Consider the following 112,708-nt stretch of genomic DNA (forward strand, 5'->3'; position numbering starts at 1 on the left):
AGATAGCGGCTGACGCCGAGCGCGTCCATGTAGTCGAAGAAGATCGCGCGCTCGGCGCCGAGCAGGTACTGCACATTGTGCTTGGAGGTCGCGACCAGCACGTCGAGGCCGGCCGCTTCCATCAGACGATCGAGCTTGGCGGCATCGAATGGAATCGCGCGCGAGCGGGCTGCGCGGGCGGCGTTTTCCTGCATGACTGACTCCCTTGAGCGGCGGTTAAGACCGCCTTGTATCGTTGGCCTCTTTAGGACTGCGGCGCCCAGCCTAGCACTACTCCACCCGGGCGTCCCCACTGGACGGCTGGATGCAAAATGGAACCTGGACCGGGACCGTCTTCAGCTAGCGTCCGCGCCTGAGGTCCTCGGTCGCACGCCTGAGGATGTCGTGAAGCCAGTCATGCGACGGTTCGCCCTCGATACGTTCGTGCCACAACAAGCGGACCTCGACCGCCGTCGTGGCATAAGGCAATTCGTACGTCGTGACGGCATGCGCGCGTTCGAACGCCAGGGCTAACGGACGCGGAACGATAGCCGCCAATTTGGAGTCCGCGAGCAGGGCGGGCAGGGCAAGAAAATGCGGCAGCGAAACGGCGATCCGCGGTGGCCGGTCGCTTTCCGACAGTGCCCGTTCGAGTGCGGCGCGATCATACATCTCCGATCGCCTCGCAAGACCACGCTCGGAGATGAAGCCTCCGATTGCTCCCTCCTGCTCGCCGCCAAAAGAGACAACGACCAGCGGCAGGCGCGCCAGTGCAGCGTTGTCGATCCGGCCGAGCTTGCGCTTTCCCCCCACGATCAGCACGTCGTCGTACTCGAACAGTAGCGACGTGCGGAAGCGGCTCGGGGGATCCGAGAAGACGCCGATCGCGACGTCAATCCGGCCAAGGTCGATCTGCTCGGCGAGGTCGATCCGTGTCACCGGCTTGATGATGAGGTCGATCGCCGGCGCTTCACGGCCGAGTATCTTCAGGAGTGGCGAGGCCAGCACCATCGTGGTGAAGTCGTTCGCGGCCAGGGTGAACTGCCTGGTGGAATCTGCCGGCACGAATCTCGGCTGCTCGACCGCGGCTTCGAGAGATCGCAGGGCTTGCCGAACCTGTGGCGCCATTGTCAATGCGCGTGCCGTCGGCTGCATGCCCGTCGCCGTGCGCACGAACAAATCATCTTCCAGCATCTCGCGGAGCCGGGCGAGCGAATGGCTCACGGCGGATTGACTGAGGGCAACCCGCTGGCTTGCCCGCAGCACGCTTCGCTCCTCCATGACGGCGTCGAAGACCTTGAGCAGGTTCAGGTCCAGGGTCTTGAAGGAAACAGCCACGAGCAGGACACCATCGCAGGCGGATCGCGCGCCCGTTGCGTGATTGCGATCGGCCTTAGTTAAGGCCATACGCGCAGCCGGCGCAACCGAGCAGGGTTCTCAAATGCCTGACCGCTCGCATCACCAATCTGAAGCCGGTTCAGGATCACTCTGCAAGAGTTTCACTTCCGCAATCTCGCGATCTCGTCATGATCCCGGCGCCGGATTTGGAGGAGACACGCAATGAAATCCCGCGGGAAGTCGATCGGAGCTTTCGGACTAGCATTGGTGTTGTTCGCAGCGCCGGTCATGGCGCAGGAAGGTCCGGTGAAGCTCGGCGTCTTGACCGACATGTCCTCGCTCTACGCTGACAATGGCGGCCAGGGCTCGGTGGTCGCGGCGCAAATGGCCGTCGACGACTTTGGCGGTCAGGTGCTCGGACGCGGCATCCAGATCGTCGCGGGAGACCACCAAAACAAGGCCGATGTGGGAGGTACGATCGCCCGACGCTGGATCGAAAACGAAAACGTCGAGGTCATTCTCGACGTGCCGAATTCGGCAGTCGCGCTGGCGGTGCAGGGCATCACGCGCGACAAGAAGAAGCTGTTCCTGGCAACCGGTGCAGCCACATCGCGCCTGACCGGCGACGAATGCTCGCCGACCGGGATTCACTGGACCTATGATACCTATGCGCTCTCGCAGGGAACGACGAGGGCGATGTCGCGTCTCGGCGCAAACTCCTGGTTCTTCATTTCGGTCGACTATTCCCTCGGTGCGCAACTCGAAGCCGACAGCCGTAAGGTTATCGAGGCCACGGGCGGCAAGGTGCTCGGTGCCGCGAAACATCCGATCAACACGCCCGATTTCTCCTCCTTTTTGCTCCAGGCGCAGTCCACGAAGGCCGACGTGATCGCGCTGGCCGACTCCGGCGGCGACTTCGTCAACGCCGTCAAGCAGGCCGGCGAATTCGGCATCACGCAGCGGCAGAAGCTTGTCGGACTGCTCGTCTTCATCGCCGACATTCACAGCCTCGGACTCCAGAGCGCCCAAGGCCTGATGCTGAGCTCGGCATTCTACTGGGACCTGAACGAGGAGACGCGCGCGTGGTCGAAGCGTTTTATCGCAAAGACCAACAAAGTCCCGACCATGATTCACGCCGGCACATATGGCGCCGTGATGCACTACCTCAAAGCGGTCCAGGCAGCCGGCACGCTGGATGGGCCGGCCGTCGCCGCCAAGATGCGCGAGATGCCCGTGAACGATTTCATGACGCGAAACGGCCGGATCCGCGACGATGGCCGGCTGGTCCGCGACATGTATCTGTTCCGCGTCAAGTCACCCGAGCAGTCCAGGTACAAGTTCGACTATTACGAGCTGCTGGCGACGATTCCGGGCGAGGAAGCCTTCCGGCCGATGGAGCAAGGCGGATGTCCGCTCCTGAACAAGCCATGATCGGCGACGGCGCGGCTGCGCCGAGCTGCATCGACGAGATCATCGCTGACCGTTTCGCATGCCGCGATTTCTCGGGCGAGCCGGTCGGGCGAGGGACCATCGAGCAGATTCTGCGCGTGGCGCGATTTGCGCCAAGCGGTGCCAACATCCAGCCCTGGCACGTCTACGTGCTGGCGGGCGAAGCCAGGGGCAGGGTGTCAACGGCGCTGCGCGAGGCACACGAAACCGCTCGCGACGAGCACAAGTCGGAATACAGCTACTACGCCAGCGACCTGCCCGAGCCCTACCTGCAGCGACGCCAGGAATTCGGCCGCTTGTTCTACGGCTCGCTCGGCATCGCTCAAACCGACATCGAAGCCAGGAGCAGACAAACTGCCAAGAACTATGCGTTCTTCGGCGCGCCCGTCGGCCTGATCGTCACGATCGACCGGCGCCTGCAGGTCGGAAGCTGGCTCGACCTCGGCATGTTCGTCCAGAACGTGCTGCTGGCTGCGGCAGGCCATGGGCTGCAGTCCTGTCCGCAGGAGACGTTCTCTAGATATCACCGGATCCTGCGGCCGCTGCTGTCGATCCCGGCGGAGCAGATGGTGGTGTGCGGCATCTCGATCGGCCGTGCCAGGGAAGGAACCAGGGGCAGGCTGATGCCACGCGCCGACCTCGCGGAGTTCGCCTCTTTCGTGGGCTTCGAAGAACAAAGTGAAACCCAAGAAGAAAGGACAAGGCCATGGGAAGCCGAGACGAGCTGATTCAGTGCAGCATCCCGTTTCTGCGCGAGGTCAAGGACATGACACCCGGCGCGGAGATGGAGCGGTGGCTCAATCAAAAATACGGCGAGGGCAGCCAGCTCTACCGGGACCTGGCGCGGCTGATTAAGCGCGGGGTCGCGGAAGGCTGGGCAGCCAACCAGGAGGTCGAAGGTCCGAACTACCGGCGCAGCCGCATCCTGGAGCCGGTGCCTGAAACGTTCCAGTTCAGCATCACCGCCGTTTACATGAACAGCACCGATCCACGTCGCTTCAAGGACGAGGACGAGGACGAGGACGAACACGACGTGCTGCGCGGACAGTATCATGGCCACCCATACGGGGAGCTGAACCTGGTCGTCCCGCTGGACAAGGGCGCCGAGCTGAAGGGACTGCAGGGCTGGCAGGGGCCGGGCTGGACCGCGCCCGATCCCGGCAGCCGTCACTATCCCGAGGTCCGCGGTGGCGCCGTCATCGCGCTGTTCTATCTGCCCGCCGGGCGCATCTCTTACGACTTCGCGGCGCCGTCCTGATGGCGACGGGCTTCACCCAACACGAGGATGGCACAGCCGAGCCGGTCGCTCAGAGGCGGTGGTGAGTCGCGAGACCACCGCTGCAACGCTGGACTGGCGGCACCAGTGGAGAGGGATTTCGTCGACCAGGAGACCAGGCGAGCTACGTTCCGCACAGCCATATCCGTAATTCGCATAAGGTATATTATGGAATATATTTATGTACAATGAGATCAGTTATTTAGACGGAATTCCTTCCATGGCGCCTTCGCTTTCGACGGTTTTCGGCCAAGGCATCGAGCCTCGTCCCGTTCCTTGACGGCTACTGTGCATGGGGTTGTTTTTCAGATTTCGAATCCGGCCGATGTCTCCGAAAGCCGATATTGCCGTGACCTTGTCCGGCTGCAATAAGCGAAGCCTCGCGAGATCGCAGATGACCTTCTGACCCGACGTCCGTATAGGTTTGCGTCTCAGAACAACAACAAACCTTCCGAGGAAGCAGACCCATGGTCTTTTCGACGCGCTTTTCCCGACGCACGCTTCTCAAGGCCTCCGCCGCGACCGCGGTCCTGGGCGGCATCGGTGCGCCCCATGTGGCCCGCGCGCAGAGCGCCGAGTTCACCTACAAATACGCCAACAACCTGCCCGACACCCATCCGCTGAACGTCCGCGCCAAGGAGATGGCTGCGGCGATCAAGAGCGAGACGAACGGCAAGTTCGATCTCCAGATCTTCCCGAACAACCAGCTCGGGTCCGACACCGACATGCTGAGCCAGATCCGTTCCGGCGGCGTCGAGTTCTTCACGCTGTCCGGCCTGATCCTATCGACCCTGGTGCCGGCAGCGTCCATCAACGGCATCGGCTTCGCGTTCCCGGACTACGACACGGTCTGGAAGGCCATGGACGGCGATCTCGGCGCCCATGTCCGCGGCGAGATCAAGAAGGCCGGCCTCGAGGTCATGGACAAGATCTGGGACAACGGTTTCCGCCAGACCACCTCGTCGAGCAAGCCGATCACCGGTCCCGACGACCTCAAGGGCTTCAAGATCCGCGTGCCGGTGTCGCCGCTGTGGACCTCGATGTTCAAGGCGTTCGACGCGGCGCCCGCCTCGATCAATTTCAGCGAGGTCTATTCGGCGCTCCAGACCAAGATCGTCGAAGGCCAGGAAAACCCGCTGGCGATCATCTCGACCGCCAAGCTCTACGAGGTACAGAAGTACTGCTCGCTGACCAACCACATGTGGGACGGCTTCTGGTTCCTGGCCAACCGCAGAGCCTGGGAAAAGCTGCCGCAGGACGTGCGCACAATCGTCGCCAAGAACATCAATGCCGCTGCCGTCAAGGAGCGTGAGGATACCGCCAAGCTCAATGCCAACCTGCAGCAGGAACTCGCGACCAAGGGCCTGACCTTCAATCAGCCGACGGTGGCGCCGTTCCGCGACAAGCTGCGGTCTGCCGGCTTCTATGCCGAGTGGAAGGGCAAATATGGCGACCAGGCCTGGGATCTCCTGGAAAAGGCCGTCGGCAAGCTGTCGTAACGCGTCGGGGCCGCCGAGGTCAGTATCAGGATGGCTCATGTCGAGGTCGAGGTGATCGAAGTGGCGGGCGAGGCGGCTATTCAGTCCCCTCGCCGATCTTCGTTGCTGACTTCGGTCGAGCGCGCGCTCGGTCTCGTGGTCGAAATCCCGGCGGCGATCCTGGTCGTCGCCGAGATCGTGATCTTGTTTGCCGGCGTGGTCGCGCGCTACGGCCTGCATCGTCCGCTGATCTGGTCGGACGAGCTCGCCTCGATCCTGTTCCTCTGGCTTGCCATGCTGGGCGCGGCGGTCGCGTTCCGCCGCTCCGAGCACATGCGCATGACCGCGGTCGTCGCGAGTGCCGGTCCGGCGATGCGGGCCTATCTCGATCTGGTCGCGACCTCCGCGGCGCTGGCATTTCTGATGCTGATCGTCTGGCCGTCAGGCGATTATGCCTATGAGGAAAGCTATATCACCACGCCGGCGCTGCAGATCTCCAATATGTGGCGCGCTGCCGCGCTGCCGGCCGGCATCGGCTTGATGGCAGCCTTTGCCTTGCTGCGGCTGCTGCGCGCGGCCGACTACCGGATGGTCGCGGCCGCCGTGCTGTCGGTCGCCGTCCTGGTCGGCCTGTTCTGGCTGGCGGAGCCGTTGCTGCGGCCGCTCGGCAATCTCAACCTCGTCATCTTCTTTGTCGGCGTTGCCGGCTTCTGCGTCTTTGCCGGCGTTCCCATTGCGTTCGGCTTTGGCCTTGCGATATTCGGCTATCTCGCGCTCACCACGCGCACGCCTGTCATGGTGCTGGTCGGGCGGATGGACGAGGGCATGAGCCACCTCATCCTGCTCTCGGTGCCGCTGTTCGTGTTCCTGGGGCTCCTGATCGAGATGACCGGCATGGCGCGGGCCATGGTGGCGTTCCTGGCGAGCCTGCTCGGCCATGTCCGCGGCGGCCTGCACTACGTGCTGGTCGGCGCGATGTATCTGGTCTCCGGCATTTCCGGCGCCAAGGCCGCGGACATGGCGGCGGTCGCACCCGTGCTGTTTCCGGAGATGAAACAGCGCGGCGCCAAGCCCGGCGATCTCGTCGCGCTTCTGGCGGCCACGGGTGCGCAAACCGAGACCATTCCGCCGAGCCTGGTGCTGATCACGATCGGCTCGGTGACGGGCGTGTCGATCGCGGCGCTGTTCACCGGCGGCCTGCTGCCCGGCGTCGTGCTCGCGATCACGCTCTGCATGCTGGTGTGGTGGCGCTACCGCCATGAGGACATGAGCCACGTCCGCCGCGCCACGGGTGGTGAGGTCGGCAAGACCTTCATCGTCGCCCTGCCCGCGCTGGCACTGCCCTTCGTGATCCGTTATGCCGTGGTCGAGGGCATCGCGACCGCGACCGAGGTCTCTACCATCGGCATCGTCTATGGTGCGCTGGTCGGCCTCCTCGTCTACCGCCGGTTCGACTGGCGACGGCTGTTCCCGATGCTGGTCGAGACTGCGGCGCTGTCGGGCGCCATCCTCCTGATCATCGGCACGGCGACCGGCATGGCCTGGGGCCTGACGCAATCGGGCTTCTCACGCTCGCTGGCTGCGGCCATGACCGGACTGCCCGGGGGAGCGGCGACCTTCATCGCCGTCTCGATCCTGGCCTTCACCATCCTCGGCAGCGTGCTGGAGGGCATCCCGGCGATCGTGCTGTTCGGGCCGCTGCTGTTTCCGATCGCCCGGGCCGTCGGCGTGCACGAGGTGCACTACGCCATGGTGATCATTCTCGCCATGGGTATCGGATTATTCGCCCCGCCCTTCGGCGTCGGCTATTATGCAGCCTGCGCCATCGGACGCGTCGATCCGGCCGAGGGCATTCGGCCGATCTGGGGCTATCTGCTGGCACTGCTGGTGGGATTGATCATCGTCGCGATCTTCCCCTGGATCTCGATCGGATTCCTTTGAGGCGCGGTTTAAGGAGGGCGTCGATGAGTGAGCAGCAGAACCAGTACAATATCGGCCTCGACAAGACGCCCGCCAACTACGTGCCGCTGAGCCCGCTGAGCTTCCTCGCGCGCAGCGCCGCCGTCTATCCCGATCATGTCAGCACGGTCTACGAGGGGCGCAGCTTCACGTGGGCGCAGACCTATGAGCGCTGCAAGCGTTTTGCGTCCTGGCTCGCGAGCAAGGGCATCGGCATCGGCGACACCGTTGCGGCGATGCTGCCGAACATCCCGGCGATGAACGAGGCGCATTTCGCCGTGCCCATGACCGGCGCCGTGCTCAACGCGCTGAACATCCGTCTCGATGCGCCCTCGATCGCGTTCCAGCTCGACCATGGCGGCGCCAGGATCATCCTGGTCGACCCCGAGTTTTCAGGCGTCATCAGCGACGCGCTCGGGCAGATGAAGGGGCCCAAGCCGCTCGTGGTCGACGTTGACGACGCCTCCTTCAAGGGCGGCAGCCGCATCGGCGAGATCGAATATGAGGCGGCGGTCGCCCAAGGCGATCCGAATTTCGCGGCGATCAGGCCGGGCGATGAATGGGACGCCATCGCGCTGAGCTACACCTCGGGCACGACCGGCAATCCCAAGGGCGTCGTCACCCATCATCGCGGCGCCTATCTCAACGCCGTCAGCAACATCCTCGCCGGCAATCTCGGCCAGCATCCGGTCTATCTCTGGACGCTGCCGATGTTCCACTGCAACGGCTGGTGTTTTCCCTGGACCATCGCGGCCTCAGCCGGCATCAACGTCTGCCTGCGCAAGGTCGAGCCGACCAAAATCTTCGAGCTGATCAAGCAGCATGGCGTCACCCACATGTGTGGTGCACCGATCGTCTACAACACGCTGATCAACGCTCCCGACGCGCCCAAAGGCAACGCCGCGCGCCGCGTCGTCGGCCTGATCGCAGGCGCAGCGCCCCCGGTCGCGGTGCTCGAAGGCGCCGAAAGCATCGGTATCAAGCTGACGCATGTCTACGGCCTGACCGAGGTCTACGGCCCCGCTTCCGTCTGTGCCGAGCAGCCCGGCTGGGACGAGCTTCCCGCTCCGGAACGCGCGCGCATGAAGCGCCGACAGGGCGTGCCCTACCCGCTCGAGGAAGGCGTCACCGTCATCGATCCGCAGACCATGAGGCAAGTGCCGCGCGACGGCGAAACCATCGGCGAGGTCATGTTCCGCGGCAACATCGTGATGAAGGGCTATCTCAAGAACGAGAAAGCGACCAAGGAAGCGTTCGAAGGCGGCTGGTTTCACACCGGCGATCTCGGCGTGCTCGACGAGCACGGCTACGTCATCATCAAGGACCGCTCCAAGGACATCATCATCTCCGGCGGCGAGAACATTTCCTCCGTCGAGGTCGAGGACATCCTCTACAAGCACCCGGCCGTGCTGTTCGCCGCAGTGGTCGCAAAGCCCGATCCGAAATGGGGCGAAGTGCCCTGCGCCTTCGTCGAGCTGAAGGACGGCGCAAGCGCGAGCGAAGCCGACATCATCGCGTTCTGCCGCAGCCACATGTCCGGCTTCAAGACGCCGAAGGCCGTCGTGTTTGGGCCCATCCCGAAGACGTCAACCGGCAAGATCCAAAAATTCCTGCTGCGCAACGAGGTCGGATCAGTGAAGGCGATCTCGGCCTAGAATGGCGGCGCTACCGCACGTTCAGTGCGTCTCCAGCCGCAGCCCGTCAAATGCGGGCACGACGCCGGCGGGCAACGATTGCCGGATCACCTCGTAATCCACGTCGGCCGTCATATTGGTGATGACCGCGCGCTTCGGCTTGAACCGTTCGATCCAGGACAGCGCGTCGTTGATGCTGAAATGGCTGACATGGCCGGTGTAGCGCAAGCCGTCGACGATCCAGAGGTCCAGATTTTCCAGTGCACCCCAGCTCTCGCGCGGGATGTCGTTGAGGTCGGGTGTGTAGGCTGCATCCCCGATGCGGTAGCCGAGCGCGGGAATGTTGCCGTGCTGGACCAGAAAGGCCGTCATCGTCACGGCGCCGCCCTTCCCCAGGATGGTCTGGCTTCCGCCCGCTTCGATCGAATGCCGCGTCAGGATCGGCGGATAGTCGCTGCCCTCCGGCGAGATGAAGCAATAGGAGAACCGCGCCAGGATGTCCTTGGCGGTCGACTGGTTGAAGTAGGTCGGGATACGACGGCGCATGTGCATGACCACCGAACGCAGATCGTCCATGCCGTGGGTCTGATCAGCGTGTTCATGCGTCAAGAACACCGCGTCGATGTGATCGACATTGGTCGAGAGCAATTGCTCGCGCAGGTCCGGCGAGGTGTCGATCACGATGCGCGTGGTGCCGTGCTCGGAGGTCCGTTCGACCAGCAGCGAGCAGCGGCGACGGCGGTTCTTGGGATTGTTGGGGTCGCAGGCGCCCCAGCCGAGCGCCGGGCGCGGCACGCCGGCGGAGGAGCCGCAGCCCAGGATCGTCAGCGTCAGCGTCATGCGGCTCCCGGTTTCAAGCTTTCACCTTCGAGAACAGACGGAAGAAGTTTTCGCTGGTCTGACGCGAAACCTCCTCAAACGAAACGCCGCGAGTCTCGGCCAGCACCTTTGCGACCTCGACCACATAAGCCGGTTCGTTCCGTTTACCCCGGAACTTGCCCGGCGCAAGATAGGGCGAGTCGGTTTCGACCAGGATACGATCGGACGGCAGTTCGGCCGCGAGCGCGCGCAAGGTCTCCGATTTCTTGAAGGTCAGGATTCCCGTGAAACCGATATAGAGCCCAAGCGACACCGCCTTCAACGCCAGCTCACGCCCGCCCGTGTAACAATGCAGCACGGCGCGAAACGGTCCCTTTGCCGCCTCGTCTTCCAGGATGCGGGCGCAGTCCTCGTCGGCTTCGCGGGTATGGATCACCAGCGGCAGGCCGGTGGTGCGGGCGGCGGCGATGTGGGCGCGAAAGCCCCTCGCCTGCGCCTCTGGCGAGCCGTTGTCGTAGAAATAGTCGAGCCCGGCCTCGCCGAGCGCGACGACCTTGGGATGCTCCGTCAAAGCAACCAGCTCGTCCGGTGCGATTCCGTCTTCCTCATCCGCGTTGTGCGGATGGGTGCCGACCGAGCAATAGACGTCGTCATAGCGTTCGGCGAGGGCGAGAAGCTGATTCAGCTTTCGGACCCGAGTGGAGATCGTGACCATGCGGCCGATGCCGGCCGCTCGTGCGCGCGACACGATCCCGTCGAGATCTTCCGCAAAGTCCGGAAAATCCAGATGGCAGTGGCTGTCGACCAGCATCGCGCAAACGTCCTAGGCTGCCGGCTCGATGTAGCGCGGGAAGGCCGGCGTCGGCGCCGGCAAGGTCGAGCCCGGCGCGATCCGCCTGGCGCCGCCGAGCATCGCGAAGTTGCGCTCGCCTTCCGGGATGCCGAGGCTGTCGAGCAGCAATCCCGAGGCGGTCGGCATCGCGGGCTGGGCCAGGATCGCGATCTGGCGCACGACTTCGGCGGTAACGTAGAGCACCGTCTTCTGCCTGGAAGGATCGGTCTTGGCGAGCGCCCACGGCGCCTCGCCCGCGAAATAGCGGTTGGCCTCCGCGACCACGGCCCACACGGCGTTGAGCCAATGATGGATCTGCTGCGTCGCCATGACCTCGCGTGACGCCGCGACCATGCCGTCGGCCATCGCCAGGATCGCCTTGTCGTTGTCGCTGAACTCGCCGGGCTCGGGCAATACGCCGCCGAGCTGCTTGGCGATCATCGACAGTGAACGCTGCGCCAGGTTGCCGAGATCGTTGGCGAGATCAGCGTTGATGCGCGCGACGATGGCCTCGTGGTTGTAGTTGCCGTCCTGTCCGAACGGCACCTCGCGCAGGAAGAAATAGCGCATCTGGTCGACGCCATACTGGTCGGCGAGATTGAAGGGATCGACGACATTGCCGACCGACTTCGACATCTTCTCGCCCCTGTTGAACAGGAAGCCATGGGCATAGACCCGCTTCGGCAGCGGAATCCCGGCCGACAGCAGGAACGCCGGCCAATACACCGCATGGAAACGGATGATGTCCTTGCCGATGATGTGGACGTCGGCCGGCCAATAGCGCCAGTTTCCGTCGCCTTCGTCGGGAAAGCCGACGCCGGTGATGTAGTTGGTCAGCGCGTCGACCCATACATACATCACGTGCTCTGCGTCGCCGGGCACCTTGACGCCCCAATCGAACGTCGTGCGCGAGATCGAGAGATCGCGCAGGCCGCCTCTGACGAAGCTCACCACCTCGTTCTTGCGGGAGTCGGGCCCGACGAAGTCGGGATGATCCGTGTAAAGCTTCAGCAGCTTGTCCTGGTAGGCCGACAGGCGGAAGAAATAGCTCTTCTCCTCGACCCATTCGACCGGCGTGCCCTGCGGTCCGAGCCGTACGCCGTCATCGTTCAGGCGCGTCTCGTCCTCGGCGTAATACGCCTCGTCGCGCACCGAGTACCAGCCGGCATAGGTGTCGGCATAGATGTCCCCGTTCGCCTCCATGCGTCGCCAGATCTCCTGGCTGGAGCGATGATGCTGCTCCTCGGTGGTGCGGATGAAGCGGTCGAACGACACGTTCAGGCGCTCGTCCATCTCCTTGAAGCGGCCGGCATTGCGGGTCGCAAGTGCGGAGACGGCCATATTCTCGCCTGCGGCCGTCTGAACCATTTTCTGGCCGTGCTCGTCGGTGCCGGTCAGGAAGAACACATCCTTGCCGTCAAGCCGTGCAAAACGTGCGAGCACGTCGGTCGCGATCGCCTCATAGGCGTGGCCGATATGCGGAACGCCATTGGGATAAGCGATTGCGGTCGTGATGTAGAAGACGTTGTCGCGCGCGGGGGCGGCAACTGGCGCTGCGGCTTGCGGAGCTGCGGCTGCGACGGGCTTCGGCGCAGGCGGTGCCTTGCGGGCCGATTCCCTGGGTTTCGACACCTTGGGCGGTGCAGCCTTCGGCGGCGTGACGACGGGAGCCGGTGCGACGGTCGCGGCGGCCACCCTCGCCTTCTTCGCCCGAGCCACCGTCTTCGCCGGAGCCTTGGTTGGCTTTCCGGCGGCCTTTTTCCTCGCGGCTTTCTTGACGGCGATCTGCTTCTTCGCAGCCTTCTTGCCGGCCTTCTTTGCCGTCTTGGCAGCGCTCTTCTTCACGCCCTTCTTGGCGGCGGTCTTCTTGCTCTTCTTGGCAGCTTTGCGCGCAACCGCCTTCACAGCCTTCTTCGTGGCTTTCTTGACGGCCTTCTTCGCAGCTTTCTTGCCGCTCTTGCGCTTGACGGTTTTCTTAGCTCGCGTTGCCACCACGAATTCCTTTACCGGCTTCTCGAAATTTGGAAACGAACCTGCGTTCGATTATTGATTTGAGCATGATCCTCTCGGAAAACCGCTGCACACTTTTCCAGATCATGCTCTAGCGCGTTGCATCCGCCAGCCAGCCGAACACCGAGAAAACCAAGGGCTTTCGCTCCAGATTGTAGGTTTCGGTGTCGCGCGCGGCGCGGACAATCTTTTCCCATACCTCGGCTAGGCGCGCAAGGCGCGGCAGGTTCTGGTTGGCATTGGCCTCGTCCGCATGCAGGCGTTCCGCGATCCAGCGATCGATGCCGTCGATGAAGGCGGCAAGTGCGACGCGATCGCTGGTGGGAAGCGAATCGCCGAGCGTGTGCAATTCGCGCGGATCGACCTGCGGCAGGCGCGCGAGCAGCGCCGCCGTGCGCTGCTGAAGTTTCAGGGCATCGCCGCCGAGCAGCGTCAGGGCCCTTGCAACGCTGCCTTCGGAGGCCTCCGCCACCTCGCGCAGCGCAGGATCGTTCGGATCGAGCTCGGCGGCCGAAGCCGCCGCGCCAATCACGTCATCCGTGGCGAGCGGCCGTAGGCGCAGCTTGCGGCAGCGCGACTGGATCGTGGCGAGCACGCGCGCGGGCGCGTGGCTCACCAGAAGAAACAGCGATCGCTGCGGCGGCTCCTCGAGAATCTTCAGCAGCGCGTTGGCAGCGTTTGGATTGAGCTCGTCGACGGTGTCGACGATGCAGACGCGCCAGCCTTCGGCCGCGGCCGTCGAACCAAAGAAGCCGATCGTCTCGCGTGTCTCGTCCACGGTGATTACGGTGCGCATCACACCGCGATCGTTCGCGGTGCGCTCCAGCGTCAAGAGGCCGCCATGCGAGCTCGCCGCCACCTGCCGCGCCACGGCGTCATCGGGATTGATCGCAAGGTTCTCGGCGCGCTGCACGGACGCTGCCAGCGGCTGGCCGTGGGCGAGCACAAAGCGCGCCATGCGATAGGCCAGCGTCGCCTTGCCGATCCCTTGCGGGCCGCCGATCAGCCAGGCATGCGGGATGCGCCCGCTGCGATAGGCCGCGAGCAGCGCCGCCTCGGCCTCGCGATGGCCGAACAGACGGCCCGTCTCGCGCGGATGCGGAATGGACGTTTCGCGCTCGGTCTGACGCGGGCTCATGCGGAAACCACCGAGGCCGGTGTGGGAAGCAGACGATCGCGCAGCGCCGTCCAGACGCGTGCCGCAACCGTATCCGGGTCGGAATTGGCGTCGATCAGCACGCAGCGCGCGGGTTCGTCCGCAGCGATCTTGCGATAGGCCTCGCGCAGGCCCTCATGAAAACTGAGCTTCTCGCCCTCGAACCTGTCCGGCGTGCCGTTGCCGCGGCGCGCGGCGGCGCGCTGGAGGCCGATCTCGACCGGCAGGTCGAGGATGATGGTGAGGTCCGGCTTGAGATCGCCGATCGTGACCCGCTGCATCGCGTTGATGAGACCGATTGGAACCTTGCCGAGGCTGCCCTGATAGGCCCGCGTGGAATCGGCGAAGCGGTCGCACAACACCCAGGTGCCCTGGTTGAGCGCAGGCAGGATCACGGTGCGGACATGGTCATCGCGCGCGGCGGCAAACAGCAGCGTTTCCGCCTCGGGGCCCAGCAGCCTGCCCATGCCCGACAGCACCAGATGACGCATGATCTCGGCACCCGGCGAGCCGCCCGGCTCGCGCGTGACCCGGATGCGCAGCTTTGCCGCCTTGAGGCGGTCGGCGAGCTTCTTGATCTGGGTCGATTTGCCGGTGCCCTCGCCGCCTTCAAAGGTGATGAAGCGTCCGCGTCCGGACGGCCGCTGTGGCGCGCTCTCACTCATGGTCAGAGCTTCTCGGCGCCTGCGCGGAACATGCCGATCACGAGCTCGCTGGCGCCGTCGATCGCGCGTCGCACGGTCGAGCCGGTACCGATCGCGTCAGCCGCATAGACCGGCGTCTCCACCGCGATGTTGCCACTGCGCCAGACCCTGACCACGCCGACCCGCTGGCCCGCTTCGACCGGCGCCCGCACCGGGCCGCTATAGACGACGCGCGCAATCAGCTTGTCGCTGCCGTTCTTGTGCACCATCACCTTCACCGGATTCTTGGCGACGAGCTTGACCGAACGGCTCTCGCCGCCGAACACCTTGGCGTAGCCGACGGGCTGCTCGGCCGCGATCAGCGTGCGGGTTTCGAAATTGCGAAAACCCCATTCCAGCATCTTCTTGGCTTCCGTAGCACGATCCTCGGGATCTTCGAGCCCGTTGACGACGACGATCAGCCGCGTGCCGTTCTGCACCGCCGAGCCGACCATGCCGTAGCCGCCTTCCTTGGTGTAGCCGGTCTTCAGGCCGTCGGCGCCTTCCATCGAATTGAGCAGCGGATTGCGATTGGGCTGGCGGATCTTGTTCCAGGTGTACTCCTTCTCACCGAACAGTTTGTAGAATTCGGGGAAGTCCAGGATGATGTGCCGGGCGAGGATTCCGAGCTCGCGCACCGTCATCTTGTTGCCGGGGTCGGGCAGGCCGTTGGAATTGCCGAAGGTCGACTTGGTCATGCCGAGCTCGCGGGCGCGCTTGGTCATGAAGTCGGCCGCGAAGATCCGCTCGTTGCCCGCCATGGCTTCGGCCAGCGCGATGCAGGCGTCGTTGCCGCTCTGGATGATCGCGCCGTGCAGGAGATCGTCGACCGAGACCTTGCTGTTGATGGCGGCAAACATGGTCGAGCCGCCCGAGGGCGCACCGCCCCGTCGCCAGGCGTTCTCGCTGATCCGGTACTCGTCGGTCAGCTTGATGTCGCCCTTCTTGATGGCATTGAAGACGACCTCCGCGGTCATCAGCTTCATCATGCTGGAGGGCGCGCGCAGCTCGTCGGCGTTCTTCTCGAACAGCACGCTGCCGCTGGAGGCTTCGATCAAGATCGCGGTCGGGGCATCGCCGTCGAAGCCGGCATCGTCCGCCTTCTTCGCGCCCTGGACGCTCTGGTTAGCGGCCAGAAGCGCCCCACTCCAGCCGATGCCCACAACCAGAACCGTCGCCATCAGCCCGCGCAACAGCGCTCCGGCGGTGAAGCGGGTGCGACGAAGCGAAGAAGGACGAAATGCCATGGCCAAGCCCTGAGAGCGGCGTTCTAACAGCTGGAACCGGTGCGAACAACACGAGGTTGGACGCCTGCCGCGAGATTGCACGATTCTCGCCGCGCCCCTATCGTGGCGCCTCATGTTTCTCGACCAAACCCCTGAAACAAGGCGGAAAAGCGATGTCTTCCACCCGCGTGATCAAGACCAACGGCATCGATCTCTTCATCCGCGAAGCCGGCCAGGGTCCGCTGGTGGTGCTGTGCCATGGCTGGCCGGAGCTGTCCTATTCCTGGCGCCACCAGATCCCCGTGCTCGCCGAAGCCGGGTTTCACGTCGTCGCCCCCGACATGCGCGGCTACGGCCAAAGCGCTGCGCCGCCTGACGTTGCCGCCTACTCGATCTTCGACACGGTTGGCGACGTGGTCGGCCTCGTGCAGGCGCTCGGCGAGACCAAGGCGATGGTGGTCGGCCATGACTGGGGCGCGCCGGTGGCCTGGCACGCGGCGCTGTTCCGGCCCGACACCTTCACGGCGGTCGCGGGCCTGAGCGTGCCGCCGCCGTTCCGCGGCCGCGGCAAGCCGCTCGACCTGTTGCGCCAGGGCGGCGTCACCAATTTCTACTGGCAGTATTTCCAGCCGCCCGGCGTCGCCGAGGCCGAGCTCGAGGGCGACGTCGCCCGCACCATGCGTATCGTGCTTGGCGGACGGGGCCTGGCCGATCCCACCGCCGCCATGTTCGTGCAGGAGGGCAAGGGCTTTCTCAGCCACGCGACCGCCGAGGAGCCGCTGCCCGACTGGCTCAGCGAGACTGATCTGACCTATTTCACCGAAAGCTTCCGCAAGTCCGGCTTTCGCGGCGGGCTGAACTGGTACCGCAACATCGACCGCAATTGGGAGCTGACGGCGCCGTGGCAGGACGCGCAGATCCGTCAGCCCTCGCTGTTCATCGCCGGCTCCAGGGACGCCGTCATCACCGGCCTGATCGGCGCCAAGCGCGTCAACGAGCTCGAGCGGGTGCTGCCGAATCTGAAGCGAAAGCTGATCATCGAGGGCGCCGGCCACTGGGTGCAGCAGGAACGGCCCGACGAGGTGAACGCGGCGCTTGTGACGTTCTTGAGGGAGAGCGCGGCCTAGTAGAGGCCGCGGCCGCTCAGGATGCTGCGAGCCTCGGCGGCGCCGTCAACCGATGAGGGCGCGTTCTCAGCCGCGTAGCGGCCATCCCCGTCGTAGGACACCGCGCGGGCGTTCTGGACCGCCCGGCCCCGGTTGCGGCTCGAGGCCGACATTTCCGAGGTCGCATTGAGGGAGGCCATATCGGCGGAGGTGTTGCCGAGATTATAGGGCCGCCCCTCCGGCATCGGCACGTCGCCGCGAATGGCGCCGCGGCTCGATCCCGGCAATTCCGGCACGAAGGGTCTTGCGGAGGCGACCCGAACCATCGAGGGCGATGGCGCCGGAACGCCGGTGCGCAGGGTTGCCAGAAGCTGGCGGTCGTCGGAGCCTTCAAGCGGTGCCCGGCCGACATATTCGACGCGAACCTTGGCGACACCATTTCCTTTGAATTCAAGGAGTTCGGCGGCCTTGTTCGAGACATCGATGAGGCGATTGCCATGATAGGGACCGCGGTCATTGACGCGGACGATCAGCGACTTGCCGTTCGAGACATTGGTCACTCGCGCGTAGGACGGCATCGGCAGGGTCGGATGCGCCGCGGTCAGCGAGGTCATGTCGAACACTTCGCCATTGGCGGTCAGGCGGCCGTGGAAGTCATCGCCATACCAGGACGCCATGCCCTCGGCACGATAGTTGACGTCCTCCTCCGGCACGTAGGTCCGGCCGGCCACGACATAGGGCTTGCCGACGCGGTAGGTGCCGCCGCCCTTCGGGACCGGATCACCCAAAGCCACCACCCGGGGGCTCGAGGACACGCCGTATTTCGGATCGACACGGCTGGCGAATTTGTTGGAGGAGGCGCAATTGGCAAGCGCAAGGCAGGTCGCGACCGCCGCAACGCCGCGCGCGGCCCGCAAAACCGAATCTGACCGTCGGATCCCCATGCGCCCCAAATACCACTTCGCCGGAAGCATACCCAACCCGCTATGGCTACGGGAGCGCTCTCCGGTCCTTTGATCCGAAGCGGCCCACCACCGCGTCGGAAGCAGTAACGATAACGCAACCCGAACACGGCGGAAATGGGGAGCCCACAGCGATCCCGCCGGGATGGTAAACGGGACGTTCGCATTTTTCCGTTGTTCTACGGAGCGTTGGCGCCTGCGCTGTGCCACGGCTGGACATTCTGTTGCGCCAAATCCTCACTCCACCCCCATTGTCGCGCCGCTCACCGAAATTCTTTTGACTGTGCAAGGCCGCACGCGTTTTCTCGGATGCAAGGGCGGGATTTGGAATTTAACGATGATCGAGACGGTTTCGGCACTGATGGGTCTGGTAAGCGCGGGGATCTTCCTGGCCCATGCGTTTGAAGGTTACCGCACGAGGGCCTGAGGCACTCGCGCGAACGGCAAGCATCACCTCTTTCAAGACGTCGCGTTCGGCGAATTTGATCGATCCGACCGAGCATCGAAGACGAGAGCGGCAGGTGTCCCATGCGCAACCATGACCTGGTATCTGATGGCTTCCTGGCATTGACCGCCGGCGGCTTGGTCTTGCTCTGCTCGAGCCTCGTGGCACTGGCCTTCGCCTGAACACGGCCACCGCTTTCCCGTTTTCTAACCACAACTACACCGCGATGCAGCATCGCGATCCCTTTAGGATTGCCCTGCTCCCGTTTAGTTGATTGAATTTCTGCATTCGACGCCTCGACTCATTTCAAGAGGCCATCACCAACGAAGGTGACGCAAATGCTTGCTGAGAAATTTTTCCTGGTTCTTGAATCCCTGATCCGTGGCGACCGCTCCTATCCCGACGGAAGCCCCCGGGTCATCAGCACTTCCCCGCACATACCGGTGAAGCTGGCTGGTCAGAAATAGCCGCACCGTCAGGGGGCACGCGCCGCTCAGCGCAGGCCCAACAGAGAACGGCGGTAGAAGCTCTCGCGGGCCTCGTTCTGGCAGACGAAGCTGCCGTCGAACCCCTGGCCGTACCGCTTCTGACCCTTGCGGTAGTAGACCCCTTTCCTGAAATCGAGCCAGACCACCTTGTCGTGCGGACAATGACGCTGCGCCTGCGCCTCGTAGCGAAACGGGGTCAGCGGTGTCGCCGAGACCTCCGCGGAGCCGGCGCCAACCATGATCGCGCCGGCGAGCGCGATCCCGCTGGCCCATCTGCCGAAGTCGCCCCTACTCACTCCCCGCCTCCCGATCCGGGCCGTCGCACGATAGCCGCAAGGCACGCTAGCACGAAAGGACGCGATCCGCCGAAGGCGAGACGCGGGCCGCGTCTTCCACCGGCCATCTTGTCGGGTTAGATGAAAGCCAGATCGTTTCGATTGCGAGGATGCGGCCCGAATGTCGGTTGAGCCTGGACCCCAATCCGAACTTGGCACCGAAGCCCGCCCGCCCTCGCCGCGCCTGGGCCTGCTGCCGATGATCATCTTCGGCTCGCGCTGGCTGCAGCTGCCGCTCTATCTCGGACTGATTGCGGCGCAATGCGTCTACATCGTGCTGTTCCTGAAAGAGCTCTGGCACCTCTCCTGGCACGCGATCGATCTCACCGAGCAACAGATCATGATGAGCGTGCTCGCGCTGATCGACGTCGTGATGATCTCGAACCTGCTCGTGATGGTGATCGTCGGCGGCTACGAGACGTTCGTCTCGCGGCTCGACCTCCAGGGCCACCCCGACGAGCCGGAATGGCTCGGCCACGTCAATGCAAGCGTGCTGAAGATCAAGCTCGCCATGGCCATCATCGGCATCTCCTCGATCGCGCTGCTGCGCACCTTCATCGAGGCCGGCAATCTCGGCTCGAACCGCGCCGGCTTCACCGAGACCGGCGTGATGTGGCAGGTGCTGATTCACATCACTTTCATTCTCTCGGCGATCGGCATCGCTTATGTCGACAAGCTCAGCGATTCCGGAATGCGCAGGCACGCCGAGTGAAGCCTGAGGGCCGCTTCACCTCTCGGTCTCGAGCTGCTGCATGACCTGATGCAGGCATTCCTGAAGCTTGGCCGCGACCTGCTCGCGCGCAAGGCCCGTGCCGGCAAGATCCTCCGACACCTTGTTCAGCACCTCGTCCATCGTCCGGTTTTCCAGATGGTCCGTCACCAGCGTCGTTGCATAGCTTGCCGCCGCATCGCCGCTGAGGCCGAGCCGGCTTGCGGCCCAGAGACCGAGCAGCTTGTTGGACCGGACGGTGGCCTTGAACATGAGTTCCTCGTCGTGGACGAATTTGGCCTCGAAGCCCTGCTCGCGCTTGTCGAACGTGGTCATGGTCAGCTCCATTGCGCTTTCGCTGATGAGGGTCGGACTGGCTGGTAAACGTCTCCGTGGTTCACGCTGGTTTAGGACGATTTGAAGCTTCCGGCGGAAGCCAAACGCCGTCAAGCCTGCCGTGCCCCCGGCCCGGTCGCGTGCATGGCTCGCACAAGCCCGGCGCCAGCCAACTCGGCTAGGTGGAGATTGTTTACGATTCATTAAGCAGACTCAGCGCCGCATGGCTTGGGGCACACCGAGAGCTGACGCATGAACAAAGAGCTGCGGGAGTTTCGACGGCTTGAACGGGTCTGCCTGGAGCAGGCCGCCCTCTCCACCATGGACCTGACGCGAACCGGGCTGCTCAAGGTCGCCGAGGACTGTCGCATCGCAGCCGAAGCGATCGAGGCGCGATTGCCCCGCGGACCCTTCGTGGGGGCCGTCCAGGCGCTCGTCCTGGCCTTGAGCGCAACGCGGATGTCGAACCGGCATTAGCCGTCCATCGACCGGAAGATCGCCTCAGAAGAATTGCTGGCGGAAGCCGCGCGAGATCAGTCTTTTGCCGCCGCGGCCTCGCGTGCGAGGCGCTCGGCCCTCAGCCGCTCCTTGTTGGCGTAAAACGCCTTCTGCGCCACTTCATGGTCGCGCATGGCCTTTTCGGCCTCGATCCGGCGTGCCGCATCGCGCGCCTGGCGCTGTTCGGGGGTCAGGGGTTTGCGTCGGAAGGAAAGGTCTTCAGTCATGCCGAGAGAACGCAGCGGCGAGGAAAAAGTTCCGCATGCCCCGCCGAGGGGCGCAGGGGGCCGCCCCAACAATTTGCGAAAACAACCCCATGCACAGTAGCCAAGCCATTCTGTGGCAAGGACTTTTCTATCATGCGCTTGAGGCGGTTGACCCTCGGGCAAACCAGTGGCGGGCGCAGCGATGATTGCCACGACCGTCGACAGGACAACGCAACATGGCAATGCTTGAGCAAACAAGTTCAATCGGACCCGACAGGTGCTCGCCGCCGGCAAATAGTGGTAATTGCAACTCATTGATCGCCGCAGCCGACTTTTAGGGTATGTCATGCGCTATCGTGTCCTCCTCTCGACGCTTCTTTTGGCATCTGCTGGTTCGCCGTCGTCGTCCGTCGCAGAGCCGGTGCCCGTCAATCCGAATAAGCCGCGAGACGCGAATTCCTGGTACGCGACCAGCCTAAAATGCCCTCGGGGTGCCAAACGGCGTTCTAGAATTTTCAATGAGGACACCAGCAGGTGCGCTGTCCAAAATTTGGGTGGACTACTCGAACGCTGAACCAGCCAAGGTCAAGATGCTCGTCTGGCCTTCTGACGGCGCCGCTGTGGAAACCGCAGTGGACGCGGCCTTAACTTCCGATTTGGATGATAAGAGGAGCGCAGCAGTGAGAAGTATTCGCCGTTACACTGACCGAGTTTTTGATGAGGTTTGCTTGGGAAGTAGCGCCAACAAGAGGCAATACGACACGATTTTGACCGAGAATCGGACCTTCCTGAAGGAGTAGAACTCTCTCGGTTGGCAGGCTGCGCCCCATCACCGGCTCGGCTTGGCCGTAGGCGTCGGTGGCTGAGAGACCCGTTGTGCTCCCGCCTGCAAGGCAGAGGAGCGCCGATGTCCCAGGCGTCTAACCACGAACATATCAATTTTCGTCGCCGTCTTGCTTCTCGCGACGCGAAGTTGGTTGCTCGATCCCACGATATCCTTTGGCATTCCCTTGAGCTGCTGCGCAAGCCGACGCCGTTGACCTTTCTTGGAAAACAGCGTGAGCCGGACAAACGACAGCCGGACGATCCACCAACCTGAAGGGAGTGGACGCCTAATTGATCGAAGCTGGTCCGTCCTTCGAAAATACTAGATCTCAATGTCTGCAATGACAGGCAAATGGTCCGAATAGGCCCTCGCCTCTGCGTCGGTCCAGACTTTCCGGATCCGGCTGTCGGACGTTGCATAGATCCGGTCAAGCCGCATGAGAGGCAAGCGCGACGGGAAAGTTCGCAGCCGCGTACGGTTTGGGCAGACTTGCGCGAGCACGCGCCGCACCGATTTGACCCAGAACCAATCGTTGAAATCGCCGAGGACGACGGTCCTTGCCGGCTCCACCAGGCTCACCAGAGTCCGTGCTTGCGCATGGCGTTCGTGGATGCTGAGGCCAAGATGCGTGGCCACCACACGCACGTCGCCGGTAGGCGTCAGCAAATCCGTCGCAATCGCTCGGCGCGGCTCCCGCTCACGATACGACACGTCGACGATCTCGGGTACGCCGGAGAATGGAAAGCGGCTCAGGAGCATCTGACCGTAGTCGCCGTCCGCTGTGACGATCGACTTGGCGTGAACACCGTGATCGCCGACGACACTCGCCAGCTTCGCAAACGGATCTTCTAATCGCGATCGCGAATCCACCTCCTGAAGCGCGACGACATCGGGGGCCCATTTCCGAACGATGGAACAGATGCCCTCCAGATCGAACTTCGGATTGAGATTGAACGTGCCATGCACATTCCACGTCATGAACCGCATCGGCGCCATCAGCGCCTCCCGGCGAGCCAGGTCGCGACGAATTGCGCGCCTGCGCAGATCGCGACCCAGCCCAGGAACGCCAGTACGAGCAGCAATATGTTGGTCCAGGATGCATTCCTGGCCAGATCTGCGATCTGAGCCCCCAGAACGGCCATGGCGAGAATCCCGGGCGTCATGCCCAGCAGAGTTCCGGCCAGGAAATCGCGCAGAGGCAGCGTGCTCGCACCAGCCACCACGTTCACCACCGAGAACGGCGCGATGGGAATCATCCGGATCACGACGACAGCCAGAATGCCCTTGCCGACGACACGTTCCTGGATGCGCGCGGCACGCCGCCCCAGCAAACGCTGGAGGCGTTCGCGGCCGAGGGCCCGTCCGATCGCAAAAAGGATGAGAGCGCTGAGCAAGACGCCCACCATGGCGGTGACGAAGCCCAGCCATGGTCCGAGTGCGGCGGCAGTTGCCGCAATGAGCACGAGAACCGGAAACACGACCAGCCCGCCCACCACAAAAGCTGCGATCGCGAATGGCGGCCCCCAGACCGACTGCGCGTAGGCAGACAGGAGCGTCGAAATACGGCCCGCATCGGCGAAATGGCTCAAGGATGTGTACGACCACGCCATCGCCAGTCCAAACAGCGCCACCGCTATCGAAACGATCCCGATGATCGTCTTCGTGTTCCACATGCGAGATGCCGCCCGCTCCAGATGAAGAGGCCGTTCAGGATCCGCAACCGGCTGGACCATCGTGGCCAGTGCGCTGGTCAGGACCGAGCACTCCACGTCGCGCAGGGCCTTCGCCCCGTCGGCGCCCGACACCTCATCCAACTGCGTAAAAAGACGATCCTCGTTTTGTGCGACGGCCTGTTCGTCGACACCGCAAAAATGGGCGATCAGGCGACGGCGGACCGACGCGATGAAATCCCGATGCTCGTCGAGTGCGGCTTCAAAGATGAGGTCACATTCGCTGTCGGCGCCCATCGAGCGGTTGTTCAGGTTCGCCGAACCAATCCTCAGGATCCGGTCATCGACGATCATGAGCTTGCTGTGCACCATCACGGCAGCTTCGGTGTCCCCGCTGCGTGAGACCGGGTAGACGAAGCGGATACGATCCGCGACGCCGGCCGCGCTGAAGCAGCCGATGAAGGCGCCCCGGCCGTTCTGCATGGCCTGGGATTCCACCCACGAGGAATGCAGCCTGGGCGTGACAACGAGAACCCGAAGCATGGGCACGCGACGCATCTGCTCCGCCAATTCACGTGCGATCTTGGTGGCGCTGGTAAACTGATTTTCGATGTAGACGAAGCGCGACGCGGACCGGATCGCTGCGATCAACGAGCGTTCGACCTCCCTGATCGTCGAACCTGCAGGACAGACCACCTCGGTCCTGGCGATCCCCACCGGCAAGTGCTCCACTTCGACCGGCACGTTCGCCGGCCACCGGATGCTCTTCTGTGCGCGCCGATCATGAACCTGTTGGCCTGCCGCACGCCAGCGCTCCTCCGCGAGCTCGAACAGCCGCGCCGCAGCGTCTCCGTCGACCATGCATTGAACATCATGAAACGGCGGATATGGCTTACCCCCGGGGTCGCAGCGCAATGCGTGATCGGCGCGATGGTCACTCGTGTCCCAGCGCCTGATGGTCAGATCGAGCCCGCCGACGAACGCCAGTGAACCATCGACACAGACGATCTTCTGGTGTTGGGCCGAGCCAAACGGAAGCGTGGAATCCAGATGAAATCGGAGGCGACCATCAGTCTCGGCGGTGAATTTTCCCGCAGAATTCCATTCCCTTTCGGAGGCATAAAACGAGACGAAGTCCCAGACGAGAATGTTGATCTGCAAGGCGGGACGCCGTTGAACCAGCGCGCGCAAAAATAGGCCAAGCTGTTCCGGCAAGCCGTCATCCGCCTGTCCGGAATCTCCGACCAGCCTGGTCTCACTATGGATATCCCATCCGATGATGTAGACGAGATCCTGCGCCTGCAGCAGCGCGTCCCGCAGGGCCGCGAAATAAGCGGCAGCATCGTTCAGAACCGCCACGCGCCGCGCCTTGCACCGCCGCCAGACGGTGTCGCGGGGGATCAGGGTCGATGAGCTCTGAAGCAGGTGGACCTCGCAATTCGCATTCGCGGCTCAACGCGTTGAATGCGCAAGGTGTTCCACGTCTTCAGGACCGGGAAGACTGTTCAGCGTGTGCGGATGCCGGCGCCTTGGCGCTCGCTCGGCACAGTCGCCGATTGCCGCTATTTTGTTCGGACAGTCTGTGCGCCGGCGCCCCTCAGGACGTCGGCGATCTTCTCAGGAGCGTCGCCGTGAAAGTCCACGGAGACCTCGATCAGACCTTCCAACTTCTGCCGGCCGTCCGGCGCCGGCGCGGATTTGGCGTCGCTACCTGCCGGCCGTGTCCCCGCGCTGTTCGCGCCGCCGGCGGGCTGAACGAAGACGTCGCTGCGCGGCACGCCGCATTCCTGCACGACGTGCTCAACCGCAAGCTCGGCGCCGCGGCGCGTGTCGAATTCTCCGATGATCGTACTTTCCAAGGGCGCACTCCCGTGGGTGGATGAGAGTGCGAACAACGGGCCAGCAAGAGCCAGGTTCCTGTGGCTTGGCGGGCTGCAGCTCAGATCGGACGGCTGTCCGCGCTGGACGTCAGAACCTGATCATCCCGAACAGGAAGAGCAGCGCCACAGTTATCAGACCGGAGATCAGCAGCGAACCGAGACACCCGAGCCGGTTCGAGAAGAAGAAAAACATGCGTTGCCCGCTGTGAAGCTTCGTGCGGGCTAATTTTTCAGATTCGATAGCGTTCCTGATGCGATCTTGTTTGGACCGGTGTTTTTCCGGAATCGACGGGTAAGAACCAATCCTCGAGCGCGACGTTGAGATCCGATGTCCGACGCTTTTGACTACTTCCGAGCACACGCGGTCCGAGCCCTTTGCAAGGCCCGGGCGATGCCGCGCGGACGAACGAAGCATCTCCAAACCGTGGTGGCGCGGATCTACCATCTGCTCACCAAGGAGTCCGCCTACGGGCCGAACCTGCAGCACATGGATGATTTCCGGGCAGCCCGGAAGCTCGAGAAGTCGATCGACTGAACTGACGTTGGAGCAGCTTCAGCAAGGCTGCCGGCGATTCGCGCTGGCGGGCCGCCGTGGCCTTCGCATTTGGTGTCGGTGCGGAGCTTCGCCGCTAGGAGGCTCCCGTGACCGGCGCCCGCTGGTAGCCAATATCTCGGTCAAAGTCCGGCCGGCTCACAAGAGGCGGGTTTTGCCACTGTCGGTTAGAATCGGGAGCAGCTGTAAAAACCCTTCCACTCAACCCACGTCTCGTTGCCGTCCTCGTCTACTAACTCCAAGCTTTCAACCCATCTGTGAGTCGGGGGAATTCATGGAAGGGAAGCCGTTTGAGAACATGTCTCTCGAAGAACTGTGGCAACTCCACACTGTCGTCAATGACGTTCTTGCCGCGAGGCTCGCGGCGAAGAAAGAAGAGCTAGAAAGGCGGCTGGAGCTGCTTAACCGAGAAGACAAGGCTATCCATTAGCCGCATCAGTGGCCCGCCGGTTCACGCTGGCGGCCGCTGTCCGTTTGATAAGGGGGCTTCTCCGTAAGCGAGCGTAGCACTTGTTCAGCTTGCTCCTTGGTTAAACTGGCCGCCCAGGCCCTCCCGATCAATGCTGGGCCCTTGCGTTCTCGATCGTAGACCATCCAACCCTTGCCGCCGATTCGAACCAAAAATCGGCTCTGCGATGGAACTTCGTCACTCAATGAAGCATGCTCCCGAATTGCCCAGCACCTAGCAGGGAGCGCATTCATCTTTGTAGCTTCATTCACGTATGTGAATCGCGTCGGGAAAACTTGGCAATGCAAACCAGATTTCGCTGGTGTGGGAGGCGCCAGGGTTTAGTGCGAATTGTGGCTAGTGGCCCACAAAATGGCCCCAGCTCCCGGGGGGCAATGGGGGAGGAGCTGGGGCGCATCGGGGTCACCCTTGGGGAAGGACATCGGGAAAGCTTAGCAATCGGCAAAGCGTTCCCAGCCTTTCCCTTAGGTCACCGATCGTTATCGGGTTTGCCGTTGGGGCTGCCGTCGCGCCCGCCGTTGCCCCAGCCGTTGTTGCCGCGATGGCCATGATGCACCAAGCCGCCGCCGGAATGGGCGATGGCCGTGCTAGTCAGGGACGTTGATAGCAACGCTGTGATGGTGGGGGGAGTTACGACCGCAAACTTACCGCAAGTCTTCAGAAATTCCCGCCGATCGTCATCTTCTCGTTCTGTCATTTCAATCTCCGAGAGCCGCGACAGTAGATTACACCATTAAGATGGAAATTAACTAATTAAATAGGTTAATGGGTTCAATCACAAATTGTCACAGAAGTGTGGTGGCTCGCGCTTATCTTGAGTAGGAACTGGCGGGTGGCGGCGGGGATTGGTGCTGTGCTCCGGTTCAAAGCCCCCTTGGTGCCGGAGCGTTTAACGGCCCCAGCCGCCGCCAAACGCTGGGGTCGTTTTTACGCCTTGGGGGCGTCGAGAAGCCCTTCCCATTCAATCGCCTGCTGGTAGCTCTCGGCCATCTCGAGCAGAGCCGCGCCGGTCGCGGCATCGGCGTCCTCAGCCATCTCGTGGCAGGTTGCGATCATTTGACTCAGCTGCGCGATACGCCGCCGTCGCCGCCGATTGATGATTGTAGATTGTGCGCTGGAGTCGCGAAAGGAATTCAGCTAGTTGATTTTACTGATGTTTTGGCGGAAGGGGTGGGATTCGAACCCACGGTACCCTTGCGGGCACGCCGGTTTTCAAGACCGGTGCCTTAAACCACTCGGCCACCCTTCCAAATCCGGAATGGCTGTCGCTTAACGTAGTCGACGGCACAAGGCAACGCCAAGTTGGCACCCTCGCCTCCGGCCCATCCGCCCGCCCTCTGTCAGGCGAGCGTCAGCCTGTTCCTCTAGCTTGGCGGCAGGTTCGGCGCCGCCGCGCGCCGACGTCTCGGCAATCCGACACTGGCGACATCTCCCAGGGCGTCGCCGGTCGCGAGGCCCGGCCGGATTGGTCTCCATGTCCGGGCCTCGTTTTGCGGATGCGCAAAAGAAAGCGGCGCCCCGTTAGGAGCGCCGCGCAAATGTTCTTCCTGACTGCGTCAGCTCAATAGCCGCAGGACGCACAGCCCATCTGCACCGGGGCGTAATAGGAATAGCCGGGCGAGACCATCTCGACGCGCTGGCGGGTGGCGTATTGCGGGGCGATGCGCTGGTACTGGACGCTGGGCGGCGCCACCATCACGGTCTGCGGCACCATCACGGTGCGGTATTGCGCCGGCGTCCGATGTGCGACGACGGAGCCCGGCGAGACCATCACGGTCTCATCGACGGTGCGGTATTGCGGCTGCACGTATTGCTGCTGATAGCAGGTCGTGCACGGCGGCGGCGTGTAGCAATTGTAGCAGCCGGCGGAGGCTGCGCCCGTCATGGAAATCGCGGCGACGGCGGTGGAGAAAACAACGGCGAGAGTACGAGACATTGCGGTGGTGCCCCAGTTGCCCGAAATGGATTTGCGAAGGTCGGCGCAATATACGCCGCAAAACCTTGCCGTGCCGAAGTTCGTGGAGGCATCCTTAATGCGAATGGCCGACGGCGGCGGACCGGTAAGGACTCATTGACCACGCGCATTAACGCGCGCGATGGGCGCACTGCTCCGAAGTCCGCATGGCAAGCGAGAGCGTGATCGCGGCCCGCCGATCGGACATTTCCGCGGTCCTCGTTCGAGCGGCAATTCCGGAGCGTTCATCCGCCTTCGATCGTCGAGCTTCAATGCCTCGCTGCCCTTTCCAGGAACTCCAGCAGCGAGGGATCGGTCTCCTCGAGTTCGACAAAGCTGCGGCGCAGCTCGTCGGCGATTTCGGCGGTGGCATCCCGCGACCATCCCTCCGCGGTATTGAAGGCCACGATACGTGCGGGATGAAGATATTGCCCTTCGGCGAGATGTCTGAGCAGGGTCGCGCGATTGGCGTCCTCCTCGGCCGTCTCACACCAGGCGCGGCCCAGCTGCCGGCCGAAGTCATCGAGCACGAGATAGACGTCCCGGTCTGTCGTAATTTGCGGCACGAGTGATGGAGAATGACTCATGGCTCACTCCGATACTGGCACTCCGGACCGTTTCGGACGGATCTCGACAAGGCGACCGCCTCGGCCGGATTCGGAAAAATGGATTTTCAGCTATTTTTCCGAGGATGGCATGATTAAATCGAAAATAAAACGTAATTAATAAAAATTAAATAGCAAGATGTGGACAAATGCACTAAAGTTGACGGTGCCTGGCGGGCAAGCCCGCACGTCGGGTGCCCACTTCGCAAACGGCTCCCGCCTCCACCCCCAATAGCCCACACCCCGGAAGGCGGGGGCCGTTCTTTGCAGACCTCCGTCCCGGCTCCAGATTCCTCCTGCAACGGCGCATCTGCGCGCTCGCGTAGAGAGCCCGATTGGCTTCGGAGCAATCGATCCAGCCTAAGGCGCCGCCGATCAGGCGCCTATCTCAAGCGCCGCTTCACCTCGCGCACCGCTCCGCGGGCGGCGCTGGTGGTGAGCGCGGCGTAGGCCTGCAGCGCGGTCGAGACGTTGCGCTTGCGCGCAGCCGGCTGCCAGGCGGCATCGCCCTTCGCCTCCTCCGCAGCGCGGCGCTGGGCTAGCTCCTCGTCGGAGACCTCCAGGCTGATGCTGCGGTTCGGGATGTCGATCGCGATGCGATCGCCGGTGCGGACCAGACCGATGTTGCCGCCTTCGGCCGCTTCCGGCGACAGATGGCCAATCGACAGGCCGGACGAACCGCCGGAGAAACGGCCATCGGTGACGAGCGCGCAGGCTTTGCCGAGGCCCATCGATTTCAGATAGCTGGTCGGATAGAGCATCTCCTGCATGCCGGGGCCGCCGCGCGGGCCTTCGTAGATGATGACCACGATCTCACCGGCGACGACCTTGCCGCCCAGAATGCCCTCGACGGCGGCGTCCTGGCTTTCGAACACGCGCGCAGGGCCTTCGAATTTCAGGATCGAGGCATCGACGCCCGCGGTCTTCACGATGCAGCCGTCCTGCGCGAGGTTGCCGTAGAGCACGGCAAGACCGCCGTCCTTGCTGAAGGCGTGTTCGAGGTTGCGCACGACGCCCTTCTCGCGGTCGGCATCGAGCTCGTCGTAGCGGCGCTCCTGGCTGAAGGCGATTTGGGTCGGGATGCCGCCGGGCGAGGCGCGGAAGAAGGTGCGGACCGTCTCGCTCTTGGTGCGCTTGATGTCCCAGCGCTCCAGCGCCTCGTTCATGGTCGGCGCGTGCACGGTCGAGACCGAGGTGTCGATGAGCCCGGCGCGGTCGAGCTCGCCCAGAATGCCCATGATGCCGCCGGCGCGATGCACGTCCTCGACATGCACGTCGGCCACTGAGGGCGCGACCTTGCACAGCACGGGCACGCGGCGCGACAGCCGGTCGATGTCCTTCATGGTGAACGCGACCTGCCCTTCATGGGCGGCGGCGAGCAGATGCAGCACCGTGTTGGTCGAGCCGCCCATGGCGATGTCGAGCGTCATCGCGTTCTCGAACGCCTTGAAATTCGCGACGTTGCGCGGCAGCACGCTGGCATCGTCCTGCTCGTAATAGCGGCGGACCAGATCGACGATGGTGTGGCCAGCCTCGACGAACAGGCGCTTGCGGTCGGCATGGGTTGCGACGACGGTGCCGTTGCCGGGCAGCGCCAGGCCGAGCGCCTCGGTGAGGCAGTTCATGGAGTTGGCGGTGAACATGCCCGAGCAGGAGCCACAGGTCGGGCACGCCGAGCGCTCGATCACCTTGACGTCCTCGTCGCTGACCTTGGAATCGGCCGCGGCCACCATGGCGTCGATAAGGTCGACGGCCTTGGTCTTGCCCTGCAGCTTGACCTTGCCGGCTTCCATCGGACCGCCCGAGACGAACACGGCGGGGATGTTGAGCCGCAGCGCGGCCATCAGCATGCCGGGCGTGATCTTGTCGCAATTGGAGATGCAGACGAGGCCGTCGGCGCAATGCGCGTTGGCCATGTATTCGACGCTGTCGGCGATCAGCTCGCGCGACGGCAGGCTGTAGAGCATGCCGTCATGGCCCATGGCGATGCCGTCATCGACCGCGATGGTGTTGAATTCCTTGGCGACGCCGCCGGCCTGCTCGATCTCGCGGGCGACGAGCTGGCCGAGGTCCTTGAGATGGACGTGGCCGGGCACGAACTGGGTGAAGGAGTTGACGACGGCGATGATCGGCTTGCCGAAATCGGCGTCCTTCATGCCCGTCGCGCGCCAGAGGCCGCGGGCCCCCGCCATGTTGCGGCCGTGGGTCGTGGTGCGGGAGCGATAGGCTGGCATGGCGGTTTCCGTCCTCGGTTTGGCCGGCCGGGCGGGAAAATATGGAGCCGCCTCAGGCCTTTGTGGCCGGATAGCGCACGCCGGGAACGCGCGCAACGGGAACTTGAGCCGGACAGGGCTCCCCTGCTCCCGGCGCGGGCTCTCTCACGTTCCCCGGACGCAGCGCAGCGTCTCCCTGGCGATGCGAGCATCGTCCAGCGACGGTGCGCTGCAGAGCCGGGGCCCATGCGGCAGCAAGTGCGTAGCCTCCTGGGTCCCGGCTCGCGCTTCGCGCGTCCGGGACACGGGACTGGCCTACTGCAGCGTCGGATCCAGCCGGTCGCGCAGCCAGTCGCCGATCACGGAGACGGCCAGCGTCGTGATCACGATGGTGGTCGCCGGAGCCAGCATGATCCAGGGCGCCCGGGTGAGGTATTCGCGGCCATAACCGACCATATTGCCAAGGCTGGTCATCGGCGGCTGCACACCGAGGCCGAGGAAGGACAGGCCGGATTCCATCAGGATCACCTCGGGGAAGACCAGCGTGGTCGAGACGATCAGGGTCGAGGCGATGTTGGGCAGGATGTGCCTGAGGTAGATCCGCGGCGGCGTCGCGCCTAACTGGCGGACCGCGGCGGCGTAGCCTTGCGCGTTGGCCGAGATGGCAAGGCCCCGCGCGATGCGGGCGTAGCGCTCCCAGCCGAACAGGCCCATCAGGCCGATCAAGAGCGGCAGCGAATTGCCGAAGAAGGCGAGCACAGCAAGGGCCATGATCAGGAAGGGCATGCTGGCCTGGAAGTCGGTCAGCATCAGCACGAACTGCTCGACGGCCCCGCGGAAATGCGCGGCGAGGAAGCCGAGCGTGGTGCCGACCACGGCCGAGATCGCGGTGGCGCCGAAGGCGATCAGCAGCGAGATGCGGATCGAGACGAGCAGCCGCGACAGCACGTCCCGGCCGAGCTCGTCAGTGCCGAGCCAGTGCGCGGCATTGCCGGGCGCTGCGAGCCGGTTGCGCAAATCGAGCTGGGTGAAGCCGTAAGGCGCGATTGTCTCGGCAAAGGTTGCGATCACCAGCATCGCGACGATCCAGCTCACCGCAAGGGCGACCGAGACCGGGATCGCCGGCAGGCTAATGCGGCGGCGGATGGCGGTATCCTTCAGCGTCGCGTCGGTCATGCATGCGCTCCTTTGGCGCGCAGGCGCGGATCGAGGAAGCCGTAGAGGAAGTCGACGATCAGATTGGAGGTGACCATGGTCATTGCGACCAGCAGCAGGATGCACTGCACGACGGCGAGGTCGCGGTTGGCGACGGCGACGACGAGCAGGCGCCCTACTCCGGGCCAGGAAAATACGCTCTCGACCACGACCGCGCCCGCGATCAGCGTGCCCACCATGAAGCCGAGAATGGTCACGGTCGGGATCGCCGCGTTCGGCAGCGCATGCGACGTCACCACCTTGCGCCACGGCACGCCCTTGGCGGAAGCCGTGCGGATATAAGGCTGGCCCAGCACCTCCAGCATCGCGCTGCGGGTGAAGCGCGCCAGCACGGCGGCGCCGCCAAGGCTGAGCGTCGCAATGGGAAGGATCGCGTGGCGCCAACTGTCCTGCCCGCCCGACGGCAGCCAGCCGAGCTGCACGGCGAAGACCAGCACGAGTAGCAGCGCCAGCACGAAGCTCGGCACGGTGAAACCGGCGACCGCCATCATCATCACGGCGCGGTCGATACCCGATCCCCGGTGCAGCGCGGCGTAGATACCGGCGGGAACGCCGAGCGCCACCTTGAACGCGAAGGCCGGCAAGGTCAGCGCCAGCGTCGCCGGGATCCGCTCCAGCACCAGCTCGATCGCGGGCCGGCCGTCGCGCATGGAGCGGCCGAGCTCGCCCTTGGCGATGGCGCCAAAATAGTCGAGATACTGAAACCAGATGGGATCATCGAGACCCCAGGCCTTGCGGAACGCCGCGAGCACCTCCGGCGGCGCCTCCGGCCCCAGGATCATCAGGGCGGGATCGCCTGACAGCCGCAGCACGACGAAGGCGAAGGTGACGACGAGAACGATCGTGAGCGCCGCGCGCCCAATGCGGATGGCGAAGTAACGTCCCATCACGCCGCGTCCCGCGTCTCGGCGCCGGTGACGAGATGACAGGCGACCTGCCGATTGCCGCCGACGTCCGCAAGCGCCGGCACCTCGCCCTTACAGCGCGCAATCGCGCGCGGGCAACGCGGATGGAAGGCGCAGCCTTGGGGACGTGCCGCCGGGTTCGGCGGATCGCCCGCGAGCACGATGCGGCCCGCACTGCGGCGCCCGGGCGCAGGCGAGGCCGAGACCAGCGCCTGGGTATACGGATGCTCCGGTCGCGCGAAAAGATCGTCGGCGCTGCCGATCTCGACGATGCGGCCGAGATACATCACCGCGACGACGTTGCTGATCTGCCTGACGACGCGCAGATCGTGGCTGATGAACAGCAGCGTCAGCGACAGCTGCGCCTGGAGATCGCAAAGCAGGTTCACGACCTGCGCCTGGATCGAGACGTCGAGCGCGCTGACCGGCTCGTCGCAGACCAGAAAATGGGGTTTTGTGGCGAGCGCCCGTGCCAGCACGATGCGCTGACGCTGGCCACCGGAGAGCGCGCCGGGATAACGCGCGCCATGCGCCGGGGTCAGCTCGACCGCGCGCAGGAGTTCGCGGACGCGCTCGTCGCGATCGGCAGGCGTGCCGATGCCGTGAATGTCGAGGGGCTCGCGGATCTGGGCCGCGACCGGCAAGCGCCGGTCGAGTGCGCCAAGCGGGTCCTGAAAGATCATCTGCATGCGCGCCCGCTGCGCGCGCCAAGCCGGCGTGCCCGGCGCAGCCATCGGCTGGCCGTCGAACCGCACCTCGCCGCGATCGGGCAGTTCGAGGCCAAGCACGACGCGCCCCGTCGTCGATTTGCCCGAGCCGGACTCGCCGACGAGACCCAGCGTCTCACCCTTGGCAATCGTCAGCGACACGCCATCGACGGCGTGCACGGCCGCAGCTCGGCCGAACATCCCCGAACGCATCGCATAGCTGCGCGAGATCGCGCACACCTCGACGAGCGGCGCGCTCATTCGGCGGCGATCCCGAGCAGCGCGCGGCGCGACGCCTCGGCGCGGATGCAGGCGACGCTGCGATCATTGGCGATCGCCGCCAGGGTCGGCGCGGCAAGGCGGCACGGCTCGGCCGCCAGCGTGCAACGCGGCGCGAAGGCGCAGCCATCAGGCATCTTCGCGGGATCGGGCACGGTGCCGGGAATGGCCGTCAGGCGCCGCCGCGGCCCGTCGAGCGGCGGCAGCGCGCCGATCAGGCCTTGTGCGTAGGGGTGCACAGGATCGGCGAAGAGCTGGTTGCTGGGGGCCTCCTCGACGATGCGGCCGGCATACATCACGGCGACGCGGTCGCAATTCTCGGCGACGACGCCGAGATCGTGGCTGATCAGCACCATCGCCATGCCGAGCTCGCGCCGGACCGTCGACAGCAGCTCCAGGATCTGCGCCTGGATGGTGGCATCGAGCGCCGTGGTCGGCTCGTCCGCGATCAACAGGTCGGGATTTCCGGCAAGCGCCATCGCGATCATAATGCGCTGGACCTGGCCGCCGGAGAATTCGTGCGGATAGGCCTCTAGCCGCCGGCCTGCGTCGGGAATGCCGACGAGATCGAGCAGCCGTCGCGCTTCCGCCTTCACGGCATTGCCTTGGAGATCCCGGTGCAGCGCCAGCGCTTCGCAGAGCTGCTTGCGGATGGTCAGCACCGGATTGAGCGCGCTCGCCGGATCCTGGAAGATCATGGCGACGCGCCCGCCCCTGACATGGTCGAGCTCGGCGGCCGGCGCGCCGAGGATCTCGCGCCCCTCCAGCCGCACCGAGCCAGAGACCTGGGCATGCCGCGGCAGCAGCCCAAGCGCGGCAAGCCACGTCACCGACTTGCCCGATCCGGACTCGCCGACGAGGCCGAGGGCCTCGCCCTTGCCAAGCGCGAGATCGACGCCACGCAGGACCGGCACGCCGCCAAAGGCGACGCGAAAGTCCCGGATGCTGACCAGCGGCGGCACCCCTTACGCCTCGAAATTGCCGGCGCGGAAATCCATCGCGAAGGCCGGCGATGCCTTCCACTTGATCGATTTCGGCTTGGCCGTGAAGGTCGCGTTCTGGTGCAGCACGGTGTAGGCGGGGTCCTCGCGCTCGGCGATCTCCAGCATGCGGCGGAACGCTTTCTTGCGCGCGGCGCGGTCGGTCGAGGTCTCCAGGAACTCCGAGAGCTTGTTCAGCTCGACATTGGTCCACTCGCCGATCTGCTGCTGCTGGCCGTTCGGCCCGTGCTGGGCGACCAGCGAGGATACGGGGTCGTTGAAGGCGGCCGAGTTGGACCAGTCACGCACTGCGCGGGTCGGCGCACGCTCCATGATCTGCGACCAGTTCTCCTTGGTCTCGATCTGCACGTTGAGACCGACCGACTTCCACATCTCGACCAGCACCTGCGCGGTCGCGACCTGGTTGGTGTAGTAATTGTTGAGCAGGCGATAGGGAATCGGATCGCCCTTGTAATTGGCCTGCTTCAGCAGATCCTGGGCGAGCTTCGGATCAAACGCCGGCACGTTCCAATCGGCGTTGAACATGTCGCCGTAGAATTCCCATTGCAGTCCCTTCGGCACGCGGGTGCGGCCGGCCCACAGGCTGTCGACGATGGCCTGGCGGTCGATCGCATGGGTGAAAGCGCGCCGCACCAGCGGATTGGCGAGCTGGGCGTGGTTCTTGTCGAACACGGTCAGGCGGTGATTGAGGATGGTGCCGCCCTGCACTTCGAACGCAGAATTCTTCTCGATGCCGGCGATCTGGTCCGGCGGGATGTCGCAGGCGAACTGGTATTCGCCCGAGAGCAGCCCGTTGATGCGGCTCGCGACCTCCGGGACCTCGAGGAAACGGATGCGCTTGAGCGGCGGGCGGCCGCCCCAATACTCGTCATGGGCTTCCAGCGTCAGCGATACGTCGGGCTTGAGCTCGACAACCCTGTAGGGACCGGTGGTGACCGGCTTGCGCGCCCAGTCGAGATAGCTCGCGGATTCTTCCCAGGCGCGGCGGTTCATGATGTCGGAACCGTAGCGCATCAGGCGGCCCTCGATCGTCACGTCGGGCGTCGCGTTGTAGAAGCGCACGGTATATTTATCGACGGCGTCGACGCGGACGAGGTCGGGCCAGATGCGGCGGGCGACGGCCGGCACATCCGGCGGCAACTCCTTGCCCGGGCGCGGCGTCGGAATCTTCTCGAAGGCCTGGATGGTGGAGCGGCTCTTGGCCTCGGTCTCGCCGAACATGCGCTCGCGGCTGAAGGTGAAGACGACGTCTTCGGCCGTGAGCTCATCGCCATTGTGGAACTTGACGCCCTGGCGCAGCTTCAGTTCCACGGTCTGGTCGTCGATGCGGCGCCATTCTGTGGCAAGGCCCGGCACGGCCTCGAGATTGCCGCGCCAGTTCTTGGAAATCAGGCCTTCCCAGATCGAGGAGAAAAACACGCGCTCGCCGACATTGGACTGCTCGCGCAGCACGTCGAGCACGTTGGCGTTCGTCACCTTCTGCACGGCGATCGTCACCGACGGACGGTTGTCGCCCTGCGCGATGGCAAAGCGCGGCAGCAGCAATGTGCTTGCGGCCGCGCCGCCGGATTTCAGGATGGTGCGACGGGTAAATTTGCTCATGGCGGTAACCCCTGCCCTGGATGATGCGGTTATTCGGCGAGTTCGAGCGCGGCGAGATGAGCTGCGCCGGCGCGGACGTCATCGTGATTGCGAAGCTCGAGGATCAGCCGCGGGTTGGACGTCAACCGGCCAAGAGCCCGGAACACCGCGACCCAGGGAATGTTGCCTTCGCCCGGCGCCCAGTGCCGGTCGGCAAAGCCGTCGGTGTCCTGCAGATGCACATGCGTCAGCATGTCGCCGGCGGGCTCGACGTAATAGTCGACCGGCGGCGCGCCGGTAGAGATGTGAGCGTAGTTGGCGTGTCCGGTGTCGAGCGAGACCCGGACCTTGCTGCTTTCGAGCGCCTTGGCGAGGCGCACCCGGTCGCGCGGGTCCTTGTCCTCGATGTTCTCGATGACGACCTCGCAGCCGATGGTTTCCGCGCGCGCGATCACCTCGGCAAGCGTCGCCTTGACGCGTTCGACGAGATTGCCGCGATTGTCAGGATAGAGATCGAGATTGTTGTGGTCCCAGGTCGTGAACGGCGAGTGGATCACCATCTGCGTCGCGCCGAGGAACTCGGCGGCCTCCAGGCCCTGAAGCAGGCGCTTGGTCACCGCCTGGCGGATCATGGGATCGTGGCTGTCGATCTTGAAACCCCAAAACGGGCCGTGGATGCCGAGCCGGCCGGTATGGCCTGAGAGCATCTGCTTGATCTCGCCGGCCGTGCTGCGCCAATCGCTATCGAGCAGATCCGCGCGGAAGAAGTCCTGGATTTCGAGATCGCGCTGCCGATCGAGAAGCCAGTCGCGATGCGCGGGAATCGATTTGATGGACAATGCGGCGCCCAGCACCGGCTTCGACATGGCTTGCTCCTTGGCTGTCAGCGTTGACGGGGAGCAGCGCTAGACCAGTTCAATGACAGGCCGGTGAAATCGAGGTCCCGCGGCGCTGAGGAGATGTGGACATCCTGCCGGCCGGCACTCCAGATTCAGGCAACAGCCATCGAACCACCGATGCTGAACGAACACATGGCAAGCGGTATCGGTGTCCGTAGTGACCCGGAATGGAATCCTAACAGCACTTCGCGTACATCGCGGGACATCGATCGGCGGCCACTTCCACGGGCATCACCCTCTGATCGCGCTACATGGGGTTGGGGGACCACATGGGGCGGGGGATTGAAGGCTGGGGCAAAGGTGACGAGGTCCGGACTCCTAGGCACTCCGGACCTCGAAGCTTTTTAGATTGAACGCAGCAACGCGCCGTCCGGTGGGGCATCATCCGGGCGGCGCGTTCTCGTTTCAGTGTGGTTCTTCGGTTAGCGCGTCGGCGGCTCGAGTGTGACCGTGCAGTCGCCCTGCCCTTGCGTTGCGACCACGATATTGCCCGCGGGAGCGCCGAGGGCGATCGGCGCGGACGAGCCGCCGCCGGGCATCTGGACAGTCACGCTCAGCGAATCCGTGCGCGCGGTCGAGCCCACGGTTGAGGGCTCTGCCTGGGCCACATTGCCGGAGGCGTCACGCCGCATGATCTGGCAGTTCACATTGCTCCCACCGGCTGCCGCCATGCTCGTCGACGACGCGCTGCCGCCCATCTGCGCACGGGCCCGCGACGGATCGCGCGGCACCTGGCTGACGATGCGATGCGAGCGCGGCTCCACGATGACGACCTCGTCATCCGTGGCAAAATACTCGTAGTCCCGATATTCCGGCTCGATCGAGACGATCTCGGGCGGAAGCCGATGGAGCCGCACGCGCGGCGGAATCGTCTCGCCGACCCGGATCGAGATGTTCAGATTGCGCTCCGGCTGCGCCAGGCGTGCGCGGCTCACCGTTTCGGAGATCCGCACCTGCCTCTCGGAAGTCACCTGGGTCTGCTGATTGACCTGCGTGTTGGTCTGCGTGGTCTGATTGGCTTGATTGGTCTGCGTGCCCGCGGTGCCAGGCGCGGTCTGCGCATTGTTGGTCGGAGCCGTCCGGTTCGTGTCCGTCGCGGTGGCCGGCCGGTTGTTCTGTTGCGCCGGCTGTTGCTCGGCCGCATTGCGTGGAGGCTGGGCCTGGTTGCGTTCGTTCTGATTGGCCGTAGCCCCACTCCGCTCGTTCTGCTGGCCAGCCGGGCCGGCCTTGGACTTCTCGGACTCGGCCGTTGATTTCTGCGGCGCAGACTTGTCTTGTTTCGTCTCCGCGCTGCTCTTGCTGTCACGTCCCGGCTTCGTGCTCTCGGCGTCACGGTTGCGATCGCGGGCAGGCTCGCGGGATTCTTGTGCCTGATCCTTCGCTTTTGGCTGGTTACGCTCGGCAGAATTGGCAGGCTGGCGCTTGTCCTCATTCGCCTCCTGCTTGGCAGCGCCGCCCTTCTCTTCGCGGCCCGCGCCCTGCAGTCGCTCCTGGGCGCCTTGTGCGCGCTCTTGAACACGTTCTTGGGCGCCTCCGCGCTGCGGCGCAGCGCCTTTCGCCGGCTCCTCGGTCCGTCTCGGCTCGTCTCTGCGCTCACCGGGTGCCTGAGCGTAGGCGAACCCGGAAGAAAGCATCAGTCCGATAGCTGCAGTCGATAACATCAAGTGCTTGCGCATGGTCCCTCTCCTCGACAATTCGCAACAACAGACGCGAACGTTCGGTAGGTGCGAAGGTTCCTGAGCAGGAACGAGGGCCGATCACGCCGGGCTCACATCGCGTCCTTGAGCGTGAGGCGGGCTGTGAATGTCACCGTGGTCTTGCCGACCAGCGCCATTGCCTTCGACTTCGGCGCCACCAGCGGAATAGTCACCCGAGAAACCGCAAGTGACCTCCCGGCCGCCGAATGCGAGCGTCCTGCCGACGGCTTCGGTGTGCTGATTGACGATCATGTCGCCCCGCCACTTGCCGTTCCGGAACGTGTAGCTGCCGGTGTAGTAGAAGAAGCTGTCACCGCCCATGATGCGACCATCGCAGAGCACGACCACGCCTCTGGCCTGCCCGCGCTTGCCGTCACGCATCTCGATGTCGAAGATGTAGAGGCCGTTGACGACCCCGGCCTCTCCACCCGCTTCTGCTCTGTCCCCGGTCGACATCCGATCATCTCCCCATGTCGATCCGCGCCCGATCAGCTGGGCACGTTCCGTTCGAGATCTTCGAGCCACGCCGCCGCGCTCGCATCCGACGGCGCGCGCCAGTCGCCACGCGGTGAAAGCGACCCGCCGGCCGAGACCTTCGGGCCGTTCGGCATCGCCGAGCGCTTGAACTGGCTGAAGGCGAAGAAGCGGCGCAGGAACACCTCGAGCCAGCGGCGGATCTCGGGAAGCTCGTAGGCCTTGCGCCGATCGTTCGGGAATGCCGGCGGCCATTCGCCCTTGGCGACGTCCTTCCAGGCATGCTGCGCCATGAACGCGATCTTGGATGGCCGCATGCCGAAGCGCAACGTGTAGAACAGGTTGAAATCCTGCAGCTCATAGGGCCCGACGGAAGCTTCGGTGCTCTGCGGCTTCTCGCCGGCCTCGACCGGCACGAGCTCCGGCGAAATCTCGGCCACCAGGATCGAGCCGAGCGTGCGGTTGACGTCGTCGCTGAACTGCTTCGACGAGATCACCCAGCGGATCAGATGTTGGATCAGCGTCTTCGGCACGCCGGCATTGACGTTGTAATGCGCCATCTGGTCGCCGACGCCATAGGTACACCAGCCGAGCGCGAGCTCGGAGAGATCGCCAGTTCCGATCACGATGCCACCGTGATGGTTGGCGAGTCGGAACAAATAATCCGTGCGCAGGCCCGCCTGCACGTTCTCGAAGGTGACGTCGTAGACCTTCTGGCCCTGACCGAAGGGATGGCCGATATCCTTCAGCATTTGCGTCGCCGTGGTGCGGATGTCGAGCTCCTGCCAGCTCGTCTGCAACGCCTGCATCAGTGCCAGCGCATGGGACTTGCTCTCGCTGCCGGTGGCAAAGCCCGGCATGGTGTAGGCCAGGATGTTCTCGCGCGGCAGGCCGAGCAGGTCGATCGCCTTGGCGGCGACGATCAGGGCGTGGGTGGAATCGAGCCCGCCCGAGACGCCGATCACGACGCGCTTGGTGCCGGTGGCGCGCATGCGCTGCACGAGGCCGGCGACCTGGATGTTGTAGGCCTCGTAGCAATCCTGCTCGAGCAGGCTTTCGTCGCTCGGCACGAAGGGGAAGCGCTCGACCTTGCGCAGGAAGCCGATGTCGGCCGCGGGCGGCTTCAGCGCGAACGTCACCTTGCGGAAAAACGCCTCGCGCTGGCGACGGTTGTCGTCGAACGTGCCCATCAGAGCGCGTTCCTGCCTCAACAGGTCGAGATCGATGTCGGCAGTGGTGATCTGGCCGCCCTGCCGGAACCGCTCGCCCTCCGCCAGCAGCACGCCGTTCTCGTAGATCGAGGTCTGGCCGTCCCAGGCGAGATCTGTGGTCGATTCCCCTGCCCCGGCCGCCGAATAGACGTAAGCCGCGAGGCAACGTGCCGATGTCGATTGGCACAGCAGCGCGCGCGAGCGCGCCCGGCCGATCGTGATCGGACTGCCCGAGAGATTGATCAGGACGCTGGCGCCCGCAAGCGCGAGCTCCGAGGCTGGCGTCACCGGGATCCACATGTCCTCGCAGATTTCGACGCCGATGGTGAGGCCTGGGACGTCCTCGGCCGAAATCAGGAGGTCGACGCCGAACGGGGCATGCAGCCCGCCGAACGCGATCGTCTCCCCGACCATGCCGGCGCCGGAGGCGAAATGCCGGCCCTCGTAGAATTCGCGGTAGGTCGGCAGGTAGGTCTTCGGCACCACGCCGAGAACGTTGCCGCGATGAATGGCCACGGCGCAGTTGTAGATGCGATGACCAAAGCGCAGCGGCGCGCCGACGATCAGGACCGTCATCAGTCCTGCGGAGGCCTCGACGATGCCCAGAAGGCCGCGCTCGACCGCATCGAGCAGCGGATCCTGTTTGACCAGATCTTCGATCGCATAGCCGGACAGGCACAGCTCGGGAAACACGGCGACTGCCACCGACTGCTCGTGGCAGGCATTGGCCGCGGCCAGCACGGCCTTCGCGTTGGCCGAGGGATCGGCGACATGGGACGTGGTGACGCAGGCCGCCACGCGGGCAAATCCGTGGGCGTAGATCGAGTGGAAAGTCATCGAGCGCAGTACCCTAAATCTCTTCGCTGCCGAAGCCGTCAGCTCCAGACCATATGTAGCCCATCGGCCGGGGCCCGTGCAGGCCATCCGCCGTCATGCATAACGGATCTGCAGGGTGGCCTGCCCGGCGCCTGGCGATTCAGGCGCTGCGGGCCAGCACGCCGGACAGGTCGTCGCGCAGCCAGTCGGCGATCCGCGGCCAGGCATGCGCGTGGGTGCGCGCGCCCATGAACAGGCCAAGGTGGTTGCTCGGCTCGGAAGCCGCCGCAATGAAGGCCGGCGGCGTGCCGAGGAGACCAGCGGTGGCGAGCGCCTGCGCAGCCGGCACGACGTCGTCGTCGAGCCCGGCGAGCAGGAAGACCGGCGCCTTGACGTCTTTGAGATCGACCGTGCGGCCAAGAGCGACGAAACTGCCGCCGGCGATCTGGTTCTCCCGGAAGATCCGGTTGACGGTCTCCAGATAATATTTGCCCGGCAGATCGAGCGTCTCCGCGTTCCAGCGGTCGAAGCGCGCGAGCAGCGCCGCGCCCTCCTGGTCCGACAGGTCTCTCTGCAACGCCGCTACGATATCGTCGCGGTTTGGCGCCTTGGACCACAAGCGGAGCATCTCCCCGCCGCTGACATTGCCGCCGCCGCGTGCGACGAACTGGTCGTAGACCATCTCGGGCGCGTTCCGGGTGAGCTGGCACAACGAGGAATCGATCGACAGGTCCACGGGAGCACCGACCAGCACCAGCCGCCGCACCTTGGCCGGGAAGCGCGCCGCGTAGAGCACCGACAGCCAGCCGCCCTGGCACAGGCCGACCAGATCGACCGGCGCGCCGATCTCGTCGATGGCGACGTTGAGATCGCTAAGATAGCTGTCGATCGACAGATGGCGCATGTCCGGCGTAGCTGACCGCCAATCGGTGAGATAGATCCGGTCAATGCCGCCGTCTTGCAGGGAGCCAACCACGCTGTGGCCTGGCGCGAAATCGGCGATCAGGGCCCGATGCAGCGCATAGGGCGCGCAGACCAGCACTGGCTGGCCGGACCGGGTCTGCGAGCAATCGCGCAGGCGCATCGTCGCAAGCTCCAGCGCAACGCTGTTGGGCGTCGTCCACGGCAAGTTGCTCTCATCCTGCTCTGCCCGGCCGCGCTCGACCCACCAGAAGCAGGCGTCCATGGCGAGCCGGGCCGCCGCAAACGGCCAGAGCAGCGGCTCGTCAGGGGCATGATCCGGTCCGCCCGGCTGTTTGCCGATGTTTTCCACCATGACTTTCTCAAGTCCTTATAGAAACGCCTCGAGGCTGACGACGGAGATGCCGAGGTCGCGAAAACTCCGATGGGCCGCGGCTACCGAGCCGTCGAGATCGATGCCGCGGCAGGCGTCCTCGACGACGGCCACTTCCAACCCTGCCTTGCGCGCATCCTCCGCCGAGAAGCGGACGCAGAAGTCCAGCGCCAGACCGGCGACAAAGACGGTCTTCAGCTCACGTTCGCGCAAATATCCGAGCAGGCCCGTCGGCGTCCGACGGTCGTTCTCGAACAGCGCCGAATAGGAATCGATGCCGCGGCGAAATCCCTTGCGCACGACGAGGCTCGCGCAAGTGACGTCGAGATCGCGATGGAATTCGGCGCCTGAGGTGCCCTGCACGCAATGCGCCGGCCAGAGCACCTGGGTGCCGTAATCGAGCTCGATGGTCTGGAACGGCTGCTTGCCCGCATGGTTCGGCGCGAACGAGACGTGGTCGCGCGGATGCCAGTCCTGGGTCAGCACCACGTTGGTGAATTTTTGGGCGATTCGGTTGATCGCAGGCACGACCTTCTCGCCGCCGGGAACGGCAAGCGCTCCGCCGGTGCAGAAGTCGTTCTGCACGTCGATCGCCAGCAGCACGTCGCGGTCGGAAATCTTCATCGCCAGTCTCGTTGATGCGCCGGGCGCGCCGGCGCCAGGCCCGTCCCCTGAGTGTCGGTCTTCCCGCGCTGCTTCGCAACCGGCGGCTCCGTGCGAGGGCTGCGCGAATTGGGCAGCGGACGACGGTCAGAATGCAACGGTTTGCCCTCGTCCGTGTTGACTAGGCGCACCCAAGGGCGGATTCTCGCGCTGTCCGCAACGGGCGGATCGGGTCAAAGGCGTGGAGGACAGGGTTGGCGCGGCCGGAAGGCGGTGGCAGCCGCGAAGTCATGAATATCGGCAAGACAGGACAGATTCTTCTCGCCGATATCGGCGGCACCAATGCGCGCTTCGCGCTGAGCCAGAGCGAATTGGGCCGCGGCGATTTCGATCAGATCGGACCGATTGATTATGTGAAGGTCGCCGACTTCCCGACCGTCCGGGAAGCCATCTCGGACGTCCTGGCGCGCCGGTCCGGCAGCGAGCAGCCTCACAGAGCCGTGCTGGCCGTCGCGGGTCCCGTCACCAACAACCGCTGCGTCATGACCAACAGTCCCTGGGTCATCGACGGCAACGAGCTGCAACCGGCTCTCGGCCTCGACAGCGTCCATGTGCTCAACGATTTCGAGGTGGTCGCCTGGTCCCTGCCCGCCTTGCAGCCTGCCGATCTGATCCCGCTTGGCGGACAAGATGGCCTGCCCGGAGAGCCGTTGCTGGTGGTCGGACCCGGAACCGGGTTTGGCGTCTCCTGCCTGGTCGACCGCCATGGCGCGCGACTGGCCGTCGTCACCGAAGCCGGACACGCGACGCTGCCGGCGGAGGACGAGCGCGAGGAACGTGTGATCACGTGCTTGCGCCGACGCCTCGGCCACGTCTCCATCGAGCGTGGCGCGCTCTCGGGTTCCGGGCTGCAAAATCTCTACGAAGCCTTGGCGGAGGTTGACGGCGCTCAGGTGCCGCAGCGCGATGCTGCCGGCATCACCAAGGCCGCCCTGGAGGGCAGTTGTCCCGTCAGCGGCGCGACGCTGGAGATGTTCTGCGCCATCCTTGGCTCAGTCGCCGGCAATCTCGCGGTGACGTTCGGCGCCCGCGGCGGTGTCTATATCGCCGGCGGAATCGCGCCGCGCTTTCCTGAGTTCCTGATGGCCTCCGCGTTCCGGGCACGCTTCGAAGCCAAGGGACGATTCCAGGAGTATTTGCGCAACATTCCAACCAGGCTCGTGATCAAGCCCGATGCGAGCTTCGTCGGCCTGAAGATGTTTGCCGACCACAACGTGGATTGAGGCGCGAAAGCTCTCGCTGCTCGCGGGTTCCAATATTCACAGCTGATTGCAGCGCAGGTGCGGTTCCACTCATGAATGCGCTTGCCTGCATGTTCCCGATGAGAAACAATCAGACCGTGTGTGCCGTAGTTGCGGGGGCGTAACTTGCGTAAGCAGGATCTGGGTTTCGACTATCACCGCTATCACCGTCTGCTGAGCGAGGCGGATGACGAAGACAAGCGGCTCGCCCTGATCGACCTCTTGATCGAGGAAAGGGCGCGAGACCGGCTGGCCGCCCAGCGCGCCTCGGACCGCGCGGCCATGACGGCCCATACCATTGCCACGGTGCTGAGGAACGGTCGCAACTGAGACTTGCAAGCCGGCTGCGGCAGGCGCGAACGCGGGAAAAATTAGCAATTCCATTAACGATTTCCCGCAATCCGCCGTCAAACTTTTTGCTCTAAGAGTTCCCTCACCTGATGCAATTCAGGATCAACACAGGGGGCAATGAACATGAGCATGATTTCGATCGCCGCGATGCCGGCCATCGTCGAAACGCGTTTCGCCGATTCGTCCTTCAAGACCATTTTGCTGTTCTGCTGCACGGGCCTGGTCGCCTCGTTCGGCCTGATGGCGCATGGCTTCGACCTCGGCGCCGGCCTGATGTGAGATTGCGACAAATCCCTTCGCCAAATGGCCGCCCCTGACGGGCGGCCATTTTCGTTGGCAATCCCCGCGCGGCGTCTTCGCCGTCACCAGCGCGGCGTCTTCGCCGTCACCAGTGCGGCGTCTTCGCCGTCACTAGTGCTGCGCTTTGACGGGGGCTCCCGGAAACATCGAATCGATCATCGCCTTGAGCTGATCCATTGCGATCGGCTTGCGCAGGATCGGCCTGCGCCGGAGCAAGGACGGCAGCAGCTCGGGGCCGTAACCGGTGGCGAACAGGAACGGTTTGCCGCGGCGCTCGATCAGGTCGGCGACGGGATCGACGTAGACGCCCATGAGATTGATGTCGAGGATGGCCAGATCGTATTGTGCGGTCATGGCGAACGCGCTGGCGTCCCGCACATTGTCCGCTTCCGCAACGACGTGGTGGCCGAGTTCCTCCACCATGTCGGCGATCATCATCCGGATCAACGCCTCGTCTTCGACCAGGAAAACGGAGAGTCCGTCCGCCATATCAACCCCGCAGTCAGCCTTCGCGAAGCTAACCATACATCAATTGTGGAGAGCATTCACGAATTCGTGGCGGGCGCCGTTAATTCAGACGCGCCCGATCCGATTCAACTTGATCAATCCAATCCGCGCTCATGGCTCAGGCGCACCATCTCCTGAATGAAGACTTGCTTCTGCTTGTCATCGAGGCTCGAAAAGAGCGGCTCGGCCGCGTCGGCCACGTTGCGCTGGTCGGCGGCCCGGTCGATCAAGAACTGCGACTCGTTGCGCATCTGCTCGATGATGTCGTCGGGCGGATCCCGCTTGGCGCGGGCAACCCGCAAGTTGAGCCGCTCCGCGCCATTATGCCCCAGGTAGTGCATAGCGCTCGAGAAGCCGTACCAGTGCTTCTCCTGATCGGGCGTGAGGTTCAGCTCGGTCTTGATCCGCTCGATATAGGCGTCGCTGTTGGCGACGATCTGTTCGGCGGTCTGCTGCGGCGCGCCGGGCTGGGTGAGGACCGTGACATCTTTATTGTCCTTGCCCTGCGGTGCGTTCTTCGCCTCCTTGCTTGCCTTGGCGCCCTTGCCCGCTTTGCCGCTCTTGGCATCCTTGTCCTTGGCCGCGCCCTGCTGCTTGGCATCCTTGCCGGCGTCCTTGCCAGCGTCCTTGGCGGCTGGGGCCTGATTGCCATTGTTGTTGCCGACGCCGAGCACGCCGGTGAAGACGCCGACCACACCGCCGATTGCGCCGCCGAGCACGCCACCGACCGGACCTGCCGCCTTGTTCCCGGCCGCCGCACCATCCTGAACGCCTTTGACCAGCCCTTGAGCATTGGCCGCCGCGGCGTTGCCGAGCAGCAGCGCGAGCACGGACCCCAGCGCAAACCATCGCCGCATGTGAAGCCGCGCTGGCGGCGCCGGGTTGATCATTCTCGTCTCCATCGTCGATCTGGCTGGCCTGTCGGGCGAGAGCCCCCGCCAATTGCAACTCTATCGTTTCCGCCGCGCCAAGGTCCAGATGCGGCCGATTGCTGTCCACGCCCGAAAACTCTTTCGCGGGAAGCGGTTATGCAGGCTCATTCGAAACTGCGGCGTAATTGCGCACGGATCGTACGAGGGCTCGCTCGCACAAAGTGTGCGTCGCAAAATGAACAGCTGCGTTGACGCGCGACGCAGGTCCTGACGTGCAATCAAGACGGTGTCGGGCACACCATTAGTTCTAGACGAGGAGCCGTTCGGCTTTCTCGACAGACGCGATCAATCATGATCTGATCGCGCTACCAATTTGTTGCGGCCTGCGTGAATTGTTCACGCCAGCCGACAGCACCAAGAAGAAAATCCGACAACAAGAACTCAACAAGAAAGTCTCTCAGAGGAAACTCCAACAACAAACACCCAGGCGAGGAAACGAGATGTCACGCAAGACACTGACGCGACGTCAATTTGTGGCTGCCACTGCAATGTCCTCCGCGGCGCTGATCTCGGCGCCCTATGTCCGAGGCGCCTACGCCGCCGGCAAGCTCTCGATCGGCTTCTGGGACCATTGGGTACCGGGCGCCAACAAGGCCTCGACTGATCTCGTCAACGAATGGGCCGCCAAGGAGAAGGTCGAAGTCTCCATCGACTACATCACCAGCAACAACAAGAAGATCGAGCTGACCGCTGCGGCCGAAGCCCAGGCCAAGTCCGGTCACGACATTCTTCAGATGCCGAGCTGGTGGCCGCAGGCCTACTCCGAGAATCTCGAGCCGCTCAACGACGTCATGGAGCCGCTGCTCAAGCAGAATGGCGAGGTGAACGGCACCGTCAAATATCTCGGACAGTCGGGCGGCAAATGGCTCGCAGTGCCCGCGACACCCGGCAGCCAGATTAAAGGCCCCTGCTCCCGCATCGATCTCATGAAGAAGCATGCCGGCATCGACGTGCAGGAGATGTATCCGGCCGGTGGCGCGCCCAAGGTCGAAAACTGGACCATGGAAACCTTCCTGAAGGCGGCCGAGGCTTGCCACAAGGCCGGCGTTCCGTTTGGCATCGGTCTCGGCGAGACCACCGACAGCGTCGACACCGCCGGTGCGATCTTCCAGTCGTTCGGCGCCGAGCTCGTCAACGCCAAGGGCGATATCACGGTGAAGACCGATCAGGTTCGCCAGGCCATGGAGTTCTACAAGAAGCTGATCGCGTTTCTGCCCCCGGACGCACCGTCCTGGGACGACGCTTCGAACAACAAATGGCTGATCTCCGGCCGCGGCGCGATGATCCTCAATCCGCCGAGCGCCTGGGCCGTTGCCAAGCGCGATGCGCCGCAGGTTGCCGAGCAGTGCTGGACGCACGGCTTCCCGTCCGGTCCGAAGGGCCGGTTTGCGCCGTACCTGCCTTACTTCTGGGGCGTCTGGAGCTTCGGCAAGAACAAGGAGGCGGCCAAGAGCCTGCTGGTTCACCTCTCCGCGCCATCGTCGATCGAGAAGTTCGTCGCGGTGAGCGGCGGCTATGACCTGCCGGCCTATGCGAACATGAACAAGTTCAAGACTTGGGAGGAGGAAGGGCCGCCGAAGGGAACGCTCTATCACTATCCGGACCCGCACAAGCATCAGACGCTGTCGATCGCGGCATCGCCGGCGCCGCCCAAGATCGCGCAGCAGATCTACTTCCAGGCGACGCTGACCAAGATGGCACTGCGCTTTGCGCGCGGCGAGACCATGGATCAGGCGCTCGCCTGGGCCGAGGGCGAGTGCGAAGGCTTCATGCGGAGTTAGACCGGGGGTGACAGGGGCGGTTCGCGCCACGTTGCGTGAGCCGCCCGTATCCGGTCCTCCAATCCGCATGACCGCGAAGCCGAGCCTTTGCCGGCTTCGCGGTTGGAAAGTTGCAAGAAAGCTGACTTAAGGAAGCTGACATGGCCGATGTCGTCGTTGAGCGAGGCCGCGTCGCCCGTGCGACGGGCGCGCGAAAGGGATCGAGCCTGCGCAACGCGCTCGGGCGAAAATCGACGGTTGCGTTTTTCCTGACGCTGCCGCTGATCCTCCTGATCCTGCTGCTCGTGCTCTATCCCGCCCTCTACTCGGTCCATCTCGCGACGCTGAATAAGGCGATGACGAAGTTTGTCGGCCTCAGCAACTTCACTTTCCTCTTCAAGCGCGAGACGTTCTGGATGGTGGTGCGGCAATCCTGCATCTTCGCCATCACCGCCGTGGTCTTCAAGGCCTTGATCGGCTTCATCGTCGCGCATTTCGTCCACAACATCCCGGCCAAGGGCCAGCGCAAATGGCGCGGCATGTTGCTGGTGCCCTGGGTGATCCCGCCGGCGATGAGCACGCTCGCCTGGCTCTGGCTATTCGACCCCTCCTACAGCGCCTTCAATTACACGCTGTCCTTCTTCGGTGTCGGGCCGATCCCCTGGCTCGGCGACACCTTCTGGGCGCGCTTCTCCGTCATCCTCGTCAACGTCTGGTACGGGGCGCCGTTCTTCATGATCATGTATCTGGCCGCGCTGAAATCCGTGCCCGACCAGTTGTACGAGGCCGCGGAGATCGACGGCGCCAATTGGTGGCAGAAGATCTGGCACATCACCTTGCCGATGATGCGCAACATCATCGCGATCACCACCTTGTTCTCGCTGATCGTCACCTTCGCCAATTTCGACATCGTGCGCATCCTGACATCGGGCGGCCCGCTGGATACGACGCATCTGTTCGCCACCTGGGCGTTCCAGGTCGGCATCCAAAGCAGCGACATTCCGCTCGGCGCCTGCGTCTCTCTGTTCATGGTGCCGATCCTGGCGGTCGCTGCGATCTTCATCCTGCGCGATGTCAACAAACGCGGAAACGAAGCCTGATGAGCACGCTCGCAATCGACAAGGCCGGACCGTCCCGCAAGGTCAAATACGGCAGCATGAGCCGCGACCGCACCTGGGCGCTGCGCTGGTCCTATTTCTTCCTGGTGCTGTTCGCGATCTTCTTCCTGACGCCGCCGGTGTACATGCTGATCACCTCGCTCAAGAGCAGCGCGGAGATATCGGCGGCGACCAACCCCTGGTGGGTGTTTCATCCAACGCTGTCGAACTATGTCGAGCTATTGAGCTCGAACCAGTTTCTGCGCTTCTTCTGGAATTCGTCGATCATTTCGATCATCGTGGTGATCGTGACCATGATGATCAGCATCCCCGCGGCCTTCGCGCTGGCCCGTATGAAGTTCTGGGGCTCGGCGACGCTGGCCACCGGCGTCTTCCTCACCTACCTGATTCCGGACAGCCTTCTGTTCATCCCTCTGTTCAAGGTGCTCGGGGGCGTCCAGGAGCTGACCGGCATCACGCTGCTCAACAGATGGTACGTGCTGGTGTTCATCTATCCGACGCTGACCGTACCGTTCTGCACCTGGATCATGATCGGCTATTTCGCCTCGATCCCGAAGGAGCTGGACGAGGCAGCCCTGATCGACGGCGCCTCCTGGCTCCAGACGCTGACGCGGATCTTCATTCCCGTCGCGCTGCCCGGGCTGATCGCCGCCACCATCTTCGCGTTCACGGTGTCCTGGGCGCAGTTCCTCTATCCCCTGGTGTTCACGACGTCGGTGGACCAGCTGGTGCTGCCGGTCGGCATCACCACCACGCTGATCAAGGGCGACGTGTTCAACTGGGGACAGATCATGACCGGCGCGCTGCTCGGCGCTGCGCCGCCGCTGGTCATCTACGCCTTCCTGATGGACTACTACATTGCCGGCCTGACCGCCGGCGCGACAAAGGGTTGATGTCTGATGGCTGACGTTGCTTTGCGGAAGGTAGTTAAGCGTTACGACGATGTCGAAGCCGTGCGCGGCATCGATCTCGACATCGCCGACCATGAGTTCATCGTGTTGGTCGGCCCCTCCGGCTGCGGCAAGTCGACGACGCTGCGCATGATCGCGGGGCTCGAGGACATCAGCGACGGCGACATCATGATCGACGGCGACGTCGTCAACGACGTGCCGCCGAAGGACCGCGACATCGCGATGGTGTTCCAGAACTACGCGCTCTACCCGCACATGACGGTCGCGGAGAACATGTCGTTCGGATTGCGCCTGAAGCACTACCCCAAGGCTGAGATCAAGGCGCGGGTAACGGAAGCCGCCCGCCTCCTCGACATCACCGACCTGATCGACCGCAAGCCGAAGCAGCTCTCCGGCGGCCAGCGCCAGCGCGTCGCGATGGGCCGGGCCATCGTGCGCAATCCAAAGGTCTTCCTGTTCGACGAGCCGCTGTCCAATCTCGATGCGAAACTCCGCGTGCAGATGCGGATCGAGATCAAGAAGGTCCACCAGAAGGTGCGCACCACGACGGTCTACGTCACCCACGACCAGGTCGAGGCGATGACGCTGGCCGATCGCGTCGTGGTGATGAACAAGGGCCGTATCGAGCAGATCGGCACGCCGAACGAGCTCTACCACAAGCCGGCAACGCGCTTCGTCGCCGGCTTCATCGGCTCGCCCGCGATGAACTTCCTGCCGTGCCGGCTCGAGGACGTCGGCGGCACGCTTCAGATCCGCCTCACCGACCGCATCGCCTTTGCGCTGCCGCCGGCCCGTGCCGCGCGCTACAATGCGCTGCCGCGCACCGACAAGCTGCTGCTCGGCCTCCGGCCCGAGCATCTCACCGAGTCGCACGCGCATCTGGAGCCGGGCGTCGAGAGCTTCGACACCGTGCTCGACGTCACCGAGCCGATGGGAATGGAGACGCTGGTCTATTTCGGGCTCGACGGCACGCCGGTTTGCGGCCGCGTCAATCCCAATGCCGGCGCCAAGGACGGGGCACCCATGCGTTTGGCGATGGACCTCAATAATATGCACCTGCTAAACGAGGCGACCGGCGTCGTGTTGTGACGCCGGTCCAAGAAACTCGCGCAGGCAGGGACGATGGCGACCAACAAGAAGAAGATTTTCGTTACACAAACTTTGTCGCAAGGGGCACGCGCCCTTCTCACCCAGCGGGACGATATCGAGCTCGTCGAGTTTCCGAACCTGATCTCGGCTGGGGATTTCGAGGCCTTGCTGAAGAGCCATGCGCCGGTCCACGGCGTGGCACTCGGCGCCACCGCTTTCGGCGAGACCGAGCTCGAGGCGTCCCGCGGCATGCAGGTGGTGACCCGCATCGGCGTCGGCTATGACGCCGTCGACGTGCCCGCCCTCTCCCGCCGCAAGGTGCCGCTGATGGTTGCGGGCAGCGCGAACTCTCCTTCGGTCGCGGAAGCGGCGCTGTTCATGATGCTGACGCTCGCCAAGCGTGCGCAGGAGTTGCACGCCTGCGTCAGGGACGGCAAATGGGCCGACCGGCTCGGCATGCTGCCGTTCGATCTCTACGGCAAGACCGTACTGGTCATCGGCTTCGGTCGCATCGGCAGCCGTACCGCCAAGCGGTGCCTCGCGATGGAAATGAACGTGCAGGTCTACGATCCCTACAAGCCTGCCTCTGAGATCAAGGCTGCCGGCTGCGAACCTGTCGCTGACTTCGATGCCGCCCTGCCTCACGCCGATTTCGTCACCATCCACTGCCCGAAGACGCCGGAGACGATCGGCTTGTTTGACGCGGCGCGGATCGGCCGGATGAAGCCGAATTCCTATCTCATCAACACGGCACGCGGCGGCATCGTCAAGGAAGCCGCGCTTTACGGCGCCCTGGTCTCCGGCAAGCTCGCCGGCGCCGGGATCGACGTGTTCGAGATGGAGCCGCCGCCGGTCAGCAATGCACTGTTCGCCCTGCCCAACGTCATCATCGCCCCGCACGTTGCCGGCGTGACAGTCGAGGCGGTCCAGCGCATGAGCGAGCAGACCGCGCGCAACATCCTAAGTGTGCTGGACGGCGATCCTATCCGGCAGAACGTCATCAATCAGGACGTGCTGGGCTGAACGAGCCCAAGGCGGGCGGGCAATACCGCCCGCCTTCGGAAGGCCAGAATGCGTCCCATTTTGGTGCAGATCGAGCCCCAACTCAGCCTTAATCAAGCGCGTGTAATGGAGCCGGAAGCGCGGCGGCAGTGGGACAGACTGGCCGTCGCGTCGAGCTGGAGGATGGACCCTTGTCAGAGATCGACCCGACCGACCACGCGCTGGCGACCATCGCCAGCATCCTGGAGAATCCCGAGCCCGTTCTCGTCATTCGCAAGACCGAAACCGAGATCGTGGTCGCCGGAGAGCGCGAGCACATCGACTCCGACGAACAGCAGGTCGTCGACGAATATTCGGTCGTCGACGAGCATCCGTCGGTCGACGAACATCCGTCAATCGAAGAGCATCCAGTGGTCGAAGAGCAGCCGCTGGTGCCGGAGCACACCGATGCCGACGGCTACAGCAAGGTCGGCCCCGGCCCGATGGTCGCGATCCGGCTGAAATGGACGGTCCATCGCGGCGATGACGACCAGTTCTACGTCCACGAGACCATCGGCGAGCAATCCGTCCCCGTGGTCAGCGGCCCCATGACGAGCGAGGCCGCGGTGCATTTCGTCGACACGCAGGAGGACGAGGCGCACCGGCGCTTCGAAGAGCTGCGCAGCGAGATCGCCGGCCGCAGCTCGCTCGCCGATTACGAGCGCAAGGGCGAAGCCTAGCGCTCGCGCGGGCCAAGAAAGTCCCGCTTCACCAGCTCGACGCCGGCGTGCCGCAACAGGTCGTAGGCCGTCGTGACGTGAAAGAAGAACTGGGGCACGCTGAACGTCAGCAGCAGCGTCCGCCCGGTGAACGGCAGCTCGGTGCCGTTCTTCAGCTTGAAGAAGAGATTCCGTTCCGCCGCCGCGTCGATCTCCGCGCGCGGCAGGCTTTCGATGAACTCGATCGCCGTCGCGATGCGCGCCTGGAGCCCGGCCATGTCGTGCTCCAGCACCGGCAGCGCCACAGGCTCGCGCCCGGCCAGCAAGGCCGGAGCAACCGTGGCATGACGGCAGGCCTCGCCGACCTGCTGCGCCAGATCGTACATGTTCGGCGCCATTCGCATGCCGAGCAGGATCGCCGGGTTGAACTTGCGGGCCTCGGCATAGGCAACGCTCTTGTCGAGCAGTGCCGACAGATTTCGCAAGTACGGCACGAAGAGGCCGACCGAGGCCTCGTACATCGAGATCGTCACCTCTGAATTCCCTTCAATTCCGCCTCGCCAGCGACGGGCATCTGGTCTAAATCCACACCTCAAGAGCTGCACAATGACAGCTCGGGCATGGGTGGAAAAGAGATGATCGTTCGAAGGGCTGTTCGAATCTTGGCGGCTGTGGCCGTGGCGTTGCTGGCAAATCTTTCGGCTCACGCGCAGCAGGCGCCCTCGCGCCTCGACGAGATCGTCAAGCGCGGCACCCTGCGCGTCGGCATGACCGGCGACTACAAGCCGTTCACCTATCTGGACAAGACCACGCAACAATTCAGCGGCTTCGACGTCGACATGGCGGAAGCGCTCGGCAAGGCGCTCGGGGTCAAGGTCGAGTTCGTGCCGACGGCCTGGCCGAAGCTGATGAAGGATTTCGAGGCCGACCAGTTCGACATCGCGATGGGCGGCGTCTCGGTCACGCTCGACCGGCAGAAGAAGGGACTCTTCTCGACACCGATCATGCGCGAGGGCAAGACGCCGATCACGCGCTGCGCCGACGTCGGCAAGTACCAGACGCTTCCGGACATCGACAAGAAGGGCACCCGCGTGATCGTCAATCCCGGCGGCACCAACGAGCGTTTCGCACGCGCCAATGTCAAGGACGCCGAGATCACCGTCTTCCCCGACAACACCGTGATCTTCGACGAGATCGCCAAAGGCAACGCCGATCTGATGATGACGGACGCCTCCGAGACGCGCTACCAGCAGAAGCAGCACGCCGGCGTGCTCTGCGCGGTGCATCCCGAAAAACCATTCGACTTCTCCGAGAAGGCCTACTGGCTCCAGCGCGACATGGCGCTGAAGGCTTTCGTCGACCAATGGCTGCACATTTCCATGGAAGACGGCAGCTACAAGAAGATCTACGCCGCCTGGTTCGACTGACATGCGAAGGGAATTGGCGGTCGCAATTGTGCTCGGGATCAGCGGGGTCCACGGTGCGCTCGCACAGTCGAGGTTCACACCCGCGACCGGGCCGGCATGCAAGGACGAGTCGACAAAAGAACTCAGTCTGTGGACCTGCCCGGGTCCGGCCGGTTACGTGGTGAGCTTTGCCGACGAAGGCAACATCGTATCGGTCACGATTGCGCCTCGGAGCAAAATCGAGAAGGTGTCCGGGCCGACCGCGCAATGGCGCGGCGCCGGCAAGTCGTTTGGCGAAAAGGTGCAATGGATCATGCGTGCCGGCATACCAAGGGCCGCGGTGATCCGCACCTGGCGACGGGTCGACGACGATGAGAAGGAGCTCCAGGAGCTCTCCGTGTTCGCGATCAGCGGCGCAAATGCCTGCCTCGTTGGTTCGGTCGATGTTCATGCCGATAAGGCGAACGACGTAGCGCTTGCCCGCGCCCAACAGGCGGCCAATGCGGGTTGTCCGCGGAAGTAGACGGGGCGCGCTGAATTTTCGCTGATCAGGCGCCGAGCGGGCGCCGCCCCGCCCAACTCCAGGCAGAGTTCGGCGTTATTGAACCAAGGTCGGCGCGAGCACGACTCATACCGAGAACAGTGATCTAGATCACTTTTTGCGATCGAGTCGGGGCGTAAGCGTCGGTCCGGGGACTATCTGCTCAGGAGATGGAAATGAGGAAGCTGTTGGCCGCGGCCGCATTCCTTTTGGCGAGTACAGCTGCTCAAGCACAGTACACTTTCGAATATGGCGGGCGCACCATCCGGATTGATCCGGACCGCGGCACGGTGCAGATCCCGGGCGTGTACGACAACACGGGCCAGGGCAAGGCCAAGAAGGCCAAGAAGAACGAGGCGACCCCGGGCCAGCAGGCACCGCAGCAAGCCACGATTGAGCCGCAAACGCCGGCCGCGCCTGCGGCTCCCGCCCCGACTGCCCCACCGTCCGCCGCCGCGCCTGCACCCGCTGCCGCAGCACCATCGCCGGCTCCGCCTCCGGCCGCGACCGCCAGCAATGCGCCGGCCAGCACAGCTGTCCTGCCGCCGCCCGCGCCCCCTCCGGCAGCTGCGCCGGTCGAGCAGCAGGCAGCTCCCGCAGCGGCCCCGCCGCCAGCTCCGACAGTGGCCGCGGCACCTCCGGCGGCCCCGTCTCCGCCGCCCGCGCCGGCCCCTGCCCCCGTTCAGGCCGCCGCCGTCGCGCCGCCGGCTCCCGCAGCCGCGCCCACGCGGGACCTCACTTCACCGCTCGGCGTTTGGCTCACCGAGGAGAAGGAAGGCAAGGTCCGCATCGAGCAATGCGGCAGCAATCTGTGCGGCTATTCGGTCGACAGCAAATCGAACCAGAATGGCGAGCAGGTTCTGATCAACATGAAGCCGAGCAAGGACCAGAAATGGTCCGGCCGCATCCTCGATCCGAACTCCGGCTCAACCTATGATTCGACGATCGCAATGAAGGGCACCGACCGCCTGCGCGTGCAGGGCTGCGCCTTCGGCGGCATGTTCTGCGGCGGACAGACCTGGACGCGGGTGAACTGAGTTTTGACTCGACGCTCTGATTGAGGAAGGGGCCCGCGATCCGGGCCCCTTTGCTTTTGCCCGGCTGTCGGTGCGAGGTGCACTAGATCACACAGCCTGCTGCTCGCGTGATAGCCCTCACATTGCCGGTTCCGCGCCCGTGCCATGTTCCCCGCATGGTCACCCACAGGGGCGTGTCATGAACGGCTTTCGCAAAGGTCTCTTCGCCACCATCGTCGCCATCGCCTTCCCGCTCGCGCAGGCTGATGCTGCGACAAGTACTTTCGACGGCACATGGAATGTCCGCATCTCGTCATCGAGCGAGACCTGCGGCAACGGCGCGACCGTCGCGATCGGCATCAACAACGGGCAGATCGCCTCGAGCAGCACCGCGGTGACGGCGTCCGGCCGCGTGGCGGACGCCGGCAGCATCAATGTCACCCTGAGCACCGGCATCAAGCGTGCCGTCGGCTTCGGACGGCTCAGCGGCACCTCGGGCTCCGGCACCTGGCGCGGGCCCCTGTGCACGGGGACGTGGACGGCGGAAAGGATGTAGGTTTGCCGTGCCCGGACGCGCCAGCGTTGCTGCGCAGAGCCGGGACCCAGCGCTGTTCGTGGTCTCAAATCCTGGGTCCCGGATCGGCGACGCCTCGCCTTCAGGCGACGCGTCTTGTACGGGACACGAGAAGCTAGCCCAACGCGGCTCCGTACTCTGCGTCAGTGACCGGCTCAAGCCAGGTCGAGTAGACGCCGTCGAGCGCTTCCTGCATGGCGATGTGGCACATGCCGTTGGTCGGCGATGCCCCGTGCCAGTGCAACTCGCCCGGCGGAATCCAGATGGTGTCGCCGGGACGGATCTCCCTGACAGGGCCGCCCTTGGTCTGCACGCGCCCGACGCCGGAGATGACGTAGAGCGTCTGCCCGAGCGGATGGTGATGCCAGTTGGTGCGCGCGCCCGGCTCGAAGGCAACGCGCGAGCAGTTCAGCCGTGCCGGCGCCGGTGCCATGATGACGGGGTCCTGCCACACGGTGCCGGTGAAGTTTTCCTTGGGCGCGCGGCGGGTCGGCCGCGTGCCTGCAACAGTGATCTCCATGGGGGTCCTCGCTTCCGTTACTTCTTGCTGGCGGCGTAGCGCGCCTTGGTCTCGGCGTTCATGGGATAGAGGCCCGGCAGCACCGCGCCGTTGTTCACCTCGTTGACGATCCAGGCTTCCATGCGCTCCTGCTCGACGCCCTCGTTGAGGACGTGATCGAGCATTGCCTGCGGGATCAGCACGCAGCCGTCCTGGTCGGCGACCACGATGTCGTTCGGAAAAACGGCAACTCCGCCGCAGCCGATCGGCTCGCCCCAGCCGACGAAGGTCAGGCCGGCAACGGAGGGCGGCGCGGCATAGCCGTCGCACCACACCGGAAGATTGGTGCCGAGCACGCCCTCGACGTCACGCACGACGCCGTCGGTGACGAGCGCGGTGACGCCGCGCTTCATCATGCGGGCGCAGAGAATGTCGCCGAAGATGCCGGCATCGGTGATGCCCATGGCATCGACCACGGCGATACATCCGTCCGGCATCGCCTCGATCGCGGTGCGGGTCGAGATCGGCGACGACCAGGATTCCGGCGTCGCCAGATCCTCGCGTGCCGGCACGAAGCGCAGCGTGAAGGCCGGTCCCACCAGGCGCGGCAGGCCCGGGCGCAGCGGCCGCGCGCCCCGCATCCACACATTGCGCAGGCCCTTCTTCAGCAGGACCGTGGTGATGGTGGCGGTGGTGATGCCGGCGAGGGTCTTGCGGGCTTCGGGGGACAGCGACATGGATGACAACGAGCTCCGGATGGCGGGAAAGAACGCGCGCATCTTGCGAGCCGCAGCTCTTGCGTCAAGGGCGAAGAGGCCACCAATAACGCAGGGCGGCTGAGCCGTTATGCGACGCGATAACAAGGCCTTATCGCGCCCCCTTGTATTAATTTATTGGACTAGCGGGCGCATTTGCGCGAAGCAGGACGAGGCGGAACTCCCACGTCGGGGGCCGCATTCCCGATTTCGACAGCTCTTCGACAGCTCATGGCCGCGACGCTTCCCCCGCCCCGCCTTCTGCCCAGTGGCGACAGCGCCGTCACGGTCGAGTTCAGCCGCACCATCGATGACGACGCCAACCAGCGCGTGCTGGCGCTGGACAAGGCGCTCGCGGCAAGCCCCATCGACGGCATCACCGAGACCGTGCCGACCTATCGCTCGCTGCTGGTGCATTACGATCCCGGCAAGATCGGTTTCGACGCGCTCGGCGAAAAGATCCTGCCGATCGCCACCCGGCCGTTACCGCCGGTGACCAAGGCACGCCGCTGGCGCATTCCCGTCGCGTATGGCGGCGAGCACGGCATCGATCTCGATGATGTCGCCAAGGCGCTGAACACCACGCCAGACGACATCGTCGCCCGTCACGTTGGCGGCGACTACAAGGTTGCCATGATCGGCTTCACGCCGGGCTGGTCCTATCTCAGCGGCCTCGACAAATCCCTGCACATGTCACGGCGGCAAAATCCGCGGCTGCTGACGCCCGCCGGCACGATCTCGATCGGCGGCATTCAGGCCGGGATCCAGTGCCTCGCCGCGCCGAGCGGCTGGCACCTGCTCGGCCGCACGCCAGTGCGGACCTATCAGCTCCACCGCAACCCGACCTTCCTCACCGAGCCCGGTGATCGCGTGACGTTCTTCGCCATCGACCACAAGACCTTCGACGAACTGGACCGCGCCGCGGAAGCCGGCGAGATCGTCGCCGAGCAGGTGGACGCATGAGCCGGCTCGTCGTCGCCAGCATCGGACCTGCAAGCTCCGTCCAGGATGGCGGCCGCCTCGGTGCGCAGCGCTATGGCTTGACGGTGAGCGGGGCGATGGATCGGCTGTCACTTGCCGCGGCGAATACGCTGGTCGGCAATGAGCCGTTCGCAGCCGCCGTCGAGATCGGGCCGTTCGGCGCCTCTTTCACCGCGCGTGATGGCGCCGTGCGCGTCGCGATTTCAGGCGCGCCGCGCAATGCGGACGTCGCCGGAAGCCCCCTCGCCATGGACAATTCGGTGACGCTGAAGGACGGCGAGACGCTGACGCTGGGCTTTGCCCGCAGCGGCGCCTTCACCTACCTGGCGATCGAAGGCGCCATCAAGGGCGAGCCGGTATTCGGCAGTCTCGCGGTCAATGCGCGCGCTGGCCTCGGCAGCCCCTACCCGCGCCCGCTGCAGGCCGGCGACGCGTTCAGCGTTGACGCCGCCAGCGGCGCGCCGGAGCTGCGGATCGAGCTGCCGAAGCCCGTGAGCGACCCGATCCGTGTGGTGCTGGGCCCGCAGGACGACGAGTTCGACGACGCCAACAAGGCGCTGTTCCTAGGAAGCGAGTGGAAGATCTCGGCGACTTCCGACCGCATGGGCTACCGGCTCGAGGGCCCCGCCATCAAGCATCTGCACGGGCACAACATCGTCTCCGACGGCACCGTCAACGGCAGCATCCAGGTGCCCGGCAACGGCGCGCCGATCGCGCTGATGATGGATCGCGGCACCTCCGGCGGCTATCCGAAGATCGCAACCGTGATCACGGCCGATGTCGGCCGCCTCGCGCAGACCTCGGCGGGAACGGCATTCCGCTTCAAGGCCGTCAGCATAACCGAGGCGCAGGACGAGGCGAAGAAATTCGCGCAACTGATCCGGACCCTGCCCGATCGCTTGCGCTCTTCCGATACCGTCGCGCTCAACATCGAGGCGCTCAGCGATGCCAACGTTGCAGGCTATGCGGTGAGCGCCGTCGATGCCGGGACGTGGCAGGTCACCGCGGAGCCTTAAGGCAACAACAAAACCAGAGGCGGAGAGCACCCATGAAGACAGTCGACCTTAATTGCGACCTCGGCGAAGGTTTTGGCGCGTGGGAGATGGGCAACGACGCCGCGATGATCGAGCTGGCAAGCTCGGTCAATGTCGCCTGCGGCTTCCATGCCGGCGATCCCGACATCATGCGCCGGACAGTGGAGCTGGCGAAGGCGCGCGGCGTCTCGGTCGGCGCACATCCTGGCTATCGCGACCTGCACGGCTTCGGCCGGCATCCGATCGCGGGGCTGAAGGCCTCTGAGATCGAGAACCTCGTCGCCTACCAGATCGGCGCGCTTCAGGCGATCGCGACCGCCGCCGGCCACAAGGTCACCCATGTGAAGGCGCATGGCGCGCTGTCCAATGTCGCTTGCGAAGACGACATGACGGCCAAGGCGATCGCGGACGGCATCAAGGCGGTCGATCCCAGCCTGATCTTCGTCGTGCTCGCCAATTCGAAGCTGGTGAAGGCCGGCGAAGCGGCCAATTTGCCGATGGTGCACGAGGTGTTCGCCGATCGCGCCTATGAGGACGACGGCAATCTCGTCTCGCGCAAGAAGCCCGGCGCGGTGCTGCACGATGCCAAGGCGATCGCCGATCGCGTGGTGCGCATGGTGCAGGACGGCGCGGTGGTGTCGGTGACCGGCAAGGTGATCAAGATGCGCACCGACACGGTCTGCATCCATGGCGACACGCCCGGCGCGGTCGACATCGCGCGCGGCTTGCGTCAGGCGTTGAAGGCTGCGGGGATCGAGGTCGCGCCGTTCAAGCGCGGGGCGTGAGGCACAACAGGTGCCGTAGGGTGGGCAAAGCGAAGCGCGCCCACCATCTCGTCGTATCAGAGAAAGCTGGTGGGCACGGCGCTACGCGCCTTTGCCCACCCTACGAGACCGTCAGAACGGATGCACCGACAACGAGCCGAGCACGATTGCCGCGATAACCGCAAACGCGCTGTAGAGCGCCAGATGATGGGCGTTGGCCCGGGTCTGCCGCGAGAGCGAGCGCGCGTAGAAATGCAGTCTGGCTTCCGCCGATAGTTCGCGCATGGTCGATCTCCAACGCCCCATTTGCGGGATTATGAGGGATCAACCAGGGCGGGAGGCAAGATGATATTGCAAATAGCGATGCGCCTGCTACGAAGCGGCGGCATCGCAGAGGTAAATTCTCTCCAGGCCTGGGTTCCGAGAATCTTATTCGTTCAAATCCGAGCCAGTTGGAACCGGCGAGATGACACCCGAATGACAACTCTCGTAGGGAGGGCAAAGCGAAGCGTGCCCACCACCTGTCTCAATCATGACGAGATGATGGGCACGGCGCGCGGAGAGCGCGCCTTTGCCCACCCTACGGCACCGAACTAATCGAAATGGGTTTCCTGCCCTGACCCACACCGCGTCTCAGTACACGTCAGCCTGGAAACGGCCGGTCTTCTTGAGCTCGGCGACAAAACTAACGGCCTCATCGGTCGAACGCGCGCCGAACTGGGCGACGATGTCGACCAGCGCGCGCTCGACGTCCTTGGCCATGCGCTTGGCATCGCCGCAGATGTAAAGATGCGCGCCTTCGGCGAGCCAGGTCCAGACCTCGCGGCCGACCTCGCGCATGCGGTCCTGCACGTAGAACTTCTTCTCGCCGTCGCGCGACCAGGCCAGCGACATGCGCGTGAGCAGGCCCGACGTCTTCATCGCGTTGAGCTCCTCCTGGTAGAAGAAGTCGCAGTCGCTGCGCTGATGGCCGAAGAACAGCCAGTTCTTGCCGGGCGCGCCGGTGGCCTTGCGGTCGAGCAGGAAGGCGCGGAACGGCGCGATGCCGGTGCCGGGACCGATCATGATGACGGGCGTCTTCGGATCCTGCGGCAGGCCGAAGCCGTGCGCCTTCTGCACGTACACCTTGAGATTCTCGCCCTCGTTGATGCGCTCGCCGAGGAAGGTCGAGGCGACGCCGAGACGCTTGCGCTTGCCGACGACGTAGCGCACGGAATCGACGGTCAGCGAAAGCTTACTGGGTGTTGCATTGTGCGAGGACGAGATCGAGTAGAGCCGCGGCTGGAGCGGCTCCAGCGCTTCGACGAAGGCCTCCGGATGCGGCCGCGTGCCGGAAAACTTCTGCAGCGCCGCCATCACGTCGAGGGTGGCGGCATCGCCATCGGGATCCTCCCCCTGCGCCAGCGCCCGCGCCTTCTCGCGCGCCGCGCCGCCGGTGATGAAGGAGATCAGCTCGAACAGCGTGTCGGGCGCCGGCCACAGCGAGACGTCGTCGATCAGCACCTCGCGCAGCGTCTTGCCGTTGACCTTGGTGGTGTGGGAGGCGCCGAGCAGGGCGATGATCTGGTCGACGAGGCCGACATCGTTGCGCGCGAACACACCAAAGCTGTCGCCGACGACATAGTCGAGCTTGCTCTCGGAGAGATCGAACTCGACGTGATAAGTTTCCTTCTCCGACTTCCCCTTGTTGAGCAGGCGGCGCGACAGGAAGGTCGCGGCAACAGGGTTGTCGCGCGAGCGGCCCGGCTCTGCGATCGTCACCGTCACGGCCGGCGCCGGAGCGTCCGGCTTGTCCGCCGCTTTGGCCGCCGGGGCCTTGTCGAGCTCTTCGTACAGCGACTTCAGCATCCGCGCGGTTTCCTTGCCGCCGGGGACGCAGAGATTGAGCCGCGCTTCGCTGCGGCTGGCGATCGCCTCCGAATAGTCGTGGCAATTGTAGCCGCACTGGCCGCAATCCTGCTGCGCCATCGCCGCCATCAACTTGCGGCGCACCGGGCGCCCCTCGGCGAGCTTCATCCGATCGGCGATCGGCATGGTCTGGTCATGCCAGGGCGCTTCGCCGTCGTCACCGTCGCCGGCAGCACCTTGCATGACGGCAGCGCCCTGCTCTGCCGACAGCGGCGCGGCGACGTCAGGCGACAGCAGCCCGGCGAAGAAGCCGTTCAGCCAGGAGCGCTGCGCATCGGAGAACGGTGCGCTGGCGGGAATGATGTCGAGCCTGGGCGGAGGGGTGATCTGGTTCATGCGGACACCTGTGCATCGGCAAGCTTGCGCAGCGTTTCGCCGTCATGGCGGCGCGCAAAGGAGAGGAAGGTTTCGTCGGGAGACGCGCGATGGGCGATATAGGCCTTGAGCAGTGCCTCGACCGTCTTTGGCGCATCGTCGGCCTTGAGGTCGTGATAGACCTCCTGGCCGACATCGGCGTCGGGGCCGAACCCGCCGCCGGTGAAGAGGTGATAGCCCTCAACGGTGTCGTCCTCGTTGACAGGCACGCGCGCACCGATCAGGCCGATGTCGCTGATGTAATGCTGCGCGCAGGAATGATGGCAGCCGGTGACGTGGATGTTGACCGGCTTGTCCATCGCCACGCGCGGCTCGCACCAGTCGCCGATCTCGGCGGCATGGCGCTTGGTATTCGCCGCGGCGAAGCGGCAGCCGGCATTGCCGGTGCAGGCGATCAGGCCGGCGCGGATATGCGAGGCTTCGACCGCGAGCCCGATCTGCTTGATGGCCGCGATGGCAAGCTCGACATTCTCGTCGCGCACGCCCGAAATCAGCAGGTTCTGCCAGACCGTGAGACGGATCTCGCCGTCGCCGAGGTCGCGCGAAACCTTGGCAAGGCCCCGCATCTGCTCGCAGCTGAGCTTGCCGAGCGTCAGTGACACGCCGAGCCAGTTGAGGCCGTCCTGCTTCTGCTTGTGCACGCCGACATGCGCCATGCGGTCTGCTGCGGGCCGCGGAAGAAATGCCTCTTCGGGCACGCGCGTGAACGGCGTCTTCAGCCGTTCCTCGACCAGCTTGAGGAAGCCGTCATGGCCCATGGCGTCGAGCACATATTTCAGCCGCGCCTTGTTGCGGTTGGTGCGGTCGCCATGGTCGATGAACACGCGCACGATGGCGTCGGCAACAGCAGTCGCCTGCTCCGGCTTGACGATGATGCCCGAATATTTGGCGAAGTCCTTGTGGCCGGTGATGCCGCCGAGACCGAGGCGGAACCAGATTCCGGGCTCGACGCCAAAACCGTCCTTCACCTCATAGGCCGTGAACGCGATGTCGTTGGTCTCCTCGAGCACGGCGATCCTGCCGGCCCCGTCGAAGGCGACGTTGAATTTGCGCGGCAGGCCGTAGAGCGAGCGATCGTTGAGGATGTGGTAGTGCCACTCGCGCGCATAGGGCCGCGTGTCGATGATTTCCTGCGGATCGATGCCCGCCGTCGGCGTTCCCGTCACGTTGCGAATGTTGTCGGCGCCGGAGCCGCGCGAGCACAGGCCGAGGTCCTGGATGCCCTCGATCAGCTTCACCGCGTTCTTCGGCGGGATCTCGCGCAGCTGGAGATTGGCGCGCGTCGTGACGTGGCTATACGGGCCGCACAATTCGTCGGCGAGATCGGCAAGGCCGGACATCTGCCAGTGCTTCATGATGCCGTTCGGAATCCGCAGGCGGCTCATATAGGAGTCCTGCGTCGGCGCGACGTAGAAGATGCCGTAATAGCGCCAGCGGAAATTGTCCGCCGGGCTCGGCGGCGTGTTGTCGTGCGCCTGCTGGCGCAGCCGCGGATAGGCATCGAAGGGATGCTCGTCGCGCTTGAACTTCTCCTGGTCGGCGAGCTTCTTGCCGGACGCGACGACCTTGTCCTGCGCCTTGATGTGCACGGCATCGGGACCGGTCGGCTCGGTGCTCGCCTTACCGGCGGCGGCGCCGCCGAGACCGCGCCCGACCTTGCTGATCTGCAGACCGGTCGTGAAGCCTTCGAGATAGCGTTTCTGCTCGTCGGTAAAGTCGACTGCGAGCGTATCGATTTTCATGGTCGGTAACGAAGCTCCTGCGGCCACCTCAGTGGCTTCGACGGAAATTGGCGCGACCCGCGAGCAACCTTGCTGGCCCTGAGAGCCGGCCTAGCCACCCAACGGTCCGATCAGCTTCGTTGCTGCGGGACTCGGCTCAGCAGGCACCTGTGACAAGCTGGCCGCACTGCAACATTCAAGTTGCGTGCCAGCTTGGCAAAAATGGAAAGCTCTGTCTTTTCAGCTGATTAGGCGCGTGCCCGGAAAATCCCGGGCTACGCACTTTCACGAAATTCGAGCACCCTGATCAATATTTAGGCGCTGAACTTGCGTGCTTAAAAACGATGCAGACTCGAATCAGGCCTTCCAGCGCCCGAGCTCAAAAGCCTCGAGATGCCCCCGGATGTTGTCGGGATCAAAAACTGGGCCGGCGAATGCCCCGAACGCGGCGGGCGCCTGCTCGGGCGGCCGGCGGCCGAGGGCCGCATCGTAAAGGTCGGGCCTGAACACGGCCATCGCCGTCTTGACACCCTCCGGACTGAGCGCGGTCTGCCCCCAACGCACCATCTGTGCGTAGAGCCAGGCGGCCTGAACCGGATCGGGGCGCCCTGCCTCCTCCCGCCCCACCAGAAGGTAGCGGCTGCTTTCGCGCAAGGTGCCATCAGGGGAAATCTTCAGGCGTCCTGTCAGGGTACGCTGGATGACCTCGGCGTCGACGCCGATCCGCTCGGGTTGCGCGAGGATATGCGCCGCCTCGGCGAGGTTCGCAGGGTTCTCGATGAACTCGGCCCCCTTCACCGCCGCGCGTATCAGGCTGGCGACCACGTCCGGATGCTTGTCGGCCCAGACCTGGCGAACCGCCAGCACCTTCTCCGCCGCATGCACCAGGATGTCGGAGACGAAATGCAGGATGTGACCGATGCCGAGATCGACCGCGACCGAATTCCAGGGCGCGCCGACGCAGAATGCATCGACATGGCCATTGGCGAGGCTGTCGACCATGTAAGGCGGCGGCAGCACCACGAGGCGCACGTCCTCGTCGGGATCGACGCCGGCCGCGGCCATCCAGAACCTCAGCTGGTAATTGTGGGTCGAGAACGGGAAGGTCATGCCGAAGGTGAGCGGCTCAGCCCCTGCCTTGCGGCGCTTGGCAACCACCTTCGCCAACGCTTTCGCCGTAGCGAGCGGATCGAAACGATCGCCCTCGATCTCCTCCATCAGCGCTGCGTGGAGCGCGGGCGAGACCGTGATCGCGTTGCCGTTGATGCCGAGATTGAAGGGCGCGGCGATCGGCACCTTGACGTGACCGAGCCCGAGCGAGGACGCAATCGCCACGGGCGCCAACAGATGCGCGGCGTCGAACAGGCCGATATTGAGCTTGTCGCGGACGTTGGACCAGGAGACTTCGCGCACCAGCTCGACCTCGAGCCCCTCGGCGGCGGCGAACCCCTTGTCCACGGCAACGATCATGGCTGCGGCATCGACCAGAGGAATGAACCCGATGCGGAGGGGAGCAGTCATTTCAGCATCTCCGACGCGGTGATGATCGACTGCGCGATCTCGCCGATTTTCTTCTTCTCGCGCATCGCCGTGGAACGCAGCAGCACATAGGCCTCGTCCTCGGTGAGGCCCTTCACCTTCATCAGGATGCCTTTGGCGCGTTCGATGATCTTGCGGTCCTCGAGCTGCGACTTGGTGCGCTCCAGCTCTTCCTGGAGCTTGGCGAAGGCGTTGAAGCGGGACACGCAGAGGTCGAGGATCGGCTTGATGCGCTCCTTCTTCAACCCGTCGACGATGTAGGCGGATACCCCCGCCTCGACCGAAGCCTGGATCGAGGCTGAATCGCTCTGGTCCACGAACATCGCGATCGGCCGTTTCACGGCGCGGCTGACCTGGAACATCGCCTCCAGCACGTCGCGGCTGGGGTTCTCCAGATCGATCAGGATGATGTCGGGGTCCACCGCATAAATACGGGCGAGCAGGCTCTGCATCTCGCGGATATGGACGACTTGCGTGAATCCGGCCTCCCGCAATCCCTCCTCCAGGATCGCAGCCCGGATCGGGCTTTCGTCGACGATTACGATTTTGGGCGACTGTTCGGCGCTCATAGCTCACTCACGGCAGGTGATTCATCCATAGCACGCCGGAACGACCTGCAAAGGGTTGTAATTGTGGGCAATTGGGACTAGCTCAGGCCGGTCAATCAGGCAGATCAGATATGGATCAGACGGCTGCACCCAAGGTCAGCTTCGTGTCGCTCGGGTGTCCCAAGGCATTGGTGGATTCCGAGCGTATCATCACGCGCCTGCGCGCCGAGGGCTATGAGCTCGCCCGCAAGCATGACGGGGCTGATATCGTCATCGTCAACACCTGCGGCTTCCTCGACAGCGCCAAGCAGGAATCGCTCTCAGCGATCGGCGAGGCCATGGCCGAGAACGGCAAGGTGATCGTAACGGGTTGCATGGGCGCGGAACCCGAGCAGATCGAGCAGGCCTATCCCGGCGTGCTCTCCATCACCGGCCCGCAGCAATATGAGAGCGTCCTCGACGCCGTGCACCGCGCGCTGCCGCCCGCCCACAATCCGCATCTCGACCTGTTGCCGCCTCAGGGCATCAAGCTGACGCCGCGGCACTACGCGTATTTGAAGATCTCCGAAGGCTGCAACAACCGCTGCACCTTCTGCATCATCCCGAAGCTGCGCGGCGATCTGGTCTCGCGTCCGGCCAATGACGTGCTGCGCGAGGCCGAGCGTCTCGTCGGCGCCGGCGTCAAAGAATTGCTGGTGATCTCGCAGGACACCTCGGCCTACGGCGTCGATCTCAAATATGCCGAGAGCCCGTGGAAGGATCGCCAGGTCCGCGCCAGATTCCTCGATCTCGCACGCGAGCTCGGCGAACTCGGCGCCTGGGTCCGGCTGCAATATGTCTACCCCTACCCGCATGTCGACGAGGTCATCGCGCTGATGAACGAGGGCAAGGTGCTGCCCTATCTCGACATCCCGTTCCAGCATGCGAGCCCCGAAGTGCTGAAGGCGATGAAGCGTCCGGCGGCGCAGGACAAGACGCTGGCGCGGATCAAGCGTTGGCGCGAGGAATGTCCGGATCTCGCTTTGCGCTCGACCTTCATCGTCGGCTTCCCCGGCGAGACCGACGCCGACTTCGCCTATCTGCTCGACTGGCTGGACGAAGCCGAGATCGATCGCCTCGGCTGCTTCAAATACGAGCCCGTTGCCGGCGCCACGTCGAATGCGATCGAGAACCCCGTGCCGGAAGAGATCAAGCAGGAGCGCTACAACGCGCTGATGGCGCGTCAGCAGAAGATCTCCGCGCGCCGGCTCAAGCGCAAGGTCGGCACGCGCCAGCAGATCATCATCGACGAGGTCGGCCCGACGGTGGCCAAAGGCCGCTCCAAGGCTGATGCGCCGGAAATCGACGGCGCGGTCTACCTCTCGAGCCGCCGCCCCTTGCGCGTCGGCGAGATCGTCACCGCGAAGATCGAGCGCGCCGACCAATACGATCTGCACGGCAGCGTCGCGGGGTTCTGAGGCACTCCGTCATTGCGAGCGTAGCGACGCAATCCAGAATCCCTCCGCGGGAACAGCCTGGATTGCTTCGTTCGCTTGACGACGTTGAGGCAGTCACGCCAGCCATTTCGGCACCCAGCGCTCGGGGCGCGGCGCCCGCGCGAGGTCGGCCTGTGCTTCGGACAATGTCGCCGGCTCGCCGTCGATCGTCGGGCGTACATCGTATTCGAAATTGGGCATGACGCGGCCGTCCGCATAGAGCCCAAAATTCATCGCGTACCACAGCCCAAGCTCGGGCTGCGCACGGCGCATCTCCTCGCGCAGATCGCGCAGCAGGGATTCGATCGAAGCAGCTTCCTCGAACGGTTGCGGTCCGCGCGTGAGCACGCGCGCCGCGTATTGCTTGCCGACGATCGCGACCTCGAAGCGCGTCTGGTCCCAGGGCTTCTTGCCCTTGGGCAGATGCGCGGCCAGCCGCCAGCCGAGCTCGGCCATCAGCCGGTGATTGGCCCAATAGTCCTCGCGATCCCGGCTCCATTTTTCCACGAAGCCGCGGAAGTCGGGTAGCTCCGACGAATTGTCGTCGGGCGTCGTCGGCTCGCCATGCGGCCGTCCGGCAAGCCACCGCGCGAGCTCGACCGTCTGACACTCGACCTCGTCATGCGGCTTGAGATCGCTCCAGGCATTGTCGAATTGTTGCGACGTCAGTTTGGCGAGCAGACCATCGAGGCTCGGCGCCAGCAATTCGTAGTCGCCTTCCGACCCCAGTCCCACGATCGGCGGATTGTCGCGGTCGAGACCTGCGCCGTACCAGCCGCCGACGGCCGAACCATCCGGCAGCCGCATGAACAGCGAAAACCTGTCCCGCAAGGAACTGCCGTCGATGATCGGCGCGTGATCGGAGAACTGCCCCTGCAAGGAGAAGCAGCCGACGCTGCCCCACGGGCGCCCGTTGAGCCATGCGGCAAAGTCGACCAGTAGCGGAGGCGCTTCGATGCCCGGCGGAAACGCGCCGCGAATGCTGTCGAGGTCGATCGGATAAGGCGTATCGGACAAGGCTGAAAACTGTCTGGTTGGTCCCGTCCCTCTTGGTCTGAGCCGTCATGCATTCGGTTCGAACCAAGTCGAGTGCTTCGATCACAAACACGCTAGAGACGCAATGGTTTCGGCGCGGTACACAATGAAATACGACGAAACATCAGGAATTTGGTTCAAGCTGTCCGCAATCGGCCTCACCATGGCCCTGCTCGCGCTGTCCGCGCCCGCTGCGGCGCGATCCCCGTCGGCCGCACAGCTGCGTCAATGGTGCTACGAGGACGGCGACGGGGTCAGCGAGGAGGAGCGCTTCGAGGGTTGTTCGGCCATGCTCAAGGCCAATCCCAACGATGTGCATGCGCTCGCCAATCGCGGCGAGATGCTTCGGCGAAAGGGCGACGTCGCAGGCGCGCTGGCGGACTTCAACCGTGCGATCAGGCTCAATCCTGGACATCCCGACCTGTGGTACAACAGGGGCATTGCCCATGACGATCTCGGTGATAAAGATCGTGCCATTGCCGACTACACGCGGGCCATCCGGCTGAATGCCCGCGACCCGCTCTACTACAACAATCGCGCCAACTCCCTCATCGACAAGAACGACTACGAGCGTGCGATCGCGGACTACGACCAGGCCATCAAGCTCGATCCGGAATTTGCGCTCGCCTATTACAACCGGGGCACGGCGTATCGCGAGCACAGCGAGGCCGACCGCGCCCTCGCCGATTTCGACATGTCGATCAAGCTCGATCCCATTTACGGCCCGGCCTATGGCAACCGCGCGCGCATCTTCCGCGATCGCGGCGACCGCGCCCGTGCGCTGGCCGATTTCGCCAGATCACTCCAGCTCGACCCGAACAACGACCGCGATTTCTATGCCCGCGCGAACATGTATTTCGACGAGCACGACTATGCGCGGGCGCTGGAGGACTACGACCGCGCCATCGAGGCGAACGCGAGCTATTCCGGCGTGTTCAACTCGCGCTGCATGACCCACGCGATCCTCGGCCACCTGCAGGAGGCGCTGGCCGATTGCGAGCAGTCGCTGAAAATGGCTCCCAACAATCCCGAGACGCTTGACAGTCGCGCCCTCACCTATCTCAAGCTCGGCAATCTTGACGCGGCGATTGCCGACTATGACGCGGCGCTGAGCGCAAAACCCGGCTACGACAGCTCGCTCTACGGCCGCGGACTTGCGAAGCGGAAGAAGGGCGACAACGAAGGCGCCGAGCGCGACATTGCGGCCGCCAAAGCGATCAAAGCCGGCATCGCCAATGAATTCGCGTATTACGGCATTCAGTGAAGAAGCCGCCCATCGGCGGCGACTGACACACGCCCGACGGGCATTTTGCAAAACACCCGCTTGACAAGTCCTGCCATTCGGCTGTACGGACGCGCCCCATGATCAACTCTCGGACCCACCTGCGCACCGAAATGCTCCGTCGTCGCTCCCGCGACGATGAGAGGGTGCGCCATGTCCGACGACGCCGCTGAACCACTGAATTCAGCTGAAGTCTTCGAGAAGGCCGCACCCGCAAGGTGCGGCCTTTCTGCTTTTTGCGCCCGTTTTCCACCCGCCTCCAGAGGAGTTCGACATGACCACCGCCACCCATCCGTATGACGCGCTGATGGACATCACCGCACGGCCCAAGGCCGTGTTTGTCCGCGGCGCCGGCTCCTACCTCTGGGACGACGGTCGCAAGCGCTATCTCGATTTCGTGCAGGGCTGGGCCGTGAACTGTCTCGGCCACTCGCCGCCGGCGGTTGCCGACGCGCTGACCGCGCAGGCCAAGCGGCTGCTGACGCCGAGCCCGGCCTTTTACAACGAGCCGAGCCTCAAGCTCGCGCAGTCGCTCGTCGCTGGCAGCGCCTTCGACCAGGTGTTCTTCGCCAATTCCGGCGCGGAAGCCAACGAGGGCGCGATCAAGCTCGCGCGGAAATATGGCAGCCTGCACAAGGGCGGCGCGTTCGAGATCATCAGCTTCGAAGGCGGCTTCCACGGCAGGTCGTTGGCGACGATGTCGGCCTCGGGCAAGAAGGCGTTCGAGCCGCTGTTCGAGCCGAAGGTCGCCGGCTTCAAGAAGGCGAAGCTCAACGACATCGCCTCGGTCGAAAGGCTGATCAACGACAACACCGTCGCGGTGATGCTTGAGCCGATCCAGGGTGAATCAGGCGTTTGGCCCGCGAGCGATCAGTTCCTGCAGGAGCTGCGCGCACTGACAGAAGCGCATGGCCTCTTGCTGATCTTCGACGAGATCCAGACCGGTATGGGCCGGACCGGCAAGCTCTTCCACTACGAGCATACCGGGATTTCGCCCGACATCATGACGCTCGGCAAGGGCATCGGCGGCGGCGTGCCGCTCGCCGCCCTGCTCGCCACAGAACGCGCCTCCTGCTTCGAGCACGGCGACCAGGGCGGCACGTTCAACGGCAACCCCATCATGTGCGCGGCGGGGCTCGCGGTGCTCCAGGAGGTCAGCAAACCGGACTTCCTCAAGGCGGTCACCGAGACCGGCCTGCTGCTCGAAAGCGAGCTGCAGAAGGTCTCGGCCCGGCATGGCCTCGGCGGCGTACGGGGGCGCGGCCTGCTGCTCGCGCTCGACCTCAAGCTGCCGATCGCGCCCGGCATCGTCGCGCAGGCGTTCGAAGCGGGCGTGCTGCTGAACGCCCCGCAGGTCGACACCCTGCGCTTCATGCCTGCCCTGAACGTCGCGAAGGCCGAGATCGCCGAGATGATCGACTGTCTCGACGGGATCTTGACGAAAGCGGGTGCGGCACGACGGGTGGCGTAGGGTGGGCAAAGCGAAGCGTGCCCACGTCTTCTCTCTTATGAAGTGATCGTGGGCACGGCGCTTCGCGCCTTTGCCCACCCTACGAGATCTCGACCGTGAAGGCGAGTTATGGCTTCAAGATCGACGCGCCCGTGGTCTTCCGACTCTCGAGATCGATATGCGCTTTCGCGGCGTCCTTGAGCGCGTAGGCGTGGTTGATCGGCACGTGCAGCTTGCCGTTGATGACGGCGGCAAACAAGGTGTCGGCGCCTTCCAGCAGCTCCTTGCGCGTGCCGACGTAGTCGTTGAGCTTCGGCCGCGTCGCGAACAGCGAGCCGTGATTGTTGAGCTCGGCGATCGCAAACGGCGGCACCGGGCCTGAGGCATTGCCGAACGAGACGAACATGCCGCGTGGCTTCAGGCAGGACAGCGAGCCCGGAAAGGTCGCCTTGCCGACGCCGTCATAGACGACGTCGCAGCCCTCGTTGCGACTGATCTGCTTGACGCGCGCGACGAAGTCCTCCTCGTTGTAGAGAATGACGTGGTCGCAGCCATTGGCCTCGGCAAGCTCGGCCTTCTCACGCGAGCCGACGGTGCCGATCACATGAGCGCCGAGCGCCCTCGCCCATTGGCAGGCGAGCAAGCCGATGCCGCCGGCGGCCGCATGGACCAGCACGCGATGATGCGGCTCGACCTTGAAGGTCTTGTGCAGGAGATACCAGACGGTCAGCCCCTTCAGCATCAGCACGGCGCCCTGCTCGTGGGTGATGTGGTCGGGCAGCTTGACCAGCTTCTCCCAGGGGATGTTGCGCTCGCCGGTATAGGCGCCGAGATTGTGGTAGTAGGCGACGCGGTCGCCGGGATGGAAATGCGTCACGCCCGGCCCGACCGCGACCACCTCGCCCGAGGCCTCGTTGCCGGCGATGAAGGGCAGTCCGGGCGCCTTGTAGAGGCCGGTGCGGTAATAGACGTCGATGAAGTTCAGGCCGACCGCGTGCTGGCGGATGCGCACCTCGCCGGGCCCGGGCGCCGGCACGTCGACGCTCTCATAGACCAGGGCTTCGGGGCCTCCGACCTTGTGCACACGGACGGCTTTGGTCATCACCTGACCTCCTCTTCTTGCAGGCCAGCGAAAGGCATCGCGCCCGCCTTGTCAACTCGACGCCAGCTGGAACGGCTAAGCGGACGGCCTGCCGGTTTTCCTGCGATTGCGCTTGGCCAGCACGTTGAAGAATTCGACCGCCGCCGAGAACGCGATCGCGAAATAGATATAGCCGCGCGGAATGTGGAATTGGAATCCGTCCGCGACCAGCGCGACGCCGATCAGCACCAGGAAGGCCAGTGCCAGCATTTTGGTGGTCGGATGCTCCGCGACGAAGCGCGACACCGGTCCCGACGAAATGTACATGATCAGGCAGGCGATCACGACCGCCGCGATCATGATCTCGATGTCCTGCGCCATGCCGATCGCCGTGATGATCGAGTCCAGCGAAAACACGATGTCGATGACGATGATCTGGACGATCACCCAGAAGAAGGCGCTGCCCCCGGACTTCTGATCGTCCTCGCCGTCATCGGCCTCGACCTCGGCGTGAATCTCGTGCGTCGCCTTGGCGATCAGGAACAGGCCGCCGCCGATCAGGATGAGGTCGCGCCAGGAGAAATCGTAGGCCGAGAACGAAAACACCGGCGCGGTTAGGCCGATCAGCCAGACCAGCAGGCTGAGCAGGATGATGCGGAAGATCAGCGCCAGCGCGAGCCCGATCTGGCGGGCGCGATGCGCCTGCTTCTCGGGGATGCGCGAGACGATCACCGACAGGAAGATGACGTTGTCGATGCCGAGCACGATCTCGAGCGCCGTCAATGTCAGCAGCGCCGCCCAGGCTTCGGGGCTGGTCAGCAGGTGCATCATGCGAAGGATCTTGCCAGGCGGATCAAGGCGTCGCTGAAGCTGATCCAGAGCGCGATGGCGCAGAGCACGATGGTGACGCCGGCGCCGACGCGGAAATCCATCTCCAGCACGTAGAGGCCGAGCACTGCCCAGATCGCGATCAGCGACATCGTCAGCCACCGCAGCCGCACGACGCGGACCGGATGCAGCACATGGAACGGCACAAAGGTCAGCACGACGAGCGCGGTCACCAGCAGCGTCGACCACAGCGGCGGCCAGTGCAGCAGGAACAGATAGAACGCCGCCGCATTCCACAGCGCCGGAAAGCCGCGAAAATGATTGTCGTCCGCCTTCATGCGCAGATCGGCGAAATATAATGCGCTGGTGACGATGATGGCGATGCCGAGCAAGGGAGCTGCGACCGGCAGCAGCAAGCCGCTGGCCACGATCGCATAGGCCGGCACGAAGACATAGGTGACGAAATCGACCACGAGATCGAGCACGTCGCCCGACCAGTTCGGCTGCACGTTCTTGACGTTGAGCCGGCGCGCGATCGGACCGTCGATCGCGTCGATGATCAGGGCGATGCCCAGCCACTGAAACATCGCCGCCCAGTGCTCGCGCACGGCCTCCAGCATCGCCAGCAGCGCGATCGCGGCGCCGAACGCGGTGAAGATGTGCACCGAGAAGGCCGCGGCGCGGATCGCGGGCGTGGGCTTCAGGGAATCTTCTTGGCTGTCCATGGCTTCTGCTATCAGAATGAGGCCGGTTTGCACATCCGCCATGGCGCCGCTCGGTCGCACAATTCGTCGAAAAATCAGGCTAAATCAGTGGACTTGAATTTGCCGCCGGGCGTGTCATGTGTCGTTCCATGACAGACGCATCGACACTCCATGACGCTGCCGTGATCGGCGGTGGGCCGGCCGGACTTGCGGCAGCCATCGCACTGGCACAGGCGGGTGCGCGGACCGCGCTGGTGGCGCGGCACGTGCCTTATGCCGACAATCGCACCACCGCGCTGTTAGGAGCCTCCATCGATCTGCTGGAGACGCTCGACGTCTGGTCGCGCTGCAAGGACAAGGCGGCTGCGCTCGAAATCATGCGCCTCGTCGACGACACCGGCCGGCTGTTCCGCGCGCCGGAGGTCCGGTTCTCCTGTCACGAAATCGCGCTCGACGCCTTCGGCTACAACATCGATAACCGCTCACTGATGCTTGCGCTGGAACAGCGTGCGGCCGAGCTGACCAATCTCGCCCGTTTCGACGACGAGGCCGAAAGCGTCGTCATCGAGGCCGACGACGTCGCGATCCGCACAGTCTCCGCACAGTTTCTCTCGGCCAGGCTCGTGGTCGGCGCCGACGGTCGGCATTCGCTGTGCCGCGAGGCCGCCGGCATCGCGGTGACGCGGCGCGAGCTGAACCAGACCGCGCTGACATTCAACGTCGGCCATACGCGGCCGCATCGCAATGTCTCGACCGAGTTCCACACGCCGCACGGCCCCTGCGTGTTCGTGCCACTGCCCGGCGACCGCTCCAGCATCGTATGGGTTTCGGCACCCGCGGAAGCCGAGCGCCTGCGCGGCCTAAGCGATGAGGAGCTCTCCGCCGCGATCGAGAAGCAGTCGCACTCGATCCTCGGACGGATGACGGTGGAGCCCGGCCGCAACCTGTTCCCGCTCGCGATCGAACGTCCGAAATCGTTCGGCAGCGATCGCATCGCGCTGGTCGGCGAAGCCGCCCATGTGGTTCCCCCGATCGGCGCCCAAGGCCTCAACCTTGGTCTGCGCGATGCCGCCGACATCGCCCGGCTCGCAGGCGAGGCCATCGCTGCGGGCCAGGATCCCGGGGCGGACGACGTGCTCAAGCGCTACGACCGGGCGCGGCGTCCGGACATTCTGAGCCGGACGTTTGCGATCGACATGGCCAACCGCTCCCTGCTCAATGATTTCCTGCCGCTGCAGCCGGTCCGCGCCGTGGGCATGCACCTCCTCGGCGCCATCGGCCCGCTCCGGCGTTTTGCGATGCGCGAAGGCCTGACGCCGACGTGGCGAAGGTAGTGGTTAGGTTGGAGGAATTGGCCACTGGCTCGGTGCAACCTCTCCCGCTGCGGGGGAGGTCGGCGCGAAGCGCCGGGTGGGGGCTCTCTCCGCTTAGGAACATTCTCCACAGACCTCAGACAATCCCGACGCGGAGACACCCCTCCCCAACCCTCCCCCCGCAAGCGGGAGAGGGAGCGCACCTGTCGCGCAGCAGGCAACGAGGCCAATCCCATCGGGCGCGAACACCGCTCACGGAAACGCCAACCGCCCGCTCTGGATCGCCCACATCACGCTGGTCAGCGTGACCACGGACGCAAACGTCCCGAGCAGCACCGCGACGGAGGCCGATTCGATCCAGGCATCATTCTGCCGGGCGATCACGAACACGTTCAGCGCCGGTGGCAGCGAGGCCATCAGCACGGCGGTCGCGGCCCAGGGCTGTGCGAACGGCCCGAACGCGAGCATCAGGCCGAACGCTGCGAGCGGATGGAACAGCAGCTTGACCGCGATCACGCCCGGCACCTCCCAGGGGACCCGGTCGAACGGGCGCAGCGCCACGGTGACGCCGAGCACGAACAGCGCGGTCGGGGCCGCCGCGTTCTGCAGGAAGGTAATCGTGCGATCGAGCGCGACCGGCATCTCGATATGCAGCGATGCGAAGGCCGCGCCGAAACACGCCGACATGATCAGCGGGTTGAGCACGATCTGCTTCAGCACGACGCCGAACGCGTGCACGATCGAGGGATGGTCCCGGTCGGAGAGTTCGATCAGCAACGGCACGATGGTGAACAGAAAGATGCTGTCGCAGCAGAAGATCAGCGCGGTCGGCGCCGCAGCCTTGGTCCCGAGCACGGCGAGCGCCAGCCCGGGCCCCATGTAGCCGATATTGCCGTAACCGCCGGAGAGACCGGCGAGCGTCGCCTCGCGCAATGTCAGCCGGCCGAAAACCTTGCCCACGATCAGCGCCAGGGTGAACGCGGCGACGGTGGACAGCGTGGTCGCCACCAGGAACGGCGGGTTGTTCAATTCCGAGAACGGCGTCTTGGACATGATCGCAAACAGCAGTGCCGGCAGCGATACGTAGAGCAGGAAGAAGTTCATCCAGGCGAGGCCTGATTCCGGCAGGGATTTGGCCTTGCCGCACGCGAAACCGACGAAGATCAAGCCAAAATAAGGTAGCGCCAGATTGAGGATATCGACCATTGATGAAGTGTCTTCTGAAGATTCGGGGGCTATCTGCCCCTTAAGTGAACGTTAATTCCAGATGAGGCCACTAGCATCGGCCACAATCCTGGTCTATCGACGGGGGATGATTAAAGCGCGGACCGCCAAATTCCAGATCGGACAGGTCGTGCGCCACCGGATCTTCTCGTTCCGGGGCGTGATCTTCGACATCGATCCGGAATTCAACAACACCGAGGAGTGGTGGTTGTCGATCCCCGAGGAGGTGCGGCCCCACAAGGACCAACCGTTCTACCACCTGCTCGCTGAGAACGCGGAGTCGGAATACGTCGCCTATGTCTCCGAACAGAACCTTCTGCCCGACGATTCCGGCGAGCCGGTCCGGCATTCGCAGGTCGCCGAGATCTTCATCAAGAACAAGGACGGCGGCTATCGCCCGCGCAATCCGTCCCTGAACTGAGTTTCGCCGACAGACGGTCAGCAAAAAAGGCGCTCGAGATGAGCGCCTTTTTCATGTCCGGGATCTGGTCCCGATTACTTCTGACCAGCCGGTGCCGCACCGGGAGGCGTACCCTGCTGCTCGAGCTTCTTGCGCTGCTCGTCGGCCTTCTTCTGAAGCTCTTCCTGAAGCTTCTTCTGGGTTTCCTCGAACACCTTCGGATCGGTCGGCGGACCGTCATAGGCCTTCTGGAATTCGCCGGCGAGCGGCAGCGGCAGGGTCAGCGGCGCGCCATTGGCATTGATCGCCTGGACGACCAGATTCTGGCCCTTCTTCATGTTGTTGATGAGCTCAGGCGTCGCCTCGTAGTCCGACATGCAGCCGTTCTGGAAGCAGATCACGTAGGGTTGCTGCAGCGGCGCGTTGCTGTCCACGATGATGCGGGTGCCGTGCACGAGTTGCATGCCGAGCGGCAGCGTCACGCGCAGGATCTTCTTCGGCTCGCCTTCCGGCTCGATGATGACGGCGGCGATGACCGGCTGGCCCGACTCGATGCGGCCGTCCTTGCCGGTGAAGCAGACCTGCTTGGCGTTGGCGTCCTGGCCCTTCAGGCAGAACTTGGTCCAGGGGGCATAGATCAGCTGGATCTGCTGGTCAGCCGGCTGGGCCGCGCCCTGCTGCGCCGGAGCGCCCTGGGCGGGAGCCTGCTGGGCCTGCGGAGACGCTGCGGGTGCCGGAGCCTTCGGAGCAGCCTTGGGAGCGGCTTTCGGGGCCGGAGCCGCCTTGGGCGCGCCCGGGGCCGGCGCCGGGGTCTGGGCCTCGGCGGCAAACGGAACGGCCAACGCCGTCGCCGTCAACAGGGCGAGAAGTCGCCCACGCGGCCGGACGGACGCGGCCAAGTAACGGAAATTCATTGCGGAAAACCCTTTCTGAACGGGAAGTGCCCGAACCGCTCCGAAGCGCCGAACCTAGCCGCCTTGGGCGCGGCTCTCTTCCCGTCAATTGAGGCAGATAAGTGACGGGCTCGGCGCTCTTGCGCGATTGCCCGCCTTCTTAACGTGGCCGACGAAAAGATCAATGCCGACAAGCGCCTTTGGCCACATCCGCAGCTGCACCCCGGTGAAATTCCCTGTGATAGGATTCATGCCTACCGGTCCTCGAATCAACGTGTGCTGATGTTCATGTTCCAACGCCTTTTCGAGGGCCCCGGTGTCGGTGTTTGCGTCTTGGCCGCAGCCCTTGTCTTGATCCTCGGCGGGGGACTCTCGACAGGCGCCGCACGGGCCGAGGAGGCGCATGCCATCGCCATGCACGGCAAGCCGGCGATGCCGGCCGATTTCACCCACATGCCCTACGTCAATCCCGATGCCCCCAAGGGCGGCCGATTGACCTGGGGTGTTCTCGGAACCTTCGACAGTCTCAATCCCTTCATCGTGAGGGGACTGGCCGTGCAGCAGATGCGGGGCTACGTGGTCGAGAGCTTGCTCGCGCGCGGCAATGACGAGCCGTTCACGCTCTACGGCCTGCTCGCCAGGAGCGTCGAAACCGACGACGAGCGAAGCTTCGTCACGTTCCGCCTCGATCCCCGCGCCCGTTTCGCCGACGGCAAGCCGGTCACGGCCGAGGACGTGCTGTTCTCCTGGCAGCTGCTGCGCGACCACGGCCGGCCGAACCACCGGCAGTACTACGCCAAAGTCGCCAAGGCCGAGGCGACCGATCCCCTCACCGTCCGCTTCGACCTCGCAGGCGCCAACGACCGCGAGCTACCACTGATCCTCGGCCTGATGCCGATCCTGCCCAAGCATGCAGTCGATGTCGCGACCTTCGAGGAGACGACGCTGACGAGCCCGATTGGCTCCGGTCCCTATCGCGTCACGGCGGTGAAGCCCGGGGCCAGCGTGACGCTCACCCGCAATCCCGACTATTGGGGCCGCGACCTGCCCATCAACCGCGGGCTCTACAATTTCGACGAGATCAGGCTCGACTATTTTCGCGAGGCCAACGGCCAGTTCGAAGCCTTCAAGCGCGGCCTCTATGATTTCCGCGTCGAGCACGAGCCGCTGCGCTGGCACGACGGCTATGATTTTCCGGCAGTGAAAAGCGGCGAGGTGATCCGCGACACCGTCAAGCCAGGCGTGCCGCAGCCATCCGAGTTCCTGGTGTTCAACACGCGCCGGCCGATCTTCGCCGACATCCGCGTGCGCCAGGCGCTGACGCTGCTGTTCGATTTCGAGCTGGTCAACCGCAACTATTTCTTCGGCCTGTATGCGCGGGTTGCCGGCTATTTCGCCGGCTCCGACCTGTCGGCCTATGGCCGCCCCGCGGATGCGCGCGAGCGCGAGCTGCTCAAGCCGTTCGCGGCTCGAATTCCAGCCGACATCATGGACGGCAGCTACCGCCTTCCCACGACCGACGGTTCGGGGCGCGACCGCACCACGCTGCGCGCCGCGCTGAAACTATTGTCGGAGGCCGGCTACGATCTCGAAGGCACCGTGCTGCGCAACCGTGCGACCAGGGCGCCCTTCACCTTCGAGATCCTGGTCACGACCCGCGACCAGGAGCGTATCGCGCTCGCATTCCAGCGCGACCTCAAGCGCGCCGGCATCGAGCCGAGCGTGCGGTCGGTCGATCCCGTGCAGTTCGACCAGCGCCGGCTCGCTTTCGAGTTCGACATGATCCAGAATCGCTGGGATCAGTCGCTGTCGCCCGGCAACGAGCAATCTTTCTACTGGGGCAGCGCCGCCGCGGACAATCCGGGGACTCGCAACTACATGGGCGCCAGGGATCCTGCGGTCGATGCCATGATCGCCGCCCTGCTCGAGGCCCGTGAACATACGGATTTCGTCGCGACGGTACGGGCCCTCGATCGCGCTTTGATCGCGGGCTTCTACACAATCCCCCTGTTTAACGTATCCGAGCAATGGATCGCGCGCTGGAATCGGATAGAACGACCCAAGGCCACCTCGCTCTCCGGCTATTTGCCGGAGACCTGGTGGTCGAAGGGGCAGCCGCAAGCTCATCAAGCAAAGTGACGCCGTGAACCAGCCAGCCATATCGCCGACGCTCGACACGTTGTTCCAGCGCACGCTGATGCGGCAACCGCACGCGCCCGCGCTGCTCGACCCGCTCAACAAGGCTCGCGTGACCGGGCACCAACCGCGACGGATGACCTATGCCGAGGCCGACACGGCCATCGAGGCGCTGTCGGCCTATTTCGTCGAATCGGGCCTGCCGGCCAATTCCGTCATTGCGATCCAATTGCCTGCCACGGTCGAGTTCGTGCTCACCGTGCTCGCCGCCCATCGCGCCGGCCTCGTCGTCGCAGTGCTGCCGCTGCTGTGGCGGCATGCGGAACTGACTGCTGCGCTCAATCGCACGGCGGCGCGCGCCATCGTCACCATGAGCACGGTCGACGGCGTCAGCTATGCCGACCTCGCGATGCATGCGGCCGCCGAAGCCTTCTCGATCCGTCACGTCTGTGGCTTCGGCACTGATCTCCCCGAAGGCATGGCTTCGCTCGACGAGGTCCTGGCCCGCCCGCCCGGCGCCACGCGCGCCGTGATCCAGGACGGCCGCAAGGCGGCGATGATCTCCTTTGACGTCACCGCGGAGGGCTTTCGCCCGGTGCCGCGGCCGCATTTCAGCCTGATCGCCGGCGGACTTGCGATGTCGCTGGAAGCCGACATCAGGCAGGGCGCGACCGTGATGGCGGCGTTCGCGCCAATGTCGTTCGCCGGCCTCGCCTCCTCGCTCGCAGTATGGTTGCTCTCCGGCGGCGCGCTGGCGCTGCATCATCCCTTCGAGAACGAGGTGCTGGAGCAGCAGATCAACGAGCATGAATGCGAGGTGCTGATCGCGCCGGCGCAGCTTGCCTTGCGCCTTGGCGATTCCGACCTGGCGGCCCGGATGCCGTCCGTGCGCAACGTCGTCGGCCTGTGGCGCGCGCCCGAGCAGGTGGCGGCAAGCGATGCCTGGATCGCGCCGCATGCGCCATTGACGGACGTCTATCTGTTCGGCGAGGCCGGCCTGTTCGGCGCCCGCCGCGGCGAGGACGGCATGCCTGTCGCGGTGATGCCGGGGCCGCACGGCGCGCCGCGGGAGCAATCCGGCTCCTCAATCGCCGGCGAAATCCTGCTGACGCCTAAGGGCACGCTCGGCCTGCGCGGCGCGATGGTGCCGATCGCGGCCTATGCCCCGCCGCAGCCGGTCGGCGACACGCTGATCGCACAGCCGCCGCGCGATTATGTCGACACCGGCTATGCCGCACGGCTGGACCGCCCGAGCGGCGCGATCTGCATCACCGCGCCGCCCTCCGGCATCATGGCCGTCGGCGGCTACCGCTTCCTCTCCAACGACCTGCAGGAATGGGCACGCCGGCTCGGCCAGGGCGCGCTGCTCACCGCGCTGCCCGACCGGCTTTCGGGCCACAGGCTGGCCGGACGCGCCCAGGACAATGCCCGCGCCCGCGAGGCACTCAGCGAGCTCGGCCTTAACCCCCTGATGGTCGAGGCTTTTCGCGACCGCTCCGGTCCGGTCTAGGCGCAGTTTCGCCTGGTCCGTTGACGCTGCATTAATGCGGCCAATCTAGATTGCGCGGCAACTGTCGCGTGATCAGAGTTTCCGAATGTCCCAGGCGGGCCCGATCCTGTTTGTGTCCAATGCCGAGCGGCCGCCCTTCGTCGGGGCGCTGGACGAGGCGCGGCTGTTTCCCGTGGTCGACACCGACTGGGCCAGCGCGGCGCGCGCGGTCGAAGAGGTGCTGCCAGCCGCGATTCTCGCTGTGATGCATGGCGGACACGAGCCGCATTTGGCCGCGCTCTCAAGGAAGATCGCCGACCAATCGCCCTACCTTCCCTTCGTGGCCGTGGATGCGGCGGGCACGCTGCCTCACAACGCCCTGCCCTTCTCCTCGCGCGCCGGCAATCCCGACCGCCTGATCGCACGGCTTCGCGCCGCCCTGCGCGTGCGCACGCTCCACGCCACGGTGTTGCGCCGGCTGCCGGAAGTGAAGGTCGCACTGCCGCAAGGTGATCCCGCACGCGATGCCACCGTGCTCCTGGTCGGCAGGGGCGCGGCCTATCCCGCGCTTTCCGTAGCGCTCGGTGAACGGGTCGGCGTGGTCGGCGCGCTCTCGATCGAGGCCGCCGCGAAACACCTCAACACCCGTGACCTCGACGGCGTCGTGCTCGCCGAGGGTTTTACAGCGCGCGTCACCGACGCCTTTCTCACGGTGCTCGCCGAGGACACCCGCTTCCGCAGCCTGCCCGTCGTCGTCACCGCGCACCAGCTGACGCAGACTTACGACCTGCCCAATCTCGAGCTGATCCCGGGCGAGCCGGCCAAGGTCGCAGCCAATGCGCTGCCCCTGATCCGCCAGCACGCGATGGAAGCGCAATTGAGCCGGACGCTGCGCTCGATCGATGCGGGCGGCTGGCTCGATCCGCGCAGCGGCCTGCTGACGGTGGAAGCTTTCGCCCGCGATTTCGCCAAGGCGGTCGAGCAGACGCTGGCCCGCGGCGGCGGCTTGTCGGTCGCACGCTTCGCTTTCGACCCCGGCAATTCCCGCGCCCAGCTCGATGCCGCCCGCATCCTCAGCCGCCTGATGCGGCAGATGGATTTCGGCGCGGCGCAGAAGGACGGCTCGGTCATCGTCGTGTTTGCGGAAACCGACTTCCGCACCGCCCACATGATCGCCCGCCGCCTCTCCGCGGTGATGCGGCACACCTCCAACGGCAAGCACGAGATGCGCAGCGAGCCCGTCGTCAGCGTGGATTCGCTGTCGTCGTCGGATACGGCAAGGTCGCTGCTGGCGCGGCTGTCGGCGGATGCGTCAAGGGCGGCGTCGTAATCACGACCTCGCTGCCGTAGGGTGGGCAAAGGCGCACTTGCGCCGTGCCCACCATTTTCCTGACGACGGCTGCGGTGGGCACGCTTCGCTTTGCCCACCCTACGGCATCTCGCCTCGCTCTCACGCCGCCTTCTTGCTCTCCGCGAGCTGCGCCAGCTGGCGCATGATCTCCGTCGTGCCGGCGAGACGCTCTTCCGGCGTCTCCCAATCCTGCAGGAACACCACCTTCATGTCGGGCCGCACCTTGGCGGCCTGGCCGTGGCTGCGGATGAACGTCACCAGGCGATCGGGATGGGCGAACGAATTGTCGCGGAAGGCGATGACGGCGCCCTTCGGGCCGGCGTCGATCTTTCCGACATTGGCCCGGCGGCAGAACGCCTTGATCGCGGCGACCTTGAACAGGTAGCGCACCTCGTCCGGCAGCACGCCGAAGCGGTCGCGCATCTCGGCGCCAAAGTTCTCGATCTCCTCCTCGCTGTCGAGGTCGGCAAGGCGCCGGTACAGCGACAGCCGGACCGAGAGGTCGCTGACATAGTCCTCCGGAATGAGCACGGGCATGCCGATCGTGATCGACGGCGACCAGCGGTCGGCGGCGGGCTCGGAGACGCCAGCCTTGAGGTTGACGATCGCCTCCTCCAGCATCGATTGGTAGAGCTCGAAACCGACCTCCTTGATGTGGCCGGACTGCTCCTCGCCGAGCAGATTGCCGGCGCCGCGAATGTCGAGGTCGTGGGAGGCAAGCTGGAAGCCTGCGCCCAGCGTCTCCAGCGATTGCAGCACGGTGAGCCGGCGCTCGGCCTGCGCCGTGATCTTCTGCTGCGCCGGCAGCGTGAACAGCGCATAGGCGCGCAGCTTGGCACGGCCGACGCGGCCGCGGAGCTGATAGAGCTGGGCGAGACCGAACATGTCGGCACGATGCACGATCAGCGTGTTGGCGTTGGGAATGTCGAGGCCGGATTCCACGATCGTGGTCGACAGCAGGATGTCGAACTTGCCGTCGTAGAACGCGGTCATGATGTCCTCGATCACGGCGGGCGGCATCTGGCCATGCGCGACCGCGACCTTCATCTCCGGCACGTTCTTGTCGAGGAAGTCCTTGACCTCGGCGAGGTCGTCGATGCGCGGCACCACGTAGAACGCCTGCCCGCCGCGATAGCGCTCGCGCAGCAATGCCTCGCGGATCATCAGGGGATCATGCGGGGCAACGAAGGTGCGCACCGCCAGGCGATCGACCGGGGGTGATGCAATGATCGAGAGTTCGCGGACGCCGGTGAGCGCGAGTTGCAGCGTGCGCGGGATCGGCGTCGCCGAGAGCGTCAGCACGTGCACCTCGGAGCGAAGCGCTTTCAGCCGCTCCTTGTGGGTCACGCCAAAGTGCTGCTCCTCGTCGACGATAACGAGACCGAGGTCGCGGAATTTGATCGCCTTGCCGAGCAGTGCATGGGTGCCGACGACGATGTCGATCGAGCCGTCGGCAATACCCTTCTTGACCAGATTGAGCTCTTTGGTCGCGACCAGGCGCGAAGCCTGCGCCACGTTCACCGGAAAGCCCTTGAAGCGCTCCGTGAAGGTTCGTGCGTGCTGGCGCGCCAGGAGCGTGGTCGGCACCACGACCGCGACCTGCTTGCCCTCGAGCGCGACGGCAAACGCGGCGCGCAAGGCCACCTCGGTCTTGCCAAAACCGACGTCGCCGCAGATCAGCCGGTCCATCGGACGGCCGAGTTCGAGGTCCTTTAGCGTCGATTCGATGGCCCCTAACTGGTCCTCGGTTTCGTCATAGGGGAAGCGTGCACAGAACTCGTCGTAGATGCCGGGCTGGACCAGAAGCTTGGGCGCCTCGTGCAGATGGCGAGCGGCAGCGATCTTGATCAGTTCGCCCGCGATCTCGCGGATACGATTCTTGAGCTTCGCCTTGCGGGTCTGCCAGCCGCCGCCGCCGAGCCGGTCGAGCTCGACCGTGGTCTGGTCGGATCCGTAGCGCGACAAGAGCTCGATGTTCTCGACCGGCAGGAACAGTTTTGTCTCGGCGGCATAGTGCAGTTCGAGACAGTCATGCGGCGCACCGGCGACATCAAGCGTTTGCAGGCCGACGAAGCGGCCGATGCCATGGTCGACGTGGACGACGATGTCGCCGGCGGCAAGGCTCGTCACCTCCGAGATGAAATTGTCGAGCTTGCGGCTGGCCTTGCGCGGCCGCACCAGGCGGTCGCCCAGAATGTCCTGCTCGCTGATGAGTGCGATCTCGTCGGTCTCGAAACCACTCTCGAGGCCGAGCACCGCGAGCATGGTCTCGTTGCGTGGGGTGGCCTGCACCGTGCGCCAGCTGTTGACGCTGGTGGTGTGGGTCAGCTTGTGGTCACGCAGCATCGAAGTCATGCGGTCGCGCGAGCCTTCGCTCCACAGCGCGATCACGACCTTCTTGCGCTGGGCGTGCAGCGCCATCACATGGCTGACCACGGATTCGAACACGTTGACCGTGGTGTCGTTGCGCTCCGGCGCGAAGTCGCGGCCCTTGCGCGCACCGGCGTCGACGACACTGGTCCCGTCGGTCGGAACCGAAAATTGCGTCAACCGCACCAGCGGCATGTCGCTCTCGCGCTTGGTCCACTCCTCGTCGGTCAGATAAAGCCGATCCGGCGGCAGCGGCTTGTAGATCGCGCCGCCGCCCGGATGCTCCATGGCATCGCGCCGGGCCTCGTAATAGTCCAGGATCTGCTTGAAGCGTTCGCGGACGGCGTCCTCGGCCTGCGGCTCGATCGCGATCGGAGCCCCTTGCAGATAGTCGAACAGCGTGTCCATCCGGTCCTGGAACAGCGGCAGCCAGTGCTCCATGCCGGGATGGCGGCGGCCCTCGCTGACGGCCTCATACAGCGCATCGTCGCGCTCGGGCGCGCCGAACTCGGCGACATAGCCCATGCGGAAACGGCGGATGGTGTCGGTGACGAGCTGGAACTCGGAGATCGGCACCAGGTCGAGCGCGCGCATGCCGAGCAGCGTGCGCTGGGTTTCGGCGTCGAAAGTGCGGATCGATTCTAGGCTGTCGCCGAAGAAGTCGAAACGGACCGGTTGATCGAGGCCGGCGGGAAACAAATCCAGAATGCCGCCGCGCACGGCATATTCGCCGGGCTCGCGCACGGTCGAGGAGCGGTTGTAGCCGTTGTGCTCGAGCCAGGCGACGATGGTGTCCATCGGCACCACGTTGCCCGGCGCGACCGACAGCGCCTGCGCCGCGACCAGCTCGCGCGCGGGCACGCGCTGCACGACGGCATTCACCGTCGTCAGCACGATCAGCGGCTTGTCGCTGCCCGTCAGGGACGCAAGCCGTGCCAGCGTCGTCAGGCGTTGCGCCAGGATGCCGCCGTGCGGCGAGACGCGGTCATAGGGCTGGCAATCCCAGGCCGGGAAGGTCAGCACCGGCAGATCGGGGGCGAAGAACTGCAGCGCGCGTTCGAGCTGCTGCATGCGCGGACCGTCGCGGCAGACCACCGCAAGGCTGACGGCCGGCTTCTTTGGCCGCGCCGCGATGGCCCGGGCGAGATCGGAGACGACGAGGCCTTCGGCGCCTTCCGCGACATTGGCAAGCGTCAGCGCACGGCCGGGCGCAAGCAGCTCGGCCGGAGATTTCATGCCCTGCTTCATACGCCGCCGTCCGCGATCGGATAGGCCTTGATGCGGGCGAACAGCGCGCCGGTGACATCAGCCGGCAGCACCTTGTCGCCAGTGATGGCGGCATAGAGATCGGGATCGTTGACCTCGAGGAGCGTCTCGAGCTGCGTCAGCTCGTCATCCGACAGATTGCCGATCTCGGCGTCCGCAAAGCGGCCGAGGATCAGGTCCATCTCGCGCGTGCCGCGGTGCCAGCAGCGGAACAAAAGCCGCTTGCGGCGATCGTCCAGCCCGCTGCTCGATCGTGTCGTTCCCGTCATGTCTCAAATCCAGTCAAACGCAGAAAGCCCGGACGTGCCGGGCCGGGGTGATATAGCCACTCGGGGTGGCCGTGTCAGCCCTTTGTTGTGGCAGGTCGTCGCTCCGGTCCGTCATGGCCGGGCTTGTCCCGGCCATCCACGTAAGGTCTGCAAAAAAGACGTGGATGCCCGGCATAAAGCCGGGCATGACGGCGAGGAACAAACCTTAGATTCCCCGAATGCGCCCCAGCCTGCTCAATCCGCTGTTTGCTGCCGTGACCAGCCTGCCCGGGGTCGGTCCGAAGCAGGACAAGCTGCTGCAATATTTGCTCAGCCGCAGCGAGACGCCGCGGCTGGTCGATCTGTTGCTGCATTTGCCGAGCCAGGTGATCGACCGCCGCGCGCGGCCAAAAATCCGCGACGCCGTGCAGGGAACCATGGTCACGCTTGAGGTGACGGTCGACCGCCACCGCCCGCCCCCGCCGCGCAACGCGCGCGCCCCGTATCTGGTCTACGCCAGCGACGACACCGGCGACGTCGTGCTGACCTTCTTCCGCGCCAAGCCCGGCTATGTCGAAAAACTGCTGCCGATGGGCGAGAAGCGCTACGTCTCCGGCACGCTGCAGATGTACGACGGCATTCCGCAGATCGTGCATCCCGACCGCGTCCTCGACGAGGAAGCGATCTCGAAGCTCTCGGGCATCGATCCCGTCTATCCCTTGACGGAGGGCCTCGCGCTCGGCTCGCTCCGCCGGGCGATCGCGCAGGCGCTGCAGAAGCTGCCGGAATTGCCGGAATGGATCAGCGCGGAGGTGATGCGCCGCTGTAACTTTCCGCCGATCTCCGAAGCGCTCACCCGCGTGCACCAGCCGGTCGAGCTCACGGATATCCTGCCGGACCAGCCGTTCTGGTCGCGCCTCGCCTTCGACGAGCTTTTGGCCGGTCAGCTCGCGCTCGCCTTGATCCGCGCGCAACTGCGCCGTCCCGCCGGCGTCCGCAATGCCGGCGACGGTCACCTCCGCAACAAGATCATCGATGCCCTGCCCTATGCCCTGACGCCGTCGCAGCGTAGCGCCGCCGCCGCCATCGCTGATGACCTGCAACAGCCGGTGCGCATGCTGCGTCTGCTCCAGGGCGACGTCGGCTCCGGCAAGACCGTGGTCGCGCTGCTCGCTGCCGCTGCCGTCGCCGAGGTCGGCAAGCAGGCCGCGCTGATGGCGCCGACCGAAATCCTGGCGCGCCAGCACATCAAGACCATCGCCCCACTCGCCGAGCGCGCCGGCATGCGGGTCGCGATCCTCACCGGGCGCGAAAAAGGCAAGGAGCGGCGCGAGCTGTTGGCGCAGCTTGAAGCCGGCGAAATCGACCTCCTGGTCGGCACCCACGCGCTGATCCAGGATGATGTGATCTTCCATGATCTCGCGCTCGCCATCGTCGACGAGCAGCATCGCTTCGGCGTACGCGAGCGCCTCGCGCTCACATCCAAGGGCGAAGCCGTCGACGTGCTGGTGCTGAGCGCGACGCCGATCCCGCGCACGCTGGTGCTGACCTATTTCGGCGACATGGACATCTCCGAGCTGCGCGAAAAGCCCGCGGGCCGCCAGCCGATCGAGACCCGCACCATCTCGATCAGCCGCCTTGCCGAGGTCACGGACAGCATCGGCCGCGCGCTACTATCCGGCAAGCTGGTCTACTGGATCTGCCCGCTGGTCGAGGAATCCGAGGCGGAGGGCACCGAGCACCTCACCAACGCGACCAAACGTTTCGAGAGCCTGCAAAAGCGCTTCGGTGAGCGCGTCGGTCTCGTCCACGGCCAGATGAAGGGCACCGAGAAGGACCGCGTGATGGGCCAGTTCGCCGCCCACGAGATCGGGCTGCTGGTCGCGACCACCGTGGTCGAAGTCGGCGTCGACGTTCCGGCCGCGACCATCATGGTGATCGAGAATGCAGAGCGCTTTGGCCTGGCCCAGCTGCACCAGCTCCGCGGCCGCATCGGGCGTGGCTCGGAAGCCTCGACCTGCCTCCTGCTCTATTCGGAGCCGCTCGGCGAGATGTCGAAGGCGCGGCTCAAGGTGATCCGCGAGACCACCGACGGTTTTCGCATCGCCGAGGAAGATCTGAAGCTGCGCGGCGAAGGCGACGTGCTCGGCGTGCGCCAGAGCGGCCTGCCCGGCTACCGCATCGCGCGCCCGGAGATGCACGGCCAGCTGATCGCCCAGGCTAGAGACGAAGCGCTGCGGATTCTGAAGGACGATCCGAAACTGAAGGGCGAATGCGGCGAGGCGCTACGCTGCCTGCTGTATCTCTACGAGCGCGACGAGGCGATCCCGCTGATCGGGGCGGGTTAGCTGTAGCGCCGCTGCCGCAAGGTTGGTGACGGACGTAAGAGCGCCGGGCCTCGCTGTCATTGCGAGCGCAGCGAAGCAATCCAGAATCTTTCCGCGAAGGCACACCGGATTGATTTCGCTGCGCTCGCAATGACGGTGCTGATAGAGCTTCGCACAAGCCGTTCAGGTCGGCTTGCGAAGAGAGCGTCGAAGATGATGCCATCTTCCACTGCGCCCGCTTTCGTGAAACGTTCCCACCATGCGCCGGATCATCGTCGTTGGCTCCCAGGGAAGCGGAAAGACTAGCCTCGCCCGGAATCTCGGGCGAAAGCTCGACCTGCCGGTGGTGCATCTCGACGTGCTCTACTGGCGGCCCGGATGGAAGCCATCCGACAAGCCGAGCTTTCGCGCACGGGTCACTGAAGCGATCGCTGGCGACGAATGGGTCGTTGACGGGAGCTTCTCGGGGCTGGCCTTCGATCTCACGATCGCACGCGCCGATACGCTCGTCATCATCGACCGTCCGCGCTGGCTTTGCCAGTGGCGCATTCTCTGGCGCTCGGCCTTCGACCGCGACACGACGCGGCCCGATCTGCCCGAGGGCTGCCGCGAACAGTTCGACTGGAACTTGATGCGGGAGGCGTGGCGCTACGACACCGAGCGCGTGCCGGTCATCGTGGCCGAGCGCATCCAATATGGCCCTGATGTCCCGGTCGTGCGCCTGAGACGCGACCGGGACATCCAGGGTTTTCTGGACTCGGTTTCAGTGAACGGCGAGTGAGCCCAGACGGATCAGGCTTTCTTCTGCCCGATGCGCGCGGCAAACGCTTTCATCAGCTCCACCTCCGCCGCCTCACCCTGGGCATCCTTGGCCAGATGCTCAAACCACCGCGCAAAACCCTCATAGATTTGGCTCGCGGGATGATCGGGGCCGAGGAAGCCAGAGATTTCTCGCATCTCCGCAACCCAGCGGTAGGCCTTCGGGATCATGTCCGGCAGCGCGACTTCAAGCCGGGCGAGGATCGCGGGCTGGCTCAGCGCGAGCTCGTCGCGCAGCGCATCGGCCGCACCCGCCTTCGTTGCCGCGATCACCATGGCCGAACCGATGCCGGCGAGACCCTTAACGATCCCGGCGTAGGACATCTTCAGCGCGGAGGCCGCGCCGACCGGACCTTCGACGATCCGCACATCGAGGCCGAGATCCTTCAGCACGGCGACATCCTTGGCGTGCTCGCCGGACATGTAGAAGGCCGGACTCTTGCCGCCCGGCTGCGGCGGAAACCCGATGATGCCGCCATCGACGAACGGGGCCTGGGCCGAACCGATGATCTCCTCGATCCGCAACACGGTGTCGACGTTGACGGCGTTGCAATCGACCACGACCGGCTTTTTCTCGCGCCTGACGATCAGCGACGCCAGCCGTTCCGCCAACGCGACGGCTTCGCCCGGCGGCACGATGGATAGAATGATGTCGGCACCTGCGATCGCGTCGTCATCGGCACCGACCATGCCGGCGTCGGCTGCGCGCTTGCGCGTTGCCTCGCTGCGCCCCTTCAAGGACGTCAGCACGCGCGCACCATGTTCGCTGAGGCGGCGGGCGACGGCGCTGCCCATGGCGCCGGGCGCGAGGATCGCAATGGTTTTGGACATCATGCACTCCAGATCGAACGCCGGGCGAGGCGCCCGGCTCGACAGGAGACTAGCAGAGCATGCCAGCACGCGCGTGACCGACGCCATCCCGCAAAGGAATGGCCCTACTCCACCTTCGCAGGCTCGGGTTGGAGCGCCGACGCGTTGGCGATGCGCGCGGCATTCGCCACGCCGGCGAGCGCCGCGGCCTTTTTCGGATCGGGCGCAGAGCCCGGCTGCACCACGCCGGCCGACATGATCAGCGTCGCCGCGTCCTCGGCGGTGAGATCGACCTCGATGATCTTGCTCTTCGGGACATAGAAGAAGAATCCCGTGGTCGGGTTCGGCGAGCACGGCAGGAACACCGAGACGTGCTCCTCCTGCCCCGGCAGGCTGCGCGCGATGTCCTCGTTCGGCGATTGCGAGATCAGCACGATCGACCACATGCCCGGCGAGGGAAACTCGACCAGGCCGACTTTCCGGAAGCTCGAGCCCTTGCCCGAGAACAGCGTCTCGAACACCTGCTTCAGGCCGCGATAGATCGCGCGCACGGCCGGAATTCGACCGAGGAACGTTTCGCCGACGTCAACCAGCGTCCGGCCGATCAGATTGGCCGCGAGGAAGCCGACCAGCGTCAGCGTGAAGAATGCGACAACCAGTCCCCAGCCGGGAACGACGTACGGCAGATAGGTTTCCGGCCGGTAGGCCAGCGGCACGAACGGCCGCACTACGCCATCGACCCAGGTGACGAACCACCAGACCAGATACAGAGTGATTGCGATCGGCCCTGTGACGACGAGGCCGGTCAGAAAATAATTGCGGAAGCGGCCCATCAGGCCGGTATGCGGTTCCGGCAGGGGATCAAGAGGCGCAGGCGCGTCGTCGCGGGGGGTCATTCGGGTTCCAAGTCGGTCGCAGCACACAAGCTAGGGTCTTCTAGCAGGTTTTGGAAGACCGCGACCGGTTGATATCCCTTCCGCCTATTCCACGGTCACCGATTTCGCGAGATTGCGCGGCTGGTCGACGTCGGTGCCCATCACGACAGCCGTGTGATAGGCGAGCAGCTGCACGGGGACGGCATAGACCATCGGGGTAAAGGCCGCCGCCATGTCGGGCATGACGATGGTGACGAGGGATTCGACGGTCGCCTCTTCCGCGCCCTTCGCGTCGGTCATCAGGATGATGTTGCCGCCGCGGGCGGCGACCTCCTGCATGTTGGACACGGTCTTCTCGAACACCCGATCATGAGGCGCGATGACGACGACCGGCATGGTCTCGTCGATCAGCGCGATCGGCCCGTGCTTGAGCTCGCCGGCGGCATAGCCTTCGGCGTGGATGTAGGAAATCTCCTTCAGTTTCAGCGCGCCTTCGAGCGCGAGCGGAAAGCTGGTGCCGCGGCCGAGATAGAGCACGTCGCTCGACTTGGCGATCCGGTGCGCGAGCTTTTCGATCTGGAGCTCGGTGGTGAGCGCCTCCGCCATCAGGCGCGGGATTTCGACCAGACCGTGAACCAGCTTGGTCTCGTCCTCGTCGGACAATTCGCCTCTGGCCTTGCCGGCCGCGATCGCGAGATTTGCCAGCACCATGAGCTGACAGGTGAAGGCCTTGGTCGAGGCGACGCCGATCTCGGGGCCGGCCAGCGTTTGCAGCACGGTCTCGCTCTCACGCGCGATCGTCGAGGTCGGCACGTTGACGACGGCGACCGTGTGCACGCCCTCAGCCTTTGCATAGCGCAGTGCCGCCAGCGTGTCGGCGGTCTCGCCTGACTGCGAGATGAAGATGGCGAGATCGCCCTTGCGCAAGGGCGCCTCGCGGTAGCGGAATTCGGAGGCGACATCGACCTCCACCGGCAGGCGCGCAAAGCGCTCGAACCAGTATTTTGCAACGTAGCCGGCATAGCTCGCGGTGCCGCAGGCCGTGATGTTGATGCGCTGGATATTCTTGAAGGCGAAGGGAAGCTTGACCGGCAGCGAGACGCGCTCGGTCGCCATGTCGACGTACCGCGCCAGCGTGTGGCCGACCACTTCCGGCTGCTCGTGGATCTCCTTGGCCATGAAGTGGCGGTAATTGGCCTTGTCAACCAGCGAGGTCGAGGCGGCGTGCTTGATCTTGTCGCGCTGGACCGCGTTGCCGTCCTTGTCGAAGATATCAGCGCTCTTGCGGGTCAGCACGACCCAGTCGCCGTCCTCGAGATAGCTGATCGTGTCGGTGAACGGGCCCAGCGCGATGGCGTCGGAGCCGAGATACATCTCGCCATCGCCATAACCGATCGCCAGCGGCGGCCCGTTGCGGGCGCCGATCAGCAGATCGTCTTCGCCGGCGAAGATGAAGCCGAGCGCGAAGGCGCCGCGTAAGCGCCCCAGCGCCAGCTTGACGGCTTCGACCGGCTTGTTGCCGCGCGCGAGCAAATCGTCGACGAGATTCAGCACGATCTCGGTGTCGGTCTCGGTGTGGAACACCGCGCCCTTCTTCTCGAGCTCCTCGCGCAGCTCACGGAAGTTCTCAATGATGCCGTTGTGGACCACGGCGACGCGTTCGGTCGCGTGCGGATGGGCATTGTTGACGGTCGGTTTGCCGTGGGTCGCCCAGCGGGTGTGACCGATGCCGGTCGTGCCCTCTAACGGCTCGGCTTCCAGCCGCTTCTCCAGATTCTTCAGCTTGCCTTCGGCACGACGGCGCTCAAGATGCTTGCCTTCCAGCGTGGCGACACCCGCCGAGTCGTAACCGCGATATTCAAGACGCTTGAGCGAATCCACCAGCTGCTCTGCAACCGGTTCGCGCCCGAGAATGCCGACAATCCCGCACATGCGGATCACTATCCCCCAAATCGTCGAAAAATCGCCTAAACGACGCGCTCGGTTTTTAGCGAAGTTCCTAGGGAACCATATACTCAATAATTATTGCGGATTGAGACAGCATGGACCGCACCCGAGCTTCGCCTGCGTCGATATGGCCGGCCTTAAACCGCGTGCGTTAACTTGTTGTCAACATGTTTGGCCAACGATTCCGGGCCAGGGAGAGCATAGCCATGAAAGGCTCGTCCGACCGCAAAGGTCTGTCATCGATGTACTTGCGTGCCAGCGAGACCACGGGCACGCATTTGGCGCATTGGCCGCCGCCCCAGCGCGGCAAGGAAAGCAAGCCCGTCTTCATCAAGCATTCCGAAGGCGAGCCGGCCAAGCGCGCCAAGCCACGCGGCTGGCGCCTGACCCGCGCGATCTTCTCCGAATTCGCCGACGACGAATAGCCACGACGTAAGAAGACCCTCATGGTGAGGAGCGCGAAGCGCGTCTCGAACCATGAAGGCCCGCATCTCGCCCGCGGCCGTCCTTCGAGACGCCCGCTTCCAGCGGGCCCTCAGGATGAGGGGGATGCTGCGACGCAATAGTAATAGAGCTCACTTCTCCGGCTTCTTGCCCGTCTTCATCTCGCGATAACGCGCGGCGCCGCCTTCCCTGATGGTCTGCTGGTTGCGCTCCAGCGCCATGGCGTCGTCAGGCACGTCACGGGTGATCACCGAGCCCGAGCCGATATAGGCGCCGTTGCCGATTTTCACTGGTGCGACCAGCGAGGAGTTGGTGCCGACGAAGGCGCCCTGCCCGATCACTGTCTTGTGCTTTTTGAAACCGTCGTAGTTGCAGGTGATGGTGCCGGCGCCGATGTTGGAATTGGCGCCGACGGTGGCATCGCCGATGTAGGAGAGATGATTGACCTTGACGCCCGCCTCCAGCGTCGCCGCCTTGGTCTCCACGAAATTGCCGATCCGCGCGCCGTCGCCGAGCGAGGTGCCGGGCCGCAGCCGCGCATAGGGGCCGATCGAAACGTTCTTGCCGAGCGTCGTCTGCACGATGTGCGAGAAGGAATGGATCACGGTGCCGTCGGCGATCGACACGCCGGGGCCGATCACCACGAACGGCTCGATCGTCACGTCCCTGCCGAACACGGTATCGGCGGACAGATAAACGGTCTCGGGCGCGATCAGCGTGACGCCGGCCTCCATCGCCGCTTTCCGCAACCGCGCCTGCATCACGGCTTCTGCCTCGGCGAGCTGTGCCTTGGTGTTGATGCCGCGCACCTCGTCCTCGCTGGTTTCGATCACCACGGACTCCCATCCCTGCTTGCGGACGATTTCGACCGCGTCCGTCAGATAATATTCGCCCTTGGAATTGGCATTGCCGATTTGCCCGAAGATTTGAAGCGCGCGGCGGCCGTCGATCGCCATCACGCCGGCATTGCACAGATCGATCTTGCGCTCCTCAGTGCTCGCATCGGCCTGCTCGCGGATCGCGACCAGGCGTTCGCCCTCGACGATGAAGCGGCCATAGCCGGTGGGATCGGCGGCGCGGAAGCCGAGCGCGGCAATCGCAGCGCCCCTGGCGAGCGGCGCGCGCAGCCGCGCAAAAGTCTCGGCCGAGATCAGCGGCGTGTCGCCGAAGGCAATCAGGAGATCATCGACGCCCCGCCCGATCGCCTCGCGTGCCGCCAGCACCGCATGCGCGGTGCCGAGCCGTTCGGCCTGCACGAAGGTGAGTGCATCGGGCCTGATGCGCTTCGCCTCGTCCGCGACAGCCTGGTGGTCGGGGCCGATCACGACCGCGAGCGAGGTGCCGGTTCCCTTGGGGGCCACGGCAAGCACGTGGGCAAGCAGCGTTTGCTGAGCTACCGGATGCAGCACTTTGGGCAGGCTCGATCGCATGCGCGTGCCTTCGCCGGCGGCGAGCACGATCGTGAGGCTGGAACGGGCGGTCATCGAAATCCTATCAGGCCGAATCAATTTTGCGACGGGCGGCGGGTCATCCTGAAAAGCTCTCGCCTTGCTACCCCCGCAAACGCCCGGAATTCAAGTGCGATGGGGTTTTCCTGTTAATGTTCCCTGATTGATTCGGGGAAGCTTCGGGGTTGGGCACTTAACGTTCATGGCAAAGGATTCCGACCCACTGGCGGATGCCTTCGGCACCAAGGAGACCGGCGGGCTGTTCTCTGGACTTGTGGCCGAGGAAAGCGCGTTCGACCGCCGCATGATGTGGCGGCTGGGCTCGTGGGGCGTGGCGGCCGTGGGCGCCGTCACCATCGCAGTGATCGCCAACCAGGCCGGGCTCGGCTGGCGGCGCGACCAGGTTGCCTCCGCCGATCTTGCGCGCCAGGCCGACCGGCTGCAGATGCTGACCAAGGAGAGCCAGAACGAAGCCCGCCGCCTCGCCGCCGCCATCGAGACGCTGAACGGCGATCGCGACCGGCTCTATTCGCGCGTCACCGTGCTGGAGCAAGGGCTCGATTCCGTCACCGGCGCTATCGCCAAGCAGACCACCCCGTCGCCGCAGGCCGGCAAGGATGCCGCGCCTGCCGCCCCCAGCGTCGCGCCGGTCGCCTCGACGCCCGCCTCCGCCGGCGACAAGCCGCGCACCGAGGCCGCCAAGGACACGCCCAAGGAAGCGTCCAAGGAAGCGTTGAAGGAAACGTCCAAGGACATTGCAAAGGAGCCGCCGAGCCCGCCGCCGCAGACCGCAGCCGCCGCCTCGCTGGTACAGCAATCGCCGGCCATGAATTCGGCGTTGCCGGCCATTCCGCTGGTGCCGTCCAAATCGATCATGGCGCCGCCCGATCCGGCTGCGTCGAAATTGATTCAGCCCGAGACAAACGAGAAGAAGGCCGAGCCGGCGCCGGCCCCCGCCGAGGTCGTCGCGACAGCCGCAAAGCCACCGGAAACAGCCGAGAGCGAATCCCCCGCGATCGCGGTTCAGCAGACGCGTTTCGCGATCGATCTCGGCGGCGCCAATTCGGTCGATGGCCTGCGCGCGCTCTGGCGCGGCGTGACCAAGTCCAATCCGGACGTCGCAGCGCTGCGACCGATCATCATGATCAAGGAAGGCACCGCCGGGCTCGGGATGCAGCTTCGCCTGGGGGCTGGCCCCCTCGTCAACGCCGCCGCCGCCGCAAAATTCTGCGCGAGCCTCGCCGAGAACAATCGTCACTGCGAGACCACCGTCTTCGACGGCCAGCGCCTGTCGATGCGTGGCTCGGAAAAGACACAAGACAAGGGACAAGAGAAGTCTCAAGACAGGGTTCAGGAGAAGACCTCGGAGAAGAACCAGGACGCGGTCCCGCAAGCCGAAACCGCGCCCGCGCCCAGCGCAAAGCCCGAGAAGCCGCAGCGCCGCCGCAGCTATTCCTCAAAACGCTCGAAGCGCGAGGAGCCCGCGCCCGCCCCTGCGGCGCAGCCGGCGCCGGCGAAGCCAGAGGCCGCGGCCGCGTCTACCTCCGCGGGATCGACGCTGTCGTCATTCTTCAGGCGGTAAGTATTGCGCCCTCCAGGGCGGCGCCGCGTCGACCTGAACCTACGGTGAATGCCGGCGTGTCATTGCGCGCGGCGATGGACCTAAATTTCGGTCCGCCAGAGAAACCACCCGCCGATTGCCAAGTTGTCCCGGTCCTGAACCGGAGCGACCGGCATGCGACATCGCTCGCGCCGCCTCCATGACCAAGGGAGAAACAGACGTGAAGACATTGATCATCGCGACGGCCGCGCTTCTGGCGGCATCCTCGGCGTTTGCGCAAACGACAAAATCGCCAGGCGCTTCGAGCAACGCTCCGGGTCAGCAGATGCAGAACACGACGAAGCCTTCGACGGCGCCCGGCGCTTCCGAATACGCGCCCGGTCACCAGACCAATACCACCGCCAGACCGGGTCACTCGGAAAGCGCGCCCGGACAGAAGATGCAGAACACCACGGGCTCGAGCACCAGCAAGAAGCGATGATGCTGGGACAGCATCATTCAACTTTGGCGACGGCGCCTGACCAACATGGTCGGCGCCGTCGCCTTGAAGGCTCGTATCGCACGCGTCCAGCGATCGTTCGGAGTTGCGCGAGCATGCGACCATCGGACGCTAGGACCTCAGCGGCTCTTTCGCACCAGGCTCGCACTTATTCCCGATGTGTCCGACGCGCGCCAGCGTCGCCCCTCTTCCGAACTCACGAGCCTCGATGAACGAACTGGATGATGTGCTGAGGCTTCTCGTCGCGGCGGGAACAGGGCTGCTGATCGGCATCGACCGCGACATGAACGACAAGCCGGTGGGAATGCGGACCCTTGCCCTGGTGGCTCTCGGCTCTGCGCTGGTCTCCATCTCCGTGATCGAGTTCCAGAATTTGCGGGACCATCCGGATGCGATCTCCCGGGTCATTCAAGGCGTCGTTGCCGGTGTGCTGACCGGCGTCGGCTTCATTGGTGCAGGCGTCATCCTGCACGACGCCAAGGCGAAGTCCGTTCACGGCCTCACGACCGCAGCGACCGTCTGGATTGCGGCAGGGCTCGGAATTGCCTGCGCGCTGGGAGCCTGGCTGCTCGTCGGCGCCGCGATCACAGTCACGTTGCTCGTGCTGTTCGTTCTCGGCTGGGTCGAGCGGCGGCTGGGACTGAAATAGCCGCTAAGGCTGTGCACGTACCAAATGATACGATCGAGGCCGACATAACTCGGCACTATCCGCGCCGGATTTGATTCGGAGCGGAGATGATGGACGCGAAGTTTCTGCGGGAGCAACTTGCATTGATCCGCGAGCTGGCCGACCAGGCCGATCCCTATATTAAACGGCGATTGCTTGCACTAGCCGACACGTATGAGCGTCGGCTGGCCGCACAGAGCCGGCAGACGCAAGAACGCTCCCGGGGTTGACAGCTCACGGGTCGTACGGAAACTTCCGCCTCCCCTGTTGCCCCGTTCCGCCATCCCGACCATATTGCCCCCATGACAAAAAAGCCCTTCCGCCTCACGCCCTACCAGGTGCAGTTCCTGCTCGTCGTCGGTTTCGTCACCGTCGGCTGTGCGTTCTACGTGCGCTATCTCGCGATCGAGTTCTCGCAGGTCGCCCTCGCCTGTGACGCCGGGCTTCAGACGCTGGTCTGCAAGGCGCGGTCGGTCTCGACCGTGCTGTTCAAGAATTCGGTGTTCGGCATCGTCGCGCTGGTGGTTGCGACGCTGAACCTGATGCGGCCGTCGATCGTGCTGCTCACCGTCGGCATCATCGCCGCCGGCCTCGGCATCGTGCTCTACAATGTCGTGCTGTCGGGCCTGGCGATCGGCCTGTTCATCCTTGGATTTGCTCGGCCCGCGCCCGCCACAGCGTGAGCGCGAACAACAGATAGATCGCGCAGGTCCACAGCGACTGCCAATTATCGCGGCCTTCGTTGAAGAGCACAAAGACGGCCGACAGCGCCAGCACGCCCGCGAACACCGATTCCGCGATCGGACGCTGGCCGATCTGCGGCCGGTTCAACATCAATAGCGCAAACGGCACCACCGCCATCGTCAGCGAGGCGTAGGGAAAATCCTTGTAGCGTGGGTCGAACACGAAGCCGAGCGCGGTCGCGGCCGCGATCACCGCCGTCACCGCGAGCGTCAGGCCGAGCACGGCGGTGAGCTTCGACCATTTGCGGCCCTCGCGCGGTCCGAGCAGATCGAGGAAGGTCGGAAGGCTGCGGCCGATCACCATCGCCTGCGCGCAGAAGATCGGCGATAGGATGCCGGCCAACAGCAGCGCGCCCCAGAGCAGCCAGCCGCCGATGCCGTAACTCTCGTAATACATCTTGTCGGCGCCGATCCCGAGCAGGCTCCCCGCCGTCGTCGCGGAGATGGCGACACCGAGCCAGGCCGAGAAGCGCGGCGTCCACGGCCGCCGGCGCAGCGTGATCACCGCGACCGCGAACACCAGCACGGAAAGGCCCATGCCCGCGCCCATGTACCATTTCCAGTACGGGAAATTGCTGATCGGCTCGCCGGGCGGATATTTCAGGCTCCGGCGCACCGAGTCGTACAGGCCCCAATAGCCGCCGACGGTGCCTTCCAGCTTGCGCTTCCACGGCTGGTCGTAGGACTCGATCAGATTGACGCGAAACTTGTTCGCCTTCGCAAGGCTCAGGATTTCCGAAACGACGCGCGCCTGGTTGGTGCGCGAGGGCAACGCGCCGTCGCGCATGCGCCCCTCGCTCGGCCAGCCGGTCTCGCCGATCAGGATCTCCTTCCCGGGGAACGCCACCGCCATGCGCTCGCGGATCGCCTCGACATGGGCGGAAGCGAATTTCGCCTTGACCGGCAAATCCTCCCAATAGGGTAGGATGTGGATCGTGACGAAGTCGACAACGTCATAGACCTCGCGGTTCTTCAGCCAATATTCCCAGACGTCGGCATAGGTGACGGGCACGCTGACCTGCGTCTTCACCAAGCGGATGATGGAGACGAGGTCGGCCGTGGTCATCTCGCCGCGCAGCAGCACCTCGTTGCCGACGATGACCGAGGTGATGATGTCGGGGAATTGCTTGGTGAGGCGGATGGCGAGCGCGGCCTGCTCATAATTCTTGGTGCGGTTGCTGGAGAGCCAGATGCCCTGCAGCACTTTCAGCCCGCCGACCTTGGCGGCGATCGCCGGCACCTGGTCGAGCCCGTTCTCCATCGAATAGGTGCGGACGCAGTCGGTGATCTGCTTGAGCTGGCGCAGATCCTGCTCGATCTGCTCGGCCTCGATATGGGTCCACGCGTTCAGCGGCGTCTGCTCGCCGCGGAACGGCGCGTAGGAGACGCATTGGACCTTCTCGGCGGGATCGATCGGGGCGCGCGCGAGCGTGATCGGCGTCGCCAACCACCACCACACGGCAGCAATCGCACCCAGTGAAACGAGCAGAAGCGCCAGTGGCGTACGAAGAGAAATCGGTTCCGTCCTCCGCGAAGGGTCCGTCGATTACCTGCTTGCACGCCGTCTGCCAAGGGGGTGCTCCGGTGCGGATCCGCTCCGTGGATCCGCGACTGCCCCAAAGGAAACCGGCTGCGGCCGTTCGACCGGGGCCTAGCATCGTGACTTTGCTGGACAAAATTCCAAATACAGGTCATGGACTCCGAAAGACTTTTCCGCCGCATTGGAGACCCATTTGGACGCCATCACCGGCGCGTCCGCGGGATCCTGACGCGGACGGCCAGCGGATACATTGGGGAATTCATGCGGCAACGGGTGTTCGAGTCACGAAATGCGGTCCTGCGGCAGTTCGCCGCCACCTTGGCCGTCTCCTGCCTTCTCGTTCTCGCCGGTCTCGGGGGCGCCTCTGCCCAAAGCGGCACGCCCGCACCGGATCAGGGCAAGGCCGCCGCCCAGCCCGCCGACGCCGCCAAGGATGCCGCCCAGAACCAGCGCCGCACCGACGAGTTCGCCGAAGCAGCCCAGGTCATCAGTGGCCCGGCCGGCAACCCCGAATGCGTCTGGCTCGGTCGGCGCGTGGTGCGGTTGATGTGGCGGGATGACCTCGATACCGCGTTCCGCCATCTCGACCTCTATGATCGCTTCGGCTGCCCTGGCGGCCACATCCAGGCCGCCTTCCGCTGCCTGACCCGGTTCGGCGCGCAGATCGATCCCAAGGTCGCCGAAACCCTGGACAGCCGTGTGCACGCCTGCTGGATCAACCCGGCGGCTCAGCCGCAGCAAGCGGCGGCCGCGGCATCACAGCCGGCGGCACCGGCCTCGGGCAATCCGCCGTCACCGCAGCCGGCCGCGAGCCCCTCGCCTGCGGCGAGCCCGTCCCCGGCGCCTCCCAAATAACCGCGATCGTTTCAGCTGTCGTTCAGGAACGATCGGCCATAGACGCGGTTGGCACTGCCACGCATTTTCTGGAAAAGGCCATGCCCTCATAAGGACATGACGCCATGACAGTTGAGAAACCGCGCGGCAGAGGTATGCTCCATTTGCCGCGGACTTGGTCGGATCTCGGGGTCGGATCCGCTTCCCTGCCCCCTCAGCCCCTTTTGGTTTAGCCGCGATGCGCGTTGTCGCCGCCGTTCTGTTGCTCGTGTCTGTGCTTCACGCAGGACTGTGGGGAGTCCTGCGCGACAAGGAACCCGCGCCTGATTTCAGAGGCCTGTTGCCCAGCGTTTCCTACGCGCCGTTCGAGGGCTCGGCCCACCCTGACATCGACAACATCCCGACCGTCGAGAAAATCCGCGCCGACCTCAAGACGCTGTCGACCATGACGCGCGCGATCCGCCTCTATTCGTCCACGGGCGGCGTGGAGCTGGTGCCGCCGATCGCCGCCGAGTTCGGCCTCAAGGTCACCGTCGGCGCCTGGATCGACAAGGACAAGGATCGTAACGAGCGCGAGATCAAGGCTGCGATCGAGCTCGCCCGCAAGAACAGCAACGTCGTCGGCGTCGTCGTCGGCAACGAGGTGATCTACCGCGGCGAGCAGAAGGTCGAAGACCTCATCGACATGATCAAGAAGGTCAAGGGCTCGGTCCGCGTCCCCGTCACCACCGGCGAGATCTGGAACATCTGGCGCGACAATCCCGACCTCGGCTCCAGTGTCGATTTCATCGCCGCCCACGTGCTGCCCTATTGGGAAAACTTCCGCTCGGACCAGGCGGTCGACCAGGCCGTCGACCGCTACAATCTGCTGCGCAACCTGTTCCCCGGCAAGCGCATCGTGATCGCCGAGTTCGGCTGGCCGAGCCAGGGCTACAATTTGCGCAACGCCGATCCGGGCGCGTTCCAGCAGGCGCTGATCCTGCGCAATTTCGTCAGCCGCGCCGAAGCCATCGGCATGGAATACAACATCGTCGAAGCCATCGATCAGCCCTGGAAGTTCTTCGAAGGCGGCGTCGGTCCGTATTGGGGCATCCTCAACGCCAGCCGCGAGCCGAAATTCGCCTGGACCGGCCCGGTCGAGAACCCCGACTATTGGAAGCTGATGGGCATCGCGCTGCTGGTCGGCATCCTGCTGTCCCTGCCGATCCTGCGGCTTGAAAAGCCAACCGCCAAGCAGGCCTTGCTGCTGTCGGCGACCGCCAACGGCGTCGGTGCCTGGGCCGCGACCGTGTTCGCGTTCTGGAACAGCCATTATTTCATCTTCGGCTCGGCCTTCGCGCTGACGCTCGGCATGATCCTCCTTGTTCCTCTTGTTCTCATCGCGATGGCGCGCATCGACGAGATCGCAGCGGTCGCCTTCGGTCGCCCGCCGCAGCGGCTGCTCAGCAAGGGCAAGCCGGTCGAGAACGTGCCCGAGAATTACTATCCGAAAGTCTCGATCCACATTCCCGCCTACTTCGAGCCGGTCGACATGCTCAAGCAGACGCTGGATGCGCTGTCGCGGCTGAACTATCCGAACTACGAATGCGTCGTCATCATCAACAACACGCCGGATCCCGCGTTCTGGCAGCCGATCCAGGACCATTGCCGCGCGCTCGGTGAACGCTTCAAGTTCATCAACGCCGAGAAGGTGCAAGGCTTCAAGGCCGGCGCTCTGCGCATCGCGATGGATCGCACTGCCGCCGACGCCGAGATCATCGGCATCCTCGATGCCGACTATGTCGTCGATCCCGACTGGCTTAGGGATCTCGTGCCGGCCTTCGCCGATCCGCGCGTCGGCCTCGTGCAGGCACCGCAGGAGCACCGCGACGGCGACCTTTCGATCATGCACTACATCATGAACGGCGAGTATGCCGGCTTCTTCGACATCGGCATGGTCCAGCGCAACGAGCTCAACGCCGTCATCGTGCACGGCACGATGTGCCTGATCCGCCGCGCCGCGATGGACATGGCCGGCGGCTGGTCGTCGGACACGATCTGCGAGGACTCAGATCTCGGCCTTGCGATCCAGGAGCTCGGCTGGACCACCCATTACACCAACCACCGCTACGGCCAGGGCCTCCTCCCCGACACCTACGAGGCCTTCAAGAAGCAGCGCCACCGCTGGGCCTATGGCGGGCTTCAGATCGTCAAGAAGCACTGGCGCCACTTCCTGCCCGGCAAGAGCCGGCTGACGTCCGACCAGAAGCGCGAATATGGTCTCGGCTGGCTGAACTGGCTGGGCGCCGAGAGCCTCGGCGTGGTCGTGGCGCTGCTCAACCTCGTCTGGGTGCCGATCGTCGCCTTCGCCGACATCGCCATTCCCGACAAGATCCTGACGCTGCCGATCATCGGCGCCTTCATCGTCTCGCTGGCGCACTTCCTGTCGATGTACCGCGCCCGCGTCGCGATCAAGCCCGGCCAGATGCTGGGCGCCATGATCGCCGCGATGAGCGTGCAATGGACGGTGTCGCGCGCGGTGGCGCAGGGCCTCATCACCGAGCACATCGCGTTCGCCCGCACCTCCAAGGGCGGCCTGTCCAGGATGTCGATCGAGTTCCAGGCGTTCTGGGAGGCCGTGATCGGCGCCCTGCTGCTGATCGGCGCCGGCGTGCTGATCGCCTCCAACAGCTACCGCCAGATCACCGAGATCTACATCTTCGCTGGCGTCCTGGTGCTGCAAAGCCTGCCGTTCCTGGCCGCCGTCGCCATCGCCATCCTCGAGCTCAGCCGCATCAACTCGTTCCAGTTCTGGCGCGACAGCGCGATCCGCACCGCCGAGCTGATCGGCCTGCGTCCGGTCGCGCTGCCACCCGTGGGCGCGCCGCAAGCCGTGCCGAACGAGGTCCGGCGGGAGACGAACTGACGGGCGGCTCAGCCAGTTCAGACCTCACGATTAAAAGTCACGTGCTCTTCGACGGGGATGGTGGCCCGCCAATCAGGTTGAGAATTCCGGCCTAAGTCGCGGAGACCGCGAGCAAATCCCCGCCCCTGCCGAGAGTTTCGGCAGCGCCCCGCACTATTGACCTGCGCAGCCACTCCCCCTACACAGCGCAGGCCGAGAGCATGATCCGGAAACAGCCGGTTTTTCCTCGCGACGCCCTTAAGCGTTGCGGCAAGACATGCCTCTCGAATGTCCGACCACGATGGCGATCTCTCAAGAAGCCATCAGCGGCCATGGGAGCGCGTAGCTCAGCCGGTAGAGCACGTGACTTTTAATCACGGGGTCCTGGGTTCGAGCCCCAGCGCGCTCACCAAAAGCCGGATCAATTACTTAAAGGCCGTTTCCGCGCTCCCGGGCGCCTTGGCGCGCCTCTTGCCATAGAGACCTCCCAAGCATGGAGGCGTGCACCGATGGCACAACGAGTTCGTGTTCCTAGACGCCCAAGGCCCAGTTTGAAGCATATCGCGCGCAAGCTGGTCAGATTGCTGGACGCGATCAATGAGCTCGAAGACCTGAAAGAAAGGGTCCAGGCCGCCGAAGCCTCGCGCGTCCTGCATTAGAGCGCCGGAAAGTCCCTTGCGGGAGTAAACAATCCACGTCGTCCGCGAGGCTGCTCCGTCCCAAAGGCCACGGCTGACGTTGTCGCCCCTGGTGCCGGAGCCGTCCTCAAACGCGGCCTCGGGAATACGGAGTAGAATACGGTGAGTGCACTCAACCCTGAAGCTCAAAGTTCTTGCTTCGGTCCGGACGACTGCATGAGGGGGCACTGTCACCGTAGTCCCGGTTGCGACGTTCTGCGCGGCAAAGAAGCCGCGTGCTTAGTTCTCCACATCCACGACGGGCAGTCGTTCGCGCTCGCTCCGCGCCAATAGGTCTCGATAATTTGCGAGGTACTTGCGATTCGCTTTGATGGCGGCATGCCGCGGCAGATCAAGCCGCATGCCTACGCACGCAGACGGCCAACCAGTGAAGATCACCTTCGGGGAGATGCGCGGCATGACCGTTCGCGCGGTGCTGGTCTATTGCCAGTGCGGCCATCACACAGCGCTAGAAGCCCATCGATGGCGGGACGAGGTGCGGCTGTCTGATATCGAGCCGCGCTTCGTCTGCGCAGGTTGCGGCGGCCGCGGCGCCGACCTCCGGCCTGACTTCAATCGAGGCAACCCGCAGCTTGCGATCATAGGCATGAAAAAGGGCCGGCCCCGGGGAGCGCTGAATTGAAATTGACCGAAGAACGTCCGGCTCAGATCACGCCCACAATGATCAAAACTCCGATCTCAACCAGTAGGAGCGTACCCGTTGCTGCGGAGATGAGAAACAAATCAACTAGTGACAAGAACTGCATGATTCGCCTCACAATTTGCCAAAGAAGCGGCCCTTACATCCTTGATGGCGTAAGCAGGGGCAGGATGATGGGGCCGCTTCTAGGAGGTCCTTGACGCGTTCGTCCGGCGCCAAGCGTTCTCATCCTAATCCAATTTTAAATCTCGTCCAGCATTTAATTTGTTTAATTTCATTTTAATGTTTTAATGTTTAATCAGGCGACATTTGCACGATGCAAGCCGCCGATTCCCCGTGGAGCGAACCAGGGATTGGCTTTTTGGCGCGGCGAGCTATCTACCTGCTCGAGCATGATTAAGACATACGATCTCTACCTTTGCAGCGCCGCTCCAGGGGCTGCCTAGCTAAAGCTGCGCTCCCTTTGGCGGTGGAATAGGCCCAGTTGATTTCCTTGGCCTTCTGCTCGGCGAGTTCTCGCAGCTCCCTGCCAAGGCCTTCGACGCGATCAGGGTGATACCGCGCGATCTCCTTCCGGAATTGATTGCGTCTGGGCGAAGCATCCTTGCTCACGCCCAATATCTCCCACCATGACCGCTGCGAACTCGGTTTTGCAGTCGAGTCATTTTGAGCCGCGTCAGCTCTTCCCTGCTCTGACTCAGCCTCTGATCTTCCGTATTGTGGATTTCCGTCGTTGACTAGCCGACGTTTTCAGCGCTGTCGCTCGCGGATGACGTCAAAAGTTTTGTCACTGACCCCGTGAAGGCGGCCAAAATTCAGAACGAGGGTCTCGCCCTTTGGAAAGAGGGTAATGATGCGTACAAGGCGGATGATTACAAGACGGCCATTGAAAAATTCGAGAAGGCGCGGATCAAATACGCGACGATCAAACGTGACAATGACGTCAAGATCGTCACAACCTCGATTATGGCTGCGGCCTGTCTAGATCACATACGTTCGAGCGATGTCACCGAGCTCCAAATTCTCGTTGGTACGAATGAAGACAAAACCTTGGGAGCCAAGACTCCCTATCCGGAAGCTTGCCTGCCTTTTCCTGAGCTGGCGGCAGCCGTGACGGAACGCATCAGACTTTCTTAAGAAATCCGGGAAATAAACCACGACCCATCCTACGCGCTGTGGCTGCGGTGTCGACTTCGTCGACGCGAGGCCAACGACCCCTTCCTCGCAAAAACACGCCAGATTCCGATAGAGTCCAGTAGTCGCCCCGAGATGAACTGCAGGCAACAGGCGCCTATTGTGCCCTACCCCTTGGGCATCTTGGCGATGATTTGCGCAGAGAAAGACAGCCCGCCCGTTCTGATCTGCTCCAAGTGCAGACGGCCGATGACGTTTTTGGCCACGCTGCCCGCAATCCTCACGCTTCCCGCAGAGCATGCCTACCTGTGCCGTCCCTGTCGGCGGGTGGACACCATCCCGCTGGCTTGAGGCCGGAGTTGCCGTGATCGCAAGCTCACGACTGCGGTGCACACAATTGCCGCCCCCCTGCTATTGCCTGGCATCTGCAGCGGCTCCAAGGGCCCACCCTCAAAAAGTGGGAAGACAACCCGCCGGAAATGTGTAGGATTCAAGAAAACCGGAGGAGCGGCATGTTTGAAATCAACGGTTTCGACACGGCGGGCGTGGTCAGTCTGAAGCGGCTGTCACTTCCCGCCGCCCTCAAGAAGGCCAAAGAGCTCATCGAGGACGGGTGCTGGGACGTTCAGGTCGTCGATCCCAGCGGCCGGGTCTACACCTCGTTTGAAGAGCAGGCCGCCTAGCCCCCCACCCTTCGGCGCCATTCGAGCGAGCACCGGCGCCTGTTTCCGCCGCTATCCGCCTCGGCCGACATTTGACGAGGCGTTGTTCAACCAGCGCTGCGTTGCATCGTCGCTCCAGCCAGGGACGGCGAAGCGCGCCGGCGGAGTCGCATTCGCGCCCGGCCGCTCCGCCGCAGGATGGCGTGCGCGGGCGTGATGCACCGCTGCGGCGTTTGCGGAGCTGCAGAGCAGCAGCAACAGACCCATGGCAAAAAGCGAGCGCATCGCATCAACTCCAATCGAGCAATCGCCCGCTGTCATCTGATGCGTCGATCGGCTCGCCACAATCCTTCGCAGCTTCACAAGCAGGAGAGAGAAGCGCTGGCTATGGCGGTGGTGCAAGCCGGTCCTCGACTGCGCGATGCCATTTGCCAGTCAACCCGTTTGGGAGCAGGCTCGCTCCAGGCGCTTAAGACGCCACACGGGAGAGGTACATGAAGGAACAGGGCCTGGATGGCCGCCACCGGGACAAGGATGGCGGGATCAGCAAGAAGCACGGCAACACGCTGGTCGGTACATTGCGCAAGATCTACGGAAAGAGTTTTGCCGCAGGGTATCCGGATGCGACGCCACTTAGCGAGGTCCTGGCCCAACTGAACGAGACGTCACTGAGCCAGTTGCGCCGCGATCACGACACCGGGCATTTGGGGCACAAGATCGATCACGCCTTGAAGTGACGGACGACAATGACAGCTCGTAGGATAGGTTGAGCTCTTGCGAAACCATCCTTGCAAATCGGTCGGTCCTCCGCGGGCCCTTTGAGGATTGCTCCGGTCATCGATTGCGGATAGCAGCGGCGCTAATCACAACGTAGGATGGGTTTCGCAAGAGCTCACCCATCCTACGCACTAGCTCTCCGGAGCTGCCATCGCAGCCGGCACGCTCAGCGGAGCACCGCCAACCGAAACAGGCCCCACCGACTTCGGCTCCCGAACCAGCCGTTTGCGCATCGCTGCGGATAGTCCATAGCGCGCATGCGCTCGTCGAATGGACGACGTGACGTCCGACATCATTGTATTTTGTAGCGAGTCGACCTTCGCGATCAGTGTGGACAGCTGCGAAGATATCTTCTTCACATCGACCCGTTCGTCCGTGATGCTCTGTCGCAGCGACAGCAGCAACATTGAATCCTGCTGCAGCAAAACCGAGTTCTGATCCGATGCCTGATTGTTCTGCTGCAGCATCGCGGTGTGTTGCTGCTGGGCCGCCTGAATGTCCTTCAGGGCGGCGACGACCGGATCCGGCTTTGGCACAGACGCTTCCAGGTGCGGAAGCAGTTCGGCCAGGCGGCCGACGTTCAGCGACGAAAAATCGGACGGCGACGTGTAGATCGCCGCCGCGCCGTTGATGGCCAAGGCACACACCGAGAAGGCCAGGACCGATTTCCGGCTGGATCTCTTGCTTGGGGCTGGAGCTTCCGGGGCTGCGGGTTCGAGCGCTGCTGCGGCGGCAGCAAGGGCTGCAGCGTCGAGTTCTTCGGCGAAGCCTGCCGTTTCGAAGGTCGTGGTCATTTGCATTGACCCCAATGAGCGAGCAACAGGAAGCCGCCCCTGGAACGCCCTCACGACGCACCCTTTACGCAGCACCCATACACAACTGCCTAAAATTGTAGGCTTTTTGGATTAATTCCACGTTAGCGACGTGGCCGGCTGACGGGCCGGGTCACCCCGGCCGATTACGGGGTCATGCGTGCAGTCCTCAGGCGCTGACACTGGCTGCCGCAAAGCACCGCCGCCGTAGGGTGGGCAAAGCGCAGCGTGCCCACCACTTCGATCGCGTGACTTGGATGCATGGTGGGCACGGCGCTTCGCGCCTTTGCCCACCCCACGGCAGTCGTACCTGGCTCAACGTCTCCATTACCAAGCTGATTTTCCGAAGTTGGCAGAATGCCCCTGTTTTGCCCGACGGGTCAACCGGCGTGTGAGCGGGAAATACGTCCCCAGCGATGCGGCCTCACGCGGAGCAATTGACCTTGAGCCGGATCATGGGCTGCCAGCTTTCTCAGCCGCGCCAGGGTCGCGATCGGCCTTTCCACCCGATGAAGAACCCGTTGTGCCAGCAACACTTAGCTACTGTGCATGGGGTTGTTTTCGCATTTTTGATGCGCCCTCCCCCTCATCCAGCACCTCGAACAGCCTTCTCCAGCGTTCGAGCAGCGCTCCCGCATCGGGCTTGGTCGAGGGCGATGACGCACTGCGCCGATCCTGTTTCTTCGCCCGTTCGCTCGCAGGCTACAAACCTGGTCGTATCAGGCCCGGAACGCGTCTGGGCGACACAGTTGTTCGTCGCTCGACCTGCGCTTTGGCGTCCAGCACCTTGTCCCCAGCTCGTGCGGCTCGCGGCAGTCTGATCTGGTCCGAAAGACTCGTGCCTCTCCCTGGCAGACCTCCTGAACCAACATTGGTGTTTCCTTGAGCCTGTGTTGCCGGCCGGAAGCTGTTTCGGGAGGACGCCGGGCCGCTGGCCATTTGATCCTCATTGCTCGTGCCGCTCCCAATTGCGCCGATCGGCAGACCATTTGGAGCGTGACCGACCCCGGCATTTTTCGCCGCCTGGGCTGCCGCCCGCGACCTCGCGGGCGTGGCGGACTGAACGTTCGGATTGATCGGTTGGCTGTCGGTGCCCAGTCCACCGGGGGCAGTGTCTTTCGTCCCCATCCCTGGAGGCGCTGAGGGACCCGCATTGCCTGCACTCGTCCCCATTCCGGAAGGTGCCGACCCGCCGGCGCTACCCGCTCCCGTCCCCATGCCCGCTCCCCCGGACCCGGCACTAGCGCCGCCTGCTTGCGCCAGAACCAACAGACATGAGGTTGCGATAATCGCGACAATGATCGGAGGGATGGCACGGGACATCAGACAATCTCCATCGCCAAGCTTCATTAACTATAATGATGAGGCCGGGTTCCCGCCATGAATTCGCGGTTGCAGAAGCCCGCCGCTGCAAGAGTTCCAGGTCTGCCAATCGCGGGTATCCGTGCTGACGAAGGCGCGAGCCCCTACCCCTCGTCCAGCAGCTCGAACAGCTCCTCCACCCGCTCGAACGGCGCGTCCTGCATCTTGGCGTGATAGACCACGCGATCACCGTCGCGTTGCAGCGACTTGCCCCGCGACTTTCGCAAGCGTCCCGGCAGGAACGTCGCGGCCGCAGCTTCAGGGCCGACGTCGAGGCGGACGATGCCGCGTCGCTTGCATTCGAACCTGAGCCTGGCTGCGGCGAAGAAGTCGCGCGCGACCTTCGGCAGCGGGCCGAAGCGGCGGGAGGTTTCCTCCTCGAGATCTTCGAGGTCGTCCTCGTCAGTGCATCTTGCGGCGCGCGCATAGAGCTCGAGACGCACCGGCTCGGACTGCACGTAGGTCTCGGGCAGCATGTCGGCGACCGGCAGGTTCAGGTCCGGCACCCACACCGCCTGCCCCTCGTCGAGCTTCTCCGAGGCCATCTTCAGGAGGTGGCTGTAGAGCACGGGCCCGAACACCTGGACGTGGCCGGATTGCTGCTCGGAAAACAAATCGCCCGCGCCTCGCAAATCCAGGTCGCGCTCGCTGATCGCAAAGCCCGCGCCGGGCCGGCTGAACTCTTCGAGCACGGCCAGCCGCTTCTCGGATTGCCCGGACGCCGTTTCGGTCAAGAGATGGGCGAAGGCGCGGATGCCGCCACGGCCGACCCGCCCGCGCAGCTGATGCAGCTGGGCGAGGCCGAACTTCTCGGGCCAGCAGACCACGATGGTGTTCGCACGGGGAATATCGAGCCCGCTCTCGACGATGTTGGTCGCGAGCAGGACGTCGGCCCTGCCCTCGACGAAGCTCATCATGCGGTCGTCGATCTCGTCAGCCGCCAATCTGCCGTGCAGGCAGACGATGCGGAGGTCGCCCGCCACCGCCTGAACCCGCGCCAGCATCGGATCGAGATCCTGGATGCGCGGGCAGATTAGAAAGCTCTGGCCGTGGCGGCGCTGCTCGCGCAGCAGCGCGGAGGCAATCGCCGCATCCGACAGCGGCGCGATCCGGGTCGCGACCGGCAGCCGGTGCACGGGGGGCGATGCAATCACGCTGAGGTCGCGGAAGCCGGCAAGGCCGGCGGCGAGCGTGCGCGGGATCGGCGTCGCGCTCATCATCAGCACGTGGACGTTCTTGGCGAGGCCCGAGAGCTTGGCCTTCTCGGCCGCGCC

The 112,708-nt window shown here is 64.5% G+C and carries 106 protein-coding genes and 2 tRNA genes (2 of these 108 running past the window's edge); 51 read left to right on the top strand and 57 right to left on the bottom strand.

Translation table 11 applies throughout. The features are described 5' to 3' along the window. Together IVA81_RS39430 and IVA81_RS39435 are read right to left on the bottom strand one after the other, a co-directional pair. Positions 1-194, bottom strand: partial view of a Xaa-Pro peptidase family protein gene (locus tag IVA81_RS39430; protein WP_247329444.1) — the start only. The gene continues 1,003 nt to the left of window position 1, outside the view; 194 of the gene's 1,197 nt are visible here — the first part of the coding sequence; its start codon is at positions 192-194; its stop codon lies beyond the left edge, outside the window. 145 nt (positions 195-339) lie between these two features. Beyond that, positions 340-1,317 carry a LysR family transcriptional regulator gene (locus IVA81_RS39435; RefSeq protein WP_247329447.1) on the bottom strand — a complete coding sequence of 326 codons (978 nt, stop codon included), beginning with the start codon at positions 1,315-1,317 and terminating at the stop codon, positions 340-342. A 222-nt stretch (positions 1,318-1,539) separates the two neighbouring features. Here IVA81_RS39435 and IVA81_RS39440 point away from each other — a divergent pair, with 222 nt between their 5' ends. The 6 genes from IVA81_RS39440 (at position 1,540) to IVA81_RS39465 (ending at position 9,134) form a co-directional block, all read left to right on the top strand. Next, positions 1,540-2,748 carry an ABC transporter substrate-binding protein gene (locus IVA81_RS39440; protein ID WP_247329451.1) on the top strand — a complete coding sequence of 403 codons (1,209 nt, stop codon included), beginning with the start codon at positions 1,540-1,542 and terminating at the stop codon, positions 2,746-2,748. Continuing rightward, positions 2,745-3,494: a nitroreductase gene (locus IVA81_RS39445; protein WP_247329472.1), complete on the top strand. Its 750-nt coding sequence runs from the start codon at positions 2,745-2,747 to the stop codon at positions 3,492-3,494. The genes IVA81_RS39440 and IVA81_RS39445 overlap by 4 nt, the downstream gene beginning before the upstream one ends. Further along, a complete protein-coding gene (locus IVA81_RS39450) occupies positions 3,473-4,024 on the top strand; it encodes a DUF4863 family protein (protein WP_247329475.1) in 552 nt (183 codons plus the stop codon). The genes IVA81_RS39445 and IVA81_RS39450 overlap by 22 nt, the downstream gene beginning before the upstream one ends. A 485-nt stretch (positions 4,025-4,509) precedes the next feature. Beyond that, positions 4,510-5,541, top strand: coding sequence for a TRAP transporter substrate-binding protein (locus IVA81_RS39455; protein ID WP_247329478.1), 1,032 nt, complete (start codon positions 4,510-4,512; stop codon positions 5,539-5,541). 30 nt (positions 5,542-5,571) lie between these two features. Beyond that, positions 5,572-7,461 carry a TRAP transporter large permease subunit gene (locus tag IVA81_RS39460; RefSeq protein ID WP_247329481.1) on the top strand — a complete coding sequence of 630 codons (1,890 nt, stop codon included), beginning with the start codon at positions 5,572-5,574 and terminating at the stop codon, positions 7,459-7,461. Between the two features lie 23 nt (positions 7,462-7,484). Next, on the top strand, positions 7,485-9,134 hold the full coding sequence (locus tag IVA81_RS39465; protein ID WP_247329501.1) for an acyl-CoA synthetase: 1,650 nt from the start codon (positions 7,485-7,487) through the stop codon (positions 9,132-9,134). Positions 9,135-9,155: 21 nt separating this feature from the next. On the opposite strand, the gene IVA81_RS39470 is transcribed toward IVA81_RS39465, so the two are convergent. The 6 genes from IVA81_RS39470 to IVA81_RS39495 form a co-directional block, all read right to left on the bottom strand. Continuing rightward, positions 9,156-9,953 (bottom strand): MBL fold metallo-hydrolase, encoded by a 798-nt coding sequence (locus IVA81_RS39470; RefSeq protein WP_247329504.1) that lies wholly within the window; start codon positions 9,951-9,953, stop codon positions 9,156-9,158. Between the two features lie 13 nt (positions 9,954-9,966). Next, the gene (locus tag IVA81_RS39475) at positions 9,967-10,743 is read right to left on the bottom strand and encodes a TatD family hydrolase (RefSeq protein ID WP_247329507.1); all 777 of its coding nucleotides are present in this window, start codon (positions 10,741-10,743) and stop codon (positions 9,967-9,969) included. Positions 10,744-10,755: 12 nt separating this feature from the next. Continuing rightward, a complete protein-coding gene (metG, locus tag IVA81_RS39480) occupies positions 10,756-12,756 on the bottom strand; it encodes a methionine--tRNA ligase (protein WP_247329530.1) in 2,001 nt (666 codons plus the stop codon). Between the two features lie 109 nt (positions 12,757-12,865). Beyond that, complete coding sequence (locus tag IVA81_RS39485) at positions 12,866-13,912, bottom strand: DNA polymerase III subunit delta' (RefSeq protein WP_247329533.1); 1,047 nt, start codon at positions 13,910-13,912, stop codon at positions 12,866-12,868. Continuing rightward, on the bottom strand, positions 13,909-14,595 hold the full coding sequence (gene tmk / locus IVA81_RS39490; RefSeq protein ID WP_247329536.1) for a dTMP kinase: 687 nt from the start codon (positions 14,593-14,595) through the stop codon (positions 13,909-13,911). Before tmk ends, IVA81_RS39485 begins: the two co-directional genes overlap by 4 nt. A gap of 2 nt (positions 14,596-14,597) precedes the next feature. Beyond that, entirely contained in the window at positions 14,598-15,860 is a 1,263-nt protein-coding gene (locus tag IVA81_RS39495; protein WP_247329541.1) for a D-alanyl-D-alanine carboxypeptidase family protein, read from the bottom strand. Positions 15,861-16,012: 152 nt separating this feature from the next. Here IVA81_RS39495 and IVA81_RS39500 point away from each other — a divergent pair, with 152 nt between their 5' ends. Beyond that, entirely contained in the window at positions 16,013-16,966 is a 954-nt protein-coding gene (locus IVA81_RS39500) for an alpha/beta hydrolase (RefSeq protein WP_247329544.1), read from the top strand. Here IVA81_RS39500 and IVA81_RS39505 read toward each other — a convergent pair. Next, positions 16,963-17,889: a septal ring lytic transglycosylase RlpA family protein gene (locus tag IVA81_RS39505; protein ID WP_247329547.1), complete on the bottom strand. Its 927-nt coding sequence runs from the start codon at positions 17,887-17,889 to the stop codon at positions 16,963-16,965. The two genes, IVA81_RS39500 and IVA81_RS39505, sit on opposite strands and share 4 nt — an antisense overlap. Before the next feature lie 956 nt (positions 17,890-18,845). Next, on the bottom strand, positions 18,846-19,079 hold the full coding sequence (locus tag IVA81_RS39510; protein ID WP_247330314.1) for a hypothetical protein: 234 nt from the start codon (positions 19,077-19,079) through the stop codon (positions 18,846-18,848). 217 nt (positions 19,080-19,296) lie between these two features. On the opposite strand from IVA81_RS39510, the gene IVA81_RS39515 reads away from it, so the two are divergent. Then, positions 19,297-19,887, top strand: coding sequence for a TIGR00645 family protein (locus IVA81_RS39515; RefSeq protein WP_247329550.1), 591 nt, complete (start codon positions 19,297-19,299; stop codon positions 19,885-19,887). A gap of 15 nt (positions 19,888-19,902) precedes the next feature. On the opposite strand, the gene IVA81_RS39520 is transcribed toward IVA81_RS39515, so the two are convergent. Beyond that, entirely contained in the window at positions 19,903-20,220 is a 318-nt protein-coding gene (locus tag IVA81_RS39520) for a DUF1476 domain-containing protein (protein WP_247329553.1), read from the bottom strand. 252 nt (positions 20,221-20,472) lie between these two features. On the opposite strand from IVA81_RS39520, the gene IVA81_RS39525 reads away from it, so the two are divergent. After that, the gene (locus IVA81_RS39525; protein WP_247329556.1) at positions 20,473-20,697 is read left to right on the top strand and encodes a hypothetical protein; all 225 of its coding nucleotides are present in this window, start codon (positions 20,473-20,475) and stop codon (positions 20,695-20,697) included. A 56-nt stretch (positions 20,698-20,753) separates the two neighbouring features. Here IVA81_RS39525 and IVA81_RS39530 read toward each other — a convergent pair whose 3' ends face one another. Then, positions 20,754-20,945, bottom strand: coding sequence for a hypothetical protein (locus tag IVA81_RS39530; protein ID WP_247329598.1), 192 nt, complete (start codon positions 20,943-20,945; stop codon positions 20,754-20,756). Between the two features lie 886 nt (positions 20,946-21,831). On the opposite strand from IVA81_RS39530, the gene IVA81_RS39535 reads away from it, so the two are divergent. Continuing rightward, positions 21,832-22,023: a hypothetical protein gene (locus IVA81_RS39535; protein WP_247329601.1), complete on the top strand. Its 192-nt coding sequence runs from the start codon at positions 21,832-21,834 to the stop codon at positions 22,021-22,023. A gap of 48 nt (positions 22,024-22,071) precedes the next feature. Here the strand turns inward: IVA81_RS39535 and IVA81_RS39540 are convergent, their stop codons facing one another. The 3 genes from IVA81_RS39540 to IVA81_RS39550 all read right to left on the bottom strand — a co-directional run bounded on the left by IVA81_RS39540 (position 22,072) and on the right by IVA81_RS39550 (position 25,279). Further along, the gene (locus IVA81_RS39540; RefSeq protein ID WP_247329604.1) at positions 22,072-22,746 is read right to left on the bottom strand and encodes an endonuclease/exonuclease/phosphatase family protein; all 675 of its coding nucleotides are present in this window, start codon (positions 22,744-22,746) and stop codon (positions 22,072-22,074) included. Beyond that, on the bottom strand, positions 22,746-24,779 hold the full coding sequence (locus IVA81_RS39545; protein WP_247329607.1) for a VTT domain-containing protein: 2,034 nt from the start codon (positions 24,777-24,779) through the stop codon (positions 22,746-22,748). The genes IVA81_RS39540 and IVA81_RS39545 overlap by 1 nt, the downstream gene beginning before the upstream one ends. A 203-nt stretch (positions 24,780-24,982) precedes the next feature. Next, entirely contained in the window at positions 24,983-25,279 is a 297-nt protein-coding gene (locus tag IVA81_RS39550; RefSeq protein WP_247329610.1) for a hypothetical protein, read from the bottom strand. A 349-nt stretch (positions 25,280-25,628) separates the two neighbouring features. Between IVA81_RS39550 and IVA81_RS39555 the strand changes: the two genes are divergently transcribed. Together IVA81_RS39555 and IVA81_RS39560 are read left to right on the top strand one after the other, a co-directional pair. Further along, complete coding sequence (locus tag IVA81_RS39555) at positions 25,629-25,835, top strand: hypothetical protein (RefSeq protein WP_346659438.1); 207 nt, start codon at positions 25,629-25,631, stop codon at positions 25,833-25,835. Between the two features lie 292 nt (positions 25,836-26,127). Continuing rightward, positions 26,128-26,283, top strand: a complete 156-nt coding sequence (locus IVA81_RS39560) for a hypothetical protein (protein ID WP_247329615.1) — start codon at positions 26,128-26,130, stop codon at positions 26,281-26,283. A 508-nt stretch (positions 26,284-26,791) separates the two neighbouring features. Here the strand turns inward: IVA81_RS39560 and IVA81_RS39565 are convergent. The 17 genes from IVA81_RS39565 to pncA form a co-directional block, all read right to left on the bottom strand. Further along, positions 26,792-27,019, bottom strand: a complete 228-nt coding sequence (locus IVA81_RS39565) for a hypothetical protein (RefSeq protein WP_247329619.1) — start codon at positions 27,017-27,019, stop codon at positions 26,792-26,794. Between the two features lie 230 nt (positions 27,020-27,249). Further along, complete coding sequence (locus IVA81_RS40575; protein WP_256469432.1) at positions 27,250-27,378, bottom strand: hypothetical protein; 129 nt, start codon at positions 27,376-27,378, stop codon at positions 27,250-27,252. A 103-nt stretch (positions 27,379-27,481) separates the two neighbouring features. Further along, positions 27,482-27,571: transfer RNA gene (locus IVA81_RS39570), tRNA-Ser, on the bottom strand. A 312-nt stretch (positions 27,572-27,883) separates the two neighbouring features. Next, a complete protein-coding gene (locus IVA81_RS39575; protein ID WP_247330317.1) occupies positions 27,884-28,207 on the bottom strand; it encodes a hypothetical protein in 324 nt (107 codons plus the stop codon). A gap of 338 nt (positions 28,208-28,545) precedes the next feature. Continuing rightward, on the bottom strand, positions 28,546-28,863 hold the full coding sequence (locus tag IVA81_RS39580; protein WP_247329621.1) for a hypothetical protein: 318 nt from the start codon (positions 28,861-28,863) through the stop codon (positions 28,546-28,548). A gap of 401 nt (positions 28,864-29,264) precedes the next feature. Then, positions 29,265-31,115, bottom strand: coding sequence for a dihydroxy-acid dehydratase (gene ilvD, locus IVA81_RS39585; protein WP_247329624.1), 1,851 nt, complete (start codon positions 31,113-31,115; stop codon positions 29,265-29,267). 294 nt (positions 31,116-31,409) lie between these two features. Next, complete coding sequence (locus tag IVA81_RS39590; protein WP_247329645.1) at positions 31,410-32,270, bottom strand: ABC transporter permease; 861 nt, start codon at positions 32,268-32,270, stop codon at positions 31,410-31,412. Beyond that, a complete protein-coding gene (locus tag IVA81_RS39595; protein WP_247330320.1) occupies positions 32,267-33,196 on the bottom strand; it encodes an ABC transporter permease in 930 nt (309 codons plus the stop codon). The genes IVA81_RS39590 and IVA81_RS39595 overlap by 4 nt, the downstream gene beginning before the upstream one ends. Further along, on the bottom strand, positions 33,196-34,182 hold the full coding sequence (locus tag IVA81_RS39600) for an oligopeptide/dipeptide ABC transporter ATP-binding protein (RefSeq protein WP_247329648.1): 987 nt from the start codon (positions 34,180-34,182) through the stop codon (positions 33,196-33,198). Before IVA81_RS39600 ends, IVA81_RS39595 begins: the two co-directional genes overlap by 1 nt. Next, positions 34,179-35,162 carry an ABC transporter ATP-binding protein gene (locus IVA81_RS39605; RefSeq protein ID WP_247329652.1) on the bottom strand — a complete coding sequence of 328 codons (984 nt, stop codon included), beginning with the start codon at positions 35,160-35,162 and terminating at the stop codon, positions 34,179-34,181. The genes IVA81_RS39600 and IVA81_RS39605 overlap by 4 nt, the downstream gene beginning before the upstream one ends. Positions 35,163-35,165: 3 nt before the next feature. Then, on the bottom strand, positions 35,166-36,803 hold the full coding sequence (locus IVA81_RS39610) for an ABC transporter substrate-binding protein (protein ID WP_247329655.1): 1,638 nt from the start codon (positions 36,801-36,803) through the stop codon (positions 35,166-35,168). A gap of 29 nt (positions 36,804-36,832) precedes the next feature. After that, positions 36,833-37,648 carry a sugar phosphate isomerase/epimerase family protein gene (locus tag IVA81_RS39615; RefSeq protein WP_247329658.1) on the bottom strand — a complete coding sequence of 272 codons (816 nt, stop codon included), beginning with the start codon at positions 37,646-37,648 and terminating at the stop codon, positions 36,833-36,835. Positions 37,649-38,103: 455 nt separating this feature from the next. Next, complete coding sequence (locus IVA81_RS39620; protein ID WP_247329662.1) at positions 38,104-39,357, bottom strand: DUF1236 domain-containing protein; 1,254 nt, start codon at positions 39,355-39,357, stop codon at positions 38,104-38,106. Positions 39,358-39,438: 81 nt separating this feature from the next. Next, a complete protein-coding gene (locus tag IVA81_RS39625; RefSeq protein ID WP_247329684.1) occupies positions 39,439-39,834 on the bottom strand; it encodes a GrlR family regulatory protein in 396 nt (131 codons plus the stop codon). A 32-nt stretch (positions 39,835-39,866) separates the two neighbouring features. Next, positions 39,867-41,900, bottom strand: a complete 2,034-nt coding sequence (locus IVA81_RS39630; protein WP_247329687.1) for an NAD(+) synthase — start codon at positions 41,898-41,900, stop codon at positions 39,867-39,869. A gap of 139 nt (positions 41,901-42,039) precedes the next feature. Then, a complete protein-coding gene (locus IVA81_RS39635) occupies positions 42,040-43,155 on the bottom strand; it encodes an alpha/beta fold hydrolase (RefSeq protein WP_247329692.1) in 1,116 nt (371 codons plus the stop codon). A gap of 15 nt (positions 43,156-43,170) precedes the next feature. Beyond that, the gene (gene pncA, locus IVA81_RS39640) at positions 43,171-43,797 is read right to left on the bottom strand and encodes a bifunctional nicotinamidase/pyrazinamidase (protein ID WP_247329695.1); all 627 of its coding nucleotides are present in this window, start codon (positions 43,795-43,797) and stop codon (positions 43,171-43,173) included. Positions 43,798-44,066: 269 nt separating this feature from the next. On the opposite strand from pncA, the gene glk reads away from it, so the two are divergent. The 3 genes from glk (at position 44,067) to IVA81_RS39655 (ending at position 45,707) form a co-directional block, all read left to right on the top strand. Beyond that, a complete protein-coding gene (glk, locus tag IVA81_RS39645) occupies positions 44,067-45,059 on the top strand; it encodes a glucokinase (protein ID WP_247330323.1) in 993 nt (330 codons plus the stop codon). Positions 45,060-45,203: 144 nt separating this feature from the next. Further along, complete coding sequence (locus IVA81_RS39650; protein ID WP_247329698.1) at positions 45,204-45,407, top strand: hypothetical protein; 204 nt, start codon at positions 45,204-45,206, stop codon at positions 45,405-45,407. Positions 45,408-45,551: 144 nt separating this feature from the next. Next, the gene (locus IVA81_RS39655) at positions 45,552-45,707 is read left to right on the top strand and encodes a hypothetical protein (protein ID WP_247329701.1); all 156 of its coding nucleotides are present in this window, start codon (positions 45,552-45,554) and stop codon (positions 45,705-45,707) included. Between the two features lie 132 nt (positions 45,708-45,839). On the opposite strand, the gene IVA81_RS39660 is transcribed toward IVA81_RS39655, so the two are convergent. Then, positions 45,840-46,217 carry a response regulator gene (locus IVA81_RS39660; protein WP_247329704.1) on the bottom strand — a complete coding sequence of 126 codons (378 nt, stop codon included), beginning with the start codon at positions 46,215-46,217 and terminating at the stop codon, positions 45,840-45,842. A gap of 113 nt (positions 46,218-46,330) precedes the next feature. After that, positions 46,331-47,125 (bottom strand): Spy/CpxP family protein refolding chaperone, encoded by a 795-nt coding sequence (locus IVA81_RS39665; protein ID WP_247329707.1) that lies wholly within the window; start codon positions 47,123-47,125, stop codon positions 46,331-46,333. Positions 47,126-47,607: 482 nt separating this feature from the next. On the opposite strand from IVA81_RS39665, the gene IVA81_RS39670 reads away from it, so the two are divergent. The 6 genes from IVA81_RS39670 (at position 47,608) to IVA81_RS39695 (ending at position 53,766) form a co-directional block, all read left to right on the top strand. Then, positions 47,608-48,948, top strand: coding sequence for an extracellular solute-binding protein (locus tag IVA81_RS39670; protein ID WP_247329711.1), 1,341 nt, complete (start codon positions 47,608-47,610; stop codon positions 48,946-48,948). Positions 48,949-49,088: 140 nt separating this feature from the next. Beyond that, positions 49,089-50,027 carry a sugar ABC transporter permease gene (locus IVA81_RS39675; protein ID WP_247329714.1) on the top strand — a complete coding sequence of 313 codons (939 nt, stop codon included), beginning with the start codon at positions 49,089-49,091 and terminating at the stop codon, positions 50,025-50,027. Beyond that, positions 50,027-50,938, top strand: a complete 912-nt coding sequence (locus tag IVA81_RS39680) for a carbohydrate ABC transporter permease (RefSeq protein ID WP_247329717.1) — start codon at positions 50,027-50,029, stop codon at positions 50,936-50,938. Before IVA81_RS39675 ends, IVA81_RS39680 begins: the two co-directional genes overlap by 1 nt. A 6-nt stretch (positions 50,939-50,944) precedes the next feature. Continuing rightward, a complete protein-coding gene (ugpC, locus tag IVA81_RS39685) occupies positions 50,945-52,045 on the top strand; it encodes a sn-glycerol-3-phosphate ABC transporter ATP-binding protein UgpC (RefSeq protein ID WP_247329720.1) in 1,101 nt (366 codons plus the stop codon). Positions 52,046-52,078: 33 nt separating this feature from the next. Then, positions 52,079-53,068, top strand: coding sequence for a hydroxyacid dehydrogenase (locus tag IVA81_RS39690; protein ID WP_247329723.1), 990 nt, complete (start codon positions 52,079-52,081; stop codon positions 53,066-53,068). A gap of 170 nt (positions 53,069-53,238) precedes the next feature. Next, positions 53,239-53,766, top strand: a complete 528-nt coding sequence (locus tag IVA81_RS39695) for a hypothetical protein (protein ID WP_247329742.1) — start codon at positions 53,239-53,241, stop codon at positions 53,764-53,766. Here IVA81_RS39695 and IVA81_RS39700 read toward each other — a convergent pair. Next, positions 53,763-54,266: a DUF1993 domain-containing protein gene (locus IVA81_RS39700; RefSeq protein ID WP_247330327.1), complete on the bottom strand. Its 504-nt coding sequence runs from the start codon at positions 54,264-54,266 to the stop codon at positions 53,763-53,765. The genes IVA81_RS39695 and IVA81_RS39700 overlap by 4 nt on opposite strands. A 114-nt stretch (positions 54,267-54,380) precedes the next feature. On the opposite strand from IVA81_RS39700, the gene IVA81_RS39705 reads away from it, so the two are divergent. The 4 genes from IVA81_RS39705 (at position 54,381) to IVA81_RS39720 (ending at position 57,264) form a co-directional block, all read left to right on the top strand. Beyond that, complete coding sequence (locus IVA81_RS39705) at positions 54,381-55,172, top strand: transporter substrate-binding domain-containing protein (protein ID WP_247329748.1); 792 nt, start codon at positions 54,381-54,383, stop codon at positions 55,170-55,172. A gap of 13 nt (positions 55,173-55,185) precedes the next feature. Further along, complete coding sequence (locus IVA81_RS39710) at positions 55,186-55,674, top strand: hypothetical protein (protein ID WP_247329769.1); 489 nt, start codon at positions 55,186-55,188, stop codon at positions 55,672-55,674. A 194-nt stretch (positions 55,675-55,868) separates the two neighbouring features. Next, a complete protein-coding gene (locus tag IVA81_RS39715) occupies positions 55,869-56,729 on the top strand; it encodes a DUF2147 domain-containing protein (protein ID WP_247329774.1) in 861 nt (286 codons plus the stop codon). A gap of 178 nt (positions 56,730-56,907) precedes the next feature. After that, positions 56,908-57,264 (top strand): hypothetical protein, encoded by a 357-nt coding sequence (locus tag IVA81_RS39720; RefSeq protein ID WP_247329777.1) that lies wholly within the window; start codon positions 56,908-56,910, stop codon positions 57,262-57,264. A 133-nt stretch (positions 57,265-57,397) separates the two neighbouring features. Here IVA81_RS39720 and IVA81_RS39725 read toward each other — a convergent pair whose 3' ends face one another. Beyond that, positions 57,398-57,802 carry a cupin domain-containing protein gene (locus IVA81_RS39725; protein ID WP_247329780.1) on the bottom strand — a complete coding sequence of 135 codons (405 nt, stop codon included), beginning with the start codon at positions 57,800-57,802 and terminating at the stop codon, positions 57,398-57,400. 17 nt (positions 57,803-57,819) lie between these two features. Further along, positions 57,820-58,518 carry a ribonuclease activity regulator RraA gene (locus IVA81_RS39730; RefSeq protein ID WP_008129640.1) on the bottom strand — a complete coding sequence of 233 codons (699 nt, stop codon included), beginning with the start codon at positions 58,516-58,518 and terminating at the stop codon, positions 57,820-57,822. Positions 58,519-58,767: 249 nt separating this feature from the next. Between IVA81_RS39730 and pxpB the strand changes: the two genes are divergently transcribed. The 3 genes from pxpB to IVA81_RS39745 are packed head-to-tail and all read left to right on the top strand — an operon-like array spanning position 58,768 to position 61,336. Continuing rightward, a complete protein-coding gene (gene pxpB, locus IVA81_RS39735) occupies positions 58,768-59,499 on the top strand; it encodes a 5-oxoprolinase subunit PxpB (RefSeq protein WP_247329801.1) in 732 nt (243 codons plus the stop codon). Beyond that, on the top strand, positions 59,496-60,533 hold the full coding sequence (locus tag IVA81_RS39740; RefSeq protein ID WP_247329803.1) for a biotin-dependent carboxyltransferase family protein: 1,038 nt from the start codon (positions 59,496-59,498) through the stop codon (positions 60,531-60,533). The genes pxpB and IVA81_RS39740 overlap by 4 nt, the downstream gene beginning before the upstream one ends. 32 nt (positions 60,534-60,565) lie before the next feature. After that, a complete protein-coding gene (locus IVA81_RS39745) occupies positions 60,566-61,336 on the top strand; it encodes a 5-oxoprolinase subunit PxpA (protein WP_247329806.1) in 771 nt (256 codons plus the stop codon). A gap of 111 nt (positions 61,337-61,447) precedes the next feature. Here IVA81_RS39745 and IVA81_RS39750 read toward each other — a convergent pair whose 3' ends face one another. The 5 genes from IVA81_RS39750 to IVA81_RS39770 form a co-directional block, all read right to left on the bottom strand. Next, the gene (locus IVA81_RS39750) at positions 61,448-61,600 is read right to left on the bottom strand and encodes a hypothetical protein (protein ID WP_198172553.1); all 153 of its coding nucleotides are present in this window, start codon (positions 61,598-61,600) and stop codon (positions 61,448-61,450) included. A 348-nt stretch (positions 61,601-61,948) separates the two neighbouring features. Next, positions 61,949-63,559, bottom strand: coding sequence for a sulfite reductase subunit alpha (locus IVA81_RS39755; RefSeq protein WP_247329809.1), 1,611 nt, complete (start codon positions 63,557-63,559; stop codon positions 61,949-61,951). After that, complete coding sequence (locus IVA81_RS39760) at positions 63,556-65,340, bottom strand: NirA family protein (RefSeq protein ID WP_247329811.1); 1,785 nt, start codon at positions 65,338-65,340, stop codon at positions 63,556-63,558. Before IVA81_RS39760 ends, IVA81_RS39755 begins: the two co-directional genes overlap by 4 nt. Positions 65,341-65,676: 336 nt before the next feature. Further along, entirely contained in the window at positions 65,677-66,840 is a 1,164-nt protein-coding gene (locus IVA81_RS39765; protein WP_247329814.1) for a CmpA/NrtA family ABC transporter substrate-binding protein, read from the bottom strand. Further along, complete coding sequence (locus IVA81_RS39770) at positions 66,837-67,427, bottom strand: ANTAR domain-containing protein (protein WP_008564898.1); 591 nt, start codon at positions 67,425-67,427, stop codon at positions 66,837-66,839. The genes IVA81_RS39765 and IVA81_RS39770 overlap by 4 nt, the downstream gene beginning before the upstream one ends. Before the next feature lie 110 nt (positions 67,428-67,537). Here IVA81_RS39770 and rimO point away from each other — a divergent pair, with 110 nt between their 5' ends. Next, on the top strand, positions 67,538-68,863 hold the full coding sequence (rimO, locus tag IVA81_RS39775; RefSeq protein ID WP_247329817.1) for a 30S ribosomal protein S12 methylthiotransferase RimO: 1,326 nt from the start codon (positions 67,538-67,540) through the stop codon (positions 68,861-68,863). A gap of 93 nt (positions 68,864-68,956) precedes the next feature. Here rimO and IVA81_RS39780 read toward each other — a convergent pair whose 3' ends face one another. After that, complete coding sequence (locus IVA81_RS39780) at positions 68,957-69,898, bottom strand: hypothetical protein (protein WP_247329820.1); 942 nt, start codon at positions 69,896-69,898, stop codon at positions 68,957-68,959. Positions 69,899-70,022: 124 nt separating this feature from the next. Between IVA81_RS39780 and IVA81_RS39785 the strand changes: the two genes are divergently transcribed. Both IVA81_RS39785 and IVA81_RS39790 read left to right on the top strand, forming a co-directional pair. Next, a complete protein-coding gene (locus IVA81_RS39785) occupies positions 70,023-71,180 on the top strand; it encodes a tetratricopeptide repeat protein (RefSeq protein WP_247329823.1) in 1,158 nt (385 codons plus the stop codon). A gap of 292 nt (positions 71,181-71,472) precedes the next feature. Then, on the top strand, positions 71,473-72,669 hold the full coding sequence (locus IVA81_RS39790) for an acetylornithine transaminase (RefSeq protein WP_247329826.1): 1,197 nt from the start codon (positions 71,473-71,475) through the stop codon (positions 72,667-72,669). Between the two features lie 106 nt (positions 72,670-72,775). Here the strand turns inward: IVA81_RS39790 and IVA81_RS39795 are convergent, their stop codons facing one another. The 3 genes from IVA81_RS39795 to pcsA form a co-directional block, all read right to left on the bottom strand. Next, the gene (locus IVA81_RS39795) at positions 72,776-73,750 is read right to left on the bottom strand and encodes a quinone oxidoreductase (protein ID WP_247329829.1); all 975 of its coding nucleotides are present in this window, start codon (positions 73,748-73,750) and stop codon (positions 72,776-72,778) included. A 75-nt stretch (positions 73,751-73,825) separates the two neighbouring features. After that, positions 73,826-74,560 (bottom strand): TerC family protein, encoded by a 735-nt coding sequence (locus IVA81_RS39800; protein WP_247329849.1) that lies wholly within the window; start codon positions 74,558-74,560, stop codon positions 73,826-73,828. Then, positions 74,557-75,324, bottom strand: coding sequence for a phosphatidylcholine synthase (pcsA, locus tag IVA81_RS39805; RefSeq protein WP_247329854.1), 768 nt, complete (start codon positions 75,322-75,324; stop codon positions 74,557-74,559). Before pcsA ends, IVA81_RS39800 begins: the two co-directional genes overlap by 4 nt. 86 nt (positions 75,325-75,410) lie before the next feature. Here pcsA and IVA81_RS39810 point away from each other — a divergent pair, with 86 nt between their 5' ends. Continuing rightward, a complete protein-coding gene (locus IVA81_RS39810; protein WP_247329857.1) occupies positions 75,411-76,595 on the top strand; it encodes a UbiH/UbiF family hydroxylase in 1,185 nt (394 codons plus the stop codon). A gap of 231 nt (positions 76,596-76,826) precedes the next feature. On the opposite strand, the gene IVA81_RS39815 is transcribed toward IVA81_RS39810, so the two are convergent. Then, positions 76,827-77,780 (bottom strand): AEC family transporter, encoded by a 954-nt coding sequence (locus IVA81_RS39815; RefSeq protein ID WP_247329860.1) that lies wholly within the window; start codon positions 77,778-77,780, stop codon positions 76,827-76,829. 106 nt (positions 77,781-77,886) lie between these two features. Between IVA81_RS39815 and hspQ the strand changes: the two genes are divergently transcribed. Then, complete coding sequence (hspQ, locus tag IVA81_RS39820; RefSeq protein ID WP_126257599.1) at positions 77,887-78,219, top strand: heat shock protein HspQ; 333 nt, start codon at positions 77,887-77,889, stop codon at positions 78,217-78,219. Between the two features lie 74 nt (positions 78,220-78,293). On the opposite strand, the gene IVA81_RS39825 is transcribed toward hspQ, so the two are convergent. Next, on the bottom strand, positions 78,294-79,112 hold the full coding sequence (locus IVA81_RS39825; RefSeq protein ID WP_247329863.1) for an invasion associated locus B family protein: 819 nt from the start codon (positions 79,110-79,112) through the stop codon (positions 78,294-78,296). Positions 79,113-79,373: 261 nt separating this feature from the next. Between IVA81_RS39825 and IVA81_RS39830 the strand changes: the two genes are divergently transcribed. The 3 genes from IVA81_RS39830 to IVA81_RS39840 all read left to right on the top strand — a co-directional run bounded on the left by IVA81_RS39830 (position 79,374) and on the right by IVA81_RS39840 (position 84,046). Beyond that, a complete protein-coding gene (locus tag IVA81_RS39830) occupies positions 79,374-81,230 on the top strand; it encodes an extracellular solute-binding protein (protein WP_247329867.1) in 1,857 nt (618 codons plus the stop codon). Positions 81,231-81,234: 4 nt separating this feature from the next. Continuing rightward, complete coding sequence (locus tag IVA81_RS39835; RefSeq protein WP_247329887.1) at positions 81,235-82,737, top strand: class I adenylate-forming enzyme family protein; 1,503 nt, start codon at positions 81,235-81,237, stop codon at positions 82,735-82,737. A gap of 85 nt (positions 82,738-82,822) precedes the next feature. Beyond that, positions 82,823-84,046 carry a GGDEF domain-containing protein gene (locus IVA81_RS39840; RefSeq protein ID WP_247329889.1) on the top strand — a complete coding sequence of 408 codons (1,224 nt, stop codon included), beginning with the start codon at positions 82,823-82,825 and terminating at the stop codon, positions 84,044-84,046. A gap of 120 nt (positions 84,047-84,166) precedes the next feature. On the opposite strand, the gene mfd is transcribed toward IVA81_RS39840, so the two are convergent. Both mfd and IVA81_RS39850 read right to left on the bottom strand, forming a co-directional pair. Beyond that, on the bottom strand, positions 84,167-87,685 hold the full coding sequence (gene mfd / locus IVA81_RS39845) for a transcription-repair coupling factor (protein ID WP_247329892.1): 3,519 nt from the start codon (positions 87,683-87,685) through the stop codon (positions 84,167-84,169). Continuing rightward, entirely contained in the window at positions 87,682-87,972 is a 291-nt protein-coding gene (locus IVA81_RS39850; protein WP_247329895.1) for a succinate dehydrogenase assembly factor 2, read from the bottom strand. The genes mfd and IVA81_RS39850 overlap by 4 nt, the downstream gene beginning before the upstream one ends. Before the next feature lie 218 nt (positions 87,973-88,190). Between IVA81_RS39850 and recG the strand changes: the two genes are divergently transcribed. Both recG and IVA81_RS39860 read left to right on the top strand, forming a co-directional pair. Beyond that, on the top strand, positions 88,191-90,299 hold the full coding sequence (gene recG / locus IVA81_RS39855) for an ATP-dependent DNA helicase RecG (RefSeq protein ID WP_247329898.1): 2,109 nt from the start codon (positions 88,191-88,193) through the stop codon (positions 90,297-90,299). Positions 90,300-90,537: 238 nt separating this feature from the next. Then, entirely contained in the window at positions 90,538-91,059 is a 522-nt protein-coding gene (locus IVA81_RS39860; protein ID WP_247329901.1) for an AAA family ATPase, read from the top strand. A gap of 11 nt (positions 91,060-91,070) precedes the next feature. On the opposite strand, the gene IVA81_RS39865 is transcribed toward IVA81_RS39860, so the two are convergent. From IVA81_RS39865 to glmS, 3 genes are all read right to left on the bottom strand, one after another. Then, complete coding sequence (locus IVA81_RS39865; protein WP_247329905.1) at positions 91,071-91,928, bottom strand: NAD(P)-dependent oxidoreductase; 858 nt, start codon at positions 91,926-91,928, stop codon at positions 91,071-91,073. Between the two features lie 104 nt (positions 91,929-92,032). Continuing rightward, the gene (locus IVA81_RS39870; protein ID WP_247329908.1) at positions 92,033-92,803 is read right to left on the bottom strand and encodes a DUF502 domain-containing protein; all 771 of its coding nucleotides are present in this window, start codon (positions 92,801-92,803) and stop codon (positions 92,033-92,035) included. 84 nt (positions 92,804-92,887) lie between these two features. Further along, entirely contained in the window at positions 92,888-94,714 is a 1,827-nt protein-coding gene (glmS, locus tag IVA81_RS39875) for a glutamine--fructose-6-phosphate transaminase (isomerizing) (RefSeq protein ID WP_247329911.1), read from the bottom strand. 221 nt (positions 94,715-94,935) lie between these two features. Here glmS and IVA81_RS39880 point away from each other — a divergent pair, with 221 nt between their 5' ends. After that, positions 94,936-95,154, top strand: a complete 219-nt coding sequence (locus IVA81_RS39880; RefSeq protein ID WP_247329914.1) for a hypothetical protein — start codon at positions 94,936-94,938, stop codon at positions 95,152-95,154. A 150-nt stretch (positions 95,155-95,304) separates the two neighbouring features. On the opposite strand, the gene glmU is transcribed toward IVA81_RS39880, so the two are convergent. Then, complete coding sequence (glmU, locus tag IVA81_RS39885; protein ID WP_247329932.1) at positions 95,305-96,657, bottom strand: bifunctional UDP-N-acetylglucosamine diphosphorylase/glucosamine-1-phosphate N-acetyltransferase GlmU; 1,353 nt, start codon at positions 96,655-96,657, stop codon at positions 95,305-95,307. 166 nt (positions 96,658-96,823) lie between these two features. Between glmU and IVA81_RS39890 the strand changes: the two genes are divergently transcribed. The 5 genes from IVA81_RS39890 to IVA81_RS39910 all read left to right on the top strand — a co-directional run bounded on the left by IVA81_RS39890 (position 96,824) and on the right by IVA81_RS39910 (position 100,031). Further along, the gene (locus tag IVA81_RS39890; protein ID WP_247329936.1) at positions 96,824-98,203 is read left to right on the top strand and encodes a hypothetical protein; all 1,380 of its coding nucleotides are present in this window, start codon (positions 96,824-96,826) and stop codon (positions 98,201-98,203) included. Positions 98,204-98,402: 199 nt separating this feature from the next. Continuing rightward, positions 98,403-98,663: a hypothetical protein gene (locus IVA81_RS39895; protein ID WP_247329939.1), complete on the top strand. Its 261-nt coding sequence runs from the start codon at positions 98,403-98,405 to the stop codon at positions 98,661-98,663. Positions 98,664-98,889: 226 nt separating this feature from the next. Further along, positions 98,890-99,330 (top strand): MgtC/SapB family protein, encoded by a 441-nt coding sequence (locus IVA81_RS39900; RefSeq protein WP_247329942.1) that lies wholly within the window; start codon positions 98,890-98,892, stop codon positions 99,328-99,330. A gap of 86 nt (positions 99,331-99,416) precedes the next feature. Continuing rightward, the gene (locus tag IVA81_RS39905) at positions 99,417-99,578 is read left to right on the top strand and encodes a hypothetical protein (protein WP_247329945.1); all 162 of its coding nucleotides are present in this window, start codon (positions 99,417-99,419) and stop codon (positions 99,576-99,578) included. A 72-nt stretch (positions 99,579-99,650) separates the two neighbouring features. Further along, positions 99,651-100,031, top strand: a complete 381-nt coding sequence (locus tag IVA81_RS39910; RefSeq protein ID WP_246931402.1) for a hypothetical protein — start codon at positions 99,651-99,653, stop codon at positions 100,029-100,031. Here the strand turns inward: IVA81_RS39910 and IVA81_RS39915 are convergent. Then, on the bottom strand, positions 99,991-101,550 hold the full coding sequence (locus tag IVA81_RS39915; protein ID WP_247329967.1) for a beta-(1-6) glucans synthase: 1,560 nt from the start codon (positions 101,548-101,550) through the stop codon (positions 99,991-99,993). The genes IVA81_RS39910 and IVA81_RS39915 overlap by 41 nt on opposite strands. 342 nt (positions 101,551-101,892) lie before the next feature. Here IVA81_RS39915 and IVA81_RS39920 point away from each other — a divergent pair, with 342 nt between their 5' ends. The 7 genes from IVA81_RS39920 (at position 101,893) to IVA81_RS39950 (ending at position 109,220) form a co-directional block, all read left to right on the top strand. After that, a complete protein-coding gene (locus IVA81_RS39920; protein ID WP_247329970.1) occupies positions 101,893-102,486 on the top strand; it encodes a beta-1-3, beta-1-6-glucan biosynthesis protein in 594 nt (197 codons plus the stop codon). Positions 102,487-102,703: 217 nt separating this feature from the next. Further along, positions 102,704-105,370: a glycosyltransferase gene (locus IVA81_RS39925; RefSeq protein ID WP_247329973.1), complete on the top strand. Its 2,667-nt coding sequence runs from the start codon at positions 102,704-102,706 to the stop codon at positions 105,368-105,370. A 315-nt stretch (positions 105,371-105,685) separates the two neighbouring features. Next, positions 105,686-105,761 (top strand) — tRNA-Lys (locus IVA81_RS39930). Between the two features lie 653 nt (positions 105,762-106,414). Then, positions 106,415-106,669, top strand: a complete 255-nt coding sequence (locus IVA81_RS39935) for a hypothetical protein (RefSeq protein WP_247329976.1) — start codon at positions 106,415-106,417, stop codon at positions 106,667-106,669. A gap of 816 nt (positions 106,670-107,485) precedes the next feature. Next, positions 107,486-107,824: a hypothetical protein gene (locus tag IVA81_RS39940; protein WP_247329979.1), complete on the top strand. Its 339-nt coding sequence runs from the start codon at positions 107,486-107,488 to the stop codon at positions 107,822-107,824. Between the two features lie 509 nt (positions 107,825-108,333). Beyond that, a complete protein-coding gene (locus tag IVA81_RS39945) occupies positions 108,334-108,504 on the top strand; it encodes a hypothetical protein (RefSeq protein WP_247329998.1) in 171 nt (56 codons plus the stop codon). Positions 108,505-108,977: 473 nt separating this feature from the next. Next, positions 108,978-109,220: a hypothetical protein gene (locus IVA81_RS39950; RefSeq protein ID WP_247330000.1), complete on the top strand. Its 243-nt coding sequence runs from the start codon at positions 108,978-108,980 to the stop codon at positions 109,218-109,220. A gap of 171 nt (positions 109,221-109,391) precedes the next feature. Here the strand turns inward: IVA81_RS39950 and IVA81_RS39955 are convergent, their stop codons facing one another. Beyond that, complete coding sequence (locus IVA81_RS39955; RefSeq protein ID WP_247330003.1) at positions 109,392-110,060, bottom strand: hypothetical protein; 669 nt, start codon at positions 110,058-110,060, stop codon at positions 109,392-109,394. Between the two features lie 1,478 nt (positions 110,061-111,538). Beyond that, a protein-coding gene (locus tag IVA81_RS39960) for a DEAD/DEAH box helicase (protein ID WP_247330348.1) crosses the window boundary here: on the bottom strand, positions 111,539-112,708 show its final stretch. 1,935 nt of this gene lie beyond the right edge of the window; the window shows 1,170 of its 3,105 coding nt (coding positions 1,936-3,105); its start codon lies off the right edge, out of view — the gene reads right to left on this strand; its stop codon occupies positions 111,539-111,541.

Origin of the sequence: Bradyrhizobium sp. 141 (assembly GCF_023074055.1) — a bacterium.
In the GTDB taxonomy this organism is placed as follows: domain Bacteria; phylum Pseudomonadota; class Alphaproteobacteria; order Rhizobiales; family Xanthobacteraceae; genus Bradyrhizobium.

Bases quoted from the DNA above. Each gene is read 5' to 3' on its own strand.
- IVA81_RS39590 (WP_247329645.1), bottom strand. From the start codon at position 32,270: ATGACCGACGCGACGCTGAAGGATACCGCCATCCGCCGCCGCATTAGC.
- tmk (WP_247329536.1), bottom strand. From the start codon at position 14,595: ATGAGTGAGAGCGCGCCACAGCGGCCGTCCGGACGCGGACGCTTCATC.
- IVA81_RS39865 (WP_247329905.1), bottom strand. From the start codon at position 91,928: ATGTCCAAAACCATTGCGATCCTCGCGCCCGGCGCCATGGGCAGCGCC.
- IVA81_RS39575 (WP_247330317.1), bottom strand. From the start codon at position 28,207: ATGACGGGCGCAGCCTCCGCCGGCTGCTACAATTGCTACACGCCGCCG.
- IVA81_RS39955 (WP_247330003.1), bottom strand. From the start codon at position 110,060: ATGCAAATGACCACGACCTTCGAAACGGCAGGCTTCGCCGAAGAACTC.
- IVA81_RS39460 (WP_247329481.1), top strand. From the start codon at position 5,572: ATGGCTCATGTCGAGGTCGAGGTGATCGAAGTGGCGGGCGAGGCGGCT.
- pxpB (WP_247329801.1), top strand. From the start codon at position 58,768: ATGGCCGCGACGCTTCCCCCGCCCCGCCTTCTGCCCAGTGGCGACAGC.
- IVA81_RS39860 (WP_247329901.1), top strand. From the start codon at position 90,538: ATGCGCCGGATCATCGTCGTTGGCTCCCAGGGAAGCGGAAAGACTAGC.
- IVA81_RS39680 (WP_247329717.1), top strand. From the start codon at position 50,027: ATGAGCACGCTCGCAATCGACAAGGCCGGACCGTCCCGCAAGGTCAAA.
- IVA81_RS39440 (WP_247329451.1), top strand. From the start codon at position 1,540: ATGAAATCCCGCGGGAAGTCGATCGGAGCTTTCGGACTAGCATTGGTG.
- IVA81_RS39505 (WP_247329547.1), bottom strand. From the start codon at position 17,889: ATGGGGATCCGACGGTCAGATTCGGTTTTGCGGGCCGCGCGCGGCGTT.
- IVA81_RS39555 (WP_346659438.1), top strand. From the start codon at position 25,629: ATGTCCGACGCTTTTGACTACTTCCGAGCACACGCGGTCCGAGCCCTT.
- IVA81_RS39675 (WP_247329714.1), top strand. From the start codon at position 49,089: ATGGCCGATGTCGTCGTTGAGCGAGGCCGCGTCGCCCGTGCGACGGGC.
- IVA81_RS39500 (WP_247329544.1), top strand. From the start codon at position 16,013: ATGTCTTCCACCCGCGTGATCAAGACCAACGGCATCGATCTCTTCATC.
- IVA81_RS39715 (WP_247329774.1), top strand. From the start codon at position 55,869: ATGAGGAAGCTGTTGGCCGCGGCCGCATTCCTTTTGGCGAGTACAGCT.
- ugpC (WP_247329720.1), top strand. From the start codon at position 50,945: ATGGCTGACGTTGCTTTGCGGAAGGTAGTTAAGCGTTACGACGATGTC.
- IVA81_RS39725 (WP_247329780.1), bottom strand. From the start codon at position 57,802: ATGGAGATCACTGTTGCAGGCACGCGGCCGACCCGCCGCGCGCCCAAG.
- IVA81_RS39920 (WP_247329970.1), top strand. From the start codon at position 101,893: ATGCGGCAACGGGTGTTCGAGTCACGAAATGCGGTCCTGCGGCAGTTC.
- IVA81_RS39730 (WP_008129640.1), bottom strand. From the start codon at position 58,518: ATGTCGCTGTCCCCCGAAGCCCGCAAGACCCTCGCCGGCATCACCACC.
- IVA81_RS39765 (WP_247329814.1), bottom strand. From the start codon at position 66,840: ATGACTGCTCCCCTCCGCATCGGGTTCATTCCTCTGGTCGATGCCGCA.
- rimO (WP_247329817.1), top strand. From the start codon at position 67,538: ATGGATCAGACGGCTGCACCCAAGGTCAGCTTCGTGTCGCTCGGGTGT.
- IVA81_RS39470 (WP_247329504.1), bottom strand. From the start codon at position 9,953: ATGACGCTGACGCTGACGATCCTGGGCTGCGGCTCCTCCGCCGGCGTG.
- IVA81_RS39625 (WP_247329684.1), bottom strand. From the start codon at position 39,834: ATGTCGACCGGGGACAGAGCAGAAGCGGGTGGAGAGGCCGGGGTCGTC.
- recG (WP_247329898.1), top strand. From the start codon at position 88,191: ATGCGCCCCAGCCTGCTCAATCCGCTGTTTGCTGCCGTGACCAGCCTG.
- IVA81_RS39705 (WP_247329748.1), top strand. From the start codon at position 54,381: ATGATCGTTCGAAGGGCTGTTCGAATCTTGGCGGCTGTGGCCGTGGCG.
- IVA81_RS39520 (WP_247329553.1), bottom strand. From the start codon at position 20,220: ATGACCACGTTCGACAAGCGCGAGCAGGGCTTCGAGGCCAAATTCGTC.
- IVA81_RS39745 (WP_247329806.1), top strand. From the start codon at position 60,566: ATGAAGACAGTCGACCTTAATTGCGACCTCGGCGAAGGTTTTGGCGCG.
- glmU (WP_247329932.1), bottom strand. From the start codon at position 96,657: ATGACCGCCCGTTCCAGCCTCACGATCGTGCTCGCCGCCGGCGAAGGC.
- IVA81_RS39815 (WP_247329860.1), bottom strand. From the start codon at position 77,780: ATGGTCGATATCCTCAATCTGGCGCTACCTTATTTTGGCTTGATCTTC.
- IVA81_RS39825 (WP_247329863.1), bottom strand. From the start codon at position 79,112: ATGAATTTCCGTTACTTGGCCGCGTCCGTCCGGCCGCGTGGGCGACTT.
- IVA81_RS39700 (WP_247330327.1), bottom strand. From the start codon at position 54,266: ATGTACGAGGCCTCGGTCGGCCTCTTCGTGCCGTACTTGCGAAATCTG.
- IVA81_RS39610 (WP_247329655.1), bottom strand. From the start codon at position 36,803: ATGAGCAAATTTACCCGTCGCACCATCCTGAAATCCGGCGGCGCGGCC.
- glmS (WP_247329911.1), bottom strand. From the start codon at position 94,714: ATGTGCGGGATTGTCGGCATTCTCGGGCGCGAACCGGTTGCAGAGCAG.
- IVA81_RS39565 (WP_247329619.1), bottom strand. From the start codon at position 27,019: ATGACAGAACGAGAAGATGACGATCGGCGGGAATTTCTGAAGACTTGC.
- IVA81_RS39465 (WP_247329501.1), top strand. From the start codon at position 7,485: ATGAGTGAGCAGCAGAACCAGTACAATATCGGCCTCGACAAGACGCCC.
- IVA81_RS39485 (WP_247329533.1), bottom strand. From the start codon at position 13,912: ATGAGCCCGCGTCAGACCGAGCGCGAAACGTCCATTCCGCATCCGCGC.
- IVA81_RS39495 (WP_247329541.1), bottom strand. From the start codon at position 15,860: ATGGCATTTCGTCCTTCTTCGCTTCGTCGCACCCGCTTCACCGCCGGA.
- IVA81_RS39880 (WP_247329914.1), top strand. From the start codon at position 94,936: ATGAAAGGCTCGTCCGACCGCAAAGGTCTGTCATCGATGTACTTGCGT.
- IVA81_RS39595 (WP_247330320.1), bottom strand. From the start codon at position 33,196: ATGGGACGTTACTTCGCCATCCGCATTGGGCGCGCGGCGCTCACGATC.
- IVA81_RS39515 (WP_247329550.1), top strand. From the start codon at position 19,297: ATGTCGGTTGAGCCTGGACCCCAATCCGAACTTGGCACCGAAGCCCGC.
- IVA81_RS39810 (WP_247329857.1), top strand. From the start codon at position 75,411: ATGACAGACGCATCGACACTCCATGACGCTGCCGTGATCGGCGGTGGG.
- IVA81_RS39790 (WP_247329826.1), top strand. From the start codon at position 71,473: ATGACCACCGCCACCCATCCGTATGACGCGCTGATGGACATCACCGCA.
- IVA81_RS39665 (WP_247329707.1), bottom strand. From the start codon at position 47,125: ATGATCAACCCGGCGCCGCCAGCGCGGCTTCACATGCGGCGATGGTTT.
- IVA81_RS39785 (WP_247329823.1), top strand. From the start codon at position 70,023: ATGAAATACGACGAAACATCAGGAATTTGGTTCAAGCTGTCCGCAATC.
- IVA81_RS39830 (WP_247329867.1), top strand. From the start codon at position 79,374: ATGTTCATGTTCCAACGCCTTTTCGAGGGCCCCGGTGTCGGTGTTTGC.
- IVA81_RS39510 (WP_247330314.1), bottom strand. From the start codon at position 19,079: ATGGTTGGCGCCGGCTCCGCGGAGGTCTCGGCGACACCGCTGACCCCG.
- IVA81_RS39905 (WP_247329945.1), top strand. From the start codon at position 99,417: ATGATGGACGCGAAGTTTCTGCGGGAGCAACTTGCATTGATCCGCGAG.
- IVA81_RS39870 (WP_247329908.1), bottom strand. From the start codon at position 92,803: ATGACCCCCCGCGACGACGCGCCTGCGCCTCTTGATCCCCTGCCGGAA.
- IVA81_RS39525 (WP_247329556.1), top strand. From the start codon at position 20,473: ATGAACAAAGAGCTGCGGGAGTTTCGACGGCTTGAACGGGTCTGCCTG.
- IVA81_RS39670 (WP_247329711.1), top strand. From the start codon at position 47,608: ATGTCACGCAAGACACTGACGCGACGTCAATTTGTGGCTGCCACTGCA.
- IVA81_RS39455 (WP_247329478.1), top strand. From the start codon at position 4,510: ATGGTCTTTTCGACGCGCTTTTCCCGACGCACGCTTCTCAAGGCCTCC.
- pcsA (WP_247329854.1), bottom strand. From the start codon at position 75,324: ATGGCGGATGTGCAAACCGGCCTCATTCTGATAGCAGAAGCCATGGAC.
- ilvD (WP_247329624.1), bottom strand. From the start codon at position 31,115: ATGCCAGCCTATCGCTCCCGCACCACGACCCACGGCCGCAACATGGCG.
- IVA81_RS39890 (WP_247329936.1), top strand. From the start codon at position 96,824: ATGGCAAAGGATTCCGACCCACTGGCGGATGCCTTCGGCACCAAGGAG.
- IVA81_RS39630 (WP_247329687.1), bottom strand. From the start codon at position 41,900: ATGACTTTCCACTCGATCTACGCCCACGGATTTGCCCGCGTGGCGGCC.
- IVA81_RS39660 (WP_247329704.1), bottom strand. From the start codon at position 46,217: ATGGCGGACGGACTCTCCGTTTTCCTGGTCGAAGACGAGGCGTTGATC.
- IVA81_RS39600 (WP_247329648.1), bottom strand. From the start codon at position 34,182: ATGAGCGCGCCGCTCGTCGAGGTGTGCGCGATCTCGCGCAGCTATGCG.
- IVA81_RS39945 (WP_247329998.1), top strand. From the start codon at position 108,334: ATGTTTGAAATCAACGGTTTCGACACGGCGGGCGTGGTCAGTCTGAAG.
- IVA81_RS39535 (WP_247329601.1), top strand. From the start codon at position 21,832: ATGTCCCAGGCGTCTAACCACGAACATATCAATTTTCGTCGCCGTCTT.
- IVA81_RS39655 (WP_247329701.1), top strand. From the start codon at position 45,552: ATGAGCATGATTTCGATCGCCGCGATGCCGGCCATCGTCGAAACGCGT.
- IVA81_RS39770 (WP_008564898.1), bottom strand. From the start codon at position 67,427: ATGAGCGCCGAACAGTCGCCCAAAATCGTAATCGTCGACGAAAGCCCG.
- IVA81_RS39450 (WP_247329475.1), top strand. From the start codon at position 3,473: ATGGGAAGCCGAGACGAGCTGATTCAGTGCAGCATCCCGTTTCTGCGC.
- IVA81_RS39755 (WP_247329809.1), bottom strand. From the start codon at position 63,559: ATGAACCAGATCACCCCTCCGCCCAGGCTCGACATCATTCCCGCCAGC.
- IVA81_RS39900 (WP_247329942.1), top strand. From the start codon at position 98,890: ATGAACGAACTGGATGATGTGCTGAGGCTTCTCGTCGCGGCGGGAACA.
- IVA81_RS39635 (WP_247329692.1), bottom strand. From the start codon at position 43,155: ATGGTGGAAAACATCGGCAAACAGCCGGGCGGACCGGATCATGCCCCT.
- IVA81_RS39560 (WP_247329615.1), top strand. From the start codon at position 26,128: ATGGAAGGGAAGCCGTTTGAGAACATGTCTCTCGAAGAACTGTGGCAA.
- IVA81_RS39950 (WP_247330000.1), top strand. From the start codon at position 108,978: ATGAAGGAACAGGGCCTGGATGGCCGCCACCGGGACAAGGATGGCGGG.
- IVA81_RS39840 (WP_247329889.1), top strand. From the start codon at position 82,823: ATGTCCCAGGCGGGCCCGATCCTGTTTGTGTCCAATGCCGAGCGGCCG.
- IVA81_RS39740 (WP_247329803.1), top strand. From the start codon at position 59,496: ATGAGCCGGCTCGTCGTCGCCAGCATCGGACCTGCAAGCTCCGTCCAG.
- IVA81_RS39910 (WP_246931402.1), top strand. From the start codon at position 99,651: ATGACAAAAAAGCCCTTCCGCCTCACGCCCTACCAGGTGCAGTTCCTG.
- IVA81_RS39620 (WP_247329662.1), bottom strand. From the start codon at position 39,357: ATGCGCAAGCACTTGATGTTATCGACTGCAGCTATCGGACTGATGCTT.
- IVA81_RS39720 (WP_247329777.1), top strand. From the start codon at position 56,908: ATGAACGGCTTTCGCAAAGGTCTCTTCGCCACCATCGTCGCCATCGCC.
- mfd (WP_247329892.1), bottom strand. From the start codon at position 87,685: ATGAAGCAGGGCATGAAATCTCCGGCCGAGCTGCTTGCGCCCGGCCGT.
- IVA81_RS39530 (WP_247329598.1), bottom strand. From the start codon at position 20,945: ATGACTGAAGACCTTTCCTTCCGACGCAAACCCCTGACCCCCGAACAG.
- IVA81_RS39445 (WP_247329472.1), top strand. From the start codon at position 2,745: ATGATCGGCGACGGCGCGGCTGCGCCGAGCTGCATCGACGAGATCATC.
- IVA81_RS39580 (WP_247329621.1), bottom strand. From the start codon at position 28,863: ATGAGTCATTCTCCATCACTCGTGCCGCAAATTACGACAGACCGGGAC.
- IVA81_RS39615 (WP_247329658.1), bottom strand. From the start codon at position 37,648: ATGTCGAAGCCGGTGCTGGGCGCCGCATTGTCCATCAAATCGATTCCC.
- IVA81_RS39540 (WP_247329604.1), bottom strand. From the start codon at position 22,746: ATGGCGCCGATGCGGTTCATGACGTGGAATGTGCATGGCACGTTCAAT.
- glk (WP_247330323.1), top strand. From the start codon at position 44,067: ATGAATATCGGCAAGACAGGACAGATTCTTCTCGCCGATATCGGCGGC.
- IVA81_RS40575 (WP_256469432.1), bottom strand. From the start codon at position 27,378: ATGATCGCAACCTGCCACGAGATGGCTGAGGACGCCGATGCCGCGACC.
- IVA81_RS39925 (WP_247329973.1), top strand. From the start codon at position 102,704: ATGCGCGTTGTCGCCGCCGTTCTGTTGCTCGTGTCTGTGCTTCACGCA.
- IVA81_RS39760 (WP_247329811.1), bottom strand. From the start codon at position 65,340: ATGAAAATCGATACGCTCGCAGTCGACTTTACCGACGAGCAGAAACGC.
- IVA81_RS39475 (WP_247329507.1), bottom strand. From the start codon at position 10,743: ATGCTGGTCGACAGCCACTGCCATCTGGATTTTCCGGACTTTGCGGAA.
- IVA81_RS39690 (WP_247329723.1), top strand. From the start codon at position 52,079: ATGGCGACCAACAAGAAGAAGATTTTCGTTACACAAACTTTGTCGCAA.
- IVA81_RS39800 (WP_247329849.1), bottom strand. From the start codon at position 74,560: ATGATGCACCTGCTGACCAGCCCCGAAGCCTGGGCGGCGCTGCTGACA.
- IVA81_RS39795 (WP_247329829.1), bottom strand. From the start codon at position 73,750: ATGACCAAAGCCGTCCGTGTGCACAAGGTCGGAGGCCCCGAAGCCCTG.
- IVA81_RS39850 (WP_247329895.1), bottom strand. From the start codon at position 87,972: ATGACGGGAACGACACGATCGAGCAGCGGGCTGGACGATCGCCGCAAG.
- pncA (WP_247329695.1), bottom strand. From the start codon at position 43,797: ATGAAGATTTCCGACCGCGACGTGCTGCTGGCGATCGACGTGCAGAAC.
- hspQ (WP_126257599.1), top strand. From the start codon at position 77,887: ATGATTAAAGCGCGGACCGCCAAATTCCAGATCGGACAGGTCGTGCGC.
- IVA81_RS39750 (WP_198172553.1), bottom strand. From the start codon at position 61,600: ATGCGCGAACTATCGGCGGAAGCCAGACTGCATTTCTACGCGCGCTCG.